This is a genomic window from Gemmatimonas groenlandica (assembly GCF_013004105.1).
Classification (GTDB): domain Bacteria; phylum Gemmatimonadota; class Gemmatimonadetes; order Gemmatimonadales; family Gemmatimonadaceae; genus Gemmatimonas; species Gemmatimonas groenlandica.
In genome coordinates this window covers 2,766,118-2,881,460 of sequence record NZ_CP053085.1, presented here as the reverse complement: position 1 = coordinate 2,881,460, position 115,343 = coordinate 2,766,118, and the positions used below count along the sequence as shown (strand labels likewise).

Below are 115,343 nucleotides of genomic sequence, written 5' to 3'. Positions count from 1 at the left end.
CACTTTCGTACGCAATGCTGGCAGCGGATAACGTAGTCGCCGTGTCAGAGGCGCTCCGAGATGAGTTGCAGCGGCAAGTGCCTTTCCAACCACGAGAGATTCGCGTCATATATAACGGTGTACCGCAAAGTCAAACTCTCTCAGATGGAGCAGCCGACGCTTACGCTGCATTAGTAGCTAAAGGAAAATCGGTCGTCGCCGTTGGCAACCATCTTCCCGTGAAGGGCCACCTAGTTCTTATCAACGCCATGGCGCGTTGTAAGAATAGAGATTGGCATCTTTCTATTGCCGGCCGGAGGACGGAGCACACCGATGATCTGCTTCGGGAGATACAGAAGTTTGGATTAGCCGATCGGGTTTCGCTCCTCGGGTCGATACCCGAGCCAATGTCTCTTCTGCGGACTGCGGATCTTTTTGTGATGCCATCCCACAGCGAGGCAATGCCGATGGCACTACTGGAGGCGATGTCCGCTGGAGTTCCGTGCGTGGCGACTAGGGTTGGCGGAATTCCTGAAGCGCTTGATGGATTGGGAACGCTCGTACCACCAAACAATCCAGTTGAACTATCGATCGCTATCGACCGAGCGCTTTCTCGACCGGAAGATGAGAATCGATCCGCGGGCGTAGCGCTCGTGACAAGGGTGCGCACTAAATTTGGAGTAGATCTGATGTCGGAAGCATACGAGCTGCTTTTCAACGAGACGCTGTCTAAGTCCCGGTAGTCTTGCGGTAGAGGCGGCATTCAGGTGAATCCTCAGTACCCAAGATTCGGCAAGTGCCGTGAGGCGCCGACTAGCTGCTTCGATATTGAGTCCTGGCAAAGGGACGTTCGAGAATGGCGATGCAACGTATTCGATCTTCTCGTACGCCGACTAGTTCGAATGATCGGCTCGGCGGAAATCAACCGCTATACTCCTTTGCTCCTTTTGCTTGCGGAGACACAGAAGATCGAGGTACCATCGCCGTTCACTTGCCTGCGTAGGAAGACTACGGGTGAGTCAGATATAGCCTTTCCAGAGTTGTGCGTTCGAGGAGACAGCTACACGTTTTGAGTGATTTCGTACGAGGAAATCAGCTGCTAGAGAGAGGCTTGTGAAGACTCCTGAGACCATCCCACATTCGCTCGCCCTTGTCTTAGATGCGTCCGGTAACAGCGGGCCACTGCGGCAGCAGAAGGCGTTGCTCAAATCGTTCGCTGCTGCGGGCGTACGCTGTATTTACATTCGAGGCGTTCGCGCAACTTTGCGGGATCCAGACACCACGAATGAACTCCACGATGCGGCCGTCAGAACAGGGAGCGTCACCGACGGGTACCGGGGAATATTCAACGCGATTAGTGAACTCTCGAACCTGATGTCAGCGAATGATTGCCAGATCATGCAGACGCACGGAAGTCGAGCTGCTCTGCTAGCGTTCGGCGTTCGGTGGCTCTTTCGAAGGAAAGTTAGATGGATCGCGTTCTTTCACGGCCTAACCTACGAGTCATGGCGAGTTCGACTGCTCGACAGGTTGGCCATTGTCGCGATGCACTCGGCTGATCAGGTTGTTGTGGTGGCAGAGGCGCAAAGGAACATCTTCGCGCGTAAGAACGATGTGCAGCATGTTCCAAATGCCGTTTTAGATACCGTTTCGGTCGAGTCAAGGAGTGACGATCGGGAGGGTCTTGTGTTCATCGGCCGGCTAAGCCCGGAGAAGAACATTTACGGCCTCTTGAAGGCGATGTCGCAGCTGCCACCGGAAGGCCGCAGCAATTTGCGGATCTATGGTGACGGTCCGGAATCCCGCTCGCTCGCCGGCTGGATAGACGAAATGGGTCTGAAGGAGCATGTCCAGTTTATGGGCACGTCAACGGACGTTCGCACGATCCTGATGCGCGCTCGGGCCGTGGTATTGCCTAGCCTTAGCGAAGGAATGCCCAATATTCTGCTTGAGGCAGTCGCCGCGCGCTGTCGAGTAGTCGCAACGCCGGTGGGAGATGTCCCAAGGATTATGAATGAGCACAGCGGAATCGGCACCTTGGCGAGCGGTACTCAGGAGCGAGACATCGCGGCGGCCATCTCAGCTGAACTGACAGGTGAGCGAGAGTCTATCGAAATGCGCGAAGCAATCGAATTACTTCGCACGTTTTCGCTCGAGAATAGGGTTCGCCTATTGAGCGAGATCTACCTAAAGACTCTCCGACCAGAGCAAGCCTCGCGCTAAAGCTCTTCCTAGTTCGCGTTGGACGCTAAGTATTCAACTCTCAAGCGGTCATAGCTCAACGACGGCGAAGCCCGCGCACCAGTCCGACAATCCGCGCGCAGTAGAATACATGTAGAAGGAGAAGTTGCTGAAGCCCATTTCCAACGCGCCCGCCGATTCGCAGCCGATATACGAGTGTCGCCACTGGAACAGCATTGAGCAAAATGAAAGTTAGCAAGAACCGATTCACTAGTGCGCTCGCGATGCATATCAGTAGAAGAAGGATGTGAGCTAGAGTCATGAGGGTCGGTCTATTCATGGCCTTCTCCCCGCTCGCCTTTAGCATGCCAAGGCCGTACCACACCTCCTTTCTAAAGAACGCTGCGATAGTCTTGGGGTTATCCAAGTGAACAACGGATAGTCGCTCGTCCCGATGGATTTGATAACCGGTTGACACAAGTCGTCTGCAAAACTCATAGTCCTCACCAGTCTCGAAATCCTCTGGAAAGCCGCTTATTCTCTCGAAAGCCTGGCGGGTCACGGCGATGCTGCCAGAGTTTATGAAGTGCGTGACGCCCGAGCGCTCGGCGACATTGAGCAGGTACCACTGCCACTCCACCCAGGTCCCGTCATCAGGTGGACGGACGGGATAACCGACGGCATCAGCTGGCGTGCTTCCGATAACGACTTCTACCATCGCCAAGTAGTTCGTCGGAACAACGATGTCCGAATCAAGAAAAACTAGCAGGTCGCCCTGAGCGTGACGCGCTCCAGCATTCCGAACAGCCGAGATGGTCGAGGCGCTTGAGTAAAGGACACTCGCCGTTCCCTCGAACGATTGCGCCAACTCCCTGCTGCCGTCCGTCGATCCATTCTCAATCAAGACAATCTCAGCGGCGCCGTGCTCTGCACAGGCTAAACTCACTGACGTGAGTGCACGCGAGAGGAACGTGACTTTATTCTTGATCGGGACGATAATGGAGACACGCGGGTTCATACGTTGCCTAGCGGATGAGGATGTGGCGAGTGCCCAGAGTCGCCGTAGATGGAACCGACGGATGAGGGCCAGCGTAGCTGAACCATTCCACGACCATACTAGATTGAGCTATCCGACGTCGCACGATGTCGCTGCAGTCACAGTTTATAGAAAATGGGGTGATGCCCGATCGTAGCGTGGATAGGAACGTCGGTGCTCGCGATTCGGTGTGCCGAAACTTGAACTTAATGAGAGTTCCACTCGTCACAATTCCAACGCATATTCTCATTCTGTCCGCCGCTGCCGCACGCACGTTTCGACGGAACTGCAGCAGCAGTCGCAGGGCCGTCGATCGAGTGATCCTGAGGCCCGGTGGCGTTGGCGCAACTCAAGCAAAGAGCGCAGCCACTTGCACTTCCGGCTGCACGGTCAGGGGACTGCTGATCGCGTATATCTCGAACATCTCGAACATGCCGCGACACTGTATACTGTACGACGCGAGCCGTTCCGTGACAAACGGCGACGCCGCAGGGCGGGTAGCCAAAGGGCTCGACAGCAGGCCGGTGAACTAGATCGCAACGGCTTCGCCCACTTCTGCGGTGCGCTGCATCGCCGTTCACGCGCTGAGTGGTGTCTAGCATTCCGCTCACGCGAAGGGGCTCTTGTCTTTGGAAGTGCTCAAAACACGGGCCTTCGAGTCAGATAATGCTCGCTCTGGCTTCGCCGGTGCGAGTACCGGCGAAGCCGACGACCCCCTAAGAAAACCTAGAGAGGAAGACCTCTTGTCGCGCGGGGAGCGCCGCGCGGCGATGCGCGCGCGGCTCAACGCGGTTACTTCCGAATGCTATCCTTCCGCGCGCGCGGGAACTTATCGCTGAGCTGGTCCGTGTACTGTCGCTCGCCGGCACCAACGTAAATTTGACGAGGACGCGCAATCTTCTGCTCCTTGTCCAGTATCATCTCTTCCCATTGCGCCATCCAACCCGACACGCGGGCGACGGCAAACAGAACGGTGAAGAAGTCCGTCGGGAACGCCATGGAGCGATAGATAAGCCCCGTGTAGAAGTCGACGTTCGGATAGAGCTTGCGCGCAATGAAGTAGTCGTCGCTTAGCGCGATGCGCTCGAGCTCAAGTGCGATTTCCAGGTCCTTGTCCATGCCGACCTGAGCGAACACTTCGTCGGCCAGCTTCTTCACGATGCGGGCGCGCGGATCGTAGCTCTTGTACACGCGGTGACCGAAGCCCATGAGGCGATGCTCGCCCTTGCCGCTCTTCACCGACTCGATGAAAGCCGGAATATTCTTCTTATCGCCGATGTCGCTGATCATGCGCAGCACGGCTTCGTTCGCACCGCCATGCAACGGACCGAACAGCGCCGCGATACCGCCGGCGACGGCCGAGAACGGGTCCACGCCCGACGAACCGATGGCGCGCACCGCACTGGTGCTGCAGTTCTGCTCGTGGTCGGCGTGGAGAATGAACAGCACTTCGAGCGCCTTCACGAATACCGGGTTGGCCTCGTACTTGGGCTCGGACATGCGCGCGATCATCGACAGGAAGTTCTCGGTGTAGCCGAGATCGTTGTCCGGATAGATGAACGGCAAACCCTTCACATGGCGGTACGCAAAGGCCGCGATCGTGGGCAGCTTCGCCATGAGGCGAATCATCGAGATGTAGCGCTGCTGTGGATCGTGGATGTCGCGCGCCTGCGGATAGAAGCTCGAAAGAGCTGCCGTGGCGCTACACATCATCGACATCGGGTGCGCGTCGTACCGGAACCCTTCTAGGAACTTCCGGATGTTCTCGTGCACGTACGTGTGGAACGTGATGTCGTGTACCCACGTATCGTACTGCCCCTGGTTCGGCAGTTCGCCGTGTCGAAGCAGGTATGCAACTTCCAGGAACGTTGCGTTCTCCGCGAGCTGCTCGATGGGATAACCACGATAACGAAGAATGCCCTTGTCACCGTCGATGAACGTGATAGCGCTGCGGCACGACGCCGTGTTCATGAATGCGGGGTCGTAGCTGAGCATTCCGAACTCCGACGCCTCCTGCTTTATTTGCCGAAGGTCGACAGCGCGAATGTATGAGTCGCCCTCGGGACCCTCCGTCTGAATCCGCGCCGAATAGCTTATACCGCTTCGCTGATCGAGCATCTGAAGGTCGGATGCGCCAGACGGGTCTTTGGGCGGATTAGACGTGCTCATCGACGATGGACTCCCTAGGAGGTAGTAGGACGCAGGTGGAACTGACGCGTTGAAACTAACACGCGCCTCGGCACACGCGCAGCGCGCTGTTTGGCGTGGTCTTCCTAGGTGAGAACGTTCAGGGCGACAGCGACTCAAGACGTGGAGAGGAGAAAATCGAAAGGGATCCCCGTCAGAGCTACCTTAAGAACATAAGTGGCAATAGGTTACACATCTTCTCAAGCGTCGACTTTCATGTTGCAGCCCGGAGGGTAAGTGCGTCTTCATCACGTTGGGTGGGTTACGAAGTCGACTAAGGTCGCATCCGATCGCTTCGCAAGAGAAGGCATGACCGCTCTGGGACACCCCGTGCCAGACCCGGTACAACGCGTGATAGTGCAGTTCTTCGTGGATCCGGTCGGACTCATCTGGGAAACGGTGTCGCCACTCGAAGATGTGGGATCATCGCCGCTGTCGTCCAGACTTGCCCGAGGCGGCGGCCTCGACCATGTCTGTTTTGAACTCGATGAAGACGATGGGTCCTTGGAGGAAGTGCTCTCCCGCCAAGTAGACGGGGGAGGCACCGTGGTCTGCGCGCCAGTACACGCCGCCGCCTTTCGCCGTCGAATAGCATTCGTTGTGCATCGTTCGGGAAGGCTTCTAGAATTTGTGGAGCCACGCGCGCAATCAGATCCGTATTGATGCGAGAGGCTCGAATTCGCTAGCTGCGACCGCGCATTTGCTGAATGCCGAGTCGACTTTCACCTGCACTCGCCTGCTAAACATGGACCTCGGAGCATCTTCAAAGGCAATTCTGCGTAACGGCAAGAAGTTACGCCGGCAGCTTCGTGAGCTTCCAAATCTGCGGGAATTTCGCATCGCAGTTCTTGGAGGATCCACAACTGATGAGTTTGTGGACTTTCTCGAGATTGAGCTGCTGTCCAATGGTATTCGACCGACGTTTTACCAATCCGAGTACGGCGCCTACTTCGAAGAAGCCGTGCTCTCGCCATCAACCTTAGCTGCGTTCCGACCGCAGCTAGTCGTCGTCTACACCACCGTTAGGAATATCCGACTCGACGATGACTACGGAGCCTCGGAAGAGCGCTTTCAACAGCGACTTGAGGCAGAGTATCAGAGATATGTAGCGATTTGGGATTCAATCGAACAAACGATCGGTTGCGAAATCATCCAGAACACTTTTGACCCGCCCCTCTACCGAATACTTGGAAATCTCGACGCCTCCCATCCGGCTGGCGCCGTAAGGTTTGTCAACGCGCTCAACTGCCGCTTTGCCGAAGCAGCAGCAAGCCGGTCCAGACTTCGCCTGAACGACCTGTCCTCGCTCGCTTCGCAGCTTGGTGTCGAACAATGGCGTGATCTGCCTCGATGGTTTTCGTACAAGTTGGCACATACTCCGGCTGCGCATCTCGAGATTGCGAGATCGGTGGGCGCATCGATCACGAGTGCGCTGTTTGGTTCCAAAAAGTGTCTCGTACTCGACTTGGACAACACGCTTTGGGGCGGAGTAATCGGCGACGATGGAGTGGACAAGATTCGCCTCGGTCGCGAATCCGCAGACGCGGAGGCGTTCGTCGAGTTTCACGAGTATTGCCTTCGGCTTAGAAGCAGAGGGATTTTGCTCGCGGTCTGCTCGAAGAACAATCATGATATCGCGATGGAAGGGCTGCGTCACCCGGACTCAGTTCTCCGACCTGAGCACTTTGCCGCCATTCGCGCTAACTGGCTTCCAAAGGATGAGAACATCCGCTCAATCGCCGAGGAACTCAACATCGGCGTTGACAGTCTTGTGTTCGTCGACGACAACCCGGCGGAACGGGCGTTGGTAGCAGCCCAGTTGCCGACGGTCGGCGTCCCTGAAGTTGGAAGCGATGTATCGCAGTTCGCAGCCGTAGTCGAAAGCTATAGGTTCTTCGAGACCACCGCAGTTTCGGGCGAGGATCTGGTTCGTTCGAGTCAGTATCAAGCGAATACTGAGCGAGTGCTCGCTGGGGCCGCATACCAGAACTATGGCGAGTATCTATCCTCGCTGGAAATGTCGGCGGACATCGGCGGATTTAAGGCGCCGTACTTGGAGCGCATCGCTCAGTTAGTCAACAAGACAAATCAGTTCAACCTGACTACGCGGCGACTATCGCATTCTGAGGTTCTTGAGATTGCCGCAGACTCAACGCAGGTAGCGATCTACGGACGACTCGCAGATAAATTCGGCGACAATGGCCTCGTGACTGTCGTACAGGCGCGCGTACTCGACGGCGTCGCCCACGTTGAATTATGGTTGATGAGTTGCCGCGTACTGAAGCGCGAGCTCGAAGCGGCTATGCTGGACGTGTTGGTTGAGCGTTGCGCGGTCGCCGGGGCTTCTGCTATTCATGGGTTGTATATACCGACCGCAAAGAACGCGATGGTCGCAGACCACTACAGTCGCCTCGGGTTTCGAAAGGTCGAAGAGGAGCGGACGGACGGAGCGACGAATTGGTACCTTGAGGTCGCTGGCTACACCCCCCGAAACAAGCACATACAAATCGAACGGAGCGCGTGATGGCTGAAATTCTGCAGCAGTTGCAAACTATTTTTCGCGACGTTCTCGATAACGATTCTGTCAGCATCTCGAGGGCGTCGACTGGTGAGACAGTAGAGGGGTGGGACTCCTTGGCGCATATCAACATCGTCGCGGCGGTCGAGGATGAGTTTGGTGTTCGCTTCGCCCTTGGAGAGTTGCAAGAACTGAAGAACATCGGCGACATGATCGACCTGATTTTGCAGAAGCAGGGAAAGCTCGCATGAGCCTCGACTGATGGCGATAGAGCTTGGTGCGTTAGGCCACGTCGCGCCGGGGGGCGACACTCGTCGTGTCCTCTCCGTAGCGCTGATTGGCATGCTATGGATGATTTGCTTCGAACTGGGGGTGCGACTCGATGACCGAATCAGGTTCGGCACCCCCGTATTTTCGCCGTTTCATTCGCAGGGGCAGCTCACCATTCGGGACGTCGATGGCATGCACGGAAGGCCCCACGCAAGCTATCGAAAGTGGGTACTGAATAATCACGGAATGCGAGGCCCTGACTTCGAACTGGCGAAGGCCCGGGGTACGTTCCGCGTGGCGACTATCGGAGCGTCAGAGACGTTCGGACTTTATGAGCCTGCGGGGAAAGAGTACCCACGGCAACTCCAGGATTCTCTTGAGAAAATGCGCCTCGATGGTCGATGCAAATGTGTAGGCGTCGGGCGATTCGAAGTCATCAACGCCGCTCTTCTTGGGATGTCTCTGCCTACAGTAGTGCAGGATGTGTCGCTGAGGCTTGGCCGATTCTCGCCAGATATGATTGTGTTGTATCCGTCGCCCGCTCAGTATCTCGAGCAAGCGGCGCCCGCGCCGGCGAAACCTGACTCATCGGTTGGTCGCAATCAGCAACCACCGCTTTCATGGTATGTATATCCGCGAGCGATCGATCGAATTCGCGAGACAATCAAGCAGTCGCTGCCGGCCTCTGTTCTTTTTGCCGCGCGATCGATAGATCGTGCTCGTTCACGCGGGAGCCAGGTACCCGAGAGTGAGTTTCGCGAAGCGCCACGGGAGCGACTTGCCGCGTACGAACGCGATATGAGCGCGGCCCTCGACGCCATCAGCGCGGCCCGTGCTACTCCCTTCGTGGTTACGCACGCCAATGTCTTCGGTGGCTCAAGAGGAGAGAGCCGCGATATGCTCGTCGCCTGGCTACGCTTTTATCCGCGGGCTACTGGAAGGGTTCCAATTGAGTTCGATAGCCTAGCGGCAATCTCAACGGCCCGCATTGCCAGAGAGAAATCGGCCATCCTTTTCGACTGGAATAGCCGGGTACGACAGCTTCGCGAGAACCCCTTCGAAGACTTTGCGCACCATAACGAGTGGGGAAGCGGCGTGCTTGCTGGAGGACTCGCTAGTGAGATCGTCAGCTCCATAGATTCGTCCAATTCGGACGGAGCCTCTGTTCCTCCCGAAATTCGCTGAAGAAAAGTGCCGCTGAACTCTCTCGCTTTCCTACTCGCCTTTTTGCCGCTCGTTGTACTTGTGTACCGAGGTCTGCGGGCCAAGGGTCACTCAATCGCGGCTCAGTGGTTTCTCGCGGTATCTTCGGTGTGCTTCTATGCATGGGATGAGCCAGCGTTCGTGCCTCTCCTCGTGCTTTCGATTCTGTTCAATGCTGCGATCGCTGCAGCGATCAGAAGTTCAATCGATGGGCGACGAAAGCGATTTCTTGTGGTGGGAATCGTAGTAAACGTCAGTGTCTTGGTGCTATTCAAGTACACTGGCTTCATCGCTGACTCAGCATCGCGCGTTGGGCTGCACCTTCCGGCAATCAAAGTTGCGCACTTCCCGCTTGGATTGAGCTTCTTTACGGTTCAGCAGATAATGATGCTGATCGATTGCTATGAGCGCCTCGTGAACATTCGTACACTTCGAGAAAATTTCTCGTTCGTTGCATTCTTCCCGTCGCTTCTTCTTGGGCCGATTGCTCGAGCTCGAACGATGCTGCCTCAATTGACCGGGGAGACCTGGCAGCCGGAGCGTACTGCGGAAGGCCTGGCTCTCCTAGTGCTTGGACTCGCCAAGAAGGTCATTCTGGCGGACAGCCTCGCGGTGGTTTCGAATGCGGGCTTCGGCACTTCCACCACGTGGAGCACCGCAGACGCATGGCTTGCGAGCACCGCATACTCGCTTCAACTCTACTTTGACTTTAGTGGTTATTCGGATATGGCTATAGGAGCGGGCCTGCTGCTTGGCATTCAGTTGCCGCTCAACTTTAACGTACCGTTTAGGTCCAGATCGATCGCGGAGTTTTGGCAGCGATGGCACATGACGCTCACGTCCTTCATCAACACATATCTTTTCACGCCGATCATTCGTTCGATGGGGAAGGCGACGTTGTCAAAGTCGTTCATTGCCACCTTTTTATCGATGCTGATCGCCGGGTTGTGGCACGGGCCGTCCTGGACCTATGTCCTGTTCGGCGCGCTGCATGGCATAGCATTGATTGTGAACCAGTATTCCAAGAAGCGTAAGTTGAAGCTGCCATCCGGCGTGGCTCTCGTTGCTACACTGATCTTCTTGAATACGGCATTCATAGTATTCCGCGCTCCTAGCGTGCGCTTCGCCTTCGACGGTATTCAAAGTCTCATTCCATTCGGCGCGAGATCGTTCGATCTGGGTGCGTGGACGCGTGAACTCTCATTGATGCCTTCAGTGGCCCTCATGCTCGCTGCCGGAGCGACGTCATACTTCGGTCCAAGCTCTCAAGAGCTAGCGAAAACGCTAGCAACAGGTCCAGCGACGCGCCGGTTGGCATTGCTCTTTGCACTGAGCGTTGTAGCGATGGTAATGATGACATCGGGCAGGCAAGCGCAATTTGTGTACAACCAATTTTGATGGCGTCAGGTGCATTTCATTCGAGCGTTGACTCACGCTAGTCGGACTTCGAAAGTAGCTCGTGTTCCACCAGTTCTCCGTTTCTCGAGCTTCAGGGAGCTGCCGATCTCACCTAATAAGCGATCGCAGATCAAGAGCCCCAATCCGTGAGTCGCTCCGCCGCCATCAGCGAGGCAGCTGCTGTAGCTGTCGAACGCGCGCCTCGAAGCGACTTCAGAAGGGATTCCTCTACCTGTGTCATCTACATGAAACGTCACTTTCTGCATATCGGTGGCTTCTGCTGAAATAGTGACAGTTCCGTTGTCTGTATTTTTTAGCGCGTTCGTCACGAGATTGAGCAGCACACGATACATGATGTCGGCGCGTCCGTGTCGAGTGTCCGCCTCCGGACCGGCTATTCGAAGAACGAGCCCTCTTTCCTCGGCTATAGGCTGGACGAGTCGGACTACCGAGCGAAGCAACTCCGCAATCGAGAAGACGGCGGTGTTGTTTCCACGAGCAGCGCCCCCTCGTGCAAATTCCAGCGCGTCATTGGTCATCGCAACGAGACCAAATGTGGCTCCGTAAAGGAGACTCAGCTGTCGTTCTTGGGTAGGTGTCAGCGGTCCTGAGCTCCCGCTTCGAAGCTGCTCGACGATTACCATCATAGAGCTGAGAGGCGAGCGCATGTCGTGCGTTACGCCAATCAACAGGTCGAGCGCACTGGATGGGTCTGAGCGCTGGAGGTCGGCGCGATCGGCGGCGTCCTGTTCAACGTCAGGATCGTGATCGGCCAGCGCAGCGGCACCCTGCGCCACGAGTGCCGCGATGGACTCCGGACTTACATCGGGCCGTGTGTCGTTCTCAGGAGCGACCGCCGGCATCGGCTTCGCTTTGGCTTGCATCAATCCGCGGCCCCCGATAGCACATCCCGCCGGAAGCCGTGCTTCTCCATGAGGCGGTAGAGAGTGGTTCGGTCGATGCCCGCCAATCGAGCCGCCTTCGACATGTTCCCGCCGGCCCGTGTGGTCAATCGCGACAAGTACTCCTTCTCGAAGTGCGCGATCAGGTTGTCCTTGGCGGTATGGAACGCCTCGTTCATGATCGCTGCCGGCAGTCCGGATTCGACGCCAGCGACGGGTGCCTCGTCGTACACGGGAATGTCGCCCGGGTCGATCGGGCGCCCAGCCTCAGCGATCACGGCCACATGCTCGATCACATTCTGCAGCTCGCGTACGTTACCGCGCCACGGACGGGACTGCAGGAAGGTGATGGTGTCGGCCGTGAGCGCCGGAGGCGGCCCGCTGGCACGGTGACGTTCCCACGAGCGCTTCAGGAAGAACTCGGCCAGCAGCGGAATGTCTTCCAGTCGCTTACGCAGCGGCGGCAGCTTGATGGGTACGACGCGCAGCCGATAGAACAGATCTTCACGCAGCAGCCCCTGCTGTACCGCTTCTTGCGGGTCGCGGTTGGTGGCCGAGATGAAGCGCACGTCCACTACGGCGTCTTGCGTTTCGCTGCCCAGGCGGCGAACCACGCCGTCTTGTAGCACGCGCAGCAGTTTGGCTTGGAGTGGCATGGTCATCTCGGTGAGCTCGTCCAGAAAGAGCGTGCCCCCGTTGGCCACTTCCAGAAGGCCGGCCTTATCGCGATCAGCGCCCGTAAAAGCGCCTTTGCGATAGCCGAACATTTCCGATTCCAGCAGGTTGTCGGGCAGGGCCGCACAGTTGAGCGGCACCAGCTTGCGCGCCGTGCGGCGGCTATGTCGGTGAATGAACTGCGCGATCATTTCCTTACCGGTACCGCTCTCGCCGCTGATCATCACCGACGCGTCGGTGGCAGCGACCTTCTGCGCCAGCTCCACGGCCTTTTTAAAGGAGGCGGACACACCAAGCAGAGCCATCGGCTCGCCTGCGCCGTTCTGGGTCACCAGACTCGGCTTGATCTCCTTGGTGTCCTTGGTGCTGGCGGCGGCATGTGCTGCTCGGCCGATCAACACCTGCAGGTGCGAGGCCGAGAACGGCTTCGGGAGGTAGTCCCAGGCACCGGCCCGCAGCGCTTCGATGCTGCTCGCCACGCTTGGGTTGCCCGTCATCACCACCACGATCACGTCCTTATGCGCTTCCACGGCGGCTTTAAGGACCTCCATACCCGATATCGGGGTCATGTAGAGGTCCACCAACACCAAGTCGAACTTACGCCGCTTCACCATGTCAATCGCTTCTTCACCGCGTCCGGTGGACGTGACCGCGTGGCCGTCCATCTGAAGCACCGACGCGCAGCCTTCACGGAGCGTCCGATCATCGTCAACCACGAGGATGCGGAGCCCCGTTCCTTTATCAGGAACGGTTGCCGAACTGCTATCGGAGAGAAATGGATCAGTCATTGCGTATGGCGGCGTGCGGTGGGGCGAACAGACGGTACAGAGTAGGTCGATCGGGCGCGGGCGTTTCGTAGCTGGCAATCAGGCCGTCGAGCAGGCAGACGAGGCTGAGTGTCGACTGTCACCGCCGGTGCACTAAAGGTGATGCGTCACTCCGACAAACCGAGGCTTCCGGGCAACGGTTTTCCGAAAAAGGAAGCTACACCGCGACGGTTCATCGCACAGGATGGTCGAAATATGGTGAAGAATCTCGACAGTCAAGCTAATTTCGTAGACTGGTCTCGACAGTCATCGTGTCACGACCGCCACAGCAACAAAAAGGTCACAACTCATGTGGCAGGCGCGCATCGTTACTTCATGTGGTTTCGGCGCACAGTGTTGCGCGAGAGATTCATAAGCCGTCAGTAGCCAGACATTTGTCAGTCTTCAGCCCGTATTCTCAATGTCCGGTCAGCAGATCCAGCCCGTAACGACGCGCGAAAACGCGCTCGACAATTTTCAGGATGGCGCACCACCCGCGGATTGGGGTGGTGGGCAGGATGCTACCCCTGAGCCCAAGGGGCCCAGCCTGGCGCGGTATGTGGGGGCCGTCAACCGCTTCAAGTGGTTGATCCTGCTTTTCGGCGTACTCGGCGGTGCCGGTGGGTACGCGGCGACCAAGTTCATCGAGCCCGAGTACGAGGTCAAAGCGACGATCCTTCTCGAGCAAGGCACAGGTACGAATCAGGATGGCGCCAATTCGCGCGGTCCTATTCAGGCGGAAGAGCTGTTGAAGGCCTCCGGTTGGCAGGACCTGCTCAGGTCCTTCGCAATCGCGGACCCGGTGGTTAACGATCTGGCGCTGTTCGTGACACCCAAGCGCGTGTCCGATAGTACGATGTTCCGCGCCTTCCGCGTGGCGCCGGATCAGCAGCGCTTAAAGCCAGGCACGTACGTGCTGACCGTTACGGGTACGACGTATTCTCTCGCGATCAAGCTCGGTCCGGAGGTTGAGAAGGGCGCCGTCGGCGACTCCGTCGGTCGTGTAGTGGGCTTCCTTTGGCAGCCGGCAGCGCGGACACTTGCCGGTCGCAAGGATATTGAGTTCGATGTGCAGACGCCGCGTGAAGCGTCGATCGCCCTCATCAAAAAGCTTCGCCTCAGCCTTCAGGATGGAAGCTCGTTCCTCTTCCTAAATCTGACCGGTGAGAACGCACAGCGAACCGCGGCGACGCTGAACGCCTGGGTTGAACAGTTTGTGGTTGTGGCGACAGCGTTGAAGAAGAAGAACATCACTTCAGTGGCGGCAATTCTAGAAGGTCAAACGCAGTACGCCGCGGAGAATCTCTCGAACGCCGAAAATGCCCTCGAGAGCTTCCGCGTTCGCACTGTTACCGAGCCCAACGAACGCCAGTCGATCACCCCCGGCATCGAGATGACGAACAGTCCGGTGTTCGAGAATTATTTCCGCGACCAGATCCTGGCCGACAGCTATAAGCGCGATCGGCAGGCCCTCGAGGGAATTTTGGCGAAGGGCCGGCAGGCTGGCGGAGTGATCACGCGTGAAGCGGTGTTGTCGATCCCGAGTGTGAACACGGATCCTGCTGCCGAGAATTTGCGCCGAGTACTGGCTGACTTTGCCGACCGCGAGCTTTCGCTACGAAAGCTACGCGAAAGCTACACCGACGAACTTCCCCGAGTGCAGAATGAAATAGCGGCGCTGGCATCGCTGCGCAGCTCAATTCCGTCCGTGCTCGAATCGTATCTCACGCAGCTCAAGCTGCGCGAGCAGACCTTGGTGAGCACGATCGATCAGAGCAGCAAGGACTTACGCAAGATTCCGACGCGAACCATTGAAGAGCAGCGCCTCAAACGTCAAGTCGCGCAAAGCGAAGAGCTTTACCGAAGCCTCAACATCAAAGCTGCCGAAGCCAAGTTGGCCGAGGCCGCCACTATCCCTGATGTAAGCGTGCTCGACCCGGCGGTGGCGCCCCTCAAGCCAACGCGTAACACGGCACCGGTCATTATTCTTGGAGCAATCGGTGCGGCGCTAGCACTCGGTGTACTGTTGGCGATCGTCCTCGATCAAGTTGACAAGCGCTTCCGATATCCCGAGCAGGCCACCGACGATCTTGGACTGTTCATCTTGGGCGTCGTCCCGGTGATCAACACCAAGGGCAAGCGAAAGTCCGCTGACGAGGCGTCTCAGGTGGTCGAGGCGTTCCGCACCATTCGTATGAATGTGCGCTATGCTGCCGATCCGTCGCGCCCGCTCGCCATGACAATCACCAGCCCGGGACCGAATGACGGAAAGTCGCTGATCTCGTCGAATCTGGCGCTGTCGTTTGCTGAGGCCGGTGCGCGCACGTTGCTGATTGATGGCGATATCCGCCGCGGCGAGCTGGCGAAGACGTTCGGTACACAGTCGAGACCCGGCCTCGTCGAGTATCTAGATGGGACGGCGTTGATTGCTGAAGTGCTCCATCCGGCAACGGCGCATCCGAACTTGACCGTGATGCCTGCTGGTGCCCGCCGGAAGCGCGCTCCGGAACTATTGGCCACTCCGAGACTTCAGCAGCTGATCAACCAGATGTCGGCCGAGTACGACGTGGTGATCGTCGACTCCCCGCCGCTGGGCGCCGGTTTCGATGCCTATGCGCTTGCCACGGCTACCGGCAACCTCGCGCTCGTGCTCCGCGCGGGCACAACTGACCGGAAAATGGCTGCGGCCAAGATGGCCACCGTGGACACGCTGCCTGTTAGGGTAATGGGAGCCGTGCTGAACGGCATCAAGTTGACCGGCGTGTACGAGTACTACTCGTACTATCAGGACTACGCGGCGCAGGACGAGGAGCCGGTTGCGCGCATTTCCGACGGGTCGGCTCGATCGGACAAGCCCCTTCCCGCCAAGATCAGCTAACCATGACTCACTTCGTGACAATTCTCACGGGAATGCGCATGCTGTGTTGCACCCGCGCCGCGGTTCGTGGCGTACTCTTCACAATTGTCGTGGCTTCGGCAGCTCCAAGTGGAGCGCAGGACGCACCGTTAGGCGGGCCGCAGCGGGCGACACGAGCGGCGCTTGCCGAACGTGTCGCGACTTTGGAGCAAAAGTCGAGCTCGGGTGGTCTCTCAGGTTCTGCCAAGTCCCGGGCTACGGCTGAGCTGTCGGCGATTCGTATGCGCCTGCAGCAAGGTGACTTCCGAGTTGGGGATCGCTTTGTCATCACCCTTCGGCAGGACTCCGTACGTTCCGATACGGCTTCCGTTCGGGACAGCCTCAAAGTGTCCGTCGCCAATTTGCCGGACGCCTCGCTCGTCGGTGTACTCCGTTCCGAGCTGGACGAGCGAATGACCGCTCACGTGGCGAGGTATTTGCGTAACGTGTCGGTCAGGACCAGCGTCTTAACACGCGTTGCCATCCTTGGAGCCGTGCGGACGCCGGGATTCTATTACGCATCTCCCGATCGGCCGATTAGCGATCTCGTAATGGTCGCCGGCGGTCCCGCTGACCAGGCAAACTTGAACGAGCTTGAAGTAAGTAGAGGGACGGCCAAGCTTCTGTCCGTAAAAGATTCAAGAAAGGCCGTGAAGGATGGACGCACGCTAGAGCAACTCGATGTGCAGTCAGGAGACGAGGTCAAGATTCCGATCAAGAAGAAGATCAATTGGCAGATCGTGATTCAGAGTATGCTCGTGGTCTCTTCTCTGTTCTTTGCTGGCCTCCAGTTTTTGCAGTGGTATTACAACCGTCAGGACCAATAGGCACTCCCCGATGGACATGGATTTGCACGCTTCGATTATCCCTTTTTCGACTGGCTCACGTGCGACAACGCCTCGGCGATCGCGCTTGACTCCAGCGGAATCGGTAGCGCGCGCGAGCACGGGACCGTCTGATGACTCCGACTGGCCGGCGCTCGCGTCAACGGGACCGCAGGACGACTTCGAGCCGCGGCCGCGCTCGGAGACCGCTTCGCGCATCTTCAATTGCGCGATAGCGGTGCTGATGTTGATTGTCGCCTCGCCGATCATGCTACTCACCGTGATAATGATCCGCCTGACGTCACGGGGGCCGGTGCTTTATACGCAGATTCGTGTGGGCATCGATCGTCGCTGGAATCGCACGCGTGCGTTGCATGAGCGTCGTCGTGAAGACCTTGGCGGAAGCCCGTTCACGATCTTCAAGTTCCGCTCGATGCGCGTGGATGCCGAGATCAACGGGCAGGCAGTGTGGGCCAAGAAGGACGACGACCGTGTGACGCCGATCGGCAAGTTCATGCGCAAGACGCGTATTGATGAATTGCCCCAGCTGCTGAACGTGATTCGCGGCGACATGAACATTGTAGGCCCGCGCCCAGAACGTCCGTCAATCTTCGTGCGTCTTCGCGAACAGATCGACGAGTATCCAGTTCGTCAGCGCGTCAAGCCCGGCATCACCGGTCTCGCGCAGGTTTCGAACCCGTACGATTCCTGCTTGGACGATGTTCGAAAGAAAGTCTACTTCGACATCCAGTACATGAAGCGTCAGTCGCTCGGTGAGGACATGCGAATAATGCTCAAGACTATCCCCGTTATGGTCTTCCGCATCGGATCGCAGTGATCGAGCGGGTCAGCTACTTCAGCTGACCCGCTTTGTTTTCTTACGCAGAAAGTCCATCAGTACGAACTGCCCCAGACTCATCGTGTTCGTGAAGTACGCCTTGCCACGGCTGATCTCGCTCATCCGCTTGACGAACTCCACGAGCGCCCGATCCCGAGCCAACATGAACGTGTTGATCATGATGCCGCTCTTCCGACAGGCCGCGACTTCACGCAGGGTCTCGGCGATCACATAGCCGTCGAGCCCCATCGAGTTCTTGTAGATCTGGCCGTCGGGCATTGTCAGCGCGCTCGGCTTGCCGTCGGTGATCATGATGATCTGTCGCATGTCCTTCTTCTGCGACATCAGGATGCGCCGTGCGAGCTTGAGCCCCTCGGCCGTGTTGGTGTGGTACGGCCCCACCTGACACTTGGCCAGTGTCGCGATCGGGATCTCCTCGGCCGAGTCGTGAAAGAGAATCACTCGGATCGTGTCGCCGGGGAACTGCGTCTTGATCAGGTGCGTGAGCGCCAACGCCACCTTCTTGGCCGGCGTAAAGCGATCCTCCCCGTACAAGATCATCGAGTGAGAACAGTCGAGCATCAGCACCGTGGCACAGCTCGAGCGATACTCCGACTGCCGCACCATGAGGTCGCCGTAGTCGAGATCGATGGGCACGTCGAGATTGCCGTTCCGGGCCAGCGCGTTGGCGAGCGTGGCCGGCACGTCGAGGTTGAGCGCATCGCCGAACTCGTACGGCTTGCTCCACGCGTCCGACTCCACGCCTGTGCTCAGCTGCGGGGTGTCGTGACTGCCGATGCTGGACTTGCCGAAGGAACCCATCAGGTGCCGCAGCGTCTTGAAGCCTAGGAAGTCGGTGCCTTTGTCGGTGAGATTGAACTGGACGTCCTTGGCAGCCGCCTGGGCGATTGAACCCTTACCGGTCACCGGCTGATGCCCGGCGGGCACGGATCCGGCCTGGTCGGTGCTCAGGAAGCCGTCCTGAATGAGGCGCTGCACGAGCCCGTCCAACAGCTCGGCCAGCTTCTCCTCTGACACCTCGTCCCCCTCGCCGCGGAGCGCAGAGAGCATCTCGGGCGTGATCTGTCCGCTCTCGATGAGGGACCGCAAAATCGCATCCTTGAGCGAGTCCATCGACCGGTCACCTTCGCCCTGATCGGCTCCCCAATGCCCCTGCTCCCCACCAGCAAAACCGGACTGAAGGAGGAAATCGGCGAGCTGGTCGAGAAGGGACTGCAGATCCACGGCGTCAGCCAGCTGTGGATTGAACTTGGTGTACGTGTGGAACCGCATCGTCCGCTCTCCGAGCTTGGGAAATCGCCACACTTCCTTTACGCATGAAAACGGCCGCACGATCCCAGAAATCCAAAAGCTTTGGTGATTCTCGACATGAAACTGTGCAACATGTTGCGACGGCGCATCAAAAGTGTTGCTTCACAGCAGACAAATTACAATTCTTTAGTGCTAAAGTATGCGTATCATATTGATCTGTTTGAAGTTGCATGACCTGGCATGGCGGGAACGCTACATGCTGCCAACAAGTTAGAGTTTCCTCAAAAACCCTTTAGGGACCATTAAAATGACTTCACGATCCTTCGTGGTACGCTGCGCCAGCGTCGCATCCGTGCTCGCGGCCGCCGCCTGCGCCGACTCGCCAACGGCGATCCAGGAGCCTTCGTCGACTATTCGCGGAACTCCGAGTTACAACATTTCGCCGACGTCGACCGGAGCGTTCTTTAGCTTTACCCAGGACAACGTCGGACCGGAATTTTGGGATCTTCAGCCGTCGATCGACGGAGAGAAGTGCAACATCGGGTTTTTCGCGATTGGCGACTTCGGTCCGAACTGCGCGTATGAGCGACCCGGTACGAGCCTCTACAGTGGTGGCTTCAGCGGAGGCACATTCCTCGGGACGAACCTAGGCGCGCAGTCTGCGAACTTTACGCTACCGGCCGGTACGTACAAGGTCTCGTTCCAGGGCGGTCTCCGCGGTGCGGGTACCGGTGGCGCCCCCGAGAATACAATTGGCTACTACACTGGCGCGGGCGCCGGAAAAGTGTTCACGCCGTTCGCAGACGTGAATGCCGGAACCGTTGCAAACATCACGGTTGCCTCGGAGTGGGGATTGTACATCTCGCCTGGCGCAGCCATCTCCGACCCATCGTCGTCTGGCGCTTGTGCTACGACGGGGACTGGCCAGTGGTGCAGTGGTGAGGGCAAGAACATGTGGGCGATGTTCAAGTCCGCCAACGGCCTCAAGTATCTGTTTGGCGTCGAGGATTCGCCTGATGCGACCGTTGACTCGGACTTCAACGACCATTTCATCGCCTTCGAGCAGATCCTGATTACTTCCGTCGGCACCGGCCGCATGACCGGCGGCGTCACCATTCCGTCGGATCTCTATCGCAACCTGAAGGTGTCGCTCACGATTCACTGCGACAACAAGCTCTCGAACAACATCCAGATCAACTGGAACAACGGTGAGAACTGGCACCTCGATAAGAACTCGCTCAGCGACATTGTCTGCCAGAAGGTCGCCGATCCGCGTCCTCCCGTGGCCGACATCGATGTCTTCACGGGCAATGCGACGGGTACGCTCAACAACCAGCCCGGTTCGAAGTTGAGATTCACCTTCTTCGATCGCGGTGAACCCGGCCGCGAAGATCGGGTCAGCTTGAAGATCACCGACCCGTCGGGCAACGTGGTGCTGGATGTCGTCAACGCACAGGTGAAGACCGGCAACCTGCAGGCACATATCGATCAGCCGCATAAGTAGTAGTTCTCGGCGCCGCAGTCTGCTCAAAGTGAAGGTGCGCCGCCCCCGGAGTCTCGGGGGCGGCGTACCTTCGTTTTATTGCCTCGCGTCCGAGCCGCGGTTGGACTAGCGGACAAGGGTACTATTCGCGATTGCCGAACCACACAGCCACCTCGCGACGCTCCAGCAACCCCTTCCGCGTCCTCACGCGCCACCGAAACTTCCGCATCTTCTGGGTCGGCCAGACGATGTCGCTCGTCGGCTCGTGGATGCAGACGATGGCCGTGGGCTGGCTCTCCCTTCAGCTCTCCGACAGCGCCTTCGTGGTCGGGCTCGTTGCGTCGGTCGGCGCTATCCCGATCGTGCTCTTTTCCATGCACGCCGGCGCGTTCGTGGATCATGGCGACAAGCTGCGTATCGTGCGAGTGACGCAGAGCATCTTGCTGGCCCAGGCGGCGGTGCTGTGGCTGGTCACGATCACCGGCCATGTGTCGGTGCCGATCCTGCTGGTGCTGGCTTTTGTGCAGGGGCTGTGCAGCGCGGTGGAGATTCCCGCCCGGCAGAGCATGATCATCCAGCTGGTGGGTCGCGAAGACCTGCAGCCGGCGATCGCCCTCAATTCCAGCGGATTCAACCTGGCCCGTGTGATCGGCCCGGCCATCGGCGGTCTGGTGATCGCCCGATTCGGCATTGCCTGGTGCTTCGGCCTCAACGCCTTGAGCTTCGTGGCGGTGCTGTGGGGGCTGCTGCGAATCAAGCTGCCTGAGCAGGCGATTGCGAACGCTGTACGTCTTACGGTGACGGGTGTTCACGAGCTGATCGATCGCAGTACCACAGGGGCGGCCGAGGGGCTGCGGCATCTGGCCAAGCCGGGGCCGGTGCGCGATCTGCTGGCGCTGGTCACGGTGGGCGCGGTACTGGGCGGCCCGTTCCTCACGATCATGCCGGTGATTGCCCGCGACCAGCTCGGGCTCGGCGCCGGCGGGTATGGAACCCTCCTGGCCACGGTGGGTGTGGGTGGTCTGCTGGGCGCCCTGCTGGTGGCCGGGCCGATCTCGCACGCGGCCGACAAGGGGCGCGTGCTGATGACGGCGGGGCTGGCCTTCCCCACGTTGCTGCTGGGCTTCGCCTATACCACCACGCTCACGATGGCGTACGTGGTGCTCTTCGCGACGGGGGTGGCCATGATCACGTTCAATGCCCTCTCCAACGGCGTGCTGCAGCTGCTGGTCGAAGAGAAATACCGCGGACGCCTCATGGCCTTCTACAGTCTCGTCTTCGTCGGACTGTCCCAGGCGGTCGGCTCCTTCGCCATCGGCGCCCTCGCTCGCGTGGTCACGGCCCCGCATGCTATCGCCGCGTCGGCCGTGGTGCTGATGCTGGCGTCGCTGTACGCGCTCAGGTACTCGGATTTCTGGCGACGGGTGTAACCAGAGTTCTTCGCAGTTCTTCGTAGTTCTTCGCAGTTCTTCGCGTCCTTCGCGGCCTTCGCGCTCTTCGCGTCAGGCTGTTTTCGGTTCGTACCGACCGTTCGTGAACAGCAACGGCTCGACGCGAAGGGCGCGGAGTTCGCGAAGGACGCGGAGAACTGCAACGGCCGGTTTCACGTCGCCGAGCGGGTCGGGCGGACAGGTCTAGCGCAAAGCGAGGAGTTCGTCGGCCGAGAGGCCAACATCTTTCGCGATTTGCCGAATGAGCACAGGCGAGATGTCGCGCCCTCCGTGATCAGGCACGGTTGTGCCACGCCCATCGGCATGCCGGAACTGCTTGTGAGATCCCTGTTGCCGGACCTCGACAAAGCCCAGAGCGGTGAGGACGGCGATCACCTCGCGTGGGCGCATTGGCGGAATGCGTCCCACTCTGGCTACGCGACTTCGAGAGTCTGCGTGCCTACGAATTCGGTGCTGAGCGCGGGTTCGCCGTCCTCGAGCAGCATCAGCATGACCTCGTACAGGTTAGCGCGAAGCTCGTCGAGGCTCTCCCCCTGCGAGTGTGCGCCTGCCCAGCCGGGGACGTAGCCAACATAGAGGCCGGTGGATTGGTCCCGTTCAATGACGGCGGTGTATGTGCCCATGTCTTCTCCGTTGTCGACACAGAAATCTTGCCCGTCTCCTCTCTCGACGCAAATCGGTATCTGCTGTTCTTCGCGTGACTTCGCGTTCTTCGCGAGCTTCGCGTGAACCTAGGGTGCTTTCGGCGAGCCGGAGTGGTCGGAAAGTCCGACGGTTCACGCGAAGGACGCGAAGAGCCGCGAAGGAGCGCGAAGAACAGCAAAGGCAACAGCGACTACTTGGAATTGGAAACGCGCCTCCGGTGGCGTTCGGCGCGTACCGGGCGCTAACCTTTGGCAGCACTCGGCCACATGGCCGTGTCTTCACTTGAGGTGCCATGATTCGTCCCGCCCCTGGCCGTTTCTCGCTTTGCCGTCGTACGCGTTGGATCGTGCCGGTATTGATGCTGTCGCTTGGTGTGGCCTGCCGTCGCGCGGCGCCGGGGGACTCGGCACCGCCTGCTGTGCTCGAGGTCTCTCCCGAACCGATTGTGGTGCGTGCGGGACAGCCGAATGACGTCACGATTCGCGGCACCGGGTTCGACGCGACCGCGAATACGGTGACGGTTGGATCCGTCATCCTTACTGCCGTCGTATCAAGTCGTGGCGGCACGGTGATCGCGCTGTCGCTGCCGGATCGGGTGCCGAGTGGCGGGGGGGCGGCGCCGATGCTGTGGAGCCCGGGGCGGTATGCGCTTACGGTGTCGAACGGGCGGGGCAGCAGTGCGCCGGTGATGGTCACCATTCAGGAGCCGCGATGAGCTCGATGGCGAGGGCGGCTGGGCGGGTGGCCATGCTGTTGTTGGCGACGGCGTGCGCTGGTCCTGGCGATCCCGTCATGCCGGACGTCGCGCCCAAGGTGACGGTGTCGGCCAACGGTGGTTCGGCCACTGTGGCGGCCGGCTCCACGCTGCAGCTCTCGGCGGTCGTGACCGACAAGCGCGGGCAACTGGTGACGTCGCCCTCCGTGGTGTGGAGCTCGAGCACGCCCACCGTGGCGGTGGTCTCGCCGGAGGGCATCGTGACGGCCACGACGGTAGGACAGACCACCATCAGTGCGGCGTTGTTGGGCACCACCGGCACGATCGCGGTGACCGTGACCGCCGGTGCGCCGGCCAAGCTGTTCGTGCGCACTCAACCGGGTGACGTGGCTTCGGGCATGTCGTTCACGGCCGCACCGGTCGTGGAGGTGCGCGACGCGCTCGACAATCTGGTGAGGACGGCCAGCATCCCCGTGAGTGTGAGCTTCGCGAGCGGCGTGGGCACGATCGGTGGCACGACCACGGTCACGTCGGTGCAGGGCATTGCGACCTTCTCGCAACTCACGTTGTCCGGACTGGCCGGCCCGCGCTCGCTGGCCTTCTCGGCCACCGGTCTCACGGCGGTGAACACGGCCACCTTCAGCGTGAATGCCGGCCCGGCGGCATCGCTGGCGTTCCGACTAGCGCCGGCGGGCGGCGGACTCAACTCGCCGTTCATTACGCAGCCCGTTCTCGATGTGCTCGACAACGGCGGGAACCTGGCCACGAACAGCGCCCTCACCGTGACGGCCACGATTGCATCGGGAGGTGGCACGCTCACCGGCGCCACGGCACAAGCCACCAATGGTGTGGTCACGTTCAGCAACTTCGGCGTGACCGGAGCGGGTGGCGTGCGATCGCTGCTTTTCTCGGTGTCAGGACTACCGTCGCTGCCCATCTCGGTCACACCGTGCGACGCCACGCGCTCGCCGTTGCTGGCGCTGTCGGCCACGTCGCGCACGCTGGCGGGCTTCGCGCTGCGCACCGCGGTAGTCGACACACTCACGATCACCGACACCAATGGCAGTTGCACCGCGGTCACGAATCTCAACACGAGCGTGACCTACGTCGGCGCCAGCGGATGGCTGTCCGCCACACTCCTCACGAATCCTGCCCGACTCGCGCTACGCGCGAATCCCGCGGCGCTGAACACCAATACTTATCTGGCCACGGTGGCGATCACGTCGGGGAATGCGCCTACGGTGACGCTGCCCGTCACGTTCAACGTGGCCGCGTCGATCACGCTGCGCTACGGACTCGCCAGCGAGAAGGTGAATGAGCTCGATGTGAACGGGACGCTGCAGCTCGCGCCGGTGATACTCAGCAGCGAGGGCGCGGTGATTACGGCGCCGGTTACGTATGCGAGTCGGTCACCGTCCATTGCCACCGTCGCCGCCGACGGACGGATCACGGCACGACTCGGTGGACAGGCGTGGATCGTGGCGCAAACCGCGGTGAACGGCGGCGCGCTCGACTCCGTGTTCGTGACTGTGACGCGCACCACCGGCCCGGTGTTGCGTGCCGACGTGACACGCTTCGACTACGTGCGGAACACGCCCTTCTCGGTCACGCTGTCACTCGACACGCGCGGGGCCACGGTGGGCGCTGCACAGTTCGTGTTCACGTGGCCCACTGAGTTGGGTACACCGGCCATGCTGCGACTCACTGGCACCGTGCCAGGCACGGTGGGTGGGCCGGTGATCGTGACCGACAACGCCTCCGGCACCACGCGCATATCGATTGCCAGTGCGGCGGGTATGACGGGAGTGATCACACTTGGTCGTTTCGATTTCATTCCCACGCTGGTCGGCTCCAGTCAGTTCGTACTGCGACACGTCGAGCTGCTCGACCTCGCGCAAGTTTCGCTGCTCGGCAACGCAACGGCCCTGCAATACCCGGTGGTGATCAAATGAGGCGCAACATGACAGCAGGATGGCGCGTGGCAGCGGTGCTGAGTTTCGCGCTTGCGGCGTCGGCATGCCGGGACACACTCGGTGACGGTGCGGTGAACCCGCTGCCGAGTACGCAGGCTACCGCGCAGTTGGTGATCACGCCGGCGATGGCGGGCGACAGTGTGATCACGGTGGACGTACGCGTGAGCGGACTCGATGGCATGGGCGCATCGTCGAGCGCTCAAGCGAAAGCGGTGAGCATGACGGCGGCGGTAGCGTACGACACCACTCAGTTGCGCTATCTCACCGATGCGAGCCCCAGTGACGGGGCGTTGCGTGCGGTGAACGCGGGGCGTGGGCGGGTGATGATCGCCGCTGCGCATGCCACGGGTTTTACCAGCGACGTATTCGCGCGCGTGCGCTTCGTGGCGCGCAGTGAGCAAGCGGCCGCCACGTTGTCGCTGCAACTCAGTGAGCTGCACCTATCCGATGCCACCGATGTACGCGAGCGCCTCACTGTACTGCCAACGGCGGTGCTCAAGTGAACACGATCTTGAACACGACGCGGACGTTGATGGTGTTGGCGCTGATGGTGGCGCCGACCATGGTACAGGCGCAGGTGGAAGAGCAGCGCGAAGCCGGCTTCGAGGTGCGCCGCGAGTGGATGGAGCAGCTGCGGGCGTATCCGTTTGGCGAGTACACGCAGAATCCGGTGTACGCCGCGCGTGCCGCGGCATTCCGCGCGCCGGCTCGTGTCACCGCGGGGTCTGCGTCGAGCATTCAGGTGGCGCCGTGGCGCTCGGTGGGGCCGTTCGGCTTCCAGACCAGCGGCTTCTACGGCTCGTCGCCGAATGCCGACGGCGGTCGCATTCGCGCCATCGCCATTCACCCCACCAACCCGAGCATCGTGTACGCCGGCTCGGCGAGTGGTGGCGTGTGGCGCACGAACAACGGCGGCGCGACATGGACGCCGCTGACCGACAATCAGTGCTCGCTGAACACGGGGACGATCGCGATCGATCCGGTGAATCCGAACATCGTGTACGTGGGCACGGGTGAGCCCACGCAGTCGAACGGCTGTGGCTTGCTGCGCTCGTTCGACGGCGGCACGACGTGGACCGAGATCAACGGCGCCGGTGTGCTGGCTCCGGTGAACGGCACGCAAAACACTCGGGCGTATCGCATCCGGGTAGCGCCGAGTCTGGCCGGTACGCAGAACACGAGTGTGGTGCTGTACGCCGCGAACAACGGATTGCATCGCAGCACCAACAGCGGCTCGGCATGGACCACGGTACTCACGGGCTTCGTGAGTGACGTAGAATTCGATCCCGCCAACGACAACATCGTGTGGGCGGCGCGTGCGGGCGCGGGAAACAACACCAACGGTGTCTATCGTTCGACCGATCGCGGCGCCTCATGGACGCAGGTGTACAGCACCGGCAGCACCGTGCAGCGCATCTCGCTCGCGGTGTCGCCCACCACGCCGAATTCGGTATGGGCGGTGGAAGTAGTGAGCGCGCGCATGGACAAGCTGGTGCGTCTGGACGGTGCTAGTGCCACGCCCACGGTGCTCACCGCACAAGGTGTGTATGGTGCGCAGTCACGACTCGACTTCGGTTCGCAGGGCACGTATGACTTGGTGCTCGAGGTCGATCCGCAGGATGCGAACACGGTGATCGTGGGCGGGTCACGCATGTACCGATCGCGCGACGGCGGGCAATCGTTCTCGGTGATTGCCTACGACCTGCACGTGGACTGGCACGCGTTCGAGTACGCGCCGAGTGACCCGAATGTGATCGTGGGCGGCTGCGATGGTGGCGTGCACGCGTCGTACGATCGTGGCAACAGCTGGGTGAGTCGCAACACGAACATCGCGGTCACGCAGTTCTATCCGGGCATCGCGGTACACCCCACGATCCCCGATTTCATCGCCGGCGGACTGCAGGACAACAGCTCCGTCTGGGGCTTCGGCTCGGGCTTCTGGACGATGTCGGCGCCGAGTGGCGATGGCGGATGGAATGCCTTCAGCCCTACGAACTCGAACGTGTTCTGGACCACCAGTTACGGCACCGGCTTCATCGTGCGCGTGACGCGGAACCCGTTGGGCACCAGCATCGCGCAGACACAGCGCGGCTTCACCAGCAGCGACCGGAAAGCATTCCTTTCGCCGATGGTGATCGACCCGCTCAACTCGACCACGCTCTACTATGCCACCTATCGCCTGTGGCGCACGACGAACGAGGGCGTGCAGTGGGGCGTACTCACCGGTGATCTCACACGAGGCGGTGGGGCCACGATCACCAGCCTCGCCGTTTCACCGGTGGACCCACGGGTGATCTGGGTGGGCACGAGCGACGGCAATGTGCAACTCTCGCAAGACGCCGGCGCCACGTTCACGCTGGTGTCGAGCGCGCTGCCGCTGCGCGCGGTTACCGATATCGCTCCCGATGCCGCGGTACCCGGGCGCGCCGTGATCACGCACTCCGGCACGGGCTCGGGACACGTGTACGCCTCCGACGATTTCGGCGCGAACTGGACGAACCTGAGCGGGTCGCTGCCCGACATCCCGTTCAACGCGGTCGTGATGGTGCCCGGCACGTCGAGACTGTTCGCTGCAGCCGACGTGGGCATTTACGAGTCGACCGACAACGGCATGTCGTGGAGCGCGGCCAATCAGGGATTCCCGAACGCGCGCGTGCTGGACCTGGTGTACCAGGCGGCCACCGGCAACCTGTACGCGAGCACGTATGGTCGTGGGCTGTGGGCCACGACGATCGTGACCGGAGCGAGCGTGCTGCGCGGCGATGTCAACGCGGACGGATTCGTGAATGCGTTCGATGCATCACTGGCGCAACAGGCGCTGGTGGGTGTGCTGCCCGCCAGCGCGCCAAACCCGATGCCGCGCGCGGACGCGAACTGCAATGGGACGCTGGACTCGGGAGACGTGCTGTCGATTCTGCAGTTCGCGGTAGGGTCGGCGAGTGCGGCGCTTTGCGTGGGGAAGCAGCAGTAACTGCTTAAGGGCGCGGGATGGGCGGATCAGTACTCTGTGTTCTGAACTCTGGCGTCAGACTGGGTATAGTGGTCAGAGTCGAGCAGCTACAGTGCTCAGTTGCGAGAATTTCCTTACTGCGTGTGCGACCGCGGGGATGTGTTGATATCCCTGCGCGAGTGCCGAGCGGAGACCTCGTGAATCGTCAGATCCAGGAAACCCGCTCGGCACTGTGGACTGTCGTTGCTGAATTCCGAACACTATACCCAGTCTGACGCCAGAATTCAGACAACTCAGTACTGGGCTGTTCAGCGCAGTCAGTATTCAGTCACCGCCCGCGAGTCACCGAAAACGACAGCATGATCGTTCGCGGCATTCCCGGCTCGAACGCCAGCGCTTTGCCGTTCACGATGTCCGGGTTCAGGAACGCCGAGCCGATGAAGCGACGATCGGCGAGGTTCTCGACCGTGAGGAATCCCTTCACGGTGGCATCACCGACCTGCACGAGGCGATCGGCGCGCAGACTGGCGCTGAGGATGTGCGACTCCGTGACGCGCACGGCGTTGGCGTCATCGGCCCAGTAGCCGCCGGTGCCTTGCACGCCGAACTGCGCGGCGAGACCGAGGGGCGCCTTGGACGGTGCCCAGGTGGCGTTGGAGCCGTAGAACCAGTCGGGGATCCCGACGATGCGATTGCCGCTGTAGTCGGCTTTTGCGCCGGCCTTGCCGTAGTGCACGGAGTCGACGACGTACTCGGTGTACGTGTTGCGAGAGAGCGTGAGCGAATTCTCGAAGCGCAGGTCGCCTTTCGCGAGCGCGGTCACGGCGATTTCGGCACCGGTGCGGCGCGCGCGGCCGGCCATGAAGTAGAAGCGTCCACCGCGGTAGGGCACGATTTCGTTGCGGACGTTCGTGAGGTAGGCAGCGGCGTCATACGACACGCTGCTGACCACACCAGAGCCATCACCAACCATGAAAATCTGCTTGGTGCCCACTTCGTAGGTGTACGAGCGGATCGGCTCGAGGAGCGGATTGAGCGCCGTCACCGTGTCCGTTCCGAAAGTGCTGGCGGGATCCGTCTCGTTGCCGGCCGGTGCTTCGACACCACCTCCGACGTTCGCGTACAGCGTGTGCGTCTTGGATACGCGCCACGACGCGCCAACCTTCGGCGTGACCTGCGAAAAGGTGCGGCTCGCGTCGGTTTTCGGATTGAGGTAGTTCTTGTAGTAGTACGAGATCGCGTCGCCACGCAGGCCGAGCGTGATGCCCAGCTTGTCGTTCAGCGTGAGTTCGTCTTCGATGAACACGCCGTTGTTGTACGCGCCTTCCTTCTTATTGTCGCGCACCGTGGTGCTACGTCCGTTTGTCGCGCTTAAGGAGTAGAACAGGATCGCGCCGTCCTGATAGGCCTGATCGAGTCCTGCCGTGAAGCGATTCGTGAACGTGGGTGACACCACGTCCTGACGATTGTACGCCGCATTGGCGCCGGCGTGGTAGCGCGTGAAGTCGCGGAACGTGCCGCGCTCGGAGCGCTGCAGATACTTCGGGTTGATGTACGCCACCACGGACACGCTCGACTTGTCGTCGATCGCATGCTCCACGCTGGCACCGAGGCGGGCGAGGCGATTGTAGCGACGCTCGTCGCGCGTGTTGTAGGTGGCGTTCGCCTGCCGCGGATTCGCCGCCACTTCATCGGCCGAGAGCGGGCCGGGAATATGGAACAGATTGTTGGCGCCGAGCAGGTGGATGCGCATCTGCGTCTTGTCGCCCACAGGGGCCACGATGCCCGTGTTCAGCAACACGCGACGCGCGTCGGAATTCACGCGCCAGCCGTCGAAGTTCGTATTCACGAACGTGGCGTAGGCCACGCCGCCCTTGGTGCCGATGGGGGTGCCGGTCTGCGCGATGTATCGCTGCAGGCCGTAGCTCCCGCTCTGGTACTGCAGGGTGGAGAAGGGACGATCGATCACCGGTACGGTGGACACGCTGATCACGCCGCCGGCCGCATTGCCCCACAGTGCGCTCGCGTTCGAGCGGATCACATCGATCCCTTCGGCCGAGGCAAGATCGATGTTGTCGAACGCCGTGCGTCCATCCGGCTCTGTTTCCGGCATACCGTCGAGCAATACGCGCACGCCGCGCGAGGTGCCGGCGTTGCTGCGGTCGCCCGCGCCACGCGCGCCGAAGCCGCGAATGGCGATACGCACATCACTGGTGCCGTAACGTGACTGCACGAGGACACCCGGCACGTTGCCGAGGGCGTCGTTGAGTCCAAAACCCGACTTCGCCGAAAACTGCGACTTGTCGATGTGTGTGATCGCGAGCGGCGACGTGAAGGACGACTGCGTGCTGCGCGTGGCGCGGACGGCAAAGGGGGCGAGCGTGCGCGCAATACTGTCGCGGCGAGCGGACGAGTCGGCCTTGGTCTGGGCCTGGGCGAGGTTCGGGCCCAAGAGCCCGAGGGCGCCGGCAGCCAAGCTCATCAGTGCGGAGCGGGGAAAAACAGGAGGCATCAGGGGAGTGCGTAGGGGATGGGCGGGTGTCGGACTACGCAGGGGAAGGTCGACGTGTTGGGCTTAACGTGGGATTAACAAACAGCCCAGTACTCAGTACTGAGAACTGGGGCGTCAGACTGCTTATAGTGGTCAGAATTCAGCAGCTACAGTGCTCAGTTTCGAGAATTTCCTTACTGCGTGTGGGGCCGCTGGACGGACAGGGATTCCCCAACGCCAAGTGCCGAGCAAAGGCCTCGTGAATCGTCAGATCCATGAAACCCGCTCGGCACTGTGGACTGTCGTTGCTGAATTCCGAACACTATACCCAGTCTGACGCCAGAATTCAGACCACTCAGTACTGGGCCGTTCAGCGCTGTTCAGTGATCAGCCAAAGTAGTCCTGCTGTCCCTTCGGTCGGCGCGCTTCTCGCTCGGCTCGCCCGTACTTCCCTTCGTCCGACCGCGAGATTTTCCTCCGCGCCACGAGCGCCTCGAGGACCAGTTCGCAGGCCACCACGATCATCGCGTCGTCGCCCTTCTTGGCGAGTCCGAGCGCGATCACGGTCTGCACGAGACTCGGCACCGTCTCGAAGCCCTGGCGCACGAGGTCCATCGCGATCTCGTCGGCCACCTGCAGGGCGCCGCCGGCGTCGAACCACATGATCACTTCTTCGGCGTCGATGTCACCGGCGCGTTCACGCAGGGTGGCATCGCACGCGCGACGAATGAGATCCTTAGCGATCGTGGCGCCGCCGACGAGTTCTCCCTCGTACTCGAGTTCGATCTTGCCGGTGATGGCGGGCAGGGCGGCGTAGACGTCGGCCACGCGCGGTACCGCTTCGGTATCGCCGTTGCGCAGGGCACGCTGTTCGGCGTTCGAGACGACGTTCTCCATCGCGGTGATCGGCATGCGCTGCGACACGCCGGAACGCTTGTCGATGCGCTTGTCGTCGCGCGCTTCGAAGGCGATGCGCTCCACCACTTCCTCGATCAAGTCGGGAACGCGGATCTGCACGCCGTCAGAACGTTTCGTCCACGCTTCCTGACGCGTGATCTCGACGCCGAGTTCGACGCTCTCAGGGTAGTGCGTGATGATCTCGCTGCCGATGCGGTCCTTGAGCGGCGTGATGATCTTGCCGCGAGCCGTGTAGTCTTCCGGGTTGGCGGTAAAGCAGAGCAGGACATCGAGTGCGAGGCGCACCGGATAGCCTTTGATCTGCACGTCGCCTTCCTGCATGATGTTGAACAAGCCCACCTGCACCTTGCCGGCGAGGTCGGGCAGCTCGTTCAGCGCGAAGATGCCGCGGTTGGCGCGCGGCAGCATGCCATAGTGGATCGTGAGTTCGTCGCCGAGGATGTGGCCACCGCGCGCGGCCTTGATGGGGTCCACATCACCGATAATGTCGGCAATGGTGGCATCTGGCGTGGCGAGCTTTTCGACGTAGCGCTGATCACGCGACACCCATCCGATCGGGGTGTCGTCGCCATGTTCCTGGATGAGCTGCTTGGCGTACTTCGAGATCGGCGCGAACGGATCGTCATTCACTTCGCTGCCGGCGACCACGGGCATCTGCTCGTCGAGCAGCGTGACGAGCGCGCGGAGAATACGCGACTTCGCCTGGCCGCGAAGGCCGAGCAGGATGAAGTTGTGGCGCGCGAGGAGCGCGTTCACGATTTGCGGCATGACGGTGTCTTCGTAGCCAAGGACACCGCGGAAGAGCGGGCCGCCGTCCTGCAGGCGCGCGATCAGATTCCGCCGGATTTCGTCTTTGACGGACTTCGGGCGATTCGTGGCGTAGCCGGAGCGCTTGAGGGCGCCGAGGGTCTCGGGGAGTTTGGACACAAAACCTCAGTGAGTCAGGAACAGGACGTATCATGGTTAGCACCTGCCGCCGGACCTTGGTTCCCGCGCATTACCTAATGATGCGGCTTCCAGACGTCCCAGTCCGATCGTACCGCCCGGGCAATGGCGTAGAGCGGCATCACGAGCAAGCGTTGTGCGAACACGAGTCCCTTCGCCCTTTGTCCCAATCGCCCCGGCGCGAACTGAGCCAAGAGCCAGACGAGCGCGATGATGGCGACCCCGGCGGCCAGCAGTGCCCATGCCGTGACGGGGCTTGCCAAGGCGATCGCTCCCCATGCAGCGGCGCCGCCGACGAGCAGGAGGACGGGGGTGGCCGGTCGCGTGAGTTTGTGCAGCAGAAAATCCGTCCACATCGGGTTCTTCTGCCGACTCAGCACCGCAGGGAACCAGCGAGCAAACTGCAGCATGCCGGTCATCGTCCGCAGTCGGCGCGCGTATTCATCGTCTCGTGTAAAGCGTCGAGGGTCGGTGACTCTGGCCTTGGTCACGATGCCCACACGACCTCCGTTGGTCACGACCGAGTAGGTGCTCCACAGGTCATCGCAAATCAATCCTGCGGGCATGTCGCGCCAGAAACGTCGATGCATGACATAGGCGCAGCCGGTCACGCAGATGATGCTGTGCCGCCTTGCCTGGCCTAGACGAATGGCTAATTCGCGAGACCAGTAGCGATCCATCAGGACGTCGCCGCTCGTAGGCGCGAGCGTCGCGGTCATGGCGCCCCAGCCGTCCGTGCGGACCGCGCTCACGAGCTTTGAGATCGTGTCGTGCTCGAACGACTGCGCCGTATCGACAAAGAACAGGAGTTCATGCGAAGCCGCGGCAACCCCGGCGTTCAGGGCCGAGGACTTTCCGGGGACGGCACCGTGAACGGCACGCGTACGCTGGGGCAGTTTCTCCCGCAGGCCGTCCAACCCGTTCGATCGTGTCGCGTCGAGCGCGATGACGATCTCCGTCAGCGCGGTCGGGTAGTCTCCGCGTCGTAGGTCATCGATGCGCCGCAGGATCGCTTCGTCAGATTCTCTTGTTGCGAGAATCACGCTGATCGGTGATTCCGAACCCCCAGCCGCGCTGGTGTCGATCTCACCCGCGCCCGCATTTGCAGCTTTCGCGGTTCTGGACGGGTAGATCACCCACCCGAGAACCAGAATACCGAACGCGGTCGCGGCGACGAGGATGAGGAAGATGAGCACGGCGGAAGGGTAAGGGCGGGACGAGGCTTACGCCACGGCCTGTGCAGCTACTCCCGTCACGCCCGAAGCGAAGGAAACCGTTATGGCACAAACGGTTGGCCGCGTTTGGAACACTGCGCTCGGTGTGGTGTCACCCTTGACAGATGAGCACGGAGCCATAACTTGTGTTCGCTAGATCCCCGTCGGCGTTCTGCCGGGGGGGCCGTGCGCTTTTCAGGACGCACGGCGCAACCACCGCACCGTATGGAGTCCTACACTATGAAGCGCATCGCTCTCGTCGCTGCTGCACTCGTGCTCGCCGCCTGCTCAGCCAAGGAAGAGGCCCCGGCCGCTGATTCGGCCGCCGCTGCTCCGGCTGCTGCCGCCCCGGCCATGGATTCGGCCGCGATGACGCCGCCGCCGGCCGACTCCGCCGCGATGGCTGCCCCGGGCGCGATGGCTCCCGACACGACCAAGCACTAAGCTTCGGGTCTGCAGTAACGGAAAGGCGGGCGACGAAAGTCGCCCGCCTTTTGCGTTGTGGGTCGGTACGAGAAATCAGCACGACCTGTCAATTCGCTCCACGAAATACGCTCGACACTGTGGACTGAAGTTTGCTCGTCTCTGAACACTATAAAAAGTCTGACGCCAGAATTCTGACCACTGAACACTGGCGCTTTACCATCGGCCCAGTGGCCAGTGTTCAGAGCCCAGGCATCAGACCGTGTATAGTGGTCTGAATTCAGCAAACTTCAGTACTCAGTTCTGAGCTTCGGAACTACTCGGGGAACGGAAGTTCGCGCACTTCGGCGCTGATCGGTCCTTCGGTGCCTTCCACGATCACCGTGTCTCCCGCCTGCACTTCCCGACGCAGCATCGCGATCGCGATCGGCCCCAGGCGCGGCGAGATCACCGTGCTGCGCACATCGCCGACCAGTTTGCCGGTGGCGTCCACGACCTGCCCGTGTTGCGGCATTGGTGACGCGCCGAGCAGTCCGCGCAGGCGGCGATTCACGTGCCCGCGGAAGTGGACACGCGCCACGGTTTCCTGGCCTGTGTAGCAGCCCTTCGTGAACGAGATCGCGCCGAGCGTATCAAGATTCGCTTCCTGCGGAATCGTGTTGTCGTCCATATCGAGGCCCCACGCCGGCCGCCCACCTTCCACGCGCGCGATGTTCCACACCGCTCGCGTGGCTTGACGGTACACCGACTTCTCGAGGCGCTGGCGCACAATCTCGGCGTCACGCGCGTCGGCCATGATGATGAAGCCCGGCGTCGTTCCCATCAGCGGCGCGCGAATGAGTCGCACATTGACCGGCCCGATGTTCCAGAGCCCATGCTGCCACAGCTTCCACTCGGCGAGCCCCTGCATCATCACGTCGCCAAGATCTTCGACCGTGTGAGCGGCGCCGCCGAGGGCAGCGACCGCTTTCGATGCTTGCGCGCCGTACAGCATCCACGTGGCCCACTTGTCCGATTCATCCTCGACTTTCGCGAGACGCGGATTCACATACTTGCGGGCCGTGGCCAGCCACTGCGGCGCGCAGGCGCGGAGCACGGTGAGCATGAACGTCTCTTCGTCCATGCGGAAGATGAGCATGTCGCAGAGCACCTTGCCCTTCGGCGTCAGCGCGGCGGCGTGCAGTCCTTCACCGGGTTGCAGCAGCGTGACGTCGTTGGTGACGAGTCCATTCAACGCTTCGGCGGCCTTCGGTCCACGAAACGTGCTCCACTGGCCAGCCGACTCGAACCATGCCGATTCGCGTCGCAGATCAAGGAACGCTTCGGCGTCATGGGCTGACAACGGCTCCGGATACACGAGCGACGGCGGCGCCACGTCAGGTGGCGTCGGGCTCGTGAAGTTCGGGGAGATCGCGTCAGAGTTGGACAACAGCACACCTCACAGAGACTTCACTATTATAGATCAGCTAACAGAAGGTATCGGGGACCAACCGCTTGTGGCAACATACGCACGGCCTCCTTTGAAACTTCGTGACGTGCTGTACGCGCCGGGGTACATCATGCCGCACGTCAGTCGCTATCAGAGTACCGTGCGGCTCGCTGCTGAAAACCCCAGAGCAAGCGCGGCCGTTCCGCCGGAGGCCTCGACTGCGTCACAAAGTCCCCGCGGAACCCGCAATCGCTCGAGGCGGACGGCGATCGCTTCATAGCTGGCCTGCAACGACGGAGCACCGGTCAGTCGCGGCACATCATCGGCGCAGCGCAGAAACAGCATGCTGTCTTCAAGACCGGCCAGGCGCAGTAACGGTTCCACCTCTCGGCGCTGAGAATCACTGCGCAAGACAACCCGCACTCCGCGCGCCACTAGTGCCTGCAATCGGGCAAGGACCCCGTCGTGAAGTGGTACGCCGTGCGCCACGGTGGCTGCCCACGCGTGCTGCGCTCGCAACGCGATGATGTCGTGCAATGTGACATCGTGCTGAATGCGATCGTGCTGCAACGCCGGTACTGATGCTAGGGCCGACGCCATGCTCTCGGAGAACGTGCGCCCGGGCACCAGCGGCAGCAATGTGGTCCGTAACGCGTCGGCGTCGATGGCCACACCTGTTGCCGCGCACTCGAGCACCATCGCGTCGGCGAGCGCCCTCGCCCGCAGTGGTAGCGTATCTGCGATGATGCCGTCGAATGCCACGATCGTGACCCGACCGACACCGGCGACAGTCATGGTCGGTGCTCGTACGACGCGTCGAGCAGTTCGATGGGATGCACGACACGCGCGCGCGACTTGCTGCGCAGCAGGCCGGCACCGATCTGCATCATGCACCCGGGGTTTCCGGTGGCCACCCAGTCGGCACCACTCTCGGCGATGCGTGCCAGCTTCGGTGCGAGTACCGCGTCGGAGGTATCCGGCTCGACGAGGTTATAGATGCCAGCCGATCCGCAACATTGATCGGCGTCTTCGAGTGGAATGAGCGCGAGTCCAGGAATCGCACGCAACACTGTCAGTGGGGGCGACACCACGCGCTGGGCGTGCATCTGGTGACAGGGCGGATCATGCGTCACGCGCAGTGCCACCGATGCGGTGCCGGCGATGGGTCCCACGGTGGCCAGCAACTCCGAGATGTCGCGTGTGCGCGCGCTGACGCGCTCGGCCCGTGCGGCCCACGCGGGATCGTCGTGCAGCAGATGCCCGTACTGCTTGAGCATCGCGCCACAGCCAGCGGAGTTGACGGCGATGACATCGGTGCCCGACTGCTCGAAGGCGGCCACGTTGATGCGAGCCAGCGCGCGTGCACTCTCGAGATCGCCGGCATGCGCATGTAAGGCGCCGCAACAGCCCTGTGCGCGCGTGTGCTGCAATTGAAACCCGTTGTGCGTGAGCACCCGATCGGTCGCGTCGTTCACATGCGAAAACAAGCCTGACATCACGCAGCCGGTGAGGCAGGTCGCCGTGACCGCCGGTGTCGATGGCGGCGTGACGGACGTGCGGCTCGATGTCGTGCGTACAGCGCTCGACCGCAAGTTGGCCGGTGTGGTGGACGCAATCATCGCCATGGGGAACGCGAGCCGTGCCGGCAGGATCTGCGCGAGCAGCTGCGGCAACCGCGTGGCGCGGAACAGTCGTGCGCCAAGCAACGCGGTGCGGAGCAGCACCGGATGCTTGAATACGGCAAGCACGGCGCGGGCCACGAACGGCACGCCGCGCACTGGGGCCATGGTGGCGCGCGTGGCTTCGAGCAAATCGCCGTACGGGACACCCGAAGGACAGGCAGTCTCGCAGGCCCGACAGCCCAGGCAGCGATCGATGTGCTGCGCGGTCGTGGGATCGTCGAGCGCGATGTCGCCTTCGAGCATGCGACGCATGAGCACGAGCCGCCCGCGCGGCGAATCGTTCTCGTCTTCGAGATTCACATACGTGGGACAGGCTTGCAGGCAGAAGCCGCAATGCACGCAGGCATCGAGTCCTTTGCTGGCCAGGGCCAACGGCGTGCCGGGTAGCGCACACGAAGGCGGAGTCGACGCGCCAGACGTCACGCCGCTCATCGAACGTAGGGTTTAGGCGTGAACGTGGCTCGTCTGCGATTCAGGACGCCATGCGGATCGAAGGCGCGCTTGATTGGCGCGTGGACATGTGAGGTGTCGTGGCGGGGAGGTGCTCCTTGTTCCGCCACCAGCGAATAGTGCACGGGGGTGCGACCGAACTGCGTCTCAATTTGCTCTACCAGCACGTCATCTTCGTGTCCGGGGTCCGTAACCACGCGAACCGATCCACGCGACGGATTGTACAGCAGCGTGGCGTCGGGAAGGAGTTTGCGCACATGTTCGAGCATCGCATCCCCACCGGACAGCTCGGTGCGAATGCGTAGCACCAATGCGTGGTCCGGCACATGACGCAGCGCGGCGATCATCGGCACCTGCTCATGGGCGCTGCTGGTGTCGGAGGGCCCGACCGTAAACGCATTGCGCACGCCGTACGACTGCATGATGCCGCGCAACGCCGACGCGCGCGCACCATTGCCGGTGCAACGGGCAAAGAGTTGCGCCGGTTCATCGGGCGCGAGTCGCACCAACATCGGCAACGGGGCACGGTTCGCGATGAGACGCGGTACCCAATCCCACGGTGACCCGTCCAGCGTGCCCGTGACCACATGATCCATACTTGGCTTCGCGTGCAACCGCAGGTTGACCTCGGTGATCACACCGAGCGTTCCGAACGCGCCCGTGTTGAGGCGCACGAGGTCAAAGCCTGCCACGTTCTTTACGACCTTGCCACCGACGCGCACGATATCTCCCGTTCCGGTGACGACGGTGAGGCCGAGCACGAGATCGCGGATGGCGAGGTCGTCGTACGCCAACGGTGCCGCTGTTGCCGTCGCGACTACGGCGCCGATGGTGGACCGCGGTGAGCCATACGGGGCGATGGCCAGCATCTGGCCGCTGACGGCGCACGTCGCCGAGAGCTCCTCCAGTGTCGTGCCCGCGTGCACACTGATCACGAGATCACCCGGGGTGTACTCGATCACGCCGCCGCGAGGCTTCACCACGGTGGCAGTGGCATCGTTCTCCACGGGGCCGCCGTGTAGCCACGTGCCGGAGCCGACCGCCCGGACCACTGTGGGGCTGGCGATCGCGCTGGCGATGGCATTGGAGATGTCGGACGTCTCCATTAGCCGCGGTGGCTACCGTGTGAGGTCACGAGGGAAGCTGTTTGGGGGCCAACGTGTGTGGGGCAGGCGGAATCACCGCTTCGAGGAGGCCCGCCGGAAGCACCGCTTCCGCTCGTCGAATACACGTTCGCCTCCAAATTGCTTCTGGTGTGATTACGCGCGTTCATCACCGTGGCCCCGGGATTGCTTCCGGTGTGATTACGCACGGTTGCCCCCGCGATGCCATTCTTTGCAACTGTGCACCGGCACCACCTTGCCGGGATTCGCGCGCCGGTCGGGATCGAAGACGTCGCGGATGGTGCACATGGCCGACAGTGATTCGGCGGTGAACAGGCTCTCCATGTACGGGAGCTTGTCGAGCCCGACGCCGTGTTCGCCGGTAATGGTGCCGCCGGCGGCGATGCAGGCGAGCATGATCTCCGACATCGCGGCGTGGACGCGCGCGGAGGCGTCGGCGTCGTTGGCGTCGTAGGGGATGTTGGGGTGGAGGTTGCCGTCGCCGGCATGAAACACGTTGCACACCTGCACGCCGTATCGCGTGGCGATTTCGTGAATCGTTTCGAGCACATCGGGCAATCGTGTGCGCGGCACGACGGCGTCCTGCACGACAAGCGATGGCGCGATACGGCCCATGGCGCCGAAGGCTTTCTTGCGTCCTTGCCAGAGACGAACGCGATCGGCTTCGGTGGAGGCCACCAGCACGTTGCGGGCGCCGGATTCCATGCAGCACTCGCGAATGATCGCCACGTCTTCGTCGAGTCCGTCGGCGATGCCATCGACTTCGCAGAGCAGGACGGCGGCGGCGTCGGTGGGGTAGCCGGCGGCGTAGATCGAGGCTTCGACGGCGCGAATGGTGGCGTTGTCCATCATCTCGAGCGCGGCAGGCACGATACCGGTGGCGACGATGCGTGACACCGCGCGCGCGGCGGCGTTGACGCTTGGGAAGTCGGCGAGCATCGTGTGCACGCTGTCGGGCAGCGGCACGAGTCGCACCGTGATTTCCGTCGCGACGCCGAAGCAGCCTTCACTGCCGACGAACAGGCCGAGCACGTCGTACTCATCGGACTCGCCGAAGGCCGAGCCCGCGCGAATGAAACGGCCGTCGGGAAGGACGACCAGACACTCGACGACATGATTGAGCGTGACGCCATACTTGAGACAGTGCGGTCCGCCGGCATTCTCGGCCACGTTGCCGCCGATCGTGCACACGCTCTGACTCGACGGATCGGGGGCGTACTGTAATCCATACGGCGCCACGGCGCGCGACAGTTTTGCGTTCACCACGCCAGGTTCGACCACGGCGATGCGATTTACCGGATCGACGCGGAGAATCTGTGTGAGACGATTGAGGCCGAGCAGCACGACATCATTGGCCAGTGCACCGCCGGAGAGTCCGGTACCGGCACCGCGCGGCACGAACGAGACACCGGCGGCGGCCAATGCCTTCACGACGGCCACGACTTCGCTCTGCGTGCCGGGAAAGACGGCGAGGTTGGGAAGCGCGCGATATCCCGGGAGCCCGTCGGCGTCATAGGCGACGAGTTCGGGCGCGCGGGATTTCACCCAGCGAGGGCCGACGATGGCGGAGAGCGTGGCGAGCAGGGCATCGCGCATGCCGAAAGATAGCGGCGCGGCGCGGCTGACGAACTCGTCGACTTATGCGCTGACGACGGTGGCGACGAGGGATTTCAGTGTCGAGAGCTCGAACGGCTTCTGCAACACGTGCGGGTGGATCGCCAGTGCGGTACCCGGGGCGGCGTCGGTGACGGCATCGCCGGTGGACAGGATCAGGCGAGCGGCGACGGCGGGACGTCGGTCCATGAGTGTGCGCAACAGCTCCTCTCCGGACACCAGAGGGAGGTGCAGATCGCAAATGACGAGGTCAACGCGGCTTTCGCTCGCATCGTCACTCGCCAGCAATTGAGTTATGGCGGTCTGGCCATCTCCGGCTTCGGAGACAGTCCAGTGTTGGCGCTCGAACCACCGCTTCAAGGCGAAGCGGATGCCTGGCTCGTCGTCAACGATCAGTACGCGAGGCAACAGCAGCTCCAGGAGAACCGGGAGAAAAAACAGGACGGGTGCTCGTAGGAATACGAACACCCGTCTGAAAAGCTACTACTACACCTGTTGGACCGACGATTCCGCGCTCTGCGTCCTAGATCAGGCGGCGCCCCAGAATCCAGAGAGGGCACGTCCATCGGGCGACTCGCGCAGCTTCTCGAATGCCCGTTCCCGAATCTGGCGGATCCGCTCGCGCGTGACACCCATGAGGGCACCGATGCGTTCGAGGGTCATGGCTTCGGCCCCTTCATCGAGTCCGTAATACAGATACAGGATTTTGCGTTCGCGCGGCGTGAGGTACTTCCTGAACACGCGATCGATGAACTCCCGCATGAGGCGGAAGTCGGTGCCTTCTTCGATGTCGGTGTGGGTCTCGCCGGCGAAGCGTTCGCCGAGGGTGGACGCCTCGCGATCCTGACGATCGATGGGGGCGTCGAGGGAGACTTCGGTGCTGGTGATCTGGCGGGCGTTGCGGATCTGCTCGATGGGCTCCTGGAGGAGCTTGGCCATTTCGGCATCAGTGGGCTCGCGATTGAGCACCTGATTGAGCACCATCTCGCCGCGGGCCATGCGGATGAGCTGGGAGTTCTGGTTGAGCGGGATACGGACGCTTCGCGTCTGCTCAGCCAGGGCCTTGAGGACGGCCTGACGGACCCACCACACGGCGTAGGAGATGAACTTGACGCCCTGATCGGGATCGAACTTGCGGACCGCCTTGAGGAGGCCCTCGTTGCCGATGGCGACGAGTTCGGAGAGATCGAGGCCGTGTCCTTGATACTTCTTCACGTAGCTGATGACGAACCGGAGGTTCGCAGTCACGAGGCGCTCGGCGGCGGCCTCATCTCCCTTTTGGGCGAGCCGAGCGAGCCTACGCTCTTCGGCGGCGTCCGTGATCAGGGGAAGCTTTTGTATGTCGTGAAGGTATTGATCGAAGGCGGTGGAAGGGGAGGAGCGGAAAAAGCCCTTGGAGCGGGCCTCGGTGGTCCTGGTCGCGGCAGCTGCCTGCATACGCCCTCGCCGAACATGTGCCTTATCGACCGGGTCCAGACGCGGCCCAGTCAGGGGGTGGGAACGCCACGATAATGGCGGGATACTGAGCGGTCAATGAAAATCTTTGCAGAGCGCGTAATTCCAGCATTTACGGGTCAGTTATAGGACGGTATCGCGACAGTGATCGGGTTGAATGTCACGTACGTGACGGTTGTCTCATGGTTGGGAAGGGAGCTGTGCTGTAAGGGTGTGGGATATCCACTACATAAACGCCCACGGCTCATGGCCCACGGCCCATGGCACAAAGCCCATAGCTCAAAGCCCATAGCTCAAACGTAGCCCCGTGAACAGGCTTTGGGCCGTGGGCCATGGGCCATGGGCCATGGGCTTAACTGAGCGCGGAGCGGACCTGCTCATCGCTAACCGCGACGGCCCATTTGCCGTCGGCGGTTTCCATTTCGCCGATGCCGCGGGGGAGGGAATAACGGGCGGATCCTGCGCGCGCCTTCTTGTCGCCATGGGTGGCGGCGATGACGTCGTCCAGACTGATGCCGGGGGGGAGGCGGGAGGGGAGACCGGCTCGCTCTACGGCGTCGGCGATGGCGACGGCGAGGCCGGCTCGGGCCAAGCCGATCGACTCGGCGATGCGGGCTTCGGCGACCATGCCCATCGCGACGGCGTCGCCGTGGAGGAGCTCGAAGTTGAGCACCCGCTCCACGGCATGGGCGATCGTGTGGCCGAAGTTCAGGATCTGGCGCAGACCGCCCTCGCGGCTGTCTTCCGCGACGACTTCGGCCTTGATGCGGACACTGCCCGTGATCAGTGTCGTGATCGTGGCGGCGAAGTCGGGGGCCTGGGCGCCGTGGTCACGGACGGCACCGGCGAAGCGGAGGACGGCGTCGAAGTAGGACGGGTCGGCGATGACGCCGTGCTTGATCATCTCGGCGAGTCCGCTGCGCAGCACGTCGGCGGGGAGCGTGACCAGCACCTCGGGGTCGATGACCACCGCCGACGGGTTATGAAAAGCGCCGACGAGGTTTTTGCCGAAGGGGGTGTCGACCGCGGTCTTGCCGCCAACCGACGCGTCGACCATGGCGAGCAACGTGGTCGGCACCTGAATGACGGGGAGCCCGCGCATAAAGGTGGACGCCACGAATCCGGCGAGGTCGCCGATGACTCCACCGCCCACGGCGATGACCGTGGTATCGCGCCCGGCCCCCCACTCGAGCAGGGCGTCGGTCAGTTCGGCCCATCGGTCCCGCGTCTTCTCCTGCTCACCGGGAGGAATGGTGAACAGCCGCGTGCTGTCGGCCGGAAACTGGGCCGCGATGGATTCGCCGTGCAGGCGCCCGACGACGGTGTCGCTGATGACCGCGACGCGATGCGATGGGGCGGCGAGGCGCGCGATCTCCCCGATGGCGTGCCGCGCGCCGGCCCGGGCATACACCGGGTACGGCAGCGGCAGGTCGAGTGCGTTGGGGCGCGCGCCTGCCACTACCAAGTCACCTCGCCCGCTCCGGCGCGCTTGTTGGCGACCCGAGCTAGCATGAACAGGAGATCGGACAGGCGGTTGAGATACACCACCACCATGGCCGGCAGTTCGATATCGGCGGCGAGATGCACCACGCGACGCTCGGCCCGACGGCACACGGTGCGCGCCACATGCAGCGCCGCCGCCTTCGGCGTCCCTCCGGGAATGATGAAGCTGCGCAGCGGCTCCAGTTCCGCTTCACAGGCATCGATGGCCCGCTCGAGCTCCTCGATCCGCTGCTCGTCGATGCGCGCCTTGGAGAGCTGCTCCTTCATCTTCTCATGATCGGGCGTCGCCAACAGCGCGCCGATGGCGAAGAGATCGCGCTGTACGGGCACGAGCACTTCGTCGATGCGCGGCATCATATCGATCGATCGCGCCAGACCGAGTGAGGCATTGAGTTCGTCCACGTCGCCGTACGCTTCGACGCGGGGATGGTCCTTGCCGACCTTGCCGCCACCAAAGAGGGCGGTCGCGCCCTCGTCACCTGCTCGGGTGTAGATCTTCATCCCGAAAAACTAAACGGTGAGTCTTGCGTTTTGGGTAAAAGTTTGGCGTCGTGGGTTTGGACTCCCGACTCGAAACTTCGACTCACTACTCCATACTCACTTTGGTTAGCTTTTCGGAATGACGTCCCATCCCATTCGCGACCTTACCATCATCGGCGGCGGCCCCACGGGTCTGTTCGCCTTGTTCTATGCCGGCATGCGCGGCGCGTCGGCGCAGATCGTCGATGCGCTCCCCGAGCTTGGCGGCCAGCTCACGGCCCTCTACCCGGAGAAATACATCTTCGACGTGGCGGGCTACCCGCGGGTGCTGGCGAAAGATCTGGTCCGGAATCTCACGGAGCAGGCGAAGCAGTTTCACCAGGAGACGGGCATCCCGTCGCACCTGGGTCAGCGCGTGGCCGGCCTCGAGGAAGAGGACGGGCACTTCGTGCTGGTCACGGAAACGGACCGTTTCCCGACGCGCGCGGTGGTGATCGCCGCCGGCATCGGCGCCTTCAGCCCGCGCAAACTGCCGCAGGCGTTCGCCGCCGAGTGGTACGGTCGCGGGGTCGACGCGCTGGTGTCAACGCCGGAATCGTATCGCGATCGCGATGTCCTCATCATCGGCGGTGGTGACTCGGCGTTCGATTGGTGTGCGCAGTTGCGCGACAAGGCGAAGTCGGTCACGCTGGTGCATCGCAGCGACCGCTTCCGCGCGCACGCGGCCACGGTATCGGAAGTGCAGGCGGCCGCCGCCGCGAACGATGGCAAGGTGGCAGTGCACACGTTCCACGAGATCGACGCGATCTTCGGTTCGGAACGCATCACCGGCGTGCGACTGAAGGACGTGAAGACGAAAGCAACGCGCGAGATCGCCTGCGACGCGGTGCTCCCGATGCTCGGCTACGTGTCCGACCTCGGCACGCTACTGGAGTGGGGCCTCGACATCGAGAAGGACGAGATCAAGGTGTCCACGTCGATGGAAACGGGCCGAGACGGTGTCTACGCGGCCGGTGACATCACGACCTACGCCGGTAAGCTCAAACTGATCGCGTCGGGCTTCTCCGAAGCGGCGATCGCGGTGAATCAGGCTGTGCACTGGATCTATCCCGACAAGAAAGTCGCGCCGGGGCACTCGTCGAATCTGGCGGTGTTCGGGCAGAAGGACGACTGAGTGCTTTTGGCGAGCCTCGTGGGTCGTTGATGGATCGCTGGTTCACGCGAAGCTCGCGAAGGGCCGCGAAGGTACGCGAAGAAAGGCCCCTTTGCTGTTCTTCGCGAATCTTCGCGGCCCTCCGCGCTCTTCGCGTGAACCTACGGGCTATCCAAGCACAGGGCGCCGTCAGCAACGCGGCCCCTCACCCGACCTACGCCCGCACCCGCGGATCGGCTTTCTGGTACGCGAGATCCGTGACCAAGTTCACCAGCACGAACACGACCGACAGAAACAGCACCGCGCCCTGTACGGCCGGCAGGTCGCGTCGTGAGATCGCCATGACGACGTAGCGGCCGATGCCCGGCCAGCTGAAGATCGTTTCGGTGAGGATGCTGCCTGTGAGGTAGGCGCCGAAGTCGAGGCCGATCACGGTGATCACCGGGATGAGCGCATTGCGTAGCGCGTGGCGGATGATCACGCCGGATTCGGTCAGTCCTTTCGCGCGGGCCGTGCGCACGAAGTCGGCGCCCAGCACCTCCAGCATGGATGATCGCGTGACGCGGGCGAGGTAGGCGATGGAGCGCGAGCCCAGCGCCAGCGCCGGGAGGATCAGAAACTCGATCCGTCCGTAACCTGACGCCGGTAGCCAGCGGAGGGTGACGGCGAACAGGACGATCAGCAGCAGGCCGATCCAGTACACGGGGAAGGAAATCCCGAGATACGTCGTGGCGAGCGCGAGTCGGTCGAACCAGCCGTTGGGGCGCACGGCGGCGAGCACACCGATGGTGACGCCGCTGATCGTGGCCAGCAGCATGGCCGCCGTGGCCAGCAGTAGCGTGCGCGGAAAGCGCTCGGCGATGTCGCTGATGATCGGGCGATTGGTCACGTACGACCGGCCCAGATCGCCCTGAAGGACGCCGCTCGCATAATGGAAGAACTGCGCCGGGAGCGGATCGTCGAGGCGGAGTTCGGCGCGGAGCCGTGCAATCGTGGCCGGGTCGGCGCGTTCCCCGACCATGGCCTGCACCGGATCCCCGGGGGCGACATAGAGCAGGAGGAACACAACGACCAGCACCCCCGCCAGCGTGGGCAAGGAGAGCAGGAGGCGGCGGGCGAGCAGCGACAGCATGTCAGCAACATTAATCCCCGCGGGAGTCTGGCCGATACTCTAGACCAATGCCCGGCACTGCCAACTGGGACAGGCCGATTCCTTCTTGCGTCAGATTTATGCTCTTTCGCCGCTCCACTTCAGAACGCGCTGTCACTGCCGCCCCGCCGCCCGTGGCGTCCGAAGAGTCCTCCGCCGAGGCCTTCGACATCGCGCCGTTGCTCGACGCGTTCGGCCAGGTGCTGTCGGCCTACGCCCAGGGAAGCTTCGATCTGCCCGACGTCTCGTCGAGTGAAACGGGCGAGGAGCTGGAGAAGTGGCGTCGTCACACGGTGCTCGGCATTCCGCTCACGCAGACCGGCGGTCTCCCGTCGCTGAGCGCGGCGCAGCGCGACTACCGTGGTGCCGCCCGCGCCCTCACCGACCATCGTCGCCGCGAAAAGCGCTACGTGGAGTCGGCGCTCTCGGATCTGCGTGATGCGTTGTGGGCGTGCGTGGAGCGCGTGCACACGGTGGCGCAGGCGGATCTGCAGGCTGACGAGGCCACGTCGGTGCAGATCACGCGCGTGCAAACGGCCATTCACGGGATCGAGACTCGTGCCGTGAAAGACGAAGTGCTGCAGGCCATTTCGGCGATCACCGACATCGCGCGCTCACGCCGCGATACGCAGCAGGTCGCGTTCGGGATGCTGGCGGAACGCATCGACCAGCTGGGTTCGCAGCTCGAGGAAGCCAAACGCGAAAGTGAAACCGACCCCCTCACCGGTCTCGGCAACCGCAAGTGTTTCGAGCGCGCTGCCCATCGCGCCATTCATCTCCACACACTGAACAGGGCGCCGGTGTCACTGGTGTTGGTCGACCTCGATCACCTGAAACAGATCAACGACGGCTTCGGCCACTCCGCCGGCGATGCCACGCTGCAAGCGATCGCGGGCAGTCTGGCCAAAGTGTTTCTGCGCGAATCCGACGTGATCTGCCGCATCGGCGGCGACGAGTTCGTGGTGGTGCTGTCGAACACCGATATCAACGTGGCGGGCCGCCTCGCCGAGCGCGTCGTTGGACAAATCGCCGCAACACGAGCGCCGTTCGCGACCGACGCGCCGGCGCTGAGCGCCAGCGTGGGATACGCAGCGTACCACGGCAGCGAAGGAGCGGAAGCGTGGCTCGGCAGAGCAGATGCGGCGTTGTACCGGGCGAAACGGGACGGGAAAGGGAAAGCCGTTGGGGCGGAGTGAACTGCTAACAGCGCTAAGAATTAACTGCGCTAAAAGTGAACGGCGCTAAGAATCAACAGCGCTAAGAATCAACGGCGTGAACTGCTAACTGCGCTCGTTCTTCTTTCTCGCTTCGTCCTCCTCGATTCGGCGGATGAGGGACGCCAGCATTCTTGCGGTCACGAGTGCTTTCGAATCGCACAGGAAGTACGGCTTGGTCGGCAGTCTCGCCTCATTGCGTGCTCGCATGAGATGCGTGCGGGTTTCGTTGGCAGAACCCAAGGCGATACGCAACTGATTGAGGAACTGCGCGGTCGTTCCACGACCGGCGCCTTCTGACGTATTCGCGGCGATCGACCCGACTGAGCTGATGAGCTGCGCCCGCAACCCGGGCACGCGGTTGCACTCGCAATGGTCGAGGGAGTCGATCACGACGGTGCTGAGTTGGCACGCCGCGTCGTACACACGGAGGTCGAAGTGGTTGGGCATGCCGAACGGTAGTGCGCCCATGCCCAACCACCGTCACCAAAAGCCCGCGACCACGCACATCCCAACGCCGTTCGTAGCTTCGCCCTTAATTCTTAGCGCTGTTGACTCTTAGCGCTTCTGACTTTTAGCGCAGTTGACTCTTAGCGATGTTAGTCCTTCCCTATCGTAACCTTTTCCCATCGTTGCCCATTGAAAATCACCGGTACTTCAAACCCTTTCACCCAAGGTTGTACCGCGTACACCTCGTTGTAGAAAAACAGCGGGACCATGCCGACTTGCGCGTACCCTACCGAGTCCGCCGCCGCATACAACACCGCGCGCTTGGCCGCGTCGCTCTCGCGCCGTGACGCGTCGACCAATCGATCAAACGTAGCGTCGCTGAAGAACGACACGTTGCCGCCGGCGCCGCGGTTCGCGGTGTGCAGCAGCGGATAGAGGAAGTTTTCGGCGTCGGGGTAATCGGCGTACCAGTCTTTCACGACCAGGTCTGTCTGTCCGGCGCGGGCGGCGGCGCGCATGGAGCTGGCGTCGCGTTGCACGAGCTTGATGCGAACGCCCACCGTGGCGAGGTAGGCCTGAATCGCTTGCGCGAGGCGCGGCATCGGCGCGGTTTGTGAGCTCCACAATTCGAGGTCGATGCCTTTGGCGTAGCCGGCGTCGGCGAGCAGTTTGCGCGCCGCGAGGGTGTCGTACGCGTACGGCTGCCGCGCCTTGTCGAAGCCTTCGAGCGTGGGCGGGATCACGCCGGCGGCGATGGTGCCGCGGCCGGCGAGCAGCTGCGCGAGGAGGGTGGGGACGTCGATGGCATGGGCGATCGCCTGTCGTACGCGCACGTCTTTCAGCGGGCCGCGGGTGACGTTCACGCCCATGTACCACAAGCGCAGCGCGGGTGCGCTCACGAGCGTAGCCTTCTTGGTGTCGGTCTCTTCCCAGTCACGCGTCTGGTCTTCCGGCACATAGAGAATGTCGACCGTGCCGGCTTCGAACTCCGCGACGGCCGTGGAGGGCTCGGGGATGATGCGCGCGATCAAGGTGTCGATGGATGGGGCACCGCCGAAGTACGTGGCGTTGCGGGCGAACTTGAGGTAGTCGTCGTGCTTCCACTCCACGAGCTTCCACGGACCGGTGCCGATCGGGTGCTCGCTGAAGTCGGTGCCGACGGAGTCGGGCAGGATCGACGCCACGGGCATGGCGAGCAGCTTCGGGAAGATCGCGAACGGTTCGTCGAGTGTGATCACGACCGTCGTGTCGTTGGGCGTCTCGATGCCGAGTGCGGTGCCCGTGCCATCGGACTTGCCATCGGCGAAGGCGCGGGCGCCCTTGATCGGGTAGAGCGGCCACAGCGTGCCGCCTTTGGTGGCTGGGTCGAGCACGCGGCGGAACGACTGTGCGACGTGGCGTGCGAGCAACGGCGCGCCGTCGTGAAAGCGGACGTCGGTGCGCAGGTGGAAGGTGTACTGCAGCCCGTCTGGCGAGACGTCCCACGACCGCGCGATCGATGGCTGCACCTGACCGGCGGGGGTGAATTTGGTGAGGCCGTCGAAGAGGTACGCCACGGCACGGCCGCTGGGCACGTCGGTGGCTTTGGCGGGATCGAGCGAACGCGGATCATACCAATCGCGTGAGTCGATGAGCGCGTGACGGTCGGGGGTCGCCTCGCCGGTGCGGCAGCCGGCCAGCGTGCTGGCCAGTGTGGTGCAGACCATCGTGCCGACCATGGCGCGCCGCGAGAGCCGCGAGCAGAACGAACGTGACGGGCGAATCGATGACATGTGCGGTTGACTGAGGGGCGATCCCACGTGAGCTTCAACGCTATAGAACGTGCGACCTCTCGTCCATCTCCTCTTCGCGCTCGCAACACTTTCGGTCGCGCGTCCGGCCGCCGCCCAGGATCTTTCCTGCGATCGCGGCGACCGTGAAGTGCGTGCGCTCAGATTCGCCGGAAATCGCGAATATGCGGCGGTTGCCCTCGCGGCCACAGTGGCCACGACCCCGTCGTCCTTTGCCGGCTTGCCCGTCATCGGCGAGCGGCGCTGCCTCGACCCCGTGGAGATCTCGCGGGATGTGCAGCGACTCGAGACCCTGTATCGCCGGCGCGGCTTTCTCGATGTGAAGGTGGATACGACGGTCACCACGGTAAAGCCTGGTGTGATCGAGATCACGTTCACGATTCGCGAAGGCGAGCCGATGCGCATCACGTCGCTCGCGCTGCGGGGGCTGGAGATCAACCCCGATGTGCGCGACGCGGCTCAAGATTTTCCGCTTGCCGTTGGTGGCGTGTTCGATCGCGGGGCGCTGGAAGCGGGTCGGGACACGCTCGTACGACGACTGCGCAATAAGGGCTGGCCGCAGGCTGAGGCGTTGGTGGCGTATACCACGAACACCGTGTTGCGCACGGCTGATGTCGAAGTCTCGGTGGTGCCGGGTGTGCGAGCCAAGCTCGGTCGTATCGCGCTCGAGGTAGATGCCGGCGACGACAATCGGCGCGTCTCCGATGCCACGGTCCGTCGCGCGATGGCGCTCAAGACGGGTGATTGGTATTCGGCGCGCGCGATCATCGATGCACAGCGCAATCTCTATCAGACCGACGCCTTTCAGCGGGTCGATCTGCAGCCCGACAGCATCCAACCGACGGGCGACTCGATCGTCAACCTCGTAGTGCGCCTGGTGGAGGGCGATCGTTGGGCGGCGCGCGGTGGACTGGGCTGGGCCACCCTCGATTGCTTCCGCATGCAGGGCTCGCTCACCGATCGTGACTTCCTGCCTTTCGCCCAGCGTCTCGAACTGACCGGACGCGTGAGCAAGATCGGCATCGGTGATCCGCTCGATGGCGCGCCGAATCTGTGTCAGGGACAGGCGCGCAGCGATCCGTACAGCCGCACGTTGAACTACTACACGTCGATGACCGTGCGACAGCCGGTGCGCGCCAATCAAGCCCGCGTGCCGTCGCTCACGCTGTTCAGCTCCACGCTCTCCGAGTACAAGGCGTTCCTGCGTCGCACGCCGATCGGTGGGGCGCTGTCGGTGACCGACCCGTTCCCGATTGCCCGCGTGCCGAGCACGCTGAGCTACCAGGTGGAGCTGGGTCGAACCGAGGCGGAGCCCGCGTTCTTCTGCGCGGTGTTCAATGCCTGCGACAACGAATCGCGCACGTTTCTGCAGCGCAACAATCGTTTGGCCGCACTGGAGTACTCGATCGTGCGCGAACGCGCGAACGACTTGTTGCGCCCCACCGGGGGCAGTACGGTTCGGTTGAACGTGCGTCATGCGAGTACGCTGATCGGCTCCGATCGTTCTCAGCAGTTCAATCGCGGCACCGGTGATGTGTCGTGGTATCGCAAGTTGCGCGGTGGCGCCACGCTGGTGACGCATTTGCGCGGCGGCGTGGTGTACGGTGGTGGTACGACCCCGCGAACGGGCGGATTCATTCCGCCGCAGGAGCGGTTGTACGCGGGCGGTCCGACCACGGTCCGTGGCTTCCGGCAGAATGAACTCGGGCCGGCGGTGTACATCGTGAGCCGCTACGACACGGACACCATCAACGGACAAATCTTTTACCGCGCCGACTCCAACTCGGTCACCGAGCGCGTGGTGCCGACCGGTGGCAATACGCTCATCGTCGGCAATCTCGAAGCGCAGTTCCCGAGCCCGATCGCGCCGAGGCTGCTGCAGATTGCCGTATTCGCCGACGCCGGCAAGCTGTGGAATCGTGGCACGACCTCTCGGGCCGCGTCGCTGAGCGATGAAGGGCCGTCGGTGAAGATCACGCCGGGCATGGGCATTCGCATCGCGTCGCCATTCGGCGCGATTCGCGTGGATCTGGGTTACAACGGCTATCGCCTGCCGGCGGGTGCGGCGTACTACAACGCGCCGCTGCAAGCGGGTGTGGCGCCGCTGTACTGCGTGAGCCCCGGCAACGGGCTGTCGGTGAGTGCTTCCGGCACGAACGGCGCGCCGCCGGAGCAGGAGGCGGGCGGCTGCCCCAACAGCTTCCGCCCCACGCGGGGCGACGGGTTCCTGCGGCGCCTCAATCCGAGTATCTGGATCGGGCAGGCGTTTTGATGCGCGACGGCGATGTCGAGGAGGTCGGGCAGACTCCGACCCGCGGTAAGAGCCGTATCCGGCGACGGACCGTGGTACTGGCGACAGCGGCGGTCTTGCTCACGATCGTCGCGCTGGTTGTAGGTGGCGTGGCGGTACTCACGCAGACCGATCGTGGTCGTGCGGCCATCATGCGCGTCGTGGTGCCCACGATATCGGCCATCATTCCGGGCAAGCTGTACGTGGGCAGGGTGAGCGGCACGCTGTTCACCGATATCACGATCGACTCGATCGATATCCGTAGTGCCGACGGCACGCCGTTCCTGAGCAGCGGTCCCATACGCGCCAGCTACGATCCGCGCGACCTGCTCGATCGGCGCATCGTGATCAAGTCGCTCGAGATCACGCGCCCGTCGATCACGATGATCGACTACGGCAACGACGACTGGAATTGGAAGCGGGCGTTGCGGCGAAAGGGCGTATTGGCGTCGAATAAGCGGAGCCGTTTCGGCGAGTACATCGTGATCGACACGACCACGATTCGCGAAGGCACGTTCACGGCGCGATTGCCATGGGTGTTGTCCGACACGCTCAAAGGTGCCAAGCGCGACAGCGCGCTCACCTTCAATCTCACGCGACTCGACGGCGAAGTGCGCCGCGACGGCAACCGTTTCGTGCGGGTGTATCGCTTCGTGCGTGGCGGTCTTGCGCTGGGCCGCTCGCGCATCGCCGATCCTGATTCGGCGGGCCTGAAGCTGGACATGCAGAAGATGGACGTCGTGTGGATCTATCCGCCGTTCTGGTTCCGCAACATGAAGAGCACCGTGCGCAAAGTCGCCGATTCCCTCTGGATGGACGACGTGAGTTTCAACCTGGCCAACTCCGGCGCCCATGGTAGCGCCAAAGTGGTGTGGGGCAGTGGCCTGCCGGTGCGCTACGACGTGAAGCTCAAGGGCGACAGCGTGGCGATGGCCGACATGTCGTGGATCGACGAGACGCTGCCGTGGAGTGGCGGTGGCAGCACCTTCATCACGATCAAGAATGACCCGAAGAATCTCGCGATCCTCGAGTACGGTCTTCGCGACATGGATGCCCGCGCGCTGAAATCGCGGCTGAAAGGCAACATGACGTTCGCCGTGGGCGGTCCGGTGCTCAAGATAAACGATGTCGATCTCGAACTGTTGCCGGCCAACACGGCGCTGTTGCGCTGGTTCAACGGCGAGCCGTTCCCGTACGACTGGCAGGGCAACGTCACGGGCCGGGTGCGGGCGCGCGGCGGGCCCGTCACCAACTGGCAGCTCGACGACGCGCAGCTCAGCTTCGCCGACGCGCACGTGCCCGGTGCAGTCTCGCGCGCCCGCGTGCGAGGCATCGTGGACATCTTCACGCCCGCCGAAGCGATTCTGAAGGGCGTCGATCTCGAATTGCAGCAGCTCGACATGCGCACGCCGCGCTTCGTGAATCCGCTCTTCCCCGAGCTGAATGGCTTCGCGCGCGGTACCATGCGCCTCGATTCCCTCTGGTATGACGCCTTCTTCTCCAAGGCCGACATCGAACATGTGGACGGCCCGGGTCAGCCGTCACGCTTCACGGGCGACGGCCATTTCACGCTGCTCACCGAAGGCGTGAAGTTCGATATCGACATGCAGGCCGTGCCGCTGTCGTACACCACGATGTCGCGCTCGTATCCGTCGCTGCCACTGCGTGGATCGGCGGTGGGTCGCATCAAGGCGGCGGGCATGGCCGAGAAGTTCGAGGTGCAGACGACGCTCGCTGGTGAAGGCGGCGAACTGTCGTTCACCGGCAGCGCCGACGCGCTCGAGCCCGAGATGGGTGCCACCGGGCAGTGGCGTCTGCGCGGCGGTAATCTGCAGAATCTGCTCGGCGACAGCCGGTTTCCGATCACGTCACTCTCCATGCTCGGTACCGTCGACATGAGCGCATCCACCATCGAAACGCTGCGTGGGTCGTTGCGCGCGACGGTGGACCAGTTCTCGCGCGTGGCCGATGCGCGGCTGTTTGGTGGCATGGCGGTGGTGCACTTCGACTCCGGGCATGTCCGCGCCGACACACTCGCGATCGAGAGTTCGGCCGTGCGACTCACCGCGCAGGGCGGCCTCGGGATCACCAAGGCCCGGCGCGATTCGCTCTCGATTTCGATGGTCGTCGACTCGCTCGGTGGACTGCGGCCATGGCTGTCACCCACCGACTCCACCAAGCGTGCCCTCGTGCTGGCCGGCGACACGCTGCGCGGTTCGATCGAACTGTCCGGACAGCTTTCCGGCTCGATCGATACGACCGATTCGCGCGGACTGGATCTCCGCCTGCGCGGCGATGCCCGCGATGTGGTCGTGGCCACCTCGCGCACACAGCGCGCATCAGTCGACCTTGCCGTACGTGATGTGTTGCGCGGAGCGAACGGGTCCCTCTCCGCCACGCTGGATTCCGCGAACTTTGCCGGCATCGACATCGCCTCGGCGGCGGGGCAATCCACCCTCCGCGGCGGATTGGCCGAACGCTTCGGGGTGCAGATGCGCACGTCGTCGGAATCGCGCGTCGCCATCGCCGGTGGCGTGGCGCGGAACGGCGACTCCAGTGTCGTGACCGTCGACACCCTCACGCTGCGCGTGGACAGCGCGTCGGTGCGTCCGCGTGGCTTCGCGCTGGTGGCGCCGGCGATGCTGCGCTTCATGCCCGGCGCGAACGGCACGATCGGCTCGCTCGACTCACTGGTGCTGCAGCACACCGATACCGGCCGCATCGCGATTCGCGGAGGACTGGCGGCGGGCGGTGTCGTGAGCGGCCGGGTGGATGCGGATCGCGTCGCGCTCGCCGATATCGGTCGTCTGCTGCGCACCTCAGGGCTCTCTCGCGGGACGGCGTCGGCCACGATCGCCTTGAGTGGTACGCGTGAACAGCCGCGTATCGATGGCACGGTCGACTTGCGTGATGCCGTCGCCGGTCGCGTGCGCTTCGGCGATCTCTTCGCCACGGCCCACTACGATTCGCTGCGCCTCAACGTCGAAGGCGCGCTGCGACTGAGTGGAAAGCCGGCACTGCAGGCCTCCGCCTCGTTGCCCCTCGATCTGGCGCTGTTCGGCAACCGCACGCGTCAGATCAACGAGCCGCTCACCGGTCGCATCGTCACCCAGCAAACCGATCTCACCCTGCTGGAGTCGGTGTTCCCCGATGTCACGCGTGCCCGCGGATCGCTCTTCACCGACGTCGCGCTCACCGGCACATGGGATCGTCCGCGTCTGCGTGGTGAAGTGCGGCTCGACAGTGCCTCGCTGTCGCTCGACAATCTGGGGATCCGACTCGACAAGGCACGCGCCGACATCGGGTTGTTCGGCGACAGCATCCTGATTCGCCGGATTGGTGCCACGAGTGGCACGCCGCAGGACTCGATCGGGATCAGTGGCTCGATCGGAATTCGCGAGATCGCGAACCCGACGTTCAATCTGCGGCTGGCCGCCAACGAATTTCAGGCGATCGACAAGCCGCGCACCGCGTCGATCGTAATGACGACGACCACACCGATCACACTGACCGGATCGCGCGATGCCCCGCGCGTGCAGGGCGCGGTACGGATCGATCGCGGACGCGTCTACATTCGCGCGCTCGCGCAGCGTCGGGCCCTCGATCTCACCGACAATCTCGACATCATCGACACCACCCGCTTCGGCGTAAATGGCCTGCTGCCTTCGGCACCGCGCGCGATCATGCAGAATCTGCAGCTCGACAACGTGCGCGTGAGTATCGGCGACGATGTCTGGCTGCGCTCACCGGAAGCGAATCTCAAACTGGGCGGCGGGCTGCGCGTGACGCGTGCGCTCTCGCGCGACGGTCAGGTGCCGCGGCTCGCGCTGGCCGACTCGCTGACGGTGGATCGCGGCACCTACCAGCTGAACCTCGGCATCGCCCGACCCGGCTTCGAAGTCGAACGCGGACTCGTGCGCTTCTTCGGTGACCCGGATCTCGAGCCCGCGCTCGACATCACCGCGCTGCATACGATCCGCGAGACGCGACCGAACTCGAACCGGCAGGACGTTCGTATTCGCGTGAACATCGCGGGCACGATCGACCGTCCCTCGCTGGCGTTGTCCAGTGCCGACAACCCGCCGCTCCCTGAGAGCGACATGTTGAGCTACCTCGTGACCGGAGAGCCAGCGTACGCGTTGTTGGGCACGCCGTACGCCGAACAGGGCGCCACCCTCGCCTTGCGCCTGGCGGGCAGCTACCTGTCGAGCCGGTTGGCTGGTGGTCGGTTCGACGTGGTTCAGGTCGAGCCGACCGCGCTCAATCCTGGCGATGCCGCCAATCTCCGCGAGAATGGCCTGGGCATCCTCGCCTCGACCCGGGTTGGCGTGGGCGGTCAAATCGCCCGAAATACATACTTCACCTTCAGTACGGGGCTGTGCGGACTGTCCAGCCAGACCTCGGGTGGCGGCGACGCCTTGTCGCTGTTTGCCCAGGGGCTCGGGGTGAAGGTGGAGCGGCGCTTCGACGGTGGCCTCAGCGTCGCGCTCGGTCTCGAGCCGGGTTCCAGCGCCCAGGCCTGTGGACGACTAGGGATAAGCCGCACCTTCCAGCAGACGCCGCCGCAGATCGGCATCGACTTTTTCAGAAGCTGGACCTTCTGAGTTCTGGCAAACGGGGCAGTATCTTGTTTCGACCGCCTTTGCCCGCTCGTCTTTACGCGTCAGATGTCACCAACCCTGCCTCCCCCCTCCAGTCTGTCGGCGCTGTCGCTGACGGAGTCGCTCGACGCGATCGATCGCGCCGAGTCGACGGCCGCGCGTGTGAACGTCACGGCGGAGCTGCTGCAAGGCATGGGGTTCGACCGGGTGGTGATCTCGTTGCGCGATGCGTCGCTCAATCCGATCTCGGTCATGCGGGCTGGACTGCCGGAAACGGCATCGCTGACCGGACTCGCCCTCAAGCCCCTGCCGGGCGCTGTGTGGCGTCGTCGCCTGTCGCACCTGGAGCGATTTCGCGTTGGTGATCTCCACCTGCTGGACGGCAGCGATCCGTGGGTATCCCGCGAATTCTTCGGCGCCGAGGCGCATCCGGCAGGAGACGGCCACACCTGGTTGCCCACCGATCTGATTGTCGCGCTGCTGCGCGGCTCCGATGGTGAGCTGCTCGGCATTGTGAAGCTGGCGGGACCACGCGATGGCCGTCGCCCCAGCGAAGTCCGCCGACGTGACATCAGTGCGATTACGCGTCATCTGGCCGCCCGCGTCGCCTACGACGCGCTGCGTGCTCTCGCCGAACAGCGGCACGAGCGATTGCTCCGACTGCAGGAAGCGGGCGCCTCGCTCACACGCTCTCTCGACGAGCACGAGATCATGCGCGAACTCACGCGTCAGGTGCAGCTCGCTGTGCGCACCGATGGCGTGGCCGTGCTGATCCCCGATCTCGACGCCGACATCCTGACGACTGGCCTGCGCATCGTGCGCGGTGTCGAACGTGCCCGCGGCCCGGTGCGTCTGGGCGAAGGGATCGTGGCGGAAGTGGCGCGCACGGGACGTCCGGTGCGCGTGGGTGATCGCGACGCCGACCGGGCCCGTGAGCGCGCCGGCCTGATCCCGCCGCTGTCGATGTACGACGTGGTCGGGGAATCGGGTGCGGCCACGTCGGTGCTCGCGGTGCCGGTGCGCGTGGGCATTCGCTTGCTCGGCGTTCTGGCCGTGCACTCCACGCATGCCGACGTCTACACCGCGGAAGACGAGGAAGTGCTGGCCACGATGGCCTCGCAGGCGGCTACGGCGATCGCCAACGCGCGTCGCTATGCCGAGAGCGAACGCGAACGTCGCACCACCGAGGCGCTCGCCGATGTGGCGCGCGCCGTCGGCGAGTCGCTGCGGCTGGGCGAGGTCCTGCGGCTGATCCTCCGTCATACCGTCTCGTTGCTCGGCGTCGAAGGCGCCTGCGTCGCGCTACGGACCGGCGAGTATCTGCACATCGTCGCATCGATCGGTAGTGCCGATGTGCTCAGCGGCGTACATCTGCCGCTCACGGGCAGTGTGATCGGACGCTCGGTAGTGTCGAACGAGCTGATCGTCCAGAACGAAGGGAGCACCGAAACCGCGCTTCATCGAATGGTGCAGCACCTCGCGCCCATTCAGCGCATGGTGATTGCCCCGCTCATCACCGGCCGTGGCACGATCGGGTCGATCGCGGTCATGAATCGCGAGCGCCCGTTCGATCAGGAAGACGGCAAGGTACTGCAGCGTCTCGCCGATCAGGTGGCGGTTGCCATCGTGAATGCGCGCCTGTTCGAGGAAGTCGAGAAGGCGACGCGCGAGTGGAAGGTGGCGTTCGACAGCACGGCGAGTGGTATTGTGGTGCTCGAGGAATCGCTCACGGTGAGCCGCTGCAACTCACGGGCGGCGGAGCTGTGCGGCACGACGATTCCGGCACTACTGGGCCGCCGCTTCCGCGATGCGCTGGTGGGCAGCAGCGACACGCTCGATGCGAACGCAGTCGATCGGTTCATCTCCAATGCCCTCGCGGAAGGCGTGCCCACACGCGAACTCGTGCGCGATGACGCCACCGGACGCCTGTTCTCGCTGCTCGCGGCGCCGCACCCTGATGGTGGCTGTGTCATCACGTTCGATGACGTGACGGATTCACACCGGCTGGCCGAGCGGCATCGCAAGGTGCTCGAGACCGTATCGGACGCGATCGTGATCACCGATCTCGACGGTCGTATCACCTTCGCGAATCCGGCGTCTCACATGCTCTTCCGCCGGCCGAATCTCGAGAGTGAGGCGGTTTCGAACCTCACGCCGCCCGAGTGGATCGAGAGCGTGCAGCAGTTTGAGCAGCTGGCACGAAACGGCGAGGGTCAGCAATACGAGTGCGAAGTGCTGCGGGCTGATGGCGAGCGTCGATGGGTGCGCGTCAGCTCGGCGCCGTTGTTCGAACTGGGGCAGGTCACGGGCACGGTGGCCTGTCTGCACGACATCACCGATCGACGCGCCGAGTCGCGCGCTCGCGAGCGCTCCGAGTCGCTGAACATGCGACTCGTGGAAGCGGCAACCGATGCGATTTGCACCTGCGACGTGAACGGCCTCTTCACCTCGGTGAACGCGGGCTTCCTGAACGAAGCCGGCGTGCAGCGCGAAGAGGTGATCGGGCAGCACTTCGCCGCGATGGTGCACCCGGCCGACCGGCCGACCGCGCTGGCAATGGTGGCAGAGACGCTGGCCGGCCAGCGCCGGCGTTTGCAGATGCGCTTCATGAGCGTGAACGGTCCGCGGTTGGGATTGATCACCACTGCCCCGATTCACGAGAACGGAGAAGTTGTTGGCGCGCTCGGCATCATCCGCGACGTCACGAACGATGAGATCGCGCGCGAGACGAATGCGCAGCAAGCGCGGATGGCCGCGGTGGGGCAGTCGCTCAGTCGCGTGGCGAACGAACTGAACAACCCGCTGGCGAGCTTGCTGGCGGTGGCCGAGTTGCAAGCGACATCAGCCACGATGCTCCCTCGGGATCGTCGGGCGATCGAACAGATTTGCGAAGAGGCGCGCCGTGCCTCGCGGATTGTGTCGCAGCTGCTCGACACAACCGGCGAAGCGCCGCAGACCGCTGGCGAGCGCAAGCTCGTGGACGTGAACGCGCTCATCCGCCGCGCCATCGATCTGCATGGCTATGGACTGCGCGAGCATGGTATCGTCGTCGAGTTCAGCGCCGCGCAGGACCTGCCGGAGATTCTGGGCGATACGATCCAGTTGCAGCAGGTCGTGTCGAATCTGCTCGTGAACGCGGAAGAGGCGCTCAGTGGTCACGATGGTGAGCGTCGCATCCGCGTGCTCACGCGCGCAGGCGCAAAGGGCGTGGAAGTGCAGGTGAGTGATACCGGCCCGGGCATCACGTCGCACCATCTCTCGCGCATTTTCGAGCCGATGTTCACGACGCGCAGCGAGAAAGGCAATCGCGGCCTCGGCCTCACGATTTCGCATGCCATCGTACGCGATCACGGCGGCTCGCTCGAGGCGCAGTCGCGCGCTGGCGAAGGCGCGGCGTTCACGCTGTCGTTCCCGGTCGTGGCAGCGGTGGCGTCGCCGGCGACGACCGACGGTTCAACGACGGCTGCGCTGGAACCGTCGGCGACGCGCTCGCTGTTGTTGATCGAAGACGAGGTCACGCTGCGGAGCGCGATCAGCCGATTCCTGCGGAACACGGGCTACATGGTCGACGTGGCCGAGGGTGGCGCCGAGGCGCTCGATCTGCTGGCCGACCGTTCCTACGATCTGATTCTGCTGGATCTCCGCATGAAGGGGCTCACGGGAGAACAGGTCTACGAACTGATCGAATCGCGGGATATCGAGCAGGCGCGCCGCGTCGTGTTCATGACGGGCGACTTACACAGCGCGACCGCATCCCGCTTTATCCGCATGACGGGTCGACCGGTGCTGGCCAAGCCGTTCACGCTGCTCGAGCTCGAGACTCGCGTGGCCCAATTGATCCAGGAGTCGCGTTAGCTTTCCGGGATGACCCCCTGGGAGCAGCTCGGCCTGGCGATCGGGCACGCCACCGATCATGAAGGCGCCACCGGATGCAGTGTGATCCGTGGTATCGATACCCCGTTCCGTTGCAGCGCTGCGCTGCTGGGACGCGCGAGCGGCACGCGCGAACTCGCGACCTGCGACCCCGACCATCTGGTCGATCGCACCGACGCCATTTTGTTGACCGGTGGTTCGGCCTATGGGCTCGATGCCGCGGCCGGTGTCATGCGCTGGATGGAAGAGCGGGGACGCGGCTTCCCGGTAGGTGGTGGCGTCGTCCCCATCGTCCCCACCGCCGTCATCTTCGATCTGGCGCCACTGGGCCGGTTCGACGCGCGCCCCACGGCGGCCATGGCGTACGCGGCCTGCGACGCGGCCTCGGCCACGTCGATTGCCGAAGGCTGTGTTGGTGCCGGCACCGGCGCGCTGGTGGGGAAGGCGGTCGGGCCTGCCGCCGCTATGAAAGGTGGCGTTGGCCTCGGGGTGGCTGAAGGCGGCGGGGTGCTGGCCGCGGCCTTCGCGGTGGTGAATGCTTTCGGCGACGTACGCGACGAACAGGGCCGAATCATTGCCGGGGCGCGCGACAGCCACGGCGGATTTCTCGACGCCGTACGTCTGTTGCGTGGACAGGATGCACCGGCCGAGTTCGCGCTGATGGCGTCGGTGCGTCGTAACACGACGCTGGTGTTCGTGGCGGTGAGCACGCCGCTGAGCAAAGCGCAGCTGTCGCAACTGGCCCGCGCCTCGACGGCGGCGATGCATCATCGCATCACGCCGTGCGGCACATCATTCGACGGCGACGTGCTGTTCGCCGCGTCACCATTGGACGCGCTGCCCGGCTTCGCCGGTGCCGATGACGTACCGCTGGCGCGCATTGAAGCCGTGGCTGGTGCTGCCGTCGAGCGCGCCATCGAACGTGGTGTCGTCACGGCGCATGGTCGCGACGGTATCCCCGGCGTGGCCGATCTTCGTGCATAGCGACGAGTCTTCCCCTTTGCTGAGAGTCCTCCGTTGGGCACTGCACTGACGCTTTCCACTGCCGACCGATTCACCGTTCGCTCGGCCATCGCTCCACTCCTCGGCGATGCGCGGATTTCCGCGTCCCTCACCTCGCAGTTGCTGGCCGGTGAAGTGCTGCAATTGGTGGATGGCCGCGGCGACTGGCTGCACGTGCGCGGCGCCGATGACTATGAAGGCTGGACCCACGTCGGCTATCTGATGCCGTTCACGGGCACCGAAGCCACGTGGCGCATCTCGCTGGGCTGCGTGACGCTCGACGCCGAGGGACAGCGCCGCGCCCTGCCGCTCGGTGCCCGCGTGGCGCCGGGACACGAGGTGGCCGAAGGCATGGCGATCGACCCAGCAACCCGCGCCACACAGTTTCCGCGTGACCGCGACGCCATCGTGCGCAGTGCGCTCACGCTCTTCACCGGTGCCAGCTACCTGTGGGGAGGCGTCACGCCGTGGGGTGTGGACTGCTCCGGCTTCGTGCAGCGGATCTTCGCCCTGCACGGAGTGCCACTCCGGCGCGATGCATGGCAGCAGGCGGAGGACACAGTCCTCGTGAGCGACGACGTGACCGCAGCGCATGCGCCGGGAGACCTGCTGTTCTTCTCCGACCGCGACGACAAGCGCATCACGCACGTCGGCATCGGCACGGGCAACGGCGGCATGATCCACAGCTCGCTCGCACGCGGAGGGATCTACGCGGAGGGCGAACTCACGGCAAGGCTGAAGGAACAAGGCATGGGCGTACGGCGAGCGTTGTGAACTGCGAACGGCGCCAAGAATAAACTGCGCCAAGAGTAAAGGGCGCTAAAGTAAAAGGCGCTAGGAATAAACTGCGACTCAGTACTCAGAACCGGGGCCTGTCGGAAATTCTGTGTATGAGTCATAACCTTGTAGGACGGAGGTGGTTATGGCTCGACGGAAACGGGCGGCGGCGGAGCCGCTGCCCGCAGGGCTGACGCCCGAGATTCTCGACCAGTTGGTGGCGGGGGTGCAGACCTCCGCCGACTTCCAGCTGGTCTGGCGGCAGTTGCAGAAGGCGATGGCGGAGCGGGTGCTCAAGGCTGAGCTCACGCATCACTTGGGCTATCCCGAGGGCGGGGAGCGCGGGCCGGATGGCAATGCCCGCAATGGCTTTACCCCGAAGTCGTTGCTGACCGAGAGCGGGTCGATTGCGCTCGACATCCCGCGGGACCGCGACGGCAGTTTTGCGCCCCAGTTTGTGCCCAAGGGCGCCCGCCGCTTGCCGGGCTTCGACGAGACGGTGCTGATGCTGTACGCGCGCGGCTTGAGCACGCGCGAGCTCCAGGCGTTTCTCGAGGAGCGCTATCAGATCCCGGTCTCGCCCGACTTGATCAGCACGATCACGAGCGAGGTGCTGGCCGAAGTCGAGACGTGGCAGCAGCGGCCGCTCGAGTCGACGTACGTGGCCGTCGCCTTCGATGCGCTGCGCGTGAAGATCCGCGACGAAGGCGTCGTGCAAAACAAGGCGGTGTATCTCGCGCTCGGCGTGCAGCTGGATGGCACGAAGGAAGTGCTCGGCTTTTGGATCGCGCAAACCGAGGGCGCCGCCTTCTGGCACCGCGTGTTTCGCGAGCTGCAGGGCCGTGGCGTGGCCGATATCCTGATCGCGCTGATCGATGGCCTGACGGGGCTCCCAGACGCGCTGCAGACGGTGTTTCCGCACACGGTGATTCATCAGTGCATCGTGCATCTCGTGCGTCAAAGCCTCCACTACGTGTCGTGGACCGAGCGGAAGCTCGTCGCGGCGGCGCTGCGGACGATCTACCACGCGCCCACCGAGGCGGCTGGGCGTCTCGCCTTGCAGCGCTTTGCGGAGAGTCCGCTTGGGCAGCGCCACGCAGCGATCGTCGCCATCTGGGAGCGGCACTGGGAGCGCATCGCGCCGGCCCTCGCCTACCCACTGGAAATCCGCCGCGTGCTCTACACCACGAATGCGATCGAGAGCCTGAACATGCAGATTCGCAAAGTGATCAAGACCCGCGGCCACTTCCCGAGTGATGAAGCGGCCGGCAAGCTGCTCTATCTCGCGCTGCGCAACATCGGCAAGAAGTGGAAGGCCAAGCCCGACAAGTACTGGCGCGCGGCCTTCCCACATCTCAAGCTCCTCTTCGGCGACCGACTCGTGGCGACGTCGTGACCCGATGCTCACGACTCATACACAGAATTCCTGACAGGTCCCAGAACCGCGCAGTTGGTGGTGTCGCTGTTTATTCTTAGCGCTCCTCACCTTAGCGCCCCTAATTCTTAGCGCCGTTAACTCTTAGCGCCCCTACTCAGTTCAAGACACCATTCCTGCCGTCGCTCCCGGAACCACCGGTTGTCCTTTCACGTGCAGTAGCGCTTCGCCGCGCTTTTCGTCGCGCAGTTCCACGATCATGCGGTAGTCGCCGGTGAGGTCGAGCGGCAGATCGAGCTGCACGATCACGGGCATGTCGAGCTCGGTGGTACCTGGCGGTGGCGGCGCGATGGAGAGTTCGGCGTTCGACACCCACAGCTCAGCGCCGCGCGGGTTGACCCAGCGCAGCGTCATGGCGTGATCGCCGGCATCGCTGGGGAGGGCCTTGATGCGGACCACGAAGGTGGCGCGGGGGTGCAGGGCCGGGAGCTGACCCACATGGACGGCATCGAACACGCCCAGGATGTTCAGCTTTCCTTCCTGGGAGATATTCGCCGCGTCGGCAAAGAGCGCAAAGGAGACATGCATGTGGGGAAGGTACCGGTCCCACGTCGGGGATTCCACCCGCTGCTCGCGCGGTGCCTAGATTTCGGGGATCATGACTGCGCCTCAGACTCCAGCTGCTGCACCCCGTCCGGGCTTCGGGACCACCGATCTCGGGCTCGTGCTGATGTCGCTGATCTGGGGGATCAACTACAGCGTGGTGAAGGCGGGCCTCCGCTCGCTGTCGCCGCTCACGTTCAACGGGCTGCGCGTGTCGATGGCGGCGATCGTCCTCTTCGCGATCGCGGCGTTCGTGCGAGACAAGCTGCCGTCGCGTCGGGACATCATCACGCTGGCGCTGCTCGGCCTCATCGGCAACGGAGTCTATCAGCTGTTCTTCATCTTCGGCATGTCGCGCACACGTGCCGGCGTGGCGGCGCTGGTGGTTGCGGCCGGTCCGGCGTGGATCGCGATCATTTCGCGCATGCTGGGACGCGAACATCTGCCGCTTCGTGGATGGAGCGGTATTGGATTGCAGCTGTTGGGCGTGGCGTGTGTGGTAGGGAGCGCGCAGGGTTTCGAGGGCGGACGCGATGTGATGCTGGGCGCCGGGTTGATCGCGCTGGGCAGCATCGCCTGGGCCACGTTCAGCGTGCTGCTGCAACCGTACACGAAGACGGCGCATCCCCTGCATTTGTCGGCGATCACCATGGCCAGCGGTGCACTCGTGCTGGTCTCGATCGCGCTGCCCGATCTCATCAAGCTCGATTGGGGCGCCGTGTCGCTGGTGGAGTGGGGCGCGGTGACCTACGCGGGTATCGGGGCGTTGGTCGTGGCGTATCTGCTCTTCTATCGCGGGGTACGCGTACTCGGTGCCACGCGTACCGCGATGTACGGCAACTTGCAGCCGATCGTTGCGATCGCCTTCGCTTGGCTCATGCTCGGTGAGCGACCCACTGTGTGGCAGATACTTGGGGCAGCGCTCATCATGGCAGGGCTGTTGTTGTCGCGCACCGCGCACGCCAAACCCATTGTGGCACGCGCCGCTTCCGTTTCCTCCTCAGTCCAGACCTCGTGAAGCTCGTTTTGTTCGATATCGACGGCACTCTGCTTTGGTCCGACGGCGCTGGCCGCCGCGCCATGGAGAACGCCTTGTTGCGCGTGTTCGGCACGACCGGTGATACCAGTTATCGTTACGACGGAAAAACCGACCGGCAGATCGCGCGTGAACAGATGCGCGAAGCTGGCTTCACCGACGCCACGATCTCCAGTCGGCTCGACGACTTGCTCAACGAATACGTGCACGGCCTCCAAAGCGAACTCACGCGGGAAGGGGTAACGCCGGCCCGGTTGTGCGACGGCATACCACCGCTGCTCGACGCACTGCGCGGCAAGAGCGATGTCACGCTGGGATTGCTCACGGGGAATATCGAGCGGGGGGCACGCGCCAAGCTGAAGGCCGTGCAGGTCGACTTCGACCAGTTCCGCGTCAACGCCTTCGGCTGCGATCACGAAGACCGTCCCGAGTTGCCGGCCGTCGCGCAGCGCCGTGCCCTCGACCTGCTCGGCCTCGATATCGCCGGCGATCGCATTGTGATCATCGGTGATACGCCGGCGGATATTCACTGCGGACGTTCGCTCGGCGTGCGGGCAATCGGCGTCGCCACCGGTCGGTACAGCACCGAGGATCTGGCCGCGCACAATCCGGCAGCGGTGTTCGCCAACCTCGCCGACACCGACGCCGTCGTGTCGGCGATCCTCGCTTGATGACCTCGGTCATCACGGCGCAGGCGCGCGTCGTCGGCATCGTGCGTGGTCGGGAGATCGACACGTCGGCCAGCGTCACGATAGACCAGGAGACTTTGGTGCTGGCGTGGCAGAACGCGACACCGTGGCGACTGTCGCTGAGCGGCATCGAGGGGATCGCCGGCGGCCCGTCATCGCTCACGGTGTACCTGGTCAGCAACGATGTGCTGGAACTCAGCGGCGACGATCAGCTCCGGCCGCTCGGCTTACAGCTACTCGATCGCGCCTGCGCGATGCCTGAGCTTACGCGCGGCCTCAAGTCCCTCGGCTCGTCGCGCGGGACGCCCATCGCGGCGCACGATCGATGGTTTGCGCCATTCCTGGCCGCCCGTCGCTCGGTGGAAGGTGTGAGCGATCCGGCGCGTCAGGTGATGTTGCTCGATGCCGCTGCACTGACGAAAGAAATCGAGCGGGCCATCGCCGAGATTGCGGCCACCAAGGCGCCTGGTGATGCGGCCGAGCAGCGCGCGGTCGAGGCGGCCATCGAGGAAGAGGCGGCGCCCGTGTTTGCGGCGATCGAGATCATGGGACTGGCAGGCGATGCGTTGCGCGGCGGTGCACTCGACACGCGCATTGCCGATTGGCGGCGATGGGTGGAGACGGTACGCGGTGTGTTCGCGGCGGCCGATGACGCCTGGACGGGAATCGCCGCCGAACTTCGGTAGCCGGTTTCGCGGAGCCGCGTTATCCGCACCTGCGTTATCTGCCGCTGCGTTATCCGCAGCCGCAGTCGGAGCCGCACCCGCTCTTCGGTTTGCGCGCCGCCGCGATCGACCGCCACGCGCGTCGCGCGACGAAGAACAGCGCGCTCGCGACGATCAGCACGACGACGATCAGTTGCGTGTTGAGTTGGTTCATCATCGCGAGCCTCCGAAGCCAAGTGCCGTTCCGCCCGCGTAGACGAGCCACGCGGAGCCCCACGCCAGCGCCAGCATGTACGCGAACTGCAGGCCGGCCCACTGCCAACCGATGCGCCCGCCGCCGGCTTCGCGTACGGTGACCGCGATCGTGCTGATGCACATGAGCGCGAACACGTAGAACACCATCAGACCAACCGCAATCAGCGGTGTGTAGGCGCGTTGGCCGGTGACCGCGTTGCGCTCCGACTGCAACCGCTCGGTGAGTGCCTGCTCACTCTCGGTGCCCACGCCGTAAATCGTGCCCATGGTGGAGACGAACACTTCGCGGGCGGCGAAGCTGGCGGCGATCGAGACGCCGATCTTCCAGTCATACCCCAACGGACGCACCAACGGTTCAATCCCGTGACCGATGCGACCCAGCACGGAATGCTCGAGTTGCTGCTCCTGCTGTGCTTCCGCGGGCAGCGACGAATCCACGGTGGCCTTGGGATAGGTAGCCAACGCCCAGAGCACAATCGAGAGCGCCAGAATCACCGTGCCTGCGCGCTGCACGAACAGCTGGCAGCGCTGCACGACCGACACGCCGAGTGACTTGAGACTCGGAAAACGGTACGGCGGCAGCTCGAGAATCATCGGACGCACGGGGCCCTTGAGCAGCGTGCGTTTGAAGAGGGCGGCCACCGCGAGGGCCACGACGGTGCCGAGCAGATACATGATCAGCATCGTCGCGCCCTGCAGCGTGAGCCCAGGGAAAATCGACGTGGCCGGTACGAATGCGCCGATGAGCAGCGTGTACACTGGCAGTCGGGCCGAACAGCTCATGAGGGGCACGACCATGATTGTGGCCAGACGATCCTTCGGATCTTCGATGGTGCGCGTGGCCATGATGCCGGGCACGGCGCAGGCGTAGCCCGACAGCATCGGGATGAAGCTTTTCCCGTGCAGGCCCACGCGGCGCATGATGCGATCCATCAGGAAGGCGGCGCGGGCCATGTAGCCCGAATGCTCGAGCAGGCCGATGAACGTGAACAGGATCGCGATCTGCGGCAGGAACACCAGCACCGATCCGACACCGGCGAACACGCCGTCCACGATGAGCGAACGCAGATCACCCTCGGGCAGCACATTGCCGACCGCTCCGCCGGCGGCGGCGATGATCGCTTCGATGCCATCCATCAGGGGCGTGGCCCACGAGAAGACCGCCTGGAAGACGATCATCATGAGCACGAGGAAGATGAGCGGCCCCCAGATGCGATGTAGGGCAAACCGGTCGATACGGTCGCTCACGTTGTAGCCGACCGGACGGGACCGCGTCACGGTGCGCTCGATGACCTGTGCGATCCAGGCGTAGCGGACTTCCGATTCCAGACGCGTGGGGACGAACCCGACACTGCGCAGTTCGTCCGAGGCCGCCGAGATGGCTGCGGCGAGACCCGGCACGCGATCGAGATGCGGACCGACCCGCTGCATGCCAAGCAGTCGCAGCGCTTCCATGCGCGCGGCGGTGACCGAGAGCCCGTCGGACACCAGACAGGCCTCGAGCGGGGCGAGGGCATTCTGGGCCGGCTCGGGGATCGAGAACTGTCGAGAGGGAGCGGGCAGCCCGGCGGCGATGATGAGTGCCTTCTTGAGCGGCTCGAGCCCTTCGCCGCGCTTGGCCACGGTGGGTACGATCGGCACACCGAGCTCATGGATCAGCTCCGGGACGTCGATCCGCAGTCCCTCGGACTCGGCCACATCGAACTGATTGAGCGCAATCACGACCGGCACACCGAGCTCGATGACCTGGCTGGCCAGGAAGAGATTGCGCTCGAGGTGCGACGCGTCGGCGACCACAAGCACGACATCGGGACGCCAGCGGTCGGCGTCGCGGCCCAGCAGGACCTCCAGCGCCACCTGTTCGTCTGGCGACCCGGCCGACAGGGAATAGCTGCCCGGAAGGTCCAGTACAGTCACCCGGCGGCCGTCAGGGCCCTTGAAGCCGCCTTCCACCCGCTCCACCGTCACACCGGCGAAGTTGCCAACGCGCTGACGCAACCCAGTGAGGGCGTTGAAAAGCGTCGTCTTGCCGGTGTTCGGATTGCCGATGATGGCAACCCGTAGCGCGTCGCGGCCGGCGTCGCTGGTGGCGCGTGGGGGAACGATCGCCGAATCGTCGGGCGACAGGGGGCTCTGCAGAGTACTCACCGGATCCTGACGCAGACGCGGCGCGTTGGCCGCGTGTCGGGCGCCTCGCCAGTCGCGCTATGCGCGCGCGATGGCGGGCTGAACGGTGATGCCAGCCGTGAGGGCTGAGCCCAGCGCGAGTCGGGTGCCACGGACTTCGAGGAGCATGGCATCGCGGGCGTCGATGACGTTGACGCTGGTGCCTTCGCAAAAGCCCAGGGCGCGCAGACGGCAGGCCTCGTCACCCGAGCACTCGATGTCGACGACGGTGACCCGGGTTCCCGCCGCACACGCGTTCAACGCGCACGTTGTCCGTGCGGCGGAGGTGTTTGGCGACTGCAGGGTGGGAAGCTGAATCTGGGCCACGGCGTTAGATGAGAATGGTTCTCAAAGCGTGTATTGGAGTATACACATCACCCGCTCTCGTTCGCAATGGGGAGCGGTGGAGTCGGCTTTTCCCCGCTTTTCAACCCATTACCCAGTACCCAAGACCCACAGCCCCAAGCCAACAGCCCACAGCCCACAGCCCAACGGAAAGCGCAACAGGCTGTGGGCTGTTGGCTTGGGGTGATGGGTTCTGGGTAATGGGTAATGGGTATGTAAAAAACGCGAACTACGCAGTCGCCAGCGGACCACTCCGCTTCGTCCTCGCTGCCACCAGCACCACCCCGATCGTCAGAATCGCGATGCCGATGATCTGCGCCGTCGAAAATCCCATCACCAGGCGGTCATCCTTCGCGCGGAAGAACTCCACGATGAACCGCTCGATGCCGGCGACGATGCAGTACATGCCGAACAGCCAGCCCGGCAGATTCGCGTGCTTTCGGAAGCGCCACAGGATCGCGAACATCACGAACCCCATCAGCGTTTCGTACAGCTGCGTGGGATAGACCGCGATCACATCCGACATGTTGGTGCCGGCGGGAAACTGCACGCCGAACTGCTGCGACATCACGGCTGCTGTGCTCGGCGGCGCGCCCTCGGGGAACTGAGTGGCGAAGAACCCATTGAACGGGCGCCCGTAGTCGTCACCGACGGCCCAGCAGCCCGTCCGACCCACCGCGTAGCCCGCGGCGATGCCGATCCCGCACACGTCGGCGATCTTCAGGAAGCTCAGCTTCTTGTACTTGATCGTGGCGTAGCAGAGCGCGACCGCCCCGATGAAACCGCCCCAGAACACGAAGCCGCCTCGGCTGAAGAAGGCTGACGGGTCGCCCGTGAGTGCCACGTAGTACGTCTTCGCTCCCACCAGCGTACCGATCAGCGCCGCCAACACGATGTCTGGCATCGCCTCCGCTTCCGCGTTCTGTCCACGGCGCCAGAACTCACGCTGACAGACGATCTGCGCGATCACGAACGCCATGAGGACGGCGAGTCCGAATCCGGTCAGTTCGAGAAAGCCGAACTTGAAGACCGTGGGGTGGTGGATGATGGGATGCACAGCGGAGTAAGGGGTAGGGAGTAGGGGGTAGGGAGTGCAGTTGCCCTACCGTCTTACAAAAAGATACCGGGGATTGGCAGCGATGCTTGCGCAGTCATGGTCGGATCAGCCCGCTCGCCGGCTTCGAACCGGAACAGTCCAGCGGCGGCGATCATGGCGGCGTTGTCGGTGGCCAGTCGTGGCATCGGCGCGAACACGGTGCCGCGCGGTGCCACACGCTCGCGGATCGCCTCCTGCAGCGCGCGATTGCACGCCACCCCGCCGCCCAGCACCACCCGCGTGCGACGATGGCGTCGCGCCGCGCGCGCCACCTTTTCGGCCAGCGTTTCGATCAGCGCATCCTGAAAGCCGCGCGCGATGCTGGCGCGTTGCTCGTCGAGCACGCCCGCCTTCTCGGCGTCGCGCACGGCGTACATCGCCGCGGTCTTCAGCCCGCTGAACGAACAGTCGTAGTAGTCATCGTCGCCCGGTTCGGCCGACTTCCGCAGCATCGGTCGCGGGAAGCGATGCGGATGCTTGTGCACGGGCGACTGGGCGGTCTGCGCCAACTCCTCGAGCGGACGGCCGCCTGGATACGGCAGACCCAGCAACTTGGCGACCTTGTCGAATGCCTCACCGGCGGCGTCGTCGCGCGTCTGACCGAGCAATCGATAGCGTCCCCATGCTTCCACATCGAGCAGCAACGTGTGCCCCCCACTCACCAGCAGCGCCGTGAACGGCGGCTTGGCCTCGGGGTGCTCGAGCAGCGTCGCAAACAGGTGCCCCTCGAGATGATGCACCGGCACGACCGGTGTGTTGTGCGTGTAGCCCAGCGCCTTGGCGTAGCTCGTGCCGACCAGCAGTGCTCCCACGAGTCCCGGCGCGTGCGTGACCGCGATCGCGTCGAGATCATCAAACGATACGTTGGCGTCGGTCATCGCGGTGCGAACGGCCGGCACGATGCCAGTGAGATGCTGACGACTCGCGATCTCCGGCACGACCCCGCCGAACAGGCGATGCACATCCTGCGAGAGAATCACCAGCGACTCGAGACGCATGTCGGTTGGTGTGCCATACACAATGGCGGCCGACGTCTCGTCGCACGACGTCTCGATGCCGAGCACGCGACGCGGCGCGATATCAGACGTTGTGTCAGACATGTACGGCATGCACGTACAGCCACAGCGCTACCGCGAGCACGATGGCGGACAGCACCCGCACGACGTTCGGCCACGCCACCCGACTGACCTGGCTCACTACGGCTTCGGTTCGGCCAGCAACGACGTGAGCAGTCGCTGATTGCCTTCGGAGTTCCAGTCTTCCGCGCCGATCCACTTCTTGCGGATCACGCCATCACGCCCGATCACGAACGTTTCGGGAACGCCCGTGGTGCGGTAGATGCTCTGGATCGAACCGTCAGGATCGTGCAACATCTCGAAGGTGAGTTTAAACTCCTTCGCGAAATCGCGGATCTTCTGCTGATCGCCTTCGTTATCGACGCTCACGGCCACGACCTTCAATCCCTTCGGTCCGAGCGCCTGATGCACCGCTTCGATGCTGGGCATCTCGGTGCGGCACGGAATGCACCACGTGGCCCAGATGTTCAGCAGCACGACTTCGCCGCGATAGTCCGTGAGCGTTTTCATGGCCGGCGTGGCCGTAAGCGTTTTCGCGGCAAAGCCCGGCGCGTCGGAGCCCACCGAAATGCTGGTGAGCTCGTCTTTCAGGAAGTGCGAGGCGGTGAACGCGCCGCCCACGAGCACAGCCACGATACCGAGCACCACGAGCCACTGTTGTTTCGCGGTCATACCTGTTCCACACAAAGGCCACGCAGCACTTCGATCTCGGCCTGCGGATTCGCCGCGCCGAAGATCGCGTTGCCGGCCACGAACGTGTCCGCGCCCGCTTCCCAGCAGCGATGAATCGTGTCGCGCGAGATGCCGCCATCGACCTCGAGCACGGCGTCGCTGTCGGCCTGATCGAGCAGCAAGCGCGTGCGCGCAATCTTGTCGATGGAGTACTCGATGAACTTCTGTCCGCCGTAGCCGGGATTGACGCTCATGATGAGCACCAGGTCCACCATGTGCGCGACTTCCTCGATCACCGACAACGGGGTCGCCGGATTGAGTGCGACGCCCGCCTTGCAGCCCAGCGACTGGATGCGCGCAATCTGCCGATCGAGATGCGGGGCGGCTTCGGCGTGAATGGTGAGCACATCGGCGCCCGCCTTCACGTAGTCGTCGAAATAATTCTCGGGCTCGACGACCATGAGGTGCACGTCGATGACCTTCGTGCTGGAGCGACGCGCCGCTTCGATCACCTTCACGCCGAAAGAGAGGCTGGGCACGAAGCGACCGTCCATCACGTCGACGTGAATCCAGTCAGCACCGCCGGCGTCGCACATGGCGATCTCTTGCCCAAGCTTGCGGAAGTCGGCGCTGAGCACGGAGGGCGCAATACGAACGGTCATGGAGCCGGATGGAGCTGAGGGGTGAACAGCGTGTCAGCGGGGGAACGTCCATCGCTGATCACGAGTGAGACAGTGCCGCTCGATGCGAGCAAACGGCCGCCGGGCGGCGTCGTGGCGAGCACGATGCCGGCTGGGCTGCTGCTGGCGCGGAACTGCACGTCGCCCACGAGCAGCCCGGCTTCGAGCAGCTTATCGCGGGCAGGGCCTTCTTCGAGACCGACGACATCAGGGACTGGCAACAGCACGTCTTCCTTGGCGACGCTCTCGGCCGCCTGCGCGGCTTGCGACGCACTGTCGGCTTGGCGTTTCGATTCCACGTCGCGTTCAGCCGCCGTGGGCTCGGGGATCGCGCCGCGGGCGATGCTGTCGAGCACGGCCTGCACCGAGTCCACTGCATTCGCGCGTCCGGGTTCGAGCGTGCGCACGGTGACCACACCGCCGGCGCCGCCCAGAATGAGACCAGCAAGCGCCGCGACGGCCCCGCGAATGAGCCACGTGCGCGTCGTCTTCGACATGGGGCCACGCGGCGTGCGCGTGCCGGGCTTCTTCGCCGCCGCCATTACACGGCTCTCCGTAACCGCGCCGCAAAGGCGCCGTCGGTACCGTGCTGCTGCGGCAGCACGCGGAGAAGGCCGTTGTCCAACACGTCTTCAGGTACCGTGCCCGGCGGGGGCGGTTCCAAGGTGAACTCCCTGTGCGTCGCGAGAAACGACTCGATCTGGTCGTCGTTTTCCTCGAGTTCGAGCGAGCAGGTGCTGTACACCAACAATCCACCCGCCTTCACCATCGAGGCGGCCGCGAGCAAGATTTCGCGCTGCAGCGCCGGCAACACGGCGAAATCGGACACCCGCAGGCGCCAGCGCGCATCCGGATGCCGGCGGAAGGTGCCGGTGCCCGTGCACGGCACGTCGATTACCACGACATCGGCCTCGCCGATCGCCGGATGTCGCGCATCGCACACGATGGGAATCAGATTCGTGGCGTCGAGGCGGCCAAAGCCAGTCAGCATGCGCTCCACGCGGGCCATCTTGGCATCGGCCGCGAACACCAGCCGCGCGCGACGCGACAGCTCGAGCGCCTTGCCACCTGGCGCGGCGCAAAGGTCGACCACCACGCCGCCCTCTGGCACATACGCGTACTTCGCCACGAGCGTCGCCGCGGGATCCTGCACGAAGAACGCGCCCTGCTTGAACGCGCCGAGCTCAGTGAGTGCGACGCCGGGCCCGAGTCGAATGGAGTCGGGCACCAGCGGTACGTCGTGCGTGGTCACGCCGGCTCCGGTGAGCATGCCGTCGAGTTGCTCGCGGTCCACGCCATAGGGCCGCACGGTGATCGACGCCGGCTCGTTGTTCACCGCCAACAGTCGCTCGGTGGCGTCCATGCCCCAGCGATCGACCCAGCGCGAAATCACCCAGCGCGGATGCGAGTACTGCTGTGCCAGCGCTTCCAACGGTTCGCCCGGTACCGGCGGTTCGATCGTTTCACGTTCGCGATCGATCCGGCGCAGCACGGCGTTCACCAGCTTGCTGGCACCGATACCGTGACGCCGCTTGGTGAGTTCGACCGTCTGTCCGATGGCGGCATAGGCCGGCACGCTCCCCATGCTAAGCAGCTGATAGGCGCCGAGACGCAGCAAGTCGGCTACGTCGACGTCGATCTTGGCGATGCCACCGCGTACGCGTTCGGCCAGGATCGCATCGAGACGGTTGCGCGTGCGCAGCATACCCCAGAGCAACTCTTGCACCCATCGACGGTCGCGCGCATCGAGCGGCGCCACGTACCGTTCGAAGGCGGCGTCGAGCATCGCACCATTGCGCAGGTCGGCCAGCACCATCGCCGCGGACGCACGCGACTCGGTGATGCCCAGCATGTTGTGCGGCTTCTTCGTGTTGACGACGGCCATCATTCGGTTCTGGGGCAGTTTTTCACGCGGGCTCGAGCAGATCGCCGACTGACACACCGCGACCGCGTGCCAGGGAGGCAGCGGTCATGCGCGGCTTGCCGCTGGGTTGGACATCCATGAATCGTACGGCGCCTTCGCCGCAGCGGACCAACAGTCCGTCGTCGTTTGCTGAACGCACCGTGCCCGGCGGGCTCGCCAATGTGGGCTCGTCGAGATCGTCGTTCGTGCCGTCGCCGACGACGCGCACGCTGAACAGCTTCGTCTCCACACCGCGGAGGGTGGCGAACGCCCCCGGGCGTGGATCGAAGGCGCGCGTTACACGGGACACGCGCTCGGCCGACCAGGTGAAATCAAGACGCGCCATATCGCGATCGATCTTCGAGGCGTAGGTCGACTGCGTGTCGTCCTGTGCGATCGGCTGCATGATCTGCGCATCGATCATGGCCAATGCCTGGACGATGGCCAGGGCCCCGAGTTCGGAGAGCCGATCGTGCAGCTCACCGTACGTCTCGTCGGATCCGATCGGCGTGCGCAGCACATGCAGCATGTCGCCGGCGTCGAGCGCGGGCACCATCTGCATGATCGTGATCCCCGTTTCCGACATGCCTTCGAGAATGGCGGCCTGAATGGGGGCCGCCCCGCGCAGGGCGGGCAGGATCGAGCCGTGAATGTTGATCGTGCCGAGCGCCGGCAGATCGATCACGGCCTTGGGCAGGATGCATCCGTAGGCGACCACGACCGACAGATCCGGGGCGAGCGCGCGCATGGCGTCGAGGAACTCGTCGCCCCGTGGCTTCTCGGGCTGAAGCACGGGGATGCCCTCCTCGAGCGCGACACGTTTGACCGGCGACGGGTCGAGCTGCGTGCGCGACCGGCCGCGCGGCTTGTCGGGCTGCGTGACGACGCCGACCACGTCGTGTCCTTCGCCAATCAGCGCGCGGAGCGGCGGAACGGCGAAGTCGGGAGTGCCCCAGAAGAGAATGCGCACGGGTGGGGCGGTCTCCGGTTATGTCTTCGAGTCGGATGTCGTGGCGTCGCGCTCTTTCGGCAGATCGCCGACTGGGAGCACGCGCAGGAGCTTCGGGTACTTGGCCTTCTCGTACTCCCACTCGCGCATCGCGGCGCGACGCTTGAGCAGACTGAGACGGTCGGTGAACAACCGGCCGTGCAAGTGGTCGATTTCGTGCTGCAGGCACCGTCCCAGCAGTTCGGTGCCCTCCACTTCGTACCAGATGCCGTCGATGTCCTGCGCTCGCACGATCACGCGCGAGAACCGGTCCACGTCGGCGTACACTTCGGGAATCGAGAGACAGCCTTCCTCGCCGCGCACCGAGCCTTCCTTCAGGATGATCTCGGGGTTGATGACGACGAGCCGCGCGTCGTCCACCTCGACAACCGCCAGCCGTTCACGCCGTCCGACCTGCGGCGCCGCGAGTCCGACGCCCTTGGCCTTGTCCATCGTGTCGAACATGTCGTCCACGAGCCGCCGCAACTCCGGCGTGAACTGCTCGACCCGTTCCGTCTCCTGGCGGAGGATCGGCGAACCCAGGACGTGAATATCGAGCAACGACACGGATACCTCAGGCCGCCGGGGTGGAGGAGCCGACGCGCGAAATGCGGCCACGCTCGACGATCACCTTCGACTCACCCGTCTTGATGGTGATGCGGTCTTCCATGCTGGCCGCACCATCCTTGTTAACTGGATTGATGTGCACGACTTCGCCCACCAAGCCGCCGGCGGTAACGATCTCGTCGCCCTTCTTGAGCGCCTGCACGAGCTCGTTGTGCGCCTTCCGCTGCCGCTGCTGCGGGCGGATGAGCACGAAGTAGAAGATCGCGAAGATCGCGCCATACATGAAAATCATGGAAGCGATCTGACTGCTGCCACCCAACTGCAGGGCGGCGAAGCTGGCAAGGACGGAGAAGCTCATGAAGACGTCGATCGTGAGTGATAGCGGGCGAGCCAGTCACGGCTCCAGCCCTGGAACGTGCCGGCCTGAACAGCGGCGCGTGCGTCGCGCATCAGCGCAACAAGGAAATGTACATTGTGGAGGCTGAGGAGGCGCAGTCCGAGGATCTCTTCCGACACGAACAGGTGCCGGATGTAGGCCTTGGAGAAGCGGCTGCAGGCCGCGCAGCTGCACTCGTCGTCCAGCGGCCCCGGGTCGAGGCGCCAGGCGGCGTTCTTGATGCTGCGGCGGCCCGTGGTCGTGAAAAAGGCTCCCGTCCGCCCCATGCGTGTCGGCGCGACGCAGTCGAACAGGTCGACCCCGCGGGCCACCCCTTCCACCAGGTCCTCCGGGAAGCCGACACCCATGAGATAGCGGGGACGGTCCGTTGGGAGCGCCTCGTTGACCACGTCGAGCATGGCGTACATGTCGGGCTTGGCCTCGCCCACCGATAGCCCGCCGATGCCGAGGCCAACCCAGTCGGCGGCATCGCGGATGGCCGTGGCCGATTCCCGTCGCAGATCGGCGTGAATACCGCCCTGCACGATGGGGAAGAGGGCCTGAACCGGGGTCGGAGCGTCGGGATCTTCCCGCATGAGCCGGTCGAACTCTACCCGGCAGCGCTCCAGCCACCGGATGCTGCGTTCCATCGCGACGCGGGCCAGCCCCGCCTCCGTCTGGCCTGGCACCACGTGATCGAACTGCATGATCACGTCGGCGCCCAGGTTGCGCTCGATGCGCATGACGGATTCCGGCGTGAACTGCTGCAGCGACCCATCCAGGTGGCTGCGGAATTCGACGCCCTGTTCGTTGATGGTGCGCAGTCCTTCCAGCGAGAACACCTGAAAGCCACCGGAATCGGTAAGGATCGGGCCGTCCCAGTGCATGAAGCGATGCAAGCCGCCCATGGTGCGGATCATCTCGTCGCCTGGCCGCAGGCGTAGGTGATACGCGTTGGCCAGGATCATCGTGGCGCCGAGGCGATGCAGATCCTCGGGATCGAGCGCTTTCACCGACGCCAGCGTGCCCACGGGCATGAACTGCGGCGTGTTCATCACGCCATGCGGCGTCGTGAACTGGCCGGCGCGGGCGAGGCCGTCGGTGGCGTCGAGTTCGAAGGAGAACGGAGCGGTCACTAAGGGGCTTCGCGGGAGGTCGGGGACGTCGGATTGGGCGTAGAACTGATCACGCAGGGAACGCAGAGGCGCAGAGCACGCAGAGAACCGCGAAAGCAAAAATAAAAAAGAGAGCCACCCCAAAGGGGTATCCCTCTGCGTTCTCTGCGTGCTCTGCGCCTCTGCGTAATCAGTTCACCACGGGCATCTGGAAGCCTACACGACAACCATCGCGTCGCCGTACGAATAGAACCGGTAGTTCTCGGCCACGGCCGTCCGGTACGCCTGCATCGTGAGGTCGTAGCCGGCAAAGGCGGCCACCAGCATGATGAGCGTGGACTTCGGCAGGTGGAAATTGGTGACCAGCTTGTCGATGCCGCGGATCGTGGCGGGTGGGCGCAGGAAGATGTTCGTCTCGCCGCTGAACGGGTGCAGCACGCCATGCACATCGGTGGCCGTTTCGAGCGTGCGTACCGTGGTCGTGCCGATCGCCCACACGCGATTGCCGCGGGCCCGCACGGCATTCAACTGCTGCGCCGTATCGCTGGTGACTTCACACCATTCTTCGTGCATCACGTGCTGCGACGGGTCTTCGTCGCTGACGGGACGGAAGGTGCCCGCCCCCACGTGCAGGACGACGTGCGCCATTTCGACACCGCGCGCGCGCAACGTGTCGAGCAGATCAGGGGTGAAATGCAGACCGGCCGTTGGGGCCGCGACCGACCCGACCGTTTCGGCGTACACCGTCTGGTAACGGGCGATGTCGCCCGATTCGTCGGCGCGCTCGATATAGGGCGGCAGCGGTACATGCCCGTACCGCTCGATCGTACCGGCCACGTCGCCGTTGGTGTGCAGACGCACGATGCGCGTGCGACGCGGCGTCGTGTCCACGATCTCGACACGGAAGTCGGGGGCGATCGTGACCACGCGACCCGGCCGCAGCTTGCCGCCCGGGTGAATCATCGCTTCGTAGTGATCGCCGTTGACCGGGCGAAGCAACAGGATTTCCGCCGGGCCGCCGCTCTCCCGATGCCCAAGCAGTCGCGCGCGAAACACCTTGGTGGTGTTCACCACAATCGCGTCACCCGCCGGAATCAGTTCGGCGATGTCGCGGAACGTGCGATGGGCCACGCTGCCGTCGCGCCGGTCGACCACGAGCAGACGGCTCGCATCGCGCGGCTCGACGGGACGCTGCGCGATGCGCTCCTCGGGGAGCTCGTAGTCATAATCGGAGGTGCGGGTTCCCTGCTGGGGAATCGCGTCGATGGAGTCAGGCATTGCAGTCATGGAAGCGCAGAAAGACAATCGAATCGGCGCTTGAGCGCAACAGTCCAGACCGTTTTGGTGCGTCAGCGTATCCGGAATTCCGTATTACGAGCCGTTTTCTTCTGATTGGCGAGGTCGGTGACTTCGACGCGCATGCGGTAGCCGCCGGATGGAGCCTGCGTCATATCGAGCGACAGGTATTCCACCAGCACCGGCAGCGCGCCGCCCTGCCGATCGAAGGAGATCGTGAAGCGATCGCGGGACTGCTGCGCGCGTCCCACGGCCCGACCGAGATTGTCGAGCACGCGCAGTGTGAATCCGGCCACGCCGTCGCGATCCGCACGCTCCACGGTGATCGCCACGCGGTACTTCGTCTGCCCGTCCTTCGGGACCAGATCGTACATCTCCCAGAGCAGTCCGAGCGAGCTGCCGCGCGCGTAGCTGCCCACGCTCGGCGTGATAGCGATGTCGCGCCAACGCGAAGGCGTGACGACACCACTGCGGAGTTCCGGCTTGTTGCCGAGCAGCACGTCGCTCATGCCGAAGCCGACGTTCGTGGCCGGGTCGAGCCGCGCCATCGCGCGGGCGCCGCGTTTGCTGTCGCCTTGGAGCGCTTCGACGCGCACCACATTGATGCCGGGGCCAAGCCGTCGCGACCACAAGCGCCCGAGCGACCCTGCGCTGCTGTCGCGTGCGAAGGTGAGCTGATCCGATTCCATCCCCCGCACGCGAACGAACTGATCGAAGACGCGCAGGTCGATGTCGACGGGCACGCGCTCGAGGACGTTTCCGCGCACCAGCGAATCGATCGGTACCAACGCGGCGATGAGCGCGTCGGTCGAGTCGGCACCCGACCGGAACCGGGCGATGCGCATCGGAATCGTATCGAGCAGTCGTGTCACCGGTACGTTGGCGAACGACACCGGCGCGACGTCGTTCAGCCGCTCCACGTAATCGCGGTCGAACAACGCGAGACGTCCCGTAGCGTAACCGGGCTTCAGGTCGAAGAAGAACGTGAAGCTGTTGGTGTAATCCCAGAACAGCGTCACTTCTCCGTCCAGCCGTTGGCGGCCGTCCGTGGTGCTGCCGGGAATCGTCATCTCAAAATCGGGTGGACCGTACCGCACGTACACATCGCCCCGATCGGTATCGGCGCCGCGCAGGTTCAGATCGTCGACCGTCCACCGGAAATCGGCGTATACCACGCGCGCGAGGAACTCGAGGCGGAATTCATTCTCCTGGGTGAGCGCCAGCGGGTCGCTCATCATCCAGAACATCGCCTCCAACCCCTCGCGCTGCGACGACGGCAACCTCGCCCAGCTGGCCGAGTCAGCGACTTGCTCTGTTCCTTTCAAGTTCGCGCGCGGCCGCGGGCGCATGATGCGCACCAGATTCTTCAATCGATTCGCCTCGTTGTCGTCCATCAGCGCGAAGGCGCTATCGAAGGCGATCGTGGCGCCTTTCTCGTTGGCGAGCCGGTGGTACGCGAGTCCGAGGGCCAGCTGCGACTGAAAGTCGAGCGGGAACTGTCGTGCGCGCATCGACGCAACCGTGACCACATCGGTCCAGCGTTTGCGCTCCACGTACGCCATGTACAGGTGGCGGCTGTACATCAGATTACTTGAATCAGCCCCGACGGCGCGCGAGAAGAGATCGAGCGCCTCGGCATGATCCGCGTCGCCGGTGGGCGGCTCGATCTTGTTGGCAATCGTATTGACATAGTCACGGGCAAGCCGGCGTTCCATGCCACTTGGAACGACAATCTTCGAGAAGCCGGTTGGCAGACCGCGATTGGCCTGCGCATCGTAGCGCCGCCACGCGCCCATCCCCGCCATGTCGGCGGCCTCGGCCAGCATGACCTTGTCATTTACGCGCTCAGCCGCCGTCATGACTTCGCGCGCCTGACCGGTCGACGCGAAACGCATGGTCGAGACACCAGACTGCAGATTGAACCGACTCAGACTGAGCCAGAAGCGCCCACTGTCGGGGGCGAGCTTCGTGGCGAGCCGCAGCGAGGTGTCGGCCGCAATCAGCATGCGGATCTTCTTCTGATCCTTCATGATGTCAGGATTGCGAGCGCTGCGGGCCTGATTCCACAACAGCAAGCCGAGCTGATGCCACGACGCCGCGTCACGCTTGTCGCGGCGAACGGCTGAATCGAGCAAAGCGACGGCTCTGGCCGTATCGCCGATCGCGGCAACGGAGTCGGCGATCTGCGCGATCGATTGCCGTGTGGGCTGCGGTGCCATCGGCTGCGCCGCCAGCGTGACGGGCAGAAGCAATACGAGTGCAAGCCGAGTGGCTCGCACCGACGTGCCAAACATTGTGATCATTTTGCGGAGAGCTTAGAACAGGGTGGGTTGTTCGAAAGCACCAATGGGCGGAACATAGCCAAGATGGCGATATGCATGGGCCGTGGCAACGCGGCCGCGCGGCGTGCGCTGCAGAAAGCCATGCTGAACCAGAAACGGTTCATATACCTCTTCAATCGTGCCAGGATCCTCGCCAATCGCCGCGGCGATCGTGCCGAGCCCGACCGGCCCACCGTCGAACTTCTCGATGATCGACTTGAGAAGGCGCGCATCCATGTCGTCGAGTCCGAAATGGTCGACGTTATTGAGCTCGAGCGCGGCCTGCGCGACCTCGAGCGTAATGCGGCCGTCGGCGCACACCTGTGCGTAATCGCGCACGCGACGCAGCAACCGGTTCGCTACGCGCGGCGTGCCGCGCGAACGCTTGGCGATTTCGTGCGCGCCGAGCGGGTCCATCTCCACCTTGAGCACTTCGCCCGTACGGCGCACGATCACTTCGAGTTCGTCGACCGGATAGAAGCCCAGCTGCTGCACGATGCCGAAGCGCGCGCGGAGCGGTGCGGTCAGCATGCCGAGTCGCGTCGTGGCGCCGACCAACGTGAACTTCTCGATGTTCATCGTCACGGTCTGCGCCTTGGGACCATCGGACAGCCGGATGTCGATCCGGTAGTCCTCCATCGCCGGATAGAGAAACTCCTCGATGATCGGACGCATGCGGTGGATTTCGTCGATGAACAGCACATCGCCCTCACGCAGATTGGTGAGGGGGCCGACGAGATCGGCCGGCTTCTCGAGCGCAGGGCCGGAGGTGGTGGTGAGATTCACCCCGAGTTCGCGGGCCATCAGGTCGGCGAGCGTGGTCTTCCCGAGCCCCGGCGGTCCGAAGAACAGGGTGTGGTCGAGCGGTTCCTTGCGTGCGCGGGCCGCCGCGATGGCGATGCCGAGGCTGTCCTTGACCTTTTTCTGGCCGATGAACTCGACCAGGCGTTGGGGGCGAAGCGACAACTCGACGACGCTCTCGTCGGCCAGGGCTTCCGGCGTGGTGATCTCGGCGCGGCTCATGAGGCGGAATATACCGTGTCGACTGGGCACGAGCCGCCGCGCTTGGGGTACTTTCAGGAACGGCGGCAGCGCTCGCGCGTTCGCTTCCTTCAGCGTTCCCGCCCGGATTGCGTAAATTTCCGGGAGTGACCCGCGACGTCGTCGCGTCGGCTCCCGTTCGTCCTGCTCCCAGGATTCGCCATGCTCCGCCGTTCACCTGTGCTTTCGCTGGCTGGAATCTCCGTCGTGCTGTTGGCTACGACGGCGTTTACCACGCCCGCCCGCTCCACGCCGCCTGTCCGCGTCGCGGCCGCTCCTGTCGTGTCCAAGGCGCCGACGGCCCCGAAGGCTGAAGCGAAAGCTTCGCCGAAGGCGCTCGTCGAAGAGGCGGTGAATATCGACTGGCGCGTGCTGGCCGGCCTCGACTACACGAACGGTAAGTCGACCGACACGCTCAAGAAGCTCGAGGGCAAGCTGGTCCGGATTCCGGGCTTCGTTGTGCCGCTCGACGACTTCCAGGAAGAGGGCGCTGAGTTCCTGCTGGTGCCGTACTACGGCGCCTGCGTGCACACGCCGCCGCCGCCGCCGAACCAGATCGTCATGGTGGAGATGGGTGGCAAGAAGGCCGTCAAGCTCAACCTGTTCGACGCCGTGTGGATGTCGGGACGTCTCAAGATCGCCTCGGTCGAGAGCCCGTACGGCACCGTGGGCTACCAGCTGGAAGGACTCAAGGTCGAACCCTACTCGTCGAAATGAGTGAAGGTGCCCCCGTGGCAGCTCCCGCCGGTTCCGCAGTGATCGGGACGCCGGCGGTGGAGCTGTCCGCGTTGCGATTTTCGTACAAGAAGGGACGCGACGTGCTGGCCATCGACTCATTGGCGATCGCCCGCGGCGAGACGGTGTTTCTGCACGGGCCGAGTGGCAGTGGCAAGACCACGCTCCTCGGCCTTCTTGCGGGTGTGCTGCAGGCGACCAGCGGCAGCGTGCGCATTCTGGGTCAGGATTTCTCGACCATGTCGGGCGGCGCGCGAGACGCGTTCCGGGCGAGGCATCTGGGCTACGTGTTCCAGATGTTCAACCTCATTCCGTATCTCCCGGTGCGGGAGAACATCCTGCTACCGGTGCGACTCGAGCCGGCGCGACTCGCGCGCCTGGGCGGACGTTCGCTCGACGACGCCGTGCGCGATATCGCGTCGCAACTCGATATCGAACAGTATCTCGATTCGCCGATCGCGGAGCTGAGCGTGGGGCAACAGCAGCGCGTCGCGGCGGCCCGCGCTTTGATGGGCAGTCCCGAGGTGGTGATCGCCGACGAGCCCACGAGCGCGCTCGACACTGATCGACGTGAACGCTTCCTCAAGCTGCTGTTCGCATCCTGTGAAAAAGCCAAGGCCACGCTCGTGTTCGTGAGCCACGATCACACGCTGATGCCGCTGTTCTCTCGCACGGTGGAACTGATGGAGATCAATCGGGCGGCGAAAGTCGGGGCCGACGCATGACTGCATCACGCGTGAGTGGATCACGATGAGTGACTCACGATGATGTTGCTGCGTTTGGCGCTGACGTCGCTGCGCAGCCGTTTGCTCACGACGTCGCTGACGGTCGCATCGATCGCGCTCAGCGTGACGTTGTTGGTCGGCATCGAAAATGTGCGGGCTGGGGTGCGCGACAGTTTCGCCGGCACGATTCGCGGCGTTGACCTGATCGTCGGCGCGCGCGGCGGCACGCTGCAGGTGTTGCTCAGTGCGGTGTTCGGCATCGGCTCGCCCTCCGGATCGGTAAAGCTGTCCACGATGGAGCGGTGGAAGGCGCATCCCGCCGTGAAGTGGGTGGTGCCATACTCCCTCGGCGACAGTCATCGCGGCTTCCGGGTAGTCGGCACCACGCCCGAGTTCTACGAGCGCTATCGGTTCCGCAAGGATGGCCGGATCGTCTTCGTGTCCGGACGCGCCGCCGTCGCGGATACGGAAGTGGTGATCGGCAGCGACGTGGCGGAGAAGCTGGGCTACACGATCGGTACGCCGGTGGTGGTGGTGCACGGGCTCCGCGATATCGGTACGTCGAGTCATGAGGCGCACCCGTTCCATGTGGTCGGGATTCTGGGTCGCACGTTCACGCCGATCGATCGGTCGGTGTACGTGACGCTCGGCGGGATCGAGGCGATGCATGAGCCTGAGACTGGCGTTGCTGGGTCGTCGATGGCGTCGGCGGAGGGAGCAGGAGGGAGGGTGTCAGGGCGGGGGGGGGGGGGGGGGGACGGCGCAACAGCAAACGCGCGACGACGCCGGGTGCGGCAAAAAGCGCGAAGGCGGCGGCGATCATTGCGGCGAACAAACAGCGGGCGGCGGCGATGGCACCGCCTGCTGGGACGCCGATGGTGATGCCGGGGGCGGAGCCGCCACCGGGGACGCCGATGGTGATGCCGGGCGCGAGTCCGCCGCCGGGGACGCCGCTGGTGTTGCCGGGCGCGAGTCCTCCGCCGGGGACGCCGTTGGTGGTGCCGGGGGCGGAGCCGCCACCGAGTGCGATGCCGGAGGTGAAGGCGGCCGCGGTGGTGCAAAAGGCGGCGGAGCGGAAGGCCACGGCGCCTGCCGACAAGGAGTCGGTCGCGGCTGAACCGGCGCATGATCACGGTGACGATCAGATCACGGCGTTCTTTGTCGGGACCAAGAACCGGTTCGAAGCGCTGATGTTGCAGCGTGAGATGAACACCGACTTGGTGGAGCCGCTCACGGCGGTGATTCCCGGTGTGGCGCTTGGCGAGTTGTGGCAGAACATCGGCAGCGCCGAAGTCGGTCTGCGCGTGATCGCGATTTTCGCTGTGGCGATCGGCCTCACCGGGATGCTCGTCGCGCTTTACTCGTCGCTCGAAGCGCGGCGTCGCGAGATGGCGATTCTGCGCGCGGTGGGCGCTGGGCCGCGCATGATCATCTCGCTGCTCGTGCTCGAGAGTGGGCTGCTGGCGTTCCTTGGCTGCATCATCGGCGTGGCTGCTGTGTACATCGGCCTGTTCGTGGCGCAGGGGCCGATCGAACAGCGCTTCGGGTTGCATCTCGCGCTGCACCCGCTCCGCTCAACGGAATGGACCTATCTCGCCGTTGTCATGGGTGCGGGCCTCGTCATCGGCTTTGTGCCGGCGTGGAAGGCGTATCGCACGTCGCTCGTGGATGGATTGAGTCCGCGGGCCTGACGCGCCGCTCCGCACCTCGTTTCTCACCGAACACCAGAACTTCAGATGCGTTCATACTCTGTCTTCGCGCTGCTCCTGGCCGCGTCGGCGTCCGCCACGTCGTCGGCGTCCGCGCAGCCCGGTCGCGGGCCCGCACCGGTCGCCAAGAACATTCAGGCGTTGCCCGTTGATCCGGCGCCGTCGTACGTGCGGAAGGAAGCGCCCACCGATCCCGTCATGCTGAAGCTGTGGGAAGAAGGGATGCAGCGGTCGCAGGCCGGCACGCTGGCGCAGCAGCTCCTCGATTCCGTGGGCCCACGCCTGACCGGCTCGCCGAATATGAATCGCGCGCAGGATTGGCTGTTGGCCACCTACAAGCAGTTCGGCGTGACGGCGCGCAAGGAACAGTACGGCACGTGGAACTCGTGGAAGCGTGGGGCCGCGTTCGCGCAGCTCACGGCGCCGCGCGTGAAGGCGCTCGAGATCAACATGCTGTCGTGGAGCGGCAATACGGCGGGCAAGTGGGCCGATGGCGACGTCGTGGTGGTGAAGCCCTATCAGTCGCCCGAGGAGTTCACGGCGTGGCTGCCGAGTGTGAAGGGCAAGATCGTGCTGGCGTCGGCGCCACGTCTTACTTGCCGTCCGGCGTCGCAGCTCGCCGAGTTCGCCATGCCGAGCACGCAGGCGTCGCTCGACTCGATGCAGCGCGATTTGTCGGCCACGTATCAGGGCGTGACGCAGCGCGTGCCGACGTTCTACAGCGACCTCAAGGCGGCCGGTGCGGTGGCCGTGTTCGAGTCGAACTACTCGCAGTATCCGGGCGTGAATAAGATCTTCGGATCGCCGCGCAATGCCGCGCTCCCCACGTTCGACGTGGGCTGCGAAGACTACGGCATGCTGTTCCGCCTCGCGCAGAACAAGCAGGGCCCCAAGGTGCGCGTGATGGCCGAATCGGAAGCGCTCGGCGAGAAGCCGGTGTTCAACGTGATCGCCGAGATCAAGGGCGCGACGAAGCCCGACGAGTACGTGGTCCTGTCAGCGCACTTCGATAGCTGGGAAGGGCACTCGGGCGCGACCGACAACGCGACGGGCTCGATCACCATGATGGAAGCGCTGCGCATTCTGCATGCGGTGTATCCGAAGCCGTCGCGCACGATTCTGGTCGGTCACTGGAGCGGAGAGGAGCAGGGGTTGAACGGCTCCGGCTCGTTCACGGCCGACCATCCCGAAGTGATCAAGGGACTGCAGTTCGCCTTCAATCAGGACAACGGCACGGGCCGCGTGGTGAGCACGGGCCCAGGACTGCATCCGGAAAATGGACCGCGCCTGGCGCAGTACATGAGCCAGATGCCGTCCCAGCTCACGAAGTACATCCGGCTCTCGGGCCCGTCGGGTATCGGCGCCGGATCAGACGATGCGTCGTTCCGCTGCTGGGGCGCACCGGCGGTCGGACTCGGCGCGCTGAACTGGGACTACAGCAACAGCACGTGGCACACGAACCGCGACTCGTTCGACAAAATCATTGTCGATGATCTGAAGCACAACGCGACGCTCACCGCGATGTTCGTGTATCTCGCGAGCGAAGACGCCGAGAAGAGCTCGCGCGTGCTGGTCGATCCGATTCCCGGTGGCCGCCCGGGGCAGGTGATCACGGTGCCGAGTTGTGGGAAGCCGCTGCGGGATGCGACTCAATACCGGCGGTAAGCCACTGGCACTCACGTGAGTTTGAAGTTGTGAGTCGAAGTTTCGAGTCGTGAGTTTGCACTCAGAACTTCAAACTTTCACTCACAACTCCATACTCACGTGAGTGTCCGCCGTCGCGCACCGACCACGCCTCACTTCGCAGTCAAGCGACTTAAGGCCGCCCTCACCACCGCCCCGACATCCCCACCGGCCCCGCCATCCACCACCGCCCGCACGGCGCGATCGGCTTCCAGCTGGTTGTAGCCGAGCGCAATGAGCGCTCGGATGGCGTCATCGGCGATTGGGCTCTTCGCGGCGCCGGCGGCCGCGGGCGCCGAGCCCACGGTGTCCATCTTGTCGGCCAGGTCGAGAATGATCTGCTCGGCCTTCTTCCGACCCACGCGCGGCACGCGCATGAGGGTCGTGATGTCTTTCTCGCGCAGTGCACGGACCACGCGCTCGGGCGTGAGCGATGACAGAATGCCGAGCGCGAGTGCCGGGCCGACGCCCTTGGCCACGAGCAGTCGCTGAAAGACGGCGCGGTCGTAGCGATCGGAGAAGCCGTACAGGTGCCACGCGTCTTCGCGCACGGCAAGGTGCGTATGCAGCGTAATCGCTCCGCCTTCCTGCGGTAACGACTCGAAGACCGAGAGCGGAATGAGGCACTCGTAGCCCACACCACCCGCCGTCAGAATTTCTACGCGATCGAGTTCGCGATGGACGAGCGTGCCGGATACCAGTGCGATCATTTCACGAGCTTGGAGAGAGGAATACGCATCGGCGGAAGCTCGGGGAGCTTCGGTCGCGACGACGTGAGACAGGCGCAGAGCGCGGCGGCCACGCCATCGGCAGCGTCGGCGGGCTGCGGGGCACTCTTGAGACGCAGCAGGCGCGCCACCATGAACTGCACCTGCTCTTTCGTAGCGGCGCCGGTGCCGGTGATCGCCTTCTTGATCTCGGCGGGCGGGTACTCGCAGATCGTGAGGGCGGCCTTCTGCGCGGCGAGAAGAATCACGCCGCGCGCGTGGCCGAGGACGATCGTCGTGCGCACATTCTTGGCGTAGAACACGTCTTCGACCGACATCGTGTCGGGACGGTGCCGCGCGAGGATCTCCTCGACGCCTTCGTGAATCTCCAGTAGACGCTGGGGCAGCGGGTCATTCGCGGTCGTGCGGATGACGCCGCACTCCACGAGGGTGGCGATGCGGCCGTCGTACGCGACCACACCGTACCCCGTGACGGCGGTGCCCGGATCGATCCCGAGCACCAGCGACGGACTCACGCCTCGGCCATCGCGTCGTCGTCCATCTCGAAGTTCGCGTCGACCTTCTGCACGTCGTCGAGCTCTTCGAGCGCTTCGAGCAGTTTCATGAGCTGGTCGGCCGCCGCGCCTTCCACCTTGACGGTGCTCTTGGGCACCCACGCCAGTTCGGCATCGGCCACTTTGTACTTCTTCGACTCGAGCCCTTCCTTCGTCGCGTGCAGCGTACCGGGCTCGGTGGTGATCGTAAACTCGGTATCGTCGCGCACCACGTCGTCCGCGCCGGCCTCGAGCGCGGCCTCGATGAGCGTGTCTTCGTTCACGCCCTCGGCCGACACCGACATCTGCCCCTTCCGCTCGAACAGATAGGCCACCGAGTTGCTGGAGCCCATGTTGCCATGGTTGCGCGACAGCTTGTGCCGCACATCGGCCACGGTGCGCGTGGGGTTGTCGGTCACCGCCTGAATCATGATCGCGACGCCGCCCGGGCCGTAGGCCTCGTAGAGCACTTCGACGTAGTCCACCCCTTCCAGTTCGCCCGTGCCCTTCTTGATGGCGCGGTCGATGTTGTCCTTGGGCATCGACACGGCTTTTGCGTTGTCGATGGCGGTGCGCAGGCGAGGATTGCCGCCCGGATCACCCCCGCCAAGCTTGGCGGCCATGGTGATTTCGCGGATCAGTCGCGTGAAGAGCGCTCCGCGCTTGTTGTCGGTGGCTGCCTTCGCGCGCTTGATCGTCTTCCATTTGCTATGTCCTGCCATCGCCCTGCCCCGTGAATGCGGATATGGGTGTTGCCAAATCGATGTCGGGGAAAATAATGCCGAGAGGGGGTGGGGTGTTGAAATGCCGCCCTGCTGGGTGGGCTGGTTCCCGTTACGGAAAACCCAAAACCCACCACCCAGTACCTCAAACCCCAAGCCAACAGCTCACAGCGGCTGTGGGCTATGGGCTGGGGGTTTTGGGTCGTGGGTTTTGGGTTGTGGGTTTTTGAATTCTGGTCTTCTGTCCTAGTTACCCACCACCCACCACCCAGTACCTCAAACCCCAAGCCAACAGCTCACAGGCGCTGTGGGCTATGGGCTGGGGGCTCGAGGTAATGGGTTCTGGGTTGTGGGTTCTTGAATTCTGGTCTTCTGAGCTGGTGACCCACCACCCACCACCCAGTACCTCAAACCTCAAGCCAACAGCTCACAGCCGCTGTGGGCTACGAGCTGGGGGCTCGAGGTAATGGGTTCTGGGTTGTGGGTCAAAAAGGGCGGGGAGGCTACCTCCGCCTCTTCACTCCTCGAGTACATCCTCGAACCGGCTGTACCGCTGGTCGAAATACAGATCGATGTATCCTCTCGCCCCATCCCGGTTCTTCAGCAGTAGCAACTCCGCAGCTCCGGACACCCCGAGATCGGCCTCGTACAGCTCTTCGCGATACAGCCCCCATACCAGATCGGCGTGGGTCCCGATCGCTCCGCCCAATCCGAAATCCGTGAGACGGGGACGGCGATCGTGGCGCACGCGATCCAACTGCGGCAGGTGTGTCGTCAGCAATACCGCCACATTGCGTCGCAGCGCGAGTCGCTTGAGCGACAGCACCGCGAACCCGAGTGCTTCGTCGCGACCCGAATCGCGATCCAGCAGGCATTCCAGCGGATCGACCACCACCAACGAGGCGTCGGGCGTCGCTTCTACCGCACGATCGATGGCGGCCATGGTGCCGGACGTGATCGTTTCGATGACCGGCGCCCGGTCGCGTAGCGTAACCGCGACGGTGGCGAGCCGGGCGCGTTCTTCCTCGCTGACGACGCCAAGGCGCATCGATTCCAGCGGTACCTTCGCCCCCATCGCGAGGGCGCGCTCGTAGGCGCGTTCGGCCTGCATTTCACCGGTGAGCAGCAACGCACGAGGGGACACGCGCAAGGCGATGGCGAGGCCAAGAGCGGAGCAGCCGGCGCTGTCGTCTCCGCCGACGACGATCAGGTCGCCGCGGCGCATCCCACCGCCGATGGCGCGATCGATCGACGGGAATCGGGTGGGGACGAGACCCGGGTCGACATCACCGACGCTGGCCCGGTCGAGGCGCGCCACGACGCGGGTCAGCGGCGAGATATCGGTGCGGTGGGTCATGAGCCCGCGAGCAGGCGCGCGAGCTTCTCGAGTTCCTGTACCGAGGGGCCGTCGAGATGCGTGCCGGCGGCTGCGACGAGGCTGCGGATCGCACCCGCCACCTGCAGCGAGGTGCCGGTCGTGGACTCGACGCAGCGGGCAAACGGAACGCGCGTCGTCGCCGGGAGCGCGAGTGAGGCCAGCCACACCTTGGCAGCGGCCGCGCGGGTGACCCGCTCACCGGTATGGAGCGCGTCGCCGGTCATCACGCCCTGCGCCAACCGGGCGGTCATGAGTGCGGCCAGGGCCACCTCACGTCCGCCACCCAGCGGCAGGCGTCCGGCCAGCGACGCGAGAGCAGGGAACGGGAAGCGGAGCGGTTCGAGCGCGTAGGGAAGGGATTCAGCGTGCACGGTCCGAATGTAACGCGTCCGATTGCGTCCGGCGCGGCGCGGCGCGGTAGCCGGGGCGACCCCGCTGGACCGTAGTCCCGCCGCTCAGGTACCTTACTAGATGGCGCTGATGGCAAAAACGATTCTCTGGGTGGACGACGAAGCGGAGCTTCTCGAGCCGCATCGACTCCTGCTCGGAGACAAGGGCTATCGCGTCGAGACGGCGACGAACGCGGACGACGCGCTCGAGCTGCTGCGACGTCGCCCGTACGATCTGGTGCTGCTCGACGAGCAGATGCCCGGTACCCGCGGACTCGATGCCTACAAGGACATCCGCGAGATGCTGCCGACCATGCCCGTCGTGATGGTCACCAAGAGCGAAGAGGACGCGACGCTCAAGGAAGCGATCGGCGTGAACATCCGCGATTACCTCGTGAAGCCGGTCACCCCGCGACAGGTGCTGACAGTCGTCACGCGCATCCTCGAAGGTCCGCTGATTCGCTCGCAGGCGTTGGCCCGCGCGTTCGTGGAACGGTTCCGTGCCATCGAGTCCGAGCGCTACGCGGGGCTCGACTGGCGCGGCTGGATCGAGCGCTTCGCGGAGCTCATGCAGTGGGACGTCGATCTCGCCGCGGCCGGCGAGCTGGGGCTGCACGAGTCGTTGCGCGGGCTGTATCCCGACATGCATCGCGAGTTCGCCACGTTCATGCGCACCGAGTATCCGCGCTGGCTCCGTGAGCTCGAAGGCGACCGTCCGCCACTGTCGGTAGACGTTGTCACCGAATTCGTGATGCCGGTCTTGGCGCGTGATCGCAAGGCGATCTTCGTGGTCATCGACTGCCTACGGGTCGATCAGTGGCGCGTGCTGGAGCCGCTACTGGCTCCGCTGTACGATGTGGAAACCACGCACTACTACTCGATTCTCCCGACCGCCACACCGTACGCGCGCAACGCGCTGTTCAGCGGGCTCTTCCCTGGGGAAATCGCCGCGCGCTTCCCCGACTGGTGGGGCGAGAAGGACGACGAAACGCTCAATATGCACGAGCGCGATTTGCTGGTGGCGCATCTCGAGGAGCTCAAGGTTCAGGCTCCTGTGCGCTATCACAAGATCACAACCGCCGCCGACTCCGACGACCTCGAGCGCCACCTGCCGGGCGCCATCGCCGGCGAAGGTATTCATGCGTTCGTGTTCAATTTCGTGGACATGCTCACGCACGGCCGCAGCGAATCGATGATTCTGTTCGAAGTCGCGCGTGACGAGATCGCCTTGCGTGCCATCACCAAGCAGTGGTTCGAGCGGTCGTCGCTGTTCACACTGCTGAAGGAAGCGTCGCGCCGGAATATTTCAGTGGTCATCACCAGCGATCATGGCGCGCTGCACTGTAATTCGCCGGCCACCGTGTTCGCCAAGCGCGATGCCACGGCCAACCTGCGCTACAAGTTCGGCGAGGATCTACGGGCCGAACGTCCCGAGCAGGCGTTGCTGTTCACGAATCCCGATGACCTGCGCTTGCCGCATCGTGGCCCCGGCAACAACACGCTGATGGCCGCCGGTGACACGTTCTTCGTGTATCCCACCAAGCTGCGCGAATACCAGAGCCGGTATCGTGGATCATTCCTGCACGGTGGTGTGACGCCGGAGGAGTGCATCCTGCCGGTTGCGCTGCTCACGCCCAAGCGATGAGCGCGCCTGCGGGATTGTGGGGACGGCTGTGGGGCTTCGTGCGCCCGCATCGCTCGAAGCTGGTGGGTGTGGTGTCGCTCAACCTGCTCGCCGCCGTATTCGACGTCTTCTCGTTCACGCTGCTGATTCCGTTTCTGAACGCGCTATTCGAGCAGCCGCAGCTGATTCCGGGCAACAAGGTCGTGTCGGCCATTCTTGGCACGACGATCGGCTTTTTGCTCGATCCCGCCGATCAGATGGGATCGCTGCGCAACGTGATCGTGCTGGTGTTGCTGGCCGTCACGCTCAAGAACGTGTTGGTGTGGTTGAGTGGGCAGATCGGCGCGCAGTTGCAGGAGTTCGTGGTGCGAGATTTGCGCGATGCGCTGTATGCGCATCTGCTGCGCTTGCCCATGAGCTGGTTCACCGCCAACAAGGTGGGCCAGGTGATCTCCCGCATGCTCACAGACACCACGAACGCCAAGGCCGTCGTCACTGAATTGGTGACCCGGTCGATCTGGAGTACCGCACAGGTGGTGTCCACCATCGCGATCATGTTCGCCGTGTCGTGGAAGTTGTCGCTGGCGTCGCTGGTGGTCGTGCCGCTCACGGTGCTCTCGCTGCAACCCGTGCTGCGCAAATTGCGCAAAGGCCATCGCCGCATGGGCAATGAGCAGGGCGAGATCACCAGCATGGTGCAGGAAGTGGTGAGCGGCATCCGTCTCATCAAATCCTACGGCGCCGAGGTGCGCGAAGAGCAGCGTTTCGTGACGCGTAATGCGGCGTTCGCCAAGGGCTACGTGCGCATCGGTCGACTCGCGCTGATGTCGGGCCCGGTCACGGAAACGCTCGGTGCCGTGATGGCCGTGGCGATTCTCTGGTTCGGTGCGCGGCTCGTGCTGGTCGAGAAGTCGCTCGACGGCGCGCTGCTGGTGACGTTCCTGATCTGGGTGATGCGCCTGTTGCAGCCGCTCAAGCAGCTGTCGCAGGTACCGGCGGCGGCGCAGCAGTCGCTGGCCAGCGCCGAGCGGATTTTCGAGGTGCTCGACTCGCCCACGGAGACGGCGGCAGATCGCGGCACCATCACCGTGCCGACGTTTGCGACCTCGCTCGAGTTCGAGCACGTGACGTTTGCGTATGGCGACGATGCGCCGGCGTTGTCCGATGTGTCGTTCTCGGCGCGAAAGGGTGAAGTCGTCGCCCTCGTGGGCGCGAGTGGCGCCGGTAAGAGCACACTGATCGACCTGTTGCCTCGCTTTCTCGAACCCACCAGAGGCCGTATCACGCTCGACGGTGTCGACCTGCGCCACATCACGCTCGACGCGTTGCGTTCGCTCACGGGTATCGTGAGCCAGGACACCGTGCTCTTCAACGACACCGTGCGCGCCAACGTCGCCTTTGGCCGCACGCAGGTCACGCAGGCGCAGCTCGACGCCGCGGCTCGCGCGGCCAATGCGCTGTCGTTCATTCAGGAACTGCCCGAAGGCTGGGATACCAACCTCGGCGAGCGCGGATCACGCTTGTCGGGCGGGCAGCGTCAGCGCCTGGCCATCGCGCGGGCGCTCCTGTCCGACCCGCCAATTCTCATTCTCGACGAGGCCACTTCGGCACTCGATGTGGAAAGCGAGCGGCTGGTGCAGGAGGCAATCGACCGTCTGCTCGAAGGGCGCACGGTGTTCGTGATCGCCCATCGCCTGGCCACGATCCAGCACGCCGATCGCATTCTCGTGCTCGAGCGCGGGCAGCTGGTGGAGCAGGGTACGCATGCCGATCTGCTGGAACGGAATGGCGCGTACGCGCGTCTGCATGCCTTGCAGTTCAATCGCGGTAGCGAGTGATCCGTGCGTGTTCTCATTCTCACCACGGCGGCGTCGTGGACGCCTGACGTTCGCCTGCCGATCACGCTGGGCGCGGAGCTCGCGGCCCGCGGTGACATCGTGACCGTGGCGTGCCTGAGTCACGGCGCGCTGGAGCGCTCCGTCGAAGCCACCTTCCCGCGCTTGCCGGTGCGCGGCATTACGGGTCAGGGCGCCTTTGCGCGTATTCGCAGTGCACGCGGGATCGTGGCCGCGCTGCGCCCCGATGCGGTGTTGGTGCAGAGTGAACCCGATGCCCTTTTGGCCGCGCTGGCCACCGGGCGCCGTGGTGGAGTGGTCCGACGGTGGGCCGTCGGTGAGGATGCACCCGATCGGCATCCTGCCGCGCGCACGTGGCGTACGCGATTGGCCGGCTCGCGCACGCGCCTCACGTCGTGGGGTCGCGATCCGATCGCGGTGAGTTGGCCGGGGCCGTCGTCACCGCACCTGCGTGGCGATACGCCAGCCGGTGAGACCGTTCCCACTGCGTTGTGGATCGTGCCGCCGGCCGAGCACGACGAGCGTACCGCCGTGGCACTACGGGCCGCGGCGAGGCTGGTGGGTCGGCATCCGTCGCTGCGCATCGTGCTGCTCGGCGATCTTGCGGCGTTGCAGTCCACGCGGGTGCATGCAGCCTCGCTCGGGCTCACCGCCTTCGTGCAGATTGCGCCGCTCGAGGCGCTGCTGCTGGCTGACGACGTTGAGGCCGCGGCCGTGTGGATCACCGCCGACGGCGACGAGGGCGCCATCGCTACCATCGCCGCCATGCAGCGTGGCATTCCCGTCGTCGTGCCGTCCGCGCTGTCGTTTGCGTCGATCGTTGCATCGCGTATCACCGGCTTCGTAACGTCGGATGCCGATGTCCCGGCCATCGTCGCCGAGCTGGCCCGGTTGATGTCGGACCGCCATGAGTACGACGCGATGGGCGATGCCGCGAGGGCGCGCGCATCGAGACAGCACGACTGGCAGCGGTTCGTGGACGATGCAGCCGAGGTGCTGTCTAGGGCCTCCGGTTCGCGCGTGGCGTCGGCTGCGATCCGTGCCTCACTGAGCACGGCGTGAGCATGACGCCCGCCATCGGAAGCGAAGCGGCCAATGCGTCGGGAAATGCCGCGTGGACGCGCCTGCGCGACGATCGTCGGGCCCGTCTCGGGTTTGGCGTGATCGCACTGTTGATTGTGGCAGCGCTGCTAGCGCCGCTCATCGACGGCGCCGATCCCATACAGATCGACCTCCGCAACGCGCTGCAGAAGCCGAGTGGCGCGCACTGGCTTGGCACCGACGCGCAGGGACGCGATGTCTGGTCGCGGTTGGTGCATGGTGCCCGCATTTCGCTGCTGGTCGGACTCGCGTCACAGGGGATTTCGCTGTCGATCGGTCTCGTGCTTGGGCTTGTCGCGGGATATCGCGGTAAGTGGACGGAAGAGATCATCATGCGGCTGGCCGACGTCACGCTCGCGTTTCCGTCGTTGTTGCTGCTGATCGCAATGGCGGCGGCGTTCGAACCCTCGCTCACCGTGGTGTGCACCGTGATCGGCGTCGTGGGCTGGGCCGGTATGGCGCGATTGGTGCGCGGGCAGGTGCTGGTAGTGCGTGAACTGGAGTACGTGCAGGCCATGCGGGCACTCGGGGCACGCGACCGCCGGATCCTGCTGCGCCATGTGCTGCCGAATGTGATTGCGCCGGTCGTGATCGCGGCCACGCTTGGCATCGCCGGCGCGATCATGGCGGAAGCGGCGTTGTCGTTCCTGGGCCTCGGTGTGCAGCCGCCCACGCCGAGCTGGGGCGCGATGATCGCCGATGGCCGTGATCTCTCGCAGCTGCGCAATGCGCCGTGGACGAGTCTCGCACCGGGCCTGGCAATCGGTGTCGCGGTGCTCGGTTTCAATCTGCTCGGCGATGCCTTGCGCGACGCGCTCGATCCGCGCGGCGCCCGTCGCATGCCGTAAACCGATGTCTCCTCTCTCCCGAACGCGGACGTTTCCGCTGAGCCGATCATGACTGCATCACTCGACGTCGCAGCGCTTCGCGCCCGTGAATACGCCTGGATGGCCAATGATCCGGCGATTTTCCTGAATGCCGCCAGCGTGGGGCCGATGCCGGCGGCGGCGGTGGAGGTGGCGAATACGTGGAGCCGCATGCGGGCGCAGCCGCACTCGCTGCCGTTCCAGTGGATGCAGCACGCCGCCTCGACGGCGCGCGCGCAGTTCGCCGCGTTGGTCGGTGCCGACGCCGACGAAATCGCCCTCATGCCCAACACGACCTACGGGCTCAATCTCGCGGCGCGCGCGTTGCCGTTGCGGCCCGGCACGATCCTCACCTTCGACGGGGAGTTTCCGAGCTGCGTGTATCCCTTTCAGGCACTAGGATCGCGCGGTATCAATCTCGATCTGATCCCGCGGACGCACGGACTCCCGGATGAAGACGCGCTGGTCGCCGCCATCGCGCGCCCAGACGTGGTGGCCGTGGTGGTCTCCTGGGTGCAGTTCGCTACCGGGTATGTCGCCGATCTCGCCCGTATCGGTGCCGCCTGCCGTGAGCGCGGCGTGTTCTTTATCGTGGACGGTATTCAGGGGTGCGGTGTGCGCCCGATCGATCTGCACGCGTTGCCGATCGACATCTTCTCCAGCGGCGCCCAAAAGTGGCAGCTCAGCCCGTGGGGAACCGGATTCGTCTACGTGCGTCGCGAGCTGCTGACGGCCATTGATCCGATCGACGTGGGATGGGCCTGCATGAAGTCGTCCACCGACTACACCCGTCTCACCGACTACGACTACGACTTCTTCGACGATGCGCGGCGCTTCGAGGTCGTTACGCTGGCGTATCACGACTTTGCGGTAGCCAACGCCTCGACCCGGATCCTGCTCGACCTCGGGGTGGACGCGGTGTCGGCGCACATCACGTCACTCGGCACGCGGATCGTCGAGTGGGCGCAGTCCCGCTCCGATGTTCGTTTGGTGACGCCGGCGGACCCTGCTCGCCGGGCCGGGGTGATCTCGTTCGCCTCCGAGTCGCTGGGCGCGATGGCCAGTCGGCTCAGCGCGGCGCACGTGACCCATACCGTCCGGGAAGGCGCGATCCGCCTGTCGCCGCACTGCTACAACAGCGCCGCGGAGATTGAGCAGGTGCTCAAAATTCTTGACAATTGAAAACTGCCTATTGGACTCTGAGTCCGAACCTGTCATGTTTTTGATACGATGTCGAACTCCTCGAACGACCTACGGTCCTCACTCGCCATGCGCAGCGTTGCGGACGCGCTGCGGTCCTGTGCGATGCCGCTCGGATGTCCGGTCGGCTTTCTCGAGCGTCATCGGGTCGCGACCGTCCAGCGACTCGGCGACGACCAGCCGGTCGTTCGGACGTTCGTGCGTGACGAGGTCGGCCTGGTATCCATCCCCTGCCGGGATGAGATCGACCTCGGCCTCGATCCGGCTGAAGTCCAGGAGCTGATCGCCATCACGCGCCTCGAGGCCTCGCCCGGTTCGGTGATCGAACTGAGGTCGGCGCGACTGACGGTGAGCGAGGATCCCGCTGCCGTCGAAGTGCTCGACGAGTGCACGATCGCGCCGGTGCCGAGGGTCGCGGGCATGCTGGTGTTCGATCCTCGCCGCGACGTACTCGACATGCTCCGCCACGATGTGTCGCCGTTGGAGTGGAACGAAGGCGGCGGCAACCTCGACTCGCCCCATCGCGTCGGCGCGCTTCAGGGCGGCGTGCTGGTGGCGTTGGCTTCCGTCGATGCGCCGCAAGGACGGTTGGCGCGCGTCCGCGTCCTGGTGTCGCCGCAGCACAGGCGTATGGGCTACGGCCGCGCCGTGCTTCACGCCCTCGTGCGCCAGGTGCTGAAGCAGGGCTTCATTCCCGTCGTGCGTCTCGCCATGGGTGATCTGGCCGCGCGCGCCCTCGCCAGCACCGTCGGATTCGTGGCGTTCGCGCGTTCGTTGACGCTGCACGTCACGCGGGTGGATGCGGTGACGCCGGCGGAAACGTGAAACTGCCAAAAGCTTAGGAAGCAGGAAGGAGGGTATCAGGGTGGAGGATGCAGGGAAACGGCGATGTCCTGCCCCCTCCTTCCTGACGTCCTCCTCCCTGCTACCTAAGCGGTTGGCAGTTTCAGCTGTCCATATAATTGTGCGTCTCCGCCGCCCCGCCGGGATGCACCACGGCGCCGTATCGCGCCGGACTCACCGTCTGCGCGTAGCGCCAGATTGCACCGGACTGGAAGTTGTGCCGCCGTGGCTCCCACGCGGCGCGGCGCGCGGCGAGCTCCTCATCGGAGAGCCGCACCGACATCGTGCCCGCGTTCGCATCGATGTCGATGATATCGCCGTCGCGCAGCAGGCCGATCGGGCCACCTAGCGCCGCCTCGGGGCCTACGTGGCCGATACACAGGCCGCGCGTGGCGCCGCTGAAACGACCGTCGGTGATGAGCGCGACTTTGTCGCCCATATCCTGTCCGTAAATCGCCGACGTGGTGGATAGCATCTCGCGCATGCCCGGTCCGCCGCGCGGGCCTTCGTAGCGAATGATGATCACGTCGCCGGCCTCGTAGCGGCGTTCGGTTACGGCGGCGAACGCGTCTTCTTCACTGTCGAACACGCGCGCCGGGCCGCTGAACAGGCGCGTGTGCAGTCCGGCCACTTTCACGATCGCACCATCGGGCGCGAGGTTGCCGCGCATGCCGACCAGACCGCCGGTCATGGAGATCGCGCGCGACACGGGCATCACAACATCCTGCCCCTCGGGCAGCACGACGTCGGCCAGGTTCTCGGCCAACGTGCGGCCCGTCACCGTGATGCAGTCGCCGTGCAGATAGCCGCCATCGAGCAGCGCCTTGAGGATGATCGACACACCGCCGATTTCGTGCACGTCCTTCGCGAGGTACTTGCCGCCCGGCTTGAGGTCGGCCAGAAGCGGGGTGCGCGCGAAAACTTCGGCCACATCGAACAGGTCGAACGCGATCCCGGCTTCGTGCGCCAGCGCTGGTAGATGCAACGTGGCGTTCGTGCTGCCGCCCGTGGCGGCCACCACGGCGGCCGCATTCTCGAGCGACTTGCGCGTGACAATCTCTCGCGGGCGCGGACCATCGCGCAGTAGACGCATCACCGCTTCGCCGGCGCGTTCGGCATACACATCGCGCGACTCCAGCACCGCCGGCGGACTGGCCGACCCGGGCAGCGCGAGTCCGATTGCTTCCGACACGTACGCCATGCTGTTGGCCGTGTACTGTCCGCCGCAGGAGCCGGCGCCGGGGCAGGCCACTTTCTCGAGTGCCGTAAGCTCCTCGAGCGTCATCTTGCCGGCCGAGTGCTTGCCCACGCCTTCGAAGACATCGAGTACGGTGACATCACGACCCTGATAGCGCCCCGGCATGATCGAGCCGCCGTACAGGAACACCGACGGCACGTCGAGACGCACCATCGCCATCATGAGGCCCGGCAGCGCCTTGTCGCAGCCACCGATGGCCACCAGCGCGTCGTAGGTGTGCCCGCGCACCGTAAGCTCGACCGAGTCGGCAATCGTTTCGCGACTGACCAGTGACGACTTCATGCCGGCGTGCCCCATCGCGATGCCGTCGGTCACGGTGATCGTGGTGAATTCACGCGGCGTACCACCCGCCGCCTTGACGCCACGCTTGGCGGCGTCGGCCTGACGGCGCAGCGAGATGTTGCACGGTGCCGCCTCGTTCCAGCTGGAGACGACACCGACGATCGGCTGCGCGATCTGTGCTTCGTCGAGGCCCATCGCGTAGTAGTACGAGCGATGCGGCGCGCGCTCGGGGCCTACGGTCGTGTGACGACTCGGGAGCTTCGACTTGTCCATGCGGTTGGGTACCCGGAGGGGTGGAGACCTGCCAGACGGACGCGATTACGGGACCTGCACCAACCCGAATTCGCGTGCGCCCTTCTTGAGCAGCAGATGACGGCCGCGCAGCAAGCGGTCTTCACCGATCAGACGATCGGCGGCCGAGAGCTTCGTGCCGTTGATGCTGACGCCACCCTGCTCGAGCAGCCGCTTGGCTGCCCCGCGCGATGCCGCGATGCCGAGTGCTGTCAGACACTCGTATACGTCGATGCCCTCGGAAAGCGCTGGCCCGTTCGCCGGCCCACCGTCGGCCGGGGCCGCGTACGTCGCGAAGGGAATCTCGAGGCGCAGCGCTTCGAGCGCGGCGTCGGACAGCCCCTGCGGGTCGGCCTTTTCGAACAGCAGTGCTGACACTTCCTGCGCCACTCGCGCCGCTTCGGCCCCGTGCACGCGCGTGGTCACTTCCGTGGCCAACGCACGCTGCGCCTCGCGCTTCTCGGGAGTGGCGCGCACCGACTGATCGAGCGCTTCGATGGTGGCGCGGTCCAACAGCGTGAAGAAGCGCAGGTACCGTGACACGTCGCGGTCGTCGGCGCCGATCCAGAACTGATAGAACTTGTAGGGCGACGTGCGTGCCGGATCGAGCCACACCGACCCGCCGCCGGTGCTCTTGCCGAACTTGGAGCCGTCGGCGTTGGTGATCAGCGGGAAGGTGAGCGCGTTGGCGTCGCCGTTGGTGGTACGGCGGATCAGCTCGAGACCGGCCGTGATGTTGCCCCACTGATCGCTGCCGCCGATCTGCAGCGTGACGCCCTCGCGCTGATGCAGCTCGAGGAAGTCGTGGGCCTGCAGCAACATGTACGAGAACTCCGTGAACGACAGCCCGCTTTCCAGGCGCGACTTCACGGAGTCCTTCGCCAGCATGTAATTGATCGAGAAGTGCTTGCCCGTGTCGCGCAAGAAGTCGAGCAGCGACAACTTGGTGAGCCAGTCGGCGTTGTTCACCAGCTTGGCGGCGTTGGGCCCCTCGAAGTCGAGGAACTTGGCCAGCTGCAGCCGGATCGCCTCGGCGTTTTCGGCAATCGTTTCCAACGACTGGAGCGTGCGTTCGCTGCTCCGACCGCTGGGATCTCCGATCATGCCCGTGCCACCGCCCACCAACGCGATGGGGCGATGGCCAGCCCTTTGCAGATGGACCAGTCCCATGACCGGGACGAGATTGCCCACGTGCAGGCTGGACGCCGTGGGGTCGAATCCGCAGTAGCCGGTGACCTGGCCCGCCGCGAAGGCGGCCGGAAGGCCCTCGGTGTGCTGGAACAGGAGCTCGCGCCAGGCGAGTTCGGAAATCGGGGCTGATGGCTCGGACATTCTCACAAGTTATCGCGGGTCCGGCTCTTGGCGCGCCCCCGCGTGAGCGGGTAGCCTTCAGACAACCTATGGCTCTCTCCTCCGTTCTTTCGCGGCGCCCGTGGCTGGGGTGGCTGCTCGTGGTTGGGATTTTCGGCGGCATGGTCGGTGCCGGCGGGCTGCTTGGCGCCTGGAGCGTCATCTGCCGCGAGGGACGCTGTCCGTCGATCGCCTCGCTCGAGCAGTACGTCCCCCGCCAGACCTCCAAGGTGTACGCCGCCGACGGCCGTTTCATCACGGAACTCGGTCTCGAGCGTCGCACCCTTGTGAGGTTGCAAGAGATCCCGAAGCATGTGCGCGACGCCGTCGTCATCACCGAAGACCGCCGATTCTATTCGCACTCCGGGATCGACTACTACCGCGTGTTCGGTGCGCTCGCGCGCAACGTGAAAGCCGGCAGCTATGTGCAGGGCTTCTCCACGATCACGATGCAGCTCGCCCGCAATGTCTTCTCCGATCGCATTTCCCGCGAAAAGACATTGCTGCGCAAGATAAAGGAAGCGCGCGTGGCCCGCGCCATCGAGCAGCGTTACACGAAGGACAAGATTCTCGAGCTCTATCTGAATCAGGTGTACCTCGGCAACGGCGCGTACGGGGTGGAAACCGCGTCGCAGCGCTACTTCGGCAAACCGGTGCGCGAGGTCAGTGTGGCCGAAGCCGCCGTGCTGGCCGGATTGCTCAAGGGTCCCGAGCGCTACAACCCCCGCCGTTTCGCCGATCGCGCGATCCTGCGGCGCAACACCGTGCTCGAGCTGATGCGCCGCGAGGGCGCGATCAACGATGCCGATGCGTCGCTGGCCAAGGCGTATCCGCTGCAGCTGGCCGAACGCACCGAGTCGGGCGACGTGGCGCCGTATTTCGTGGAATGGGTGCGCCAGGAGCTTGAAGAGCACTTCGGCAAGGGACTCTACGACGAAGGCTACAAAGTGTACACGTCGCTCGATGTCGATATGCAGGGTGCCGCCGAGCGCGCGTTGGAGAATCAGCTGCAGGCGATCGAGGCTGGACGCCACGGCAAGTACTCGCACCTGACCTACGAAGCGTATCTCGCACGGTCGGCCGAAGGAGGCGAGCGTGGCGCCGCCAACTCGCCGTATCTACAGGGCGCCTTTGTGGCCGTCGATCCGCGCAGTGGTGCCGTGCGCGCCATGGTCGGTGGCCGTGATTTCGGCGATTCAAAATTCAATCGCGCCGTGCAGGCGCTGCGTCAGCCCGGCTCGACCTTCAAGCCGATCGTGTACGCCACCGCCGTGCACGAGGGGTTCAGTCCTGCGCAGATCGTAGACGACTCGCCGATCTCGCTCGACCAGGTGAGTGGCGAAACGTGGTCGCCGCAGAACTACGACATGAAGTTCATGGGCAACATTCCCATGCGCAAAGCGTTGTATCAGTCGCGAAATCTGGCGGCGATCCGAACCGGTATGGCGGTCGGCGCTGGCAGCGTCATTTCCATGGCGAAGCGCTTCGGCATCACCACACCCATCCCGCCGTATCCGTCGATCTTCATCGGGTCGGCCGACGTGTATCCGGTGCAGATGATCGCCGCGTACTCGGTGTTCGCCAACCTCGGTCTGCGCACCACGCCGCACGCGATTCTCAAAGTCGAGAACGCCGACGGCAAAGTGGTGTGGCAGCCCACTACCGAGCGCGAAGCCGTCCTGTCGCCCGAAGAATCATGGTTGATGGTGAGCATGATGAAGGACGTCGTGGTGCGTGGTACCGGTGCACGCATCTGGAGCTCGGGCTTCCATGTCCCCGCCGGTGGCAAGACCGGTACCACGAACGACGGCGCCGACGTGTGGTTCATCGGCTACACCGCCGATCTGGTGGCTGGCGTCTGGATGGGCTTCGACAAGCCGCAGAAGATCAAGGCGAATGCGCAGGGTGGTGAGCTGGCGTCGCCGGCGTGGTCGTCGTTCATGACCGAAGTGTATCGCCGCAAGCCGCAGCCGCCCGACTGGCCGCGCCCCGACGGCGTGGTGGTGCGCGAAATCGATGCACTCAGTGGGCAGCTCGCGAACAGCAGCTGCATGACGGCGCTCACGACGGAATTCTTCGTGCAGGGCACCGAGCCGACCGGCACGTGTACCGATCCGTCGCCGCGCACGCTGCTCTCGACGGACAGCGTCGCCAAGCTGCGCGCCAAGGCGGACTCCACGAACCCGTTCAAGATTCCGCCCGCGTGAGTGTACGGACGCTGTACACGGCGGACTGGGTATTGCCGATCTCGTCGGCGCCGATCCGCCACGGTGCGGTGCTCGTGGAGGAGGGGCGCATCGCGTTCGTCGGTGCCGCACGCGCGGTCACCCTGGAGAGCAGCGCCGGCCGCACGGTAGCCTTGGGCAACGCGGTGCTCATGCCGGGGCTCGTCAACGCGCATTCGCATCTCGAGCTCACGTTGTTGCGTGGATTTCTCGAGGGACTCGACTTCCGCGATTGGCTGCGCACCCTCACCACGGTACGCCGTGATCTCATGAGCGAGAGCGTGTTGCTTGATGCCTCGCGGGCCGGTATCCGCGAAGCACTGCGCAACGGCATCACCTGCCTCGCCGACACCACTGATTCGGGTGCGCCGCTGACGGCGATGCGCGAGTACGGCGTGCGCGGCGTGGGCTACCTGGAAGTGTTCGGCCCCGATCCCGTGCAGTGCGCGGGGGCCATCGCGCAGCTTGCGGCCCGCGTGCGCGAGGCGCGTGCCCACGATACGGCGCTCGTGCGCGTGGGCATATCGCCGCACGCGCCGTACACGGTGTCGCGCGATCTGTTCGCGGCCACCGCGGCGTTGTCGCGGAGCGAGTCGCTGCCGATGGCCGTGCACGTGGCGGAGAGCGCGGCCGAGATGCTGTTCGTGCGCGACGGCTCGGGACCATTCGCCGACCGGTTGCGGGCGCGCGAGATCGCGGTAGCGCCGCAGGCCGAGTCGCCGATTGCGCTGCTCGAGGCGACCGGTTTGCTGGCGGCCCGGCCGCTACTGATTCATGTGATTCAGGCCGACGACCGTGACCTGGCGCGCATTGCCGACGCCGGCGCGACCATCGTGCACTGTCCGATCTCGAACGCGAAACTTGGCCACGGCATCGCGCCGCTGGATCGCATGCTGGCGCACGGCATCCGTACCGGTCTCGGCACCGATTCGGTGGCCAGCAACGATCGCATGGATCTGCTGGGGGAGGCGCGTCAGGCCACCCTCTTTGCGTCGCTGCGCGTGGGCACCCCCGATGCCCTGTCCGCCCATGAGGCGCTCGCGCTGGCGACACGGGGTGGGGCGGAGGCGCTCGGGCTAGCCGCGAGGGTCGGAACACTTGAAACAGGGAAGGACGCCGATTTGGCGGCCTTTCCGCTCGACCACGACGACGCTCAGCCGCTCTTCGATCCCGCCGTAGCCCTCGTGCACGCACTCGCCGGAAAAGTCGAGGCGATTCTTGTGACGGTGGAAGGCCGGGAGCTGGTCCGGAACGGGGCGCTCGTGCAGCGCGACGAGACCTTACCGTTACGAGTGTCGGCGTGGCGCGATCGCCTGCAACAGTGGCGACAGGCTTCCACCGTATGATACTCTTCATATAGCGGACCCATCGACCTTAACACTGTAGAGTGGAGGGTAGGGCGTGATCGCCGGATGTCTCGCACTGAATGCGTCGTATGAACCCCTGACCATGGTGCCGCTTCGGCGAGCGCTGCGGCTGGTGATCGACGGCAAGGCGGAAATCGTCGAGGCCGACACGGGCATGCCCGTGCGCTCCGAACGACAAGCATTTCCGCGCCCGGCGGTCATCCGCCTGACCCGCTTCGTGCACGTACCGCGACGATTCCGTCGACAGGTCACGAACACGTTCCTCTTCGCCCGCGACGACTATCAATGTCAGTATTGCGGGCGTCGCTCTACGGAGCTCAAGCCTCGGGAGTCGCTCACGCGCGATCACCTGATTCCGATTTCGCGCGGTGGCTCGAACGAGTGGACGAACGTGGTGACGGCCTGTAGCGGCTGCAACACGAAGAAGGCCAATCGCATGCCCTACGAAATTGGCATGACGCCATTGCACGCTCCGTCCGAGCCGCACTTCGTGCATCTCAGCTGGGCGGTTCGGCGACTGACGCCGATTCAGGCGCAGTACATCAAGGTGTTTTATGGCGAGGAGACGCTGCGCGAGCTCGAGAAGATCGAGGGCGCGGTCGTCACGACGTAAGTCAGTACGTCACGGCCGGGCTCTTGGCCTCGAGCCGTCGTACTTCACCGCCCAGCAAACGGCTGGCCAACGACCGGACACCGCGCGTCAGCGCGGTGCTGGGGCTGCGCTTCCCACGCACCGCCGGCGACGCCTCACCACGAAGCCAGCGCTCGAGTTCGTCGAGGTCGCTCACGTCGAGCGTCTGCAACTCGGCCTGCACCGCCACGTAGCTCTTGCGCCCGCGTGGCGGCGCGGCGAGCCCGGGGAGATACGGCAGTTCGCTGGCAGCGCGAGCGTCGGAAAATCGCACGTAGCTGCCCAGCGACGCGAGTCGACCGCCCACGAAGCGACCCACTTCGTAGGTGCGATCGATCGCGTCGTAGCGAACCACGACGTCCCATTCGACGCGACCAATGACGTCGTCGAACCAGCGGCCGATCGTCCAGATCTCGGCTCGCACATGCAGGCGCGCCGGGAAGCCGCTGCGCAGCAGTTCGTCGAACGGTTTCTCGGTCAGCACACCTCGAATCGCCACCATTGGCGGATACGACGTGGGCGCTACCCGGATATCGATTTCCGGGCGCGACTGCGCCCACGCCACGCGGCTCACTCCGAACAGGAGGAGCAGCATGACGCACAGCGTGCGAACCAGTGTTCGCACCGATGCCGAAGCCGTGGGCAGCGCCGAGTGGTTCAATTCGGGAATGACGCGATTTAGAAGCGACGACTGAGCCGCATGTAGACATTGGGAGACAGGCCACTTTCCGACACCGCCTGCGCCACGTACACGCCGAAGTTACCGAAATCGAAGCCGCCGCCAAGATCGGTGCGCCACGACTTGATGTCGGGTATCGATCCCTTCGGGTAGAGCAGGTTGTCCGTGCCACGAGGACCGACCAACCATCCGCGTCCCGAGTTCGCGAACACCACCCAGGCGCCGTCGGCCTTCACGCGACCGAACACCCAGCGGCGATCGCCGAGATCGTCGTCGTCACCGAACAGATTGACGCGGAAGTCGCCCTTCCACTCGATCTGCAGCAGTGCCATGCGATCGCACAGCGACGGGCGGCCGCGCGCGGTGTACGCCTGTTCGTCACCGGTGGCGCAGGTGCCCACATCGGTATCGTTCAGCTGACGACGGAAATCGAAGCCGGGAAGGGCATCGATACCGCTCACCGAGAAGCGGCGCTGCGCCGGCAGCGGGTCGCCGTCGATCCAGCCGCCCAACACGGCGCGCATATTCAACGAGCCATTGGGGCCAAGGCGGTTGTAACGACGCAAGTCAAGTAGCGCGCGGGAGTACACCGCGTCGCTTTCCGGTGCCGGCGCACTCGGCACCAACGCATTCACGCGCGCCAGCGTGCCGTCGCCATGCTCATAGTCGCCGCGCAGATACCAGCCCGCGCGCGGGTCCTTTGAGCTGTTGCGTGTGTCGAAGGTGGCCGACAGGGTCAGCAGCTTCATCACGCCTTCGTCAGCCAGCGGATTCGCTCGCCACGGCACTTTGTCGTTCACGATCGACAGCACGTTGCGCGACCGACGTGAGCTCCAACGTTCCTCGCCGTATGACGCCTTCAACTCCGACCCTCGCCCGGCGAACAGGCTCACGTAGCCTTGGCCTCCATGGCGCTGCCAGTAATCGCGATAATCGCGCGTGAACAGAAAGGCATTGAGTCCGACTTCGGTGTCGGTGAGCTGCCACTTCTCGACGGCGTCCACGTCATCGAACAAGCGGCCGCCAATCGCCACGCCGGCACTGTTGCCCTGGCGCACTTCGAACAGCACCCGGTGGCCGAGGTTCTCGCGCTTCCACGTCAGCCCATCGCCCGTACGGAAGATGCCGAACACCTCAGCGCGTACGCGCGTGTCGCCGCTGCGGGTACGAACGCGCGGACCCACGTAAATCGGCAGCCCTTCCACGCGGTTGTAGGTGTGCGCCGTCGTGACCAGCAGGTCGCTTCGTGTCCGGCCGCTGCTGCGTTCGTCGTCCCGCATCCAACTGGACCAGCGGGAGAAGAAATCGAGATCGGCCACCAGCGTGTCGCCCACTTCGTGGTAACGATATGCCGCGCTCCAGACGCGGATTTCGCCGCCGACGTTCGGGCGCTCGGGCGAGTCGAAGGCGCCGCCAATCACCGTCAGCGAACGCTCGATCCGCGCGCCTTCCACCAGTGACGCGTCGCCGTTCAGCACGACCACCTGACCGGTGACCACACCGGCCAGACGCGCGCGGCCACCGAGCACCGCGAGATCTCCGCGCACGGTATCGGTGCTCGCCAGCGCAAAGTCGCCGCGCACACGGCGCGTCGCAGGCGCGTTCCACACCGCGGTGACTTCCAATGCCACCTCGCGCGGCACGCCACCCAGTCGTCGTGAGCGATCCTGGTCGGGCTCGCGATCCCGCTGCGCCCAGGCCGATGCCAGTGGCACACTGCTCATCGCCACACACATCACCGCGAGGACTATCCGTGCCTGACCACGTGGGGTCATGGCTGCCTTCATCCGTTTCTCCTGCTGAGGTTCACCGCCCCCAAGGGCACGTCGTGTACCACGCGCCCGTAGACGGAGCCGCCGACGCGAACGTCATCGATTCCGGACAGCGGGTGTGTCGTCCCGATACGCGATCTCATTGCCGACATTCGAATCACGCAAAAGGTTTGAACGGCGCGCGTCATCACTCGCCGGCCGACGCCAAGCCCAATCGACGCATGCGTCGATAGAGATTCGGCCGATCGGTTTGCAGGCGTCGCGCGGCCTCGGCCACGTTGCCATCACTCTGCGCCAGCGCCGCCGAAATGAGTCGGCGTTCATACGCGTCGAGCGCATCGCTGAGTGGGAGGATCGGCAGCGTTTCGCCTGCACGCACTGCGTTCTCGCCTGCGGGCACACTGAACGGGTCGGCGGCCACCGTCGGCAGCACCTGCAATACCTCGGCGCGCCCCACCACACTACCCGCGTGCAAGATCGCCAGCCGCTCGACGACGTTGGCGAGCTCGCGCACGTTGCCGGGCCAGCGATAGCTGCTCAGGGCACCGAGCGCGTCGTCGTGCCATTGCACGAGTGGCCTGCCGGTGCGCGTGCGATGTCGCGCCGAGAAATGCCGTACGAGTGCCGGCAGATCGCCCGGCCGGTCGCGCAGCGGTGGTAGCTGAATCGGGATCACGTTCAGTCGGAAGAACAGATCCTCACGGAAGCTGCCGTCAGCGACGGCGCGGCCCAGATCCTTGTTGGTGGCGGCCAGGATGCGCACATCGATCTTGATCGGCTTGCCCCCGCCGACGCGTTCGATCTCGCGCGCTTCGATGGCCCTTAGCAGCTTGGCCTGCGCTTCTGCGCCCAGGTCACCGACTTCGTCGAGAAACAGCGTGCCCGTGTGCGCGAGTTCGAACCGTCCGATGCGTCGATCCGTGGCGCCGGTAAACGCACCTCGCTCGTGACCGAACATTTCGCTCTCCACCAGATCGCGCGGAATGGCCGCGCAGTTCACCCGGATGAACGGGCGATCGCGCCGGGGGCTCGCCAGATGCAGCGCCGCCGCCACGAGTTCCTTGCCCGTGCCCGATTCGCCTGTAATGAGCACGCGCGCGTCGGTCGGGCCCACACGCGCGATGAGGGCGCGCACGTCGTGCATGACCGGCGACTCACCGACCATCTCGCCTGAAATGCCAAGATCTTCTCGCAGTGCGGCGGCGGCCCGGCGGGCCTGGCGCAGCTCGAACGCCGAGGCGAGGGCCAGCAGCACGCCCTCGGGGGTAAGCGGCTTCTCGAGAAAGGTGAACGCGCCAAGCTTCGTCGCGCGCACCGCATCGGTCAGTGCGGCGCGACCGCTCATCATGACGACCGGCATATCGGGTCGACGCTCACGCAGCTTCTGCAAGAGCGCGAGCCCATCGAGGTCGCCCGGCATCATGAGATCGACCAGCGCCACGTCCGGCTCATTCGCTTCCGCCAGTGCGAGCCCGGTAACCCCGTCGGCGGCATCTCGCACGTCGTATCCCTCGGCGCTCAGCAGAGCGCCGACCATACGTCGGATGTTGGGTTCGTCGTCGACGATCAGGACACTGGGCATCGCGGCGGTCGACTACCGGTTCGCGTCGACAGGCACGGCGGCACGCTGCTCAGCGGCCGAGCGTTGCTCCAGCAGTTTCGAGGTGAACCGTTGCGCTTCGCTGAGGCGCTCCATCTCCACCGCGACGGTGTCGATGTTGCGCTCCATCGCATCGAATCGTTGCTGCAGCTGCGCTTCGAGCGCGTTGTCCGCGCGCACGGCGCGACCGCGACGGTCGATTGCGCGCGCGATGGCACGGGCAATTGGCCAGCCGATGAACACGGCGATCACCGAGGCCGCCAGCGCCCACGACATCTGCACGAGGCCCTGCGGTACGACGTCGCGCAACGGGATCGTGGTGGTGTTGTCGCCCTGTGAGAGCACGACGTTGCCGCCCTTTACGTTGATGCGCACGTTCTCGCCGCTGCCGTCGCCGGTAAAGACGATCGTGCCGGGTGGCAGCGGCTCGGCCGGGGCACGCGCCGCGTCGGCGTCAGCCTGTGCCGCATCTCGGGTGGCCTGCGCTGCATCACGCGTGGCTTGCGCCGCATCGCGCGTAGCCTGCTGTGTTTCGCGAATCGTCTGGGCGATCTCTGCCGGCAGGCCCGGTGAGGCCGGCTGTTGGCGCACTGTGTTCATAACACCCGCTCCATCTCAACCTTGGTTCGATCCGACAACAACTTCGTCGTGAAGCGTTGTCCTTCACTGATACGTTCGACTTCCACGGCCACCGAATCCACCGCCTGCTCGATAGCCGCGAGCCGCTGCGAGACTTCGGCTGGCACCGCCGCCGGCGTCGCGACCGTGCGCTTGTCGATACGCCGGGCGAATGCCCGCGCGAGCGGGCCGAAGACCACCACCATCATGGTCATCGCTCCCACCGCCTGGACGATATCGACCACGCCATCCGGAATGTCGCGGCGCGACCGCGGGGGGGGCGGCGCGATGGCGGTCGTCGCGATGCCGTCCACGCTCAGCAGCGCCTTCCCGTCGGACGACACCTCGATACTGCGTCGAGTGCCGTCGGACGACGGCATCGTGATGAGCAGGCGGTCACCCAACGGCGTGACCTTCACCGCCGTGGTCTGATTCTGGGTCATGCGATGGTCTCGCGAATGGGGAGGCGCAGCGTGATTTCGGTACCGTGGCCAAGCGCGCTCGCGGCGTCGATCGAACCGTGATGCGCTTCCATGGTCTGTCGCGCAATGGCGAGCCCGAGGCCGGTTCCGCCCGGCTTGGTGGTCACGTACGGGTCGAAGATGCGCGCCAACGCGTCGGGGGCGATGCCGCAGCCGCTATCGCGAATCGTGATGGTGACGTGCGGAACGGCGTAGCGCAGCGCGATATCGATCTGTCCCGACGCGCCACAGGCATCGACGGCATTCATCAGCACGTTCGTGACGGTGCGAACCAGCGGCTCGTGGAAGCCGTACACCAACGGCAATGCATCGTCGCTGGTGATCGCCACGGTGAGACGCTCGGGGACCGTGCTGCGCGCGACTCGCGTGACAAGCTCCGACACGTCGATGTCGGCGGCCGGACCATCGGGAAGACGGCCGAACTGGGCGAAGCTCTTCGCCATCGTTTCCAGACGCGCGGCCTCCTCGGCCAGCACCTCCACCGTGTCGCGCAACTCATCGGGGGCGGAGCGACGCAGCCGGTCGACCGCGAAGCGGATCGGCGTGAGTGGGTTCTTGAGCTCGTGCGCAAATTGGCGGGCCGACTCGCGAAACGCCTCGGCGCGCTCGGCCTCGAGCGCCCGTCGTCGTCCCGTGTCGAGTTCCTGAGCCATAGTGCGCATCCCCGTTCGCAGTACTTCGAATTCCGGGGCGCCGCGGCGCTCCGGTTGTTCCGGGATGGGCCGCCCCGTGCGGATCAACCCGGTCCATCCCACCAGTTCATCAAGCGGACGGCTGAGCTGACGACTCAAGTGACCGGCCACGCGTGACGCACCAACCGCTACCAACAGCACCACCAGCACGGCGCCCGCCACGACCAGGCGCATCGAGCGACCGGCCACGAAATCGAAGCGACGCGCCAACTCCACCGACTGGCGCAGTTCGGCTTCGTGTCGTTCCACCGCCGCCCGCTGCTCGACAGTGAGCGGAGCGGACCGCGTGGCGGACAGCGCCTGCTCACCACTGAGCGCGATCCGCTCCCACGCCGAGCGGGCCGACAACATCGACAGCGCCCGACTGGCCGTACCGACGCCCACCAACGTGACCGCCACGGTGGGGACGAGCGCGAACAGAATCAGCATGGCGAACAACCGCGACCGGAACGGTGCCCGGGCCCCGGTGCGTGCGAGCCGACGCCGCTCCCTACGAGAGCCTTCGGGGGAGGGTTTCTCTCCCGGGCGGTTCTGAGGGTTCGACCCGCTTTCGTCAACGGTCGGCTTCCGCATCTCGTTCATAGTCAGTAATTTACGTGGCTGTACCCGATCCCGGAGTGGAATGGCAACGTCGTGGTCCCTAGCCCCCTTGGTCGAGCAACGTGCGCAGGAGCATCCCGCACGCGTGCTCGCCACGAATGGTGAACGGACGTGGACCTATCAGCAGGTGGACGCCGACGCGTCCTCCCTGGCTGCTGCTTTCTCCGAATTGGGGCTGGGCATGGGCGATCGCATCGCGGTCAACCTGCCGAACGGCGTCGAGTGGATCATTGCTACGTTGGCGGCCGCGAAGCTGGGCGCCGTCGTAGTGCCGGTCAGTCCGCAGCTCAGTATTCATGATCTGCGCTACCAGCTGCGACACGCCGAAGCGAGTGCCGTCGTCACCATTGAGAAATGGGACGGCGTCGACTTTCTGCAGCGCTTCGAAGAATTGCTCGGCGATCTGCCTGATCTGCAGTACGTGGTCACGGTAGGCGACGAGGACCTGTGGTACGACGACCGGATCTTTCAGTTCGAAGATCTCGTCTCGAGCGGTACCGGACGATCGGTTCCGCGACCAGCGGTGTATGACGAGACGGCCGACCTGGCCGTCATGTACACGTCGGGAACGATGGGCAAGCCCAAGGGCGTGCCACTCTCGCACCGGGCGCTGGTGGAAAACGCGGTACGTGTGGCGGAAATCCTCGAGATTTCGCCCGACGACCGTGTGCTCGGCGCGGTTCCGTTCTTCGCCATCTTCGGCTTCGGCATCATGCTGGGCACGATGGCACGTGGAGCGACGATCGTGCTGCAACCGTCTTTCGACCCGGCGCGCGCCCTCGCGCTCATCGCCGACGCGAAGGTCACGGTGCTGCACGGCGTGCCCACGCAGTATCACCTCCTCATGCGTGAGGAGTCGTTCGACCCGTCGCGACTCAAATCGCTGCGAGCCGGCGTCATTGCCGGCAGTTCGGTGGACGAGGCGCTGGTGCGCCGAGTGCGTCGCTGGTGCGATGTGCTCGTGGCGTACGGCCTCACGGAAACCGGACCTGTCGTCACGATCACCCGCTTTGCCGACAACGACGAACGTCGTTTGAGCACCGTGGGCTGCGCCCTTCCCGGCGTCGAGATCATGGCGATGGATCTGATCACGGGAGAGCTGCACGGACCCGAAGCGGTCGGCGAGATCGCCGTCCGCGGGTCCAATCTCATGCGGGGCTATCTCCGCATGCCGGCCGAGACCGCCAAGGTCATGACGCCGGACGGATTTTTCCTCAGCGGTGATCTGGGCATCATCGATGAGGATGGCTATGTGAAGATCGTCGGGCGGCGGCAGGAGACGATTTCACGCGGGGGCATGCAGCTCTACCCGCGTGAACTCGAGGATCGTCTGCGTGCGCATCCGGCAGTGGACGATGTCTGCGTGATCGGCGTGCCCCATGATGTCATGGGAGAGCTGGTGTGCGCGTGCATCGTGCCAGTAGAAGGGGCAGTCATCACGGGTGGCGAAATCAAACGCTTCGCCCAGGAAACGATGGCTGCCGACAAGGTTCCCGATTTCGTCCGCTTCTTCGATGTCTTTCCCATGACGGGAAGTGGCAAAGTGCGGCGGCGAGAACTCGCGCGGGCAATCGCGCTGAGTGCGAACACGATGAGCGCCTCGGCGCTGCATGGCAACGCGCTCGATCACTCCGTTTCGTATCCAGGCTAGTACATGAGTCGACATGACACCCGGTCCCGCAGTGCGGCACCGTCCCGTACCATCGCGCCGTTCCATCGTGGACCGCAGGCCGTCACTCCGATGACGTCGCCGAATGCCGCCCCGCCGGCCCACGCACCGAATGCCGCGCTGCTCATCGATTTTGACAACGTCACGATGGGCATCCGTTCCGACCTGCAGGGAGAGCTCAACAACCTCCTCTCGTCGGACATCGTCAAGGGCAAGGTCGCGGTGCGCCGCGCCTACGCCGACTGGCGTCGCTACCCGCAGTACATCGTGCCGCTCACCGAGTCGTCGATCGACCTGATCTTCGCGCCGGCCTACGGTTCGTCGAAGAAGAACGCGACCGACATCCGTCTTGCCATCGACGCGATGGAGCTCGTCTTCACGCGCCCCGAGATCGGCACGTTCGTGCTGCTCTCCGGTGACTCCGATTTCTCGAGTATGGTCATCAAGCTCAAGGAATACGGCAAGTACGTGATCGGCGTCGGCATCCGTGAGTCGTCGAGCGACCTGCTCGTGATGAACTGCGACGAGTACTACTCGTACAATGCGCTCGCTGGCCTCACCAAGACGGGCGACGATGAGTCGACCCGCTGGGATCCGTGGGAGCTCGTGACCGAGTCGGTCAATCGCATGAAGCGCAACGGCGACGTGATGCGCTCCGACCGTCTCAAGCAGGTCATGCAGGAGATCGACTCGTCGTTCGACGAGAAGAACCTCGGCATGCCGAAGTTCTCGCGCTTCGTGCAGGACGCCTCACACAAGGGGCTGCTCAAGGTCACGAAGCTCGACAGCGGCCAGCTCGAAATCGACACGCCCGATGGCAGCATCGCCCCGGCGTCGAGCGCGAGTGCCGCTGCGCCCGCCGAACCGCGTCGTGAAGAAAGCGATCGTGAGCGCGATGAACGTCGTGGCCGTCGTGGCCGTCGTGGCCGTGGCCGCGATCGCTTCGACCGCACGCCGGTCGACGGGGAAGTGCGTGACGCGACGCAGGATGCCGCCGACGCCGAGCATGATGCCGCCGACGATGCCGCCGAAGCGGCGGAGCTGGTCAGCTTCGCGCCGCTGCTCGATTCCGCGGCCGTCGACGTGCCGGCGGAAGCCGACGCGACCGGTGAGCCGGGTGTCGATGCCGCGGCCGATGCTGCTGGCGAAGTCGAGCGGGAAGCGCGTCGTGGTCGTAACCGTCGTGGCCGTGGCCGCGATCGGTTCCGCGATCGTGAAGGGCGTGAGCCGCGCGCCGAGG

96 protein-coding genes (2 of these 96 only partly in view) are annotated in these 115,343 nt (G+C 64.1%); 44 read left to right on the top strand and 52 right to left on the bottom strand.

From position 1 onward, the window contains the following. Positions 1 to 722: the 3' portion of a glycosyltransferase gene (locus HKW67_RS12160; protein ID WP_269141190.1), read on the top strand. It extends 373 nt beyond the left edge of the window; only the last 722 of its 1,095 coding nucleotides appear in the window; the start codon falls outside the window, past its left edge; it ends in the stop codon at positions 720 to 722. Positions 723 to 1,092: 370 nt separating this feature from the next. After that, entirely contained in the window at positions 1,093 to 2,202 is a 1,110-nt protein-coding gene (locus tag HKW67_RS12155) for a glycosyltransferase family 4 protein (protein WP_171225641.1), read from the top strand. Positions 2,203 to 2,257: 55 nt separating this feature from the next. On the opposite strand, the gene HKW67_RS12150 is transcribed toward HKW67_RS12155, so the two are convergent. Together HKW67_RS12150 and HKW67_RS12145 are read right to left on the bottom strand one after the other, a co-directional pair. Beyond that, complete coding sequence (locus HKW67_RS12150) at positions 2,258 to 3,178, bottom strand: glycosyltransferase (RefSeq protein WP_171225640.1); 921 nt, start codon at positions 3,176 to 3,178, stop codon at positions 2,258 to 2,260. 810 nt (positions 3,179 to 3,988) lie between these two features. After that, positions 3,989 to 5,365, bottom strand: coding sequence for a citrate synthase (locus HKW67_RS12145; RefSeq protein WP_171225639.1), 1,377 nt, complete (start codon positions 5,363 to 5,365; stop codon positions 3,989 to 3,991). A gap of 255 nt (positions 5,366 to 5,620) precedes the next feature. Between HKW67_RS12145 and HKW67_RS22775 the strand changes: the two genes are divergently transcribed. The 5 genes from HKW67_RS22775 (at position 5,621) to HKW67_RS12120 (ending at position 10,772) form a co-directional block, all read left to right on the top strand. Then, the gene (locus tag HKW67_RS22775; RefSeq protein WP_171225638.1) at positions 5,621 to 6,046 is read left to right on the top strand and encodes a VOC family protein; all 426 of its coding nucleotides are present in this window, start codon (positions 5,621 to 5,623) and stop codon (positions 6,044 to 6,046) included. Between the two features lie 82 nt (positions 6,047 to 6,128). Beyond that, on the top strand, positions 6,129 to 7,907 hold the full coding sequence (locus HKW67_RS12135) for an HAD-IIIC family phosphatase (RefSeq protein WP_171225637.1): 1,779 nt from the start codon (positions 6,129 to 6,131) through the stop codon (positions 7,905 to 7,907). After that, complete coding sequence (locus tag HKW67_RS12130) at positions 7,907 to 8,152, top strand: acyl carrier protein (protein ID WP_171225636.1); 246 nt, start codon at positions 7,907 to 7,909, stop codon at positions 8,150 to 8,152. The genes HKW67_RS12135 and HKW67_RS12130 overlap by 1 nt, the downstream gene beginning before the upstream one ends. A 10-nt stretch (positions 8,153 to 8,162) precedes the next feature. Next, positions 8,163 to 9,356, top strand: a complete 1,194-nt coding sequence (locus HKW67_RS12125) for a hypothetical protein (protein WP_171225635.1) — start codon at positions 8,163 to 8,165, stop codon at positions 9,354 to 9,356. A gap of 159 nt (positions 9,357 to 9,515) precedes the next feature. Next, complete coding sequence (locus HKW67_RS12120) at positions 9,516 to 10,772, top strand: MBOAT family O-acyltransferase (protein ID WP_171225634.1); 1,257 nt, start codon at positions 9,516 to 9,518, stop codon at positions 10,770 to 10,772. A gap of 32 nt (positions 10,773 to 10,804) precedes the next feature. Here the strand turns inward: HKW67_RS12120 and HKW67_RS12115 are convergent, their stop codons facing one another. Both HKW67_RS12115 and HKW67_RS12110 read right to left on the bottom strand, forming a co-directional pair. Beyond that, positions 10,805 to 11,656 carry a sensor histidine kinase gene (locus tag HKW67_RS12115; RefSeq protein ID WP_171225633.1) on the bottom strand — a complete coding sequence of 284 codons (852 nt, stop codon included), beginning with the start codon at positions 11,654 to 11,656 and terminating at the stop codon, positions 10,805 to 10,807. Further along, positions 11,656 to 13,137, bottom strand: a complete 1,482-nt coding sequence (locus HKW67_RS12110; RefSeq protein ID WP_171225632.1) for a sigma-54-dependent transcriptional regulator — start codon at positions 13,135 to 13,137, stop codon at positions 11,656 to 11,658. The genes HKW67_RS12115 and HKW67_RS12110 overlap by 1 nt, the downstream gene beginning before the upstream one ends. A gap of 439 nt (positions 13,138 to 13,576) precedes the next feature. Here HKW67_RS12110 and HKW67_RS12105 point away from each other — a divergent pair, with 439 nt between their 5' ends. The 3 genes from HKW67_RS12105 to HKW67_RS12095 are packed head-to-tail and all read left to right on the top strand — an operon-like array spanning position 13,577 to position 17,713. Continuing rightward, positions 13,577 to 16,033: a polysaccharide biosynthesis tyrosine autokinase gene (locus HKW67_RS12105; protein ID WP_171225631.1), complete on the top strand. Its 2,457-nt coding sequence runs from the start codon at positions 13,577 to 13,579 to the stop codon at positions 16,031 to 16,033. Between the two features lie 14 nt (positions 16,034 to 16,047). Continuing rightward, the gene (locus HKW67_RS12100) at positions 16,048 to 16,878 is read left to right on the top strand and encodes a polysaccharide biosynthesis/export family protein (protein ID WP_171225630.1); all 831 of its coding nucleotides are present in this window, start codon (positions 16,048 to 16,050) and stop codon (positions 16,876 to 16,878) included. After that, complete coding sequence (locus tag HKW67_RS12095; RefSeq protein WP_171225629.1) at positions 16,829 to 17,713, top strand: sugar transferase; 885 nt, start codon at positions 16,829 to 16,831, stop codon at positions 17,711 to 17,713. The genes HKW67_RS12100 and HKW67_RS12095 overlap by 50 nt, the downstream gene beginning before the upstream one ends. Before the next feature lie 18 nt (positions 17,714 to 17,731). On the opposite strand, the gene HKW67_RS12090 is transcribed toward HKW67_RS12095, so the two are convergent. Beyond that, on the bottom strand, positions 17,732 to 19,006 hold the full coding sequence (locus HKW67_RS12090; RefSeq protein ID WP_171225628.1) for a vWA domain-containing protein: 1,275 nt from the start codon (positions 19,004 to 19,006) through the stop codon (positions 17,732 to 17,734). 286 nt (positions 19,007 to 19,292) lie between these two features. Here HKW67_RS12090 and HKW67_RS12085 point away from each other — a divergent pair, with 286 nt between their 5' ends. Then, positions 19,293 to 20,489 (top strand): hypothetical protein, encoded by a 1,197-nt coding sequence (locus tag HKW67_RS12085; RefSeq protein WP_171225627.1) that lies wholly within the window; start codon positions 19,293 to 19,295, stop codon positions 20,487 to 20,489. A gap of 131 nt (positions 20,490 to 20,620) precedes the next feature. Further along, entirely contained in the window at positions 20,621 to 21,898 is a 1,278-nt protein-coding gene (locus HKW67_RS12080) for an MFS transporter (protein ID WP_269141189.1), read from the top strand. 204 nt (positions 21,899 to 22,102) lie between these two features. Here HKW67_RS12080 and HKW67_RS22665 read toward each other — a convergent pair whose 3' ends face one another. Together HKW67_RS22665 and HKW67_RS12070 are read right to left on the bottom strand one after the other, a co-directional pair. Next, the gene (locus tag HKW67_RS22665; protein WP_206044400.1) at positions 22,103 to 22,309 is read right to left on the bottom strand and encodes a type II toxin-antitoxin system HicA family toxin; all 207 of its coding nucleotides are present in this window, start codon (positions 22,307 to 22,309) and stop codon (positions 22,103 to 22,105) included. A 23-nt stretch (positions 22,310 to 22,332) separates the two neighbouring features. Then, a complete protein-coding gene (locus HKW67_RS12070; RefSeq protein ID WP_171225624.1) occupies positions 22,333 to 22,542 on the bottom strand; it encodes a type II toxin-antitoxin system HicB family antitoxin in 210 nt (69 codons plus the stop codon). 314 nt (positions 22,543 to 22,856) lie between these two features. On the opposite strand from HKW67_RS12070, the gene HKW67_RS12065 reads away from it, so the two are divergent. The 4 genes from HKW67_RS12065 to HKW67_RS12050 are packed head-to-tail and all read left to right on the top strand — an operon-like array spanning position 22,857 to position 28,223. Beyond that, a complete protein-coding gene (locus tag HKW67_RS12065) occupies positions 22,857 to 23,279 on the top strand; it encodes a hypothetical protein (protein WP_171225623.1) in 423 nt (140 codons plus the stop codon). Then, positions 23,276 to 25,231 carry an Ig-like domain-containing protein gene (locus HKW67_RS12060; RefSeq protein ID WP_171225622.1) on the top strand — a complete coding sequence of 652 codons (1,956 nt, stop codon included), beginning with the start codon at positions 23,276 to 23,278 and terminating at the stop codon, positions 25,229 to 25,231. The genes HKW67_RS12065 and HKW67_RS12060 overlap by 4 nt, the downstream gene beginning before the upstream one ends. Further along, positions 25,228 to 25,755 carry a hypothetical protein gene (locus HKW67_RS12055; protein WP_171225621.1) on the top strand — a complete coding sequence of 176 codons (528 nt, stop codon included), beginning with the start codon at positions 25,228 to 25,230 and terminating at the stop codon, positions 25,753 to 25,755. Before HKW67_RS12060 ends, HKW67_RS12055 begins: the two co-directional genes overlap by 4 nt. Next, positions 25,752 to 28,223, top strand: coding sequence for a dockerin type I domain-containing protein (locus HKW67_RS12050; RefSeq protein WP_171225620.1), 2,472 nt, complete (start codon positions 25,752 to 25,754; stop codon positions 28,221 to 28,223). Before HKW67_RS12055 ends, HKW67_RS12050 begins: the two co-directional genes overlap by 4 nt. Positions 28,224 to 28,530: 307 nt before the next feature. Here HKW67_RS12050 and HKW67_RS12045 read toward each other — a convergent pair whose 3' ends face one another. The 3 genes from HKW67_RS12045 to HKW67_RS12035 form a co-directional block, all read right to left on the bottom strand. Further along, a complete protein-coding gene (locus HKW67_RS12045; protein WP_171225619.1) occupies positions 28,531 to 30,684 on the bottom strand; it encodes a TonB-dependent receptor family protein in 2,154 nt (717 codons plus the stop codon). A 396-nt stretch (positions 30,685 to 31,080) separates the two neighbouring features. Continuing rightward, the gene (locus HKW67_RS12040) at positions 31,081 to 32,538 is read right to left on the bottom strand and encodes a magnesium chelatase ATPase subunit I (RefSeq protein ID WP_171225618.1); all 1,458 of its coding nucleotides are present in this window, start codon (positions 32,536 to 32,538) and stop codon (positions 31,081 to 31,083) included. Positions 32,539 to 32,612: 74 nt separating this feature from the next. Next, positions 32,613 to 33,752, bottom strand: a complete 1,140-nt coding sequence (locus HKW67_RS12035) for a glycosyltransferase (protein WP_171225617.1) — start codon at positions 33,750 to 33,752, stop codon at positions 32,613 to 32,615. A 258-nt stretch (positions 33,753 to 34,010) separates the two neighbouring features. On the opposite strand from HKW67_RS12035, the gene HKW67_RS12030 reads away from it, so the two are divergent. After that, entirely contained in the window at positions 34,011 to 34,214 is a 204-nt protein-coding gene (locus tag HKW67_RS12030) for a hypothetical protein (protein WP_171225616.1), read from the top strand. A 295-nt stretch (positions 34,215 to 34,509) separates the two neighbouring features. On the opposite strand, the gene ygfZ is transcribed toward HKW67_RS12030, so the two are convergent. From ygfZ to HKW67_RS11985, 9 genes are all read right to left on the bottom strand, one after another. Beyond that, entirely contained in the window at positions 34,510 to 35,622 is a 1,113-nt protein-coding gene (gene ygfZ / locus HKW67_RS12025) for a CAF17-like 4Fe-4S cluster assembly/insertion protein YgfZ (protein WP_171225615.1), read from the bottom strand. Between the two features lie 150 nt (positions 35,623 to 35,772). After that, the gene (locus HKW67_RS12020) at positions 35,773 to 36,417 is read right to left on the bottom strand and encodes an HAD family hydrolase (protein ID WP_171225614.1); all 645 of its coding nucleotides are present in this window, start codon (positions 36,415 to 36,417) and stop codon (positions 35,773 to 35,775) included. After that, positions 36,414 to 37,727: a (Fe-S)-binding protein gene (locus tag HKW67_RS12015; protein WP_171225613.1), complete on the bottom strand. Its 1,314-nt coding sequence runs from the start codon at positions 37,725 to 37,727 to the stop codon at positions 36,414 to 36,416. The genes HKW67_RS12020 and HKW67_RS12015 overlap by 4 nt, the downstream gene beginning before the upstream one ends. Positions 37,728 to 37,732: 5 nt before the next feature. Next, positions 37,733 to 38,860, bottom strand: coding sequence for an FAD-binding oxidoreductase (locus tag HKW67_RS12010; RefSeq protein ID WP_171225612.1), 1,128 nt, complete (start codon positions 38,858 to 38,860; stop codon positions 37,733 to 37,735). A 198-nt stretch (positions 38,861 to 39,058) separates the two neighbouring features. Then, complete coding sequence (locus HKW67_RS12005) at positions 39,059 to 40,474, bottom strand: FAD-linked oxidase C-terminal domain-containing protein (RefSeq protein WP_171225611.1); 1,416 nt, start codon at positions 40,472 to 40,474, stop codon at positions 39,059 to 39,061. Positions 40,475 to 40,516: 42 nt separating this feature from the next. Continuing rightward, positions 40,517 to 40,900 (bottom strand): response regulator, encoded by a 384-nt coding sequence (locus HKW67_RS12000; RefSeq protein WP_171225610.1) that lies wholly within the window; start codon positions 40,898 to 40,900, stop codon positions 40,517 to 40,519. A gap of 120 nt (positions 40,901 to 41,020) precedes the next feature. After that, positions 41,021 to 41,929, bottom strand: coding sequence for a sigma-70 family RNA polymerase sigma factor (locus HKW67_RS11995; RefSeq protein WP_171225609.1), 909 nt, complete (start codon positions 41,927 to 41,929; stop codon positions 41,021 to 41,023). A 370-nt stretch (positions 41,930 to 42,299) separates the two neighbouring features. Next, positions 42,300 to 43,406: a 3-dehydroquinate synthase gene (aroB, locus tag HKW67_RS11990; protein ID WP_171225608.1), complete on the bottom strand. Its 1,107-nt coding sequence runs from the start codon at positions 43,404 to 43,406 to the stop codon at positions 42,300 to 42,302. Next, positions 43,406 to 43,951: a cob(I)yrinic acid a,c-diamide adenosyltransferase gene (locus HKW67_RS11985; protein WP_171225607.1), complete on the bottom strand. Its 546-nt coding sequence runs from the start codon at positions 43,949 to 43,951 to the stop codon at positions 43,406 to 43,408. Before HKW67_RS11985 ends, aroB begins: the two co-directional genes overlap by 1 nt. 118 nt (positions 43,952 to 44,069) lie before the next feature. Between HKW67_RS11985 and HKW67_RS11980 the strand changes: the two genes are divergently transcribed. Then, the gene (locus tag HKW67_RS11980; protein ID WP_171225606.1) at positions 44,070 to 45,104 is read left to right on the top strand and encodes an NAD(P)/FAD-dependent oxidoreductase; all 1,035 of its coding nucleotides are present in this window, start codon (positions 44,070 to 44,072) and stop codon (positions 45,102 to 45,104) included. 193 nt (positions 45,105 to 45,297) lie between these two features. Here HKW67_RS11980 and HKW67_RS11975 read toward each other — a convergent pair whose 3' ends face one another. Continuing rightward, positions 45,298 to 46,215: an ABC transporter permease gene (locus tag HKW67_RS11975; protein WP_171225605.1), complete on the bottom strand. Its 918-nt coding sequence runs from the start codon at positions 46,213 to 46,215 to the stop codon at positions 45,298 to 45,300. Between the two features lie 152 nt (positions 46,216 to 46,367). Here HKW67_RS11975 and HKW67_RS11970 point away from each other — a divergent pair, with 152 nt between their 5' ends. Then, a complete protein-coding gene (locus HKW67_RS11970; RefSeq protein WP_171225604.1) occupies positions 46,368 to 47,429 on the top strand; it encodes a GGDEF domain-containing protein in 1,062 nt (353 codons plus the stop codon). An 84-nt stretch (positions 47,430 to 47,513) separates the two neighbouring features. Here HKW67_RS11970 and HKW67_RS11965 read toward each other — a convergent pair whose 3' ends face one another. Together HKW67_RS11965 and HKW67_RS11960 are read right to left on the bottom strand one after the other, a co-directional pair. Further along, positions 47,514 to 47,918: a four helix bundle protein gene (locus tag HKW67_RS11965; RefSeq protein WP_171225603.1), complete on the bottom strand. Its 405-nt coding sequence runs from the start codon at positions 47,916 to 47,918 to the stop codon at positions 47,514 to 47,516. Positions 47,919 to 48,046: 128 nt separating this feature from the next. Continuing rightward, positions 48,047 to 49,669 (bottom strand): ABC transporter substrate-binding protein, encoded by a 1,623-nt coding sequence (locus HKW67_RS11960; protein ID WP_171225602.1) that lies wholly within the window; start codon positions 49,667 to 49,669, stop codon positions 48,047 to 48,049. Positions 49,670 to 49,718: 49 nt separating this feature from the next. Between HKW67_RS11960 and HKW67_RS11955 the strand changes: the two genes are divergently transcribed. From HKW67_RS11955 to HKW67_RS11930, 6 genes are all read left to right on the top strand, one after another. Further along, a complete protein-coding gene (locus tag HKW67_RS11955; protein WP_171225601.1) occupies positions 49,719 to 51,959 on the top strand; it encodes a BamA/OMP85 family outer membrane protein in 2,241 nt (746 codons plus the stop codon). Further along, positions 51,959 to 56,581: a translocation/assembly module TamB domain-containing protein gene (locus HKW67_RS11950; RefSeq protein WP_171225600.1), complete on the top strand. Its 4,623-nt coding sequence runs from the start codon at positions 51,959 to 51,961 to the stop codon at positions 56,579 to 56,581. Before HKW67_RS11955 ends, HKW67_RS11950 begins: the two co-directional genes overlap by 1 nt. Before the next feature lie 63 nt (positions 56,582 to 56,644). Continuing rightward, positions 56,645 to 60,433 carry a PAS domain S-box protein gene (locus HKW67_RS11945; protein ID WP_171225599.1) on the top strand — a complete coding sequence of 1,263 codons (3,789 nt, stop codon included), beginning with the start codon at positions 56,645 to 56,647 and terminating at the stop codon, positions 60,431 to 60,433. 9 nt (positions 60,434 to 60,442) lie between these two features. Continuing rightward, positions 60,443 to 61,435 (top strand): P1 family peptidase, encoded by a 993-nt coding sequence (locus HKW67_RS11940; protein WP_171225598.1) that lies wholly within the window; start codon positions 60,443 to 60,445, stop codon positions 61,433 to 61,435. Between the two features lie 33 nt (positions 61,436 to 61,468). Further along, positions 61,469 to 62,227: a C40 family peptidase gene (locus HKW67_RS11935; RefSeq protein ID WP_171225597.1), complete on the top strand. Its 759-nt coding sequence runs from the start codon at positions 61,469 to 61,471 to the stop codon at positions 62,225 to 62,227. Positions 62,228 to 62,375: 148 nt separating this feature from the next. After that, on the top strand, positions 62,376 to 63,626 hold the full coding sequence (locus HKW67_RS11930; RefSeq protein ID WP_171225596.1) for an IS256 family transposase: 1,251 nt from the start codon (positions 62,376 to 62,378) through the stop codon (positions 63,624 to 63,626). A gap of 141 nt (positions 63,627 to 63,767) precedes the next feature. On the opposite strand, the gene HKW67_RS11925 is transcribed toward HKW67_RS11930, so the two are convergent. Then, the gene (locus tag HKW67_RS11925; protein WP_171225595.1) at positions 63,768 to 64,193 is read right to left on the bottom strand and encodes a DUF6941 family protein; all 426 of its coding nucleotides are present in this window, start codon (positions 64,191 to 64,193) and stop codon (positions 63,768 to 63,770) included. Between the two features lie 70 nt (positions 64,194 to 64,263). On the opposite strand from HKW67_RS11925, the gene HKW67_RS11920 reads away from it, so the two are divergent. From HKW67_RS11920 to HKW67_RS11910, 3 genes are read left to right on the top strand one after another with little or no spacing between them, the layout of a single operon-like run. Beyond that, a complete protein-coding gene (locus tag HKW67_RS11920) occupies positions 64,264 to 65,226 on the top strand; it encodes a DMT family transporter (protein WP_171225594.1) in 963 nt (320 codons plus the stop codon). Next, positions 65,223 to 65,915, top strand: coding sequence for an HAD family hydrolase (locus HKW67_RS11915; RefSeq protein ID WP_171225593.1), 693 nt, complete (start codon positions 65,223 to 65,225; stop codon positions 65,913 to 65,915). The genes HKW67_RS11920 and HKW67_RS11915 overlap by 4 nt, the downstream gene beginning before the upstream one ends. Beyond that, on the top strand, positions 65,915 to 66,619 hold the full coding sequence (locus HKW67_RS11910) for a hypothetical protein (RefSeq protein WP_171225592.1): 705 nt from the start codon (positions 65,915 to 65,917) through the stop codon (positions 66,617 to 66,619). Before HKW67_RS11915 ends, HKW67_RS11910 begins: the two co-directional genes overlap by 1 nt. A 49-nt stretch (positions 66,620 to 66,668) precedes the next feature. Here HKW67_RS11910 and HKW67_RS11905 read toward each other — a convergent pair whose 3' ends face one another. The 16 genes from HKW67_RS11905 to ruvB all read right to left on the bottom strand — a co-directional run bounded on the left by HKW67_RS11905 (position 66,669) and on the right by ruvB (position 82,477). Beyond that, positions 66,669 to 66,815, bottom strand: a complete 147-nt coding sequence (locus HKW67_RS11905; RefSeq protein WP_171225591.1) for a FeoB-associated Cys-rich membrane protein — start codon at positions 66,813 to 66,815, stop codon at positions 66,669 to 66,671. After that, positions 66,812 to 69,001 (bottom strand): ferrous iron transport protein B, encoded by a 2,190-nt coding sequence (feoB, locus tag HKW67_RS11900; protein ID WP_206044399.1) that lies wholly within the window; start codon positions 68,999 to 69,001, stop codon positions 66,812 to 66,814. The genes HKW67_RS11905 and feoB overlap by 4 nt, the downstream gene beginning before the upstream one ends. 57 nt (positions 69,002 to 69,058) lie before the next feature. Continuing rightward, complete coding sequence (locus tag HKW67_RS11895) at positions 69,059 to 69,346, bottom strand: FeoA family protein (protein WP_171225590.1); 288 nt, start codon at positions 69,344 to 69,346, stop codon at positions 69,059 to 69,061. Positions 69,347 to 69,593: 247 nt separating this feature from the next. After that, a complete protein-coding gene (locus tag HKW67_RS11890; protein ID WP_171225589.1) occupies positions 69,594 to 70,421 on the bottom strand; it encodes a prolipoprotein diacylglyceryl transferase in 828 nt (275 codons plus the stop codon). A 53-nt stretch (positions 70,422 to 70,474) separates the two neighbouring features. Then, a complete protein-coding gene (gene tsaD / locus HKW67_RS11885; RefSeq protein WP_171225588.1) occupies positions 70,475 to 71,560 on the bottom strand; it encodes a tRNA (adenosine(37)-N6)-threonylcarbamoyltransferase complex transferase subunit TsaD in 1,086 nt (361 codons plus the stop codon). Positions 71,561 to 71,656: 96 nt separating this feature from the next. Further along, positions 71,657 to 72,208, bottom strand: coding sequence for a peroxiredoxin family protein (locus HKW67_RS11880; RefSeq protein ID WP_171225587.1), 552 nt, complete (start codon positions 72,206 to 72,208; stop codon positions 71,657 to 71,659). Further along, positions 72,205 to 72,870, bottom strand: a complete 666-nt coding sequence (rpe, locus tag HKW67_RS11875) for a ribulose-phosphate 3-epimerase (protein ID WP_171225586.1) — start codon at positions 72,868 to 72,870, stop codon at positions 72,205 to 72,207. Before rpe ends, HKW67_RS11880 begins: the two co-directional genes overlap by 4 nt. Beyond that, positions 72,867 to 73,430 carry a PASTA domain-containing protein gene (locus tag HKW67_RS11870; protein ID WP_171225585.1) on the bottom strand — a complete coding sequence of 188 codons (564 nt, stop codon included), beginning with the start codon at positions 73,428 to 73,430 and terminating at the stop codon, positions 72,867 to 72,869. The genes rpe and HKW67_RS11870 overlap by 4 nt, the downstream gene beginning before the upstream one ends. Beyond that, the gene (gene rsmB, locus HKW67_RS11865; RefSeq protein ID WP_171225584.1) at positions 73,430 to 74,776 is read right to left on the bottom strand and encodes a 16S rRNA (cytosine(967)-C(5))-methyltransferase RsmB; all 1,347 of its coding nucleotides are present in this window, start codon (positions 74,774 to 74,776) and stop codon (positions 73,430 to 73,432) included. Before rsmB ends, HKW67_RS11870 begins: the two co-directional genes overlap by 1 nt. Positions 74,777 to 74,795: 19 nt before the next feature. After that, on the bottom strand, positions 74,796 to 75,761 hold the full coding sequence (gene fmt, locus HKW67_RS11860; protein WP_171225583.1) for a methionyl-tRNA formyltransferase: 966 nt from the start codon (positions 75,759 to 75,761) through the stop codon (positions 74,796 to 74,798). Between the two features lie 18 nt (positions 75,762 to 75,779). Continuing rightward, positions 75,780 to 76,346 (bottom strand): peptide deformylase, encoded by a 567-nt coding sequence (gene def / locus HKW67_RS11855; RefSeq protein ID WP_171225582.1) that lies wholly within the window; start codon positions 76,344 to 76,346, stop codon positions 75,780 to 75,782. A gap of 7 nt (positions 76,347 to 76,353) precedes the next feature. Further along, the gene (yajC, locus tag HKW67_RS11850; RefSeq protein WP_206044398.1) at positions 76,354 to 76,704 is read right to left on the bottom strand and encodes a preprotein translocase subunit YajC; all 351 of its coding nucleotides are present in this window, start codon (positions 76,702 to 76,704) and stop codon (positions 76,354 to 76,356) included. Further along, a complete protein-coding gene (tgt, locus tag HKW67_RS11845) occupies positions 76,701 to 77,981 on the bottom strand; it encodes a tRNA guanosine(34) transglycosylase Tgt (RefSeq protein WP_230981005.1) in 1,281 nt (426 codons plus the stop codon). The genes yajC and tgt overlap by 4 nt, the downstream gene beginning before the upstream one ends. A gap of 72 nt (positions 77,982 to 78,053) precedes the next feature. Then, the gene (queA, locus tag HKW67_RS11840) at positions 78,054 to 79,115 is read right to left on the bottom strand and encodes a tRNA preQ1(34) S-adenosylmethionine ribosyltransferase-isomerase QueA (RefSeq protein WP_171225581.1); all 1,062 of its coding nucleotides are present in this window, start codon (positions 79,113 to 79,115) and stop codon (positions 78,054 to 78,056) included. A gap of 71 nt (positions 79,116 to 79,186) precedes the next feature. Beyond that, a complete protein-coding gene (locus HKW67_RS11835; protein WP_171225580.1) occupies positions 79,187 to 81,436 on the bottom strand; it encodes a GWxTD domain-containing protein in 2,250 nt (749 codons plus the stop codon). Positions 81,437 to 81,448: 12 nt separating this feature from the next. Next, positions 81,449 to 82,477 carry a Holliday junction branch migration DNA helicase RuvB gene (ruvB, locus tag HKW67_RS11830; protein WP_171225579.1) on the bottom strand — a complete coding sequence of 343 codons (1,029 nt, stop codon included), beginning with the start codon at positions 82,475 to 82,477 and terminating at the stop codon, positions 81,449 to 81,451. Between the two features lie 180 nt (positions 82,478 to 82,657). On the opposite strand from ruvB, the gene HKW67_RS11825 reads away from it, so the two are divergent. The 5 genes from HKW67_RS11825 to HKW67_RS11805 are packed head-to-tail and all read left to right on the top strand — an operon-like array spanning position 82,658 to position 87,329. Beyond that, on the top strand, positions 82,658 to 83,212 hold the full coding sequence (locus HKW67_RS11825; RefSeq protein ID WP_171225578.1) for a DUF3299 domain-containing protein: 555 nt from the start codon (positions 82,658 to 82,660) through the stop codon (positions 83,210 to 83,212). After that, entirely contained in the window at positions 83,209 to 83,955 is a 747-nt protein-coding gene (locus HKW67_RS11820) for an ABC transporter ATP-binding protein (RefSeq protein ID WP_171225577.1), read from the top strand. The genes HKW67_RS11825 and HKW67_RS11820 overlap by 4 nt, the downstream gene beginning before the upstream one ends. A 39-nt stretch (positions 83,956 to 83,994) precedes the next feature. Beyond that, positions 83,995 to 84,837 (top strand): ABC transporter permease, encoded by an 843-nt coding sequence (locus tag HKW67_RS11815; RefSeq protein ID WP_171225576.1) that lies wholly within the window; start codon positions 83,995 to 83,997, stop codon positions 84,835 to 84,837. Beyond that, a complete protein-coding gene (locus HKW67_RS11810) occupies positions 84,807 to 85,646 on the top strand; it encodes an ABC transporter permease (RefSeq protein WP_171225575.1) in 840 nt (279 codons plus the stop codon). Before HKW67_RS11815 ends, HKW67_RS11810 begins: the two co-directional genes overlap by 31 nt. 45 nt (positions 85,647 to 85,691) lie before the next feature. Continuing rightward, positions 85,692 to 87,329 (top strand): M28 family peptidase, encoded by a 1,638-nt coding sequence (locus HKW67_RS11805; RefSeq protein ID WP_171225574.1) that lies wholly within the window; start codon positions 85,692 to 85,694, stop codon positions 87,327 to 87,329. 131 nt (positions 87,330 to 87,460) lie between these two features. Here HKW67_RS11805 and ruvA read toward each other — a convergent pair whose 3' ends face one another. From ruvA to HKW67_RS11780, 5 genes are all read right to left on the bottom strand, one after another. Next, on the bottom strand, positions 87,461 to 88,057 hold the full coding sequence (gene ruvA, locus HKW67_RS11800; RefSeq protein ID WP_171225573.1) for a Holliday junction branch migration protein RuvA: 597 nt from the start codon (positions 88,055 to 88,057) through the stop codon (positions 87,461 to 87,463). Further along, the gene (gene ruvC, locus HKW67_RS11795; protein ID WP_171225572.1) at positions 88,054 to 88,590 is read right to left on the bottom strand and encodes a crossover junction endodeoxyribonuclease RuvC; all 537 of its coding nucleotides are present in this window, start codon (positions 88,588 to 88,590) and stop codon (positions 88,054 to 88,056) included. Before ruvC ends, ruvA begins: the two co-directional genes overlap by 4 nt. After that, complete coding sequence (locus tag HKW67_RS11790) at positions 88,587 to 89,330, bottom strand: YebC/PmpR family DNA-binding transcriptional regulator (protein WP_171225571.1); 744 nt, start codon at positions 89,328 to 89,330, stop codon at positions 88,587 to 88,589. The genes ruvC and HKW67_RS11790 overlap by 4 nt, the downstream gene beginning before the upstream one ends. Before the next feature lie 517 nt (positions 89,331 to 89,847). After that, positions 89,848 to 90,687 (bottom strand): DnaB-like helicase C-terminal domain-containing protein, encoded by an 840-nt coding sequence (locus tag HKW67_RS11785; RefSeq protein ID WP_171225570.1) that lies wholly within the window; start codon positions 90,685 to 90,687, stop codon positions 89,848 to 89,850. Beyond that, entirely contained in the window at positions 90,684 to 91,079 is a 396-nt protein-coding gene (locus tag HKW67_RS11780; protein ID WP_171225569.1) for a hypothetical protein, read from the bottom strand. The genes HKW67_RS11785 and HKW67_RS11780 overlap by 4 nt, the downstream gene beginning before the upstream one ends. Positions 91,080 to 91,188: 109 nt before the next feature. On the opposite strand from HKW67_RS11780, the gene porX reads away from it, so the two are divergent. The 6 genes from porX (at position 91,189) to HKW67_RS11750 (ending at position 98,569) form a co-directional block, all read left to right on the top strand. Continuing rightward, a complete protein-coding gene (gene porX, locus HKW67_RS11775; RefSeq protein ID WP_171225568.1) occupies positions 91,189 to 92,742 on the top strand; it encodes a T9SS response regulator signal transducer PorX in 1,554 nt (517 codons plus the stop codon). Next, positions 92,739 to 94,559 carry an ABC transporter ATP-binding protein gene (locus tag HKW67_RS11770; RefSeq protein ID WP_171225567.1) on the top strand — a complete coding sequence of 607 codons (1,821 nt, stop codon included), beginning with the start codon at positions 92,739 to 92,741 and terminating at the stop codon, positions 94,557 to 94,559. The genes porX and HKW67_RS11770 overlap by 4 nt, the downstream gene beginning before the upstream one ends. A 3-nt stretch (positions 94,560 to 94,562) precedes the next feature. Continuing rightward, complete coding sequence (locus tag HKW67_RS11765) at positions 94,563 to 95,639, top strand: glycosyltransferase (protein WP_171225566.1); 1,077 nt, start codon at positions 94,563 to 94,565, stop codon at positions 95,637 to 95,639. 2 nt (positions 95,640 to 95,641) lie between these two features. Continuing rightward, entirely contained in the window at positions 95,642 to 96,526 is an 885-nt protein-coding gene (locus tag HKW67_RS11760; protein ID WP_171227639.1) for an ABC transporter permease, read from the top strand. 48 nt (positions 96,527 to 96,574) lie between these two features. Then, positions 96,575 to 97,726, top strand: coding sequence for an aminotransferase class V-fold PLP-dependent enzyme (locus HKW67_RS11755; protein ID WP_171225565.1), 1,152 nt, complete (start codon positions 96,575 to 96,577; stop codon positions 97,724 to 97,726). An 87-nt stretch (positions 97,727 to 97,813) separates the two neighbouring features. Next, positions 97,814 to 98,569: a GNAT family N-acetyltransferase gene (locus tag HKW67_RS11750; RefSeq protein WP_171225564.1), complete on the top strand. Its 756-nt coding sequence runs from the start codon at positions 97,814 to 97,816 to the stop codon at positions 98,567 to 98,569. Between the two features lie 121 nt (positions 98,570 to 98,690). Here HKW67_RS11750 and ilvD read toward each other — a convergent pair whose 3' ends face one another. Together ilvD and tyrS are read right to left on the bottom strand one after the other, a co-directional pair. Further along, positions 98,691 to 100,400: a dihydroxy-acid dehydratase gene (gene ilvD, locus HKW67_RS11745; protein ID WP_171225563.1), complete on the bottom strand. Its 1,710-nt coding sequence runs from the start codon at positions 100,398 to 100,400 to the stop codon at positions 98,691 to 98,693. A gap of 45 nt (positions 100,401 to 100,445) precedes the next feature. Then, positions 100,446 to 101,750: a tyrosine--tRNA ligase gene (gene tyrS, locus HKW67_RS11740; RefSeq protein ID WP_171225562.1), complete on the bottom strand. Its 1,305-nt coding sequence runs from the start codon at positions 101,748 to 101,750 to the stop codon at positions 100,446 to 100,448. A gap of 68 nt (positions 101,751 to 101,818) precedes the next feature. On the opposite strand from tyrS, the gene HKW67_RS11735 reads away from it, so the two are divergent. From HKW67_RS11735 to HKW67_RS11725, 3 genes are all read left to right on the top strand, one after another. After that, the gene (locus HKW67_RS11735) at positions 101,819 to 103,975 is read left to right on the top strand and encodes a penicillin-binding protein 1A (RefSeq protein ID WP_171225561.1); all 2,157 of its coding nucleotides are present in this window, start codon (positions 101,819 to 101,821) and stop codon (positions 103,973 to 103,975) included. Next, complete coding sequence (locus HKW67_RS11730; RefSeq protein WP_171225560.1) at positions 103,972 to 105,339, top strand: amidohydrolase family protein; 1,368 nt, start codon at positions 103,972 to 103,974, stop codon at positions 105,337 to 105,339. The genes HKW67_RS11735 and HKW67_RS11730 overlap by 4 nt, the downstream gene beginning before the upstream one ends. 103 nt (positions 105,340 to 105,442) lie before the next feature. Next, on the top strand, positions 105,443 to 105,973 hold the full coding sequence (locus HKW67_RS11725) for an HNH endonuclease (RefSeq protein ID WP_230981004.1): 531 nt from the start codon (positions 105,443 to 105,445) through the stop codon (positions 105,971 to 105,973). A gap of 1 nt (position 105,974) precedes the next feature. On the opposite strand, the gene HKW67_RS11720 is transcribed toward HKW67_RS11725, so the two are convergent. From HKW67_RS11720 to HKW67_RS11695, 6 genes are all read right to left on the bottom strand, one after another. Further along, on the bottom strand, positions 105,975 to 106,586 hold the full coding sequence (locus HKW67_RS11720) for a hypothetical protein (RefSeq protein WP_171225558.1): 612 nt from the start codon (positions 106,584 to 106,586) through the stop codon (positions 105,975 to 105,977). An 83-nt stretch (positions 106,587 to 106,669) separates the two neighbouring features. Then, positions 106,670 to 108,457, bottom strand: coding sequence for a BamA/TamA family outer membrane protein (locus HKW67_RS11715; protein WP_171225557.1), 1,788 nt, complete (start codon positions 108,455 to 108,457; stop codon positions 106,670 to 106,672). Between the two features lie 172 nt (positions 108,458 to 108,629). Further along, positions 108,630 to 110,024, bottom strand: coding sequence for a sigma-54-dependent transcriptional regulator (locus HKW67_RS11710; RefSeq protein ID WP_171225556.1), 1,395 nt, complete (start codon positions 110,022 to 110,024; stop codon positions 108,630 to 108,632). Between the two features lie 12 nt (positions 110,025 to 110,036). Next, positions 110,037 to 110,642, bottom strand: coding sequence for a hypothetical protein (locus HKW67_RS11705; RefSeq protein WP_171225555.1), 606 nt, complete (start codon positions 110,640 to 110,642; stop codon positions 110,037 to 110,039). Further along, the gene (locus tag HKW67_RS11700) at positions 110,639 to 111,103 is read right to left on the bottom strand and encodes a hypothetical protein (RefSeq protein WP_171225554.1); all 465 of its coding nucleotides are present in this window, start codon (positions 111,101 to 111,103) and stop codon (positions 110,639 to 110,641) included. The genes HKW67_RS11705 and HKW67_RS11700 overlap by 4 nt, the downstream gene beginning before the upstream one ends. Continuing rightward, positions 111,100 to 112,263, bottom strand: a complete 1,164-nt coding sequence (locus HKW67_RS11695) for a sensor histidine kinase (protein WP_171225553.1) — start codon at positions 112,261 to 112,263, stop codon at positions 111,100 to 111,102. Before HKW67_RS11695 ends, HKW67_RS11700 begins: the two co-directional genes overlap by 4 nt. Positions 112,264 to 112,483: 220 nt before the next feature. On the opposite strand from HKW67_RS11695, the gene HKW67_RS11690 reads away from it, so the two are divergent. Both HKW67_RS11690 and HKW67_RS11685 read left to right on the top strand, forming a co-directional pair. Beyond that, positions 112,484 to 114,085, top strand: a complete 1,602-nt coding sequence (locus HKW67_RS11690; RefSeq protein WP_206044397.1) for a class I adenylate-forming enzyme family protein — start codon at positions 112,484 to 112,486, stop codon at positions 114,083 to 114,085. Positions 114,086 to 114,175: 90 nt separating this feature from the next. Further along, positions 114,176 to 115,343 carry the 5' portion of an NYN domain-containing protein gene (locus HKW67_RS11685; RefSeq protein WP_206044396.1) on the top strand. Its footprint extends 995 nt past the window's final position, so only the first 1,168 of its 2,163 coding nucleotides appear in the window; the start codon lies at positions 114,176 to 114,178; the stop codon falls past the right edge of the window.

Bases quoted from the DNA above. Each gene is read 5' to 3' on its own strand.
- HKW67_RS11750 (WP_171225564.1), top strand. From the start codon at position 97,814: ATGCGCAGCGTTGCGGACGCGCTGCGGTCCTGTGCGATGCCGCTCGGA.
- HKW67_RS11930 (WP_171225596.1), top strand. From the start codon at position 62,376: ATGGCTCGACGGAAACGGGCGGCGGCGGAGCCGCTGCCCGCAGGGCTG.
- HKW67_RS12010 (WP_171225612.1), bottom strand. From the start codon at position 38,860: ATGGAGACGTCCGACATCTCCAATGCCATCGCCAGCGCGATCGCCAGC.
- HKW67_RS11695 (WP_171225553.1), bottom strand. From the start codon at position 112,263: ATGCTGATTCTGTTCGCGCTCGTCCCCACCGTGGCGGTCACGTTGGTG.
- queA (WP_171225581.1), bottom strand. From the start codon at position 79,115: ATGCCTGACTCCATCGACGCGATTCCCCAGCAGGGAACCCGCACCTCC.
- HKW67_RS11715 (WP_171225557.1), bottom strand. From the start codon at position 108,457: ATGAAGGCAGCCATGACCCCACGTGGTCAGGCACGGATAGTCCTCGCG.
- HKW67_RS12110 (WP_171225632.1), bottom strand. From the start codon at position 13,137: ATGACTGATCCATTTCTCTCCGATAGCAGTTCGGCAACCGTTCCTGAT.
- HKW67_RS11785 (WP_171225570.1), bottom strand. From the start codon at position 90,687: ATGACCCACCGCACCGATATCTCGCCGCTGACCCGCGTCGTGGCGCGC.
- HKW67_RS11975 (WP_171225605.1), bottom strand. From the start codon at position 46,215: ATGCTGTCGCTGCTCGCCCGCCGCCTCCTGCTCTCCTTGCCCACGCTG.
- HKW67_RS11940 (WP_171225598.1), top strand. From the start codon at position 60,443: ATGACCCCCTGGGAGCAGCTCGGCCTGGCGATCGGGCACGCCACCGAT.
- HKW67_RS11995 (WP_171225609.1), bottom strand. From the start codon at position 41,929: ATGCAGGCAGCTGCCGCGACCAGGACCACCGAGGCCCGCTCCAAGGGC.
- HKW67_RS11965 (WP_171225603.1), bottom strand. From the start codon at position 47,918: ATGGGCGCACTACCGTTCGGCATGCCCAACCACTTCGACCTCCGTGTG.
- HKW67_RS12065 (WP_171225623.1), top strand. From the start codon at position 22,857: ATGATTCGTCCCGCCCCTGGCCGTTTCTCGCTTTGCCGTCGTACGCGT.
- HKW67_RS22665 (WP_206044400.1), bottom strand. From the start codon at position 22,309: ATGCGCCCACGCGAGGTGATCGCCGTCCTCACCGCTCTGGGCTTTGTC.
- HKW67_RS11790 (WP_171225571.1), bottom strand. From the start codon at position 89,330: ATGGCAGGACATAGCAAATGGAAGACGATCAAGCGCGCGAAGGCAGCC.
- HKW67_RS11905 (WP_171225591.1), bottom strand. From the start codon at position 66,815: ATGATGAACCAACTCAACACGCAACTGATCGTCGTCGTGCTGATCGTC.
- HKW67_RS11835 (WP_171225580.1), bottom strand. From the start codon at position 81,436: ATGATCACAATGTTTGGCACGTCGGTGCGAGCCACTCGGCTTGCACTC.
- HKW67_RS11725 (WP_230981004.1), top strand. From the start codon at position 105,443: ATGGTGCCGCTTCGGCGAGCGCTGCGGCTGGTGATCGACGGCAAGGCG.
- porX (WP_171225568.1), top strand. From the start codon at position 91,189: ATGGCAAAAACGATTCTCTGGGTGGACGACGAAGCGGAGCTTCTCGAG.
- HKW67_RS12045 (WP_171225619.1), bottom strand. From the start codon at position 30,684: ATGAGCTTGGCTGCCGGCGCCCTCGGGCTCTTGGGCCCGAACCTCGCC.
- HKW67_RS11710 (WP_171225556.1), bottom strand. From the start codon at position 110,024: ATGCCCAGTGTCCTGATCGTCGACGACGAACCCAACATCCGACGTATG.
- HKW67_RS11950 (WP_171225600.1), top strand. From the start codon at position 51,959: ATGCGCGACGGCGATGTCGAGGAGGTCGGGCAGACTCCGACCCGCGGT.
- HKW67_RS11870 (WP_171225585.1), bottom strand. From the start codon at position 73,430: ATGGCGGCGGCGAAGAAGCCCGGCACGCGCACGCCGCGTGGCCCCATG.
- HKW67_RS12085 (WP_171225627.1), top strand. From the start codon at position 19,293: ATGACTTCACGATCCTTCGTGGTACGCTGCGCCAGCGTCGCATCCGTG.
- HKW67_RS12060 (WP_171225622.1), top strand. From the start codon at position 23,276: ATGAGCTCGATGGCGAGGGCGGCTGGGCGGGTGGCCATGCTGTTGTTG.
- HKW67_RS12130 (WP_171225636.1), top strand. From the start codon at position 7,907: ATGGCTGAAATTCTGCAGCAGTTGCAAACTATTTTTCGCGACGTTCTC.
- HKW67_RS11985 (WP_171225607.1), bottom strand. From the start codon at position 43,951: ATGAAGATCTACACCCGAGCAGGTGACGAGGGCGCGACCGCCCTCTTT.
- ilvD (WP_171225563.1), bottom strand. From the start codon at position 100,400: ATGGACAAGTCGAAGCTCCCGAGTCGTCACACGACCGTAGGCCCCGAG.
- rsmB (WP_171225584.1), bottom strand. From the start codon at position 74,776: ATGATGGCCGTCGTCAACACGAAGAAGCCGCACAACATGCTGGGCATC.
- ruvA (WP_171225573.1), bottom strand. From the start codon at position 88,057: ATGATCGCACTGGTATCCGGCACGCTCGTCCATCGCGAACTCGATCGC.
- HKW67_RS12055 (WP_171225621.1), top strand. From the start codon at position 25,228: ATGAGGCGCAACATGACAGCAGGATGGCGCGTGGCAGCGGTGCTGAGT.
- HKW67_RS11735 (WP_171225561.1), top strand. From the start codon at position 101,819: ATGGCTCTCTCCTCCGTTCTTTCGCGGCGCCCGTGGCTGGGGTGGCTG.
- HKW67_RS12115 (WP_171225633.1), bottom strand. From the start codon at position 11,656: ATGCAAGCCAAAGCGAAGCCGATGCCGGCGGTCGCTCCTGAGAACGAC.
- HKW67_RS12005 (WP_171225611.1), bottom strand. From the start codon at position 40,474: ATGCGCGATGCCCTGCTCGCCACGCTCTCCGCCATCGTCGGCCCTCGC.
- HKW67_RS11820 (WP_171225577.1), top strand. From the start codon at position 83,209: ATGAGTGAAGGTGCCCCCGTGGCAGCTCCCGCCGGTTCCGCAGTGATC.
- ruvB (WP_171225579.1), bottom strand. From the start codon at position 82,477: ATGAGCCGCGCCGAGATCACCACGCCGGAAGCCCTGGCCGACGAGAGC.
- HKW67_RS11960 (WP_171225602.1), bottom strand. From the start codon at position 49,669: ATGTCATCGATTCGCCCGTCACGTTCGTTCTGCTCGCGGCTCTCGCGG.
- HKW67_RS12125 (WP_171225635.1), top strand. From the start codon at position 8,163: ATGGCGATAGAGCTTGGTGCGTTAGGCCACGTCGCGCCGGGGGGCGAC.
- HKW67_RS11925 (WP_171225595.1), bottom strand. From the start codon at position 64,193: ATGCATGTCTCCTTTGCGCTCTTTGCCGACGCGGCGAATATCTCCCAG.
- HKW67_RS11760 (WP_171227639.1), top strand. From the start codon at position 95,642: ATGACGCCCGCCATCGGAAGCGAAGCGGCCAATGCGTCGGGAAATGCC.
- yajC (WP_206044398.1), bottom strand. From the start codon at position 76,704: ATGAGCTTCTCCGTCCTTGCCAGCTTCGCCGCCCTGCAGTTGGGTGGC.
- HKW67_RS12105 (WP_171225631.1), top strand. From the start codon at position 13,577: ATGTCCGGTCAGCAGATCCAGCCCGTAACGACGCGCGAAAACGCGCTC.
- HKW67_RS12070 (WP_171225624.1), bottom strand. From the start codon at position 22,542: ATGGGCACATACACCGCCGTCATTGAACGGGACCAATCCACCGGCCTC.
- HKW67_RS11810 (WP_171225575.1), top strand. From the start codon at position 84,807: ATGGCACCGCCTGCTGGGACGCCGATGGTGATGCCGGGGGCGGAGCCG.
- HKW67_RS11945 (WP_171225599.1), top strand. From the start codon at position 56,645: ATGTCACCAACCCTGCCTCCCCCCTCCAGTCTGTCGGCGCTGTCGCTG.
- HKW67_RS11755 (WP_171225565.1), top strand. From the start codon at position 96,575: ATGACTGCATCACTCGACGTCGCAGCGCTTCGCGCCCGTGAATACGCC.
- HKW67_RS11880 (WP_171225587.1), bottom strand. From the start codon at position 72,208: ATGACCGCGAAACAACAGTGGCTCGTGGTGCTCGGTATCGTGGCTGTG.
- HKW67_RS12145 (WP_171225639.1), bottom strand. From the start codon at position 5,365: ATGAGCACGTCTAATCCGCCCAAAGACCCGTCTGGCGCATCCGACCTT.
- HKW67_RS11910 (WP_171225592.1), top strand. From the start codon at position 65,915: ATGACCTCGGTCATCACGGCGCAGGCGCGCGTCGTCGGCATCGTGCGT.
- tsaD (WP_171225588.1), bottom strand. From the start codon at position 71,560: ATGTCTGACACAACGTCTGATATCGCGCCGCGTCGCGTGCTCGGCATC.
- HKW67_RS11980 (WP_171225606.1), top strand. From the start codon at position 44,070: ATGACGTCCCATCCCATTCGCGACCTTACCATCATCGGCGGCGGCCCC.
- HKW67_RS12090 (WP_171225628.1), bottom strand. From the start codon at position 19,006: ATGCGGTTCCACACGTACACCAAGTTCAATCCACAGCTGGCTGACGCC.
- HKW67_RS11805 (WP_171225574.1), top strand. From the start codon at position 85,692: ATGCGTTCATACTCTGTCTTCGCGCTGCTCCTGGCCGCGTCGGCGTCC.
- HKW67_RS11815 (WP_171225576.1), top strand. From the start codon at position 83,995: ATGATGTTGCTGCGTTTGGCGCTGACGTCGCTGCGCAGCCGTTTGCTC.
- HKW67_RS12150 (WP_171225640.1), bottom strand. From the start codon at position 3,178: ATGAACCCGCGTGTCTCCATTATCGTCCCGATCAAGAATAAAGTCACG.
- HKW67_RS11920 (WP_171225594.1), top strand. From the start codon at position 64,264: ATGACTGCGCCTCAGACTCCAGCTGCTGCACCCCGTCCGGGCTTCGGG.
- HKW67_RS11720 (WP_171225558.1), bottom strand. From the start codon at position 106,586: ATGCTGCTCCTCCTGTTCGGAGTGAGCCGCGTGGCGTGGGCGCAGTCG.
- HKW67_RS12135 (WP_171225637.1), top strand. From the start codon at position 6,129: ATGGACCTCGGAGCATCTTCAAAGGCAATTCTGCGTAACGGCAAGAAG.
- HKW67_RS11705 (WP_171225555.1), bottom strand. From the start codon at position 110,642: ATGAACACAGTGCGCCAACAGCCGGCCTCACCGGGCCTGCCGGCAGAG.
- HKW67_RS12030 (WP_171225616.1), top strand. From the start codon at position 34,011: ATGAAGCGCATCGCTCTCGTCGCTGCTGCACTCGTGCTCGCCGCCTGC.
- rpe (WP_171225586.1), bottom strand. From the start codon at position 72,870: ATGACCGTTCGTATTGCGCCCTCCGTGCTCAGCGCCGACTTCCGCAAG.
- HKW67_RS11700 (WP_171225554.1), bottom strand. From the start codon at position 111,103: ATGACCCAGAATCAGACCACGGCGGTGAAGGTCACGCCGTTGGGTGAC.
- tyrS (WP_171225562.1), bottom strand. From the start codon at position 101,750: ATGTCCGAGCCATCAGCCCCGATTTCCGAACTCGCCTGGCGCGAGCTC.
- HKW67_RS11770 (WP_171225567.1), top strand. From the start codon at position 92,739: ATGAGCGCGCCTGCGGGATTGTGGGGACGGCTGTGGGGCTTCGTGCGC.
- HKW67_RS11825 (WP_171225578.1), top strand. From the start codon at position 82,658: ATGCTCCGCCGTTCACCTGTGCTTTCGCTGGCTGGAATCTCCGTCGTG.
- HKW67_RS12020 (WP_171225614.1), bottom strand. From the start codon at position 36,417: ATGACTGTCGCCGGTGTCGGTCGGGTCACGATCGTGGCATTCGACGGC.